Raw genomic sequence first — 115,343 nt, 5'->3', positions numbered from 1 at the left:
ATGGTTTAATATTCAGCTGAAGGGACGCCTTTTTTGCTAATCAAACGGTTTTTTGGGCTCAGTGTGCAACAACTGCTCTACCTGTACATTTAATACAATTGCTATGGCATAGAGCGTATCGATATCCAGTGTAATATCTCCGGTTTCATATTTGGAAACCTGGAATCGTTAATGCGAATGAGTAAATTTCGTAATCTCCAGCATCTGGTCGGTCATATACAATGCCGAAAATTGAGAGTTAGACTGTACCGTTCTTTCCTAAAGGCACAGACTTTGCCCAAGTATCCGATGTGGCTTTGGAGCGTTCGCTTGATTTAATCAACCATTGCCCGAAAATGTATGGGGTGGAAAACCGCTCACGAATCTTTCACAAATCCCTTAATGGTTTTTTTTAATATCCTGAAAGTTTGCATTAGATAGAATTTCAGCATTATCTCCGAAGAATGCGTTTCCTGCTTCGGTATCGCCATTAAGATAGTACATAAACCATGCGGTTACATATCCGTCTGCATAGTAAAGCATTTGCCCATGATCGGCATCATTTCTTCTTGCCATCACTTTTGTGACATTATTGGGGATGTCATTATAAAGTTTTTGCAGGCTTTCCAAAGGTGCAATCTGCTCATCTGTGTTGCCAGTGGAACCAATAATCATAGTTGGTGCTTTGATGAGCGTAGGATCAGATGTCCATTGCAGAGCTTCGCTCATCACGGTCTTCGCGGAACTCAACATTACAGCAGCTTTATAGATGTCAGAATGCTTCTGATCTGTAATAGCGTTTATTACACCGATGCCGCCCTGTGAATGTCCGGTAATACCAATATGGTCGAGGTGTTTTTGCAGTGCTTGATATTTAGAGCCTGTGACCCCTGTTCCGTTGACAAATACAACAACGGGGAGCGATCTATTCATTTCGGATATATCCGCTGGATAAAAAATCTCATATTTCTTAAATGACATCATAGCGGCACTTTCAAAATAACTTACCTTGTGCTCACCCATAGCTATATACTTTGCTTCCAACTCGCCGCCTGTTTTGACTGTTTCCGTATAATTATTCGGAACGGCAGGATTATTTGCTAAGTAAATCAACAAAGCGGCAATCAGTACTGCAATGATAAAAATAATACAACCAGTAATTTTCAACATCTTTTTCATGCACGTAAATCTCCTTAACTCTCAATAAATTATAAATTTAGCGTAGGTCTTGTGGATTGTCTGCCTTGTTTCCTTGAAGTAGTATACCTGATCTGAATAAACTGAAAATAAACTGATGTAAGCATAGACCGATTACCGATTAGTTTAGCTATATATCTAAATAAAAAGCATATGTAGTTAACTTGAATAGGTAGCATAATGAAGTACGATTTCTCATTTCATATGACAAAAAGACTCAAGAAGAGATAAACACGGGTGGAAAAGCCTGCTCAGACATATGTTGAAGCCGTATAACCTGAAAGAGATATTGTCTTGTTAAGCGTAATGAATTAGGAAATATTAAACTTCAAATTTAATTAATAAACCTGCTTTTTTGACGGTTATTCTTAAGTTTTTCGTTTTCACTTTGGATAGTAGAGAAGGTAGTTTTTAAAAATAGTACCTTCTCTAAATCTGCACATTTTGTTGCCTCAAACAGAACAGCGGATCTAATCTGTCTTATTCACTCCCCATATATCGTTCCAGGTACTCATTCAACTTTTCTATATATTTTAAATATAGCTTATTGTCATTTTGCAGACCGTGCCCCGAATGAGGAAACTCGAAATAATCATGGGGAACATTGTTTTCTTCCAGTGCGTTGATCAGATATTTTACTGTTCCGAACGGAGCGACCTTATCGTATTTTCCATAGGCAGCTAGCGTTGGTACAGAATTTTTATCAATCCACATAAATGGTGAAATATCTTTGACTGCTTTATCATAGCTTGCTTTTCCTATCATATCTGTTGTAATCGTGTTACCAGACATAACGCTGAATAAGTTTGCTGCTGCCTCTGGATTCTGATCCAAACCGTAGGTAGCCCAGTCCTCTGGATAAAAGCTCGGTGGTCCTACCATCTCAAATACCATTTTTACAGGAATAGGAGAGGTGTCCGCATCACGGTAAGCATACAATAGCGCCAAAGTTCCACCTGCCGAGCCGCCGGATATCGCCATTCTATCGAGATTGTAGCCTAACTTTTCCGCTTCCGCTTTTACAACTGGAATACTTTTTTTGATTTCCTGTGACATAGTATATACACTGGCTTCGGGATTATTTTCATTACGCAGCGTATAATTAATACCAGCGGCGACATAACCTTTTGAAGTAAGCCATTTCAGCATATTGGCGTCATCACTTTTGTCACCAGTTGAAAAACCTCCTGCATGGAGATATACGACAAGACCATAGCTTTTCTTTGTATTATCTGCTGGAACATAGAGATCAAATTTATTTTGCTCCTTATCGTCATAGGCGATATCTGAATATACATGCCCAACGGTGTCATTCCAATGAACTTGCATCTCTCCAGACAGTGGATTGTATGTCATTTTGATGATTGCTGAAGCCGCGAACACAAGAATAAAAACACCAACATAAATAGATCCCCACAACATTTTTTTTCTGCCTTTTCTCTCATTTTTCATAAGAAGTTACCTCCAAACAGTGTACCGCCGAGCAAAAAATTCATAAATGCCCGCACCGCAAGACGGCCCAAAACGGCAGCTACGATGATAACTAAAATCAGAATAACCATGCGTTTTTGTGAAAGTGTCATCTCTTAATCTCCTTATCAATTTCTTCGTGATGTTACCCCTTGAGTTGTTTTATCCTAATGTTCAGACTTTTTTCCGTGCCGGAATTTGGGCCTTTTTACAACATACCGAACTATACGCTAGGGAGCTGATATCGATTGGTCACTTAATTGGCTCAACTACAATTTTAACAAGAGTGATCAGAGGTCTTTTGTTATCATATTTTCTCCTTTATCTAGAATACATCCGTTGTATGAACTCCATAAAAAGACGTATCATTTTTTGTGTAACAAATGTATCATTGGTTAAAATCAGAATCAATGAATCAATAGAAAATGATACAGAAAGGAAAAAATGTAACGTGGAAGATAAAAGATTGAAAAACACACATGTGAAGCTTCAAATTACAAAATCACTTCTTGATTTGTTGAAAATGAAAGAACTTAAGGCGATTTCAATCAGTGATCTTACCTCAACAGCACAAGTAAGTCGCGTTTCGTTTTACAGGAATTATGATGAAAAAGAAGATGTGCTGAAAGAATATCTTTATAAATTAATAGACAGTTGGTATAAGGAATATCAAGATAGTGGTGGTACATCGGAAGATGAACTTTTGGGGAGTTTGTTTGGACACTTTAGTAAAAATAGAGATTTTTATCTGCTTCTTAGCCAAAGGAAATTGTTCTATCTGCTGAAGGAAATACTCAAAGAACTATTCGGACCAAAACCAGAATATCCAAACTTCGGTGCTTATGTAGCAGCTTATTTTTCATATGGATTGTTCGGATGGATTGAAGAATGGTTTGCTAGAGGTATGCAGGAAACTTCAGAAGAGATGACTTTACTTCTGAAAAATCGTGATTTAAATAAAAATTAATCTCCTGAGGTTGTTGGGATTTGGACATTTTCCAGAAGTGAATAATCCCATTTTCTCAATTTAGATGCTGAGAAAATGGGATTATTTCTAGGGTGAAGGAAGAATCACTTCAAAAGTTGTACCTGTGTCATCTGAGCTTACAACCCGGATCGTCCCACCATGCAGTATAACAATCTTTTGCGCAATACTTAAACCCAATCCATTGCCCGGGGAGGCGTGAGAAGGATCTCCTTGATAGAATTTATCAAATATGTGTTTTTGCTGATAGGCATCAATCTCTGGACCGTTGTTGTGAATAGATATACTAACATGTTGAATCTTCGAATTCATATCGATTGTGATCTCGGAATTCGAAGTCGAATACTTAATGGCATTGTCCAGAAGATTGATCCAAACTTGACTAAGCATATCTTCATTTGCAGTAACCATCAGTTCAGACGAATCAAACTGAAAGCTTATATTTTTCGCCGACCATTTCGGCTCCAACAATACAATAACCGTTCGGATGTGTTCGGTTAAGTTAAAAGTCGTTTTCTCAGTGATGATGGCTTGGCTTTCGATCTTGGATAACTGAAGCACATTTGTGGCAAGTTCTGCCAAACGTTCCGATTCATTGATGATGATATCCAAATACTCATTGCGTTCCTCATCTGATAATTTTTTTCTTTTCAAAACTTTCGCGTACCCTCGTAAGGAAACGATCGGTGTTTTAAATTCATGCGAAAAATTATTAATAAAATCGGACCGCAGCATTTCAAGACTACCGAGTTCTTCAGCCATGTGATTAAAACTTCTGTTCAACTTTCTTAACTCTTTTGGCCCCTTAAGGTGAATACGGACGGAAAAATTCCCTTTGGCCAGCTCTTCAGAAGCATGTATAACTTTTCGAATGGGAGAGAGCGGGATTCGGCTAAATATCAACGATGCAAGGATACTGACCAGAATACTCACTGTTACAAAATATGTAACAAGCACTAAGCCACCTCCTGAATTTGGATCTTCGGCTGGAGGGGAAGTGTAGAGTCCGATATACACGAAAAACACGACAATGACCAACGAAAGAAAAATGGATATGAGCAAAATAAACAACACAATGAACGTAAACATAAAAGTTAGTCCAAATCCACGTAAAGATCTCTCTCTGATAAAGTTTATTATCCTTCTACTCACTATGTTTTACCGCCTTATAGCCAATTCCTCGGATGGATATGATTTCAAATTCCGGATAATCGCCAAATCGCTTTCTTAAACGGTTGATGTGAACATTTAACGTGATATCACTTGTTTCAGAGTCCATGCCCCAAATTTCATCCATTAACTGAATACGGGTAAAAATTTTATCTGGGTACGACAGCAATTTGTACAATAAATAAAATTCCTTCTGCGGCAGTGTCTGCACTTCATTCTCTCTTGACACCGATAATTCATCGTATTGCAGCGTGATTTTTCCTATTTGAAGCTTCCGTTCATTCTGGATCTTGGCTCGCCGAAGCAAAGCCTTAATCCGAAGTAGCATTTCGTCTTCGTCCACAGGTTTGACCATGTAATCGTCTGTTCCTGCCATAAAACCTTTACGTTTGTCTGCCGGTAAATGTTTGGCACTAACCATCAGAATAGGAATATCATTTTTGCTCTCGCGGATCGTTTGAGTCAACTCGAATCCATCCATTTGAGGCATCATGATATCAAGAACAATTAAATCAATATGCTGCTTGTCTAATAATTCTAATGCCACGATGCCATTCTCCGTCAAAAACACCTCGTATCCTGCAGACCCAATGATAGTTTTCATTAATTTGGCCGTATTTTTATCGTCTTCTACAACGAGAATTTGAAACATTCCCCTCAATCCTTTCCGTTACTCTTTAATAACTGAACTGGCATTCTATCACAATGTACTGCTTGAAGTGAACAACGAGCACGACGCTTTTGTTTATTTTCAGTTTATATACTCATGGTAATGTATGTCCAGCGAAGTACAATTCATCAAACCCCCGGATGTTCTGAATATCTAATATTTTCATTTGATTGTAAAATTAGGTGTTTGCCGGAGGCGCTGCTGAATATTCTGCTGGGCATCTACCCCGCTGCGGCAGGCCAGAATCGCAATGGTGAGATCCGCGAGCAGAACTGTACGGCCATTCCCGTAGGCACGGCCCTTGCCCAGAGCTGGAACCCGGCGGGTTGCCAGGAGTGCGGCGACATTGTGGGGGAGGAGATGAAACGGTTAGGCGTGCACCTGTGGCTGGCACCGGCGATGAACATCCATCGCAATCCACTCTGTGGAAGGAACTTTGAGTATTTCTCGGAGGATCCTCTTATCAGCGGCAAATTGGCGGTTGGTATCATCTTGGGAGCCCAGAAACATCCGGGCTGCGGTGCCACGGTCAAGCATTTTGTCTGCAACAACCAGGAGACCAACCGCTTCAATTCCAATAGCGTGGTCAGCGAACGGGCAATGACATCATGATGCCTGGCGGCAGGAAAACCATGAAGGTTTGATGAAGGTTTGATGAACGCTTTGAACAATGAGACGGCAGCCTATCCGCTGACCCGCGCAAATCTGGAGAAGTGTCTTCGAGAGAGGCGCAGAACCCTCTATGTTTGTTATAATGACATATTTTATATTGTTTCTTCTAAGACATTAAGGGGATGAATACTGGAGATAATGCCGTATTTGAAGGCAAAACGATTGCCAGATAATTTGCCGGTATATAATTATGCACCCGATGTTGTATAGTTTATTTCATATTAGCTTAATGTTAGTAAAGGTGTAAAACAGCAGACATTAATTAATGGTGTTTGCTGTTTTTTTTATCAGCATGTTACATTTAATGCTTTATGTATCGTTTTGTCTTGGTTTATTGATTCAACTATTATCTGATGATACATTTGTTACACGAAAAAACTATCATCATACTCAGGAGGAAATAGTGAAAATATTAAAAAGGATATTGTTAGTTGTGTTTATCATAGTTATTGTAATTATTCTGGCAGTTATAGCGTTGTTTGCATTTCAGTCATACCGCTTTGATAATTATTATAAGTTTGTAAAGACTGATAAGCCAATAGAGGCACAATATACAGCTCTTGGACCAAATGAGGTTTCTTCTGTAGAATTCGATGCAGAAAATGATACCTATAAAAAATATGAAATTTGGTATCCGTCCGAAATGAAAGATCGTTCATCTGCATATCCTCTCGTTGTATTGGCAAACGGGACGGGAACCCCGGCATCAAAATATAAATCTGTTTTTAAACATCTTGCATCATGGGGGTTTATTGTTGTTGGCAATGAGGACTTGAATTCTCGAACGGGAGCTTCATCGTCTGCAAGCCTTGACTTTATGCTAAAGCTGAATGAGGATAGGGAGAGCGATTTTTATGGGAAAATTGATGTTGATAACATTGGGATCGGCGGACATTCGCAGGGAGGCGTGGGAACAATAAATGCCGTAACCAATCAGGAGAACGGTGATTTCTACAAAGCTATGTTTACGGCAAGCGCCACTTCAAGCTTCTGGGGACAGCAAAGCCAATTGGGAACCGATTGGAGTTACGACGTATCCAAGATCAAAATCCCTTACTTCATGGTTGCTGGTACGGGAGATTTTGATGCGGGAACTGCAGAAGACATAACGGCTACAGAAGGGCAAGGAATTACTCCGCTTTGGTCACTTAATACGAATTATTCCAATATTCCCGATACGGTAACCAAAGTTATGGCTAGGCGCGTAAACACTGACCACAGCGATATGGTGAACCATGCAGACGGATATATGACAGCCTGGTTTATGTATTGGCTGAAAGGTGATGTACAAGCGGGTAACGCATTCTTTGGTGACGATGCAGAGTTACTTGAAAATGCGAACTGGCAGGATGTTATTAGAAGTCAATGAATTATTTTTATATACAATTACAACAATGTTATATACCTGATAAAGGACTGGATTCCAGTCCTTTTTTAGTTGAGTTGGAATTACTTCGTAAGATTGCTACAGAACAGAAATATTAAGTTAAAAATATCCGTTTGTGTTTTATTTGGTTATAGGCATCATCATATCAGTTTATTTTCAGTTTATTCAGATCAGGTATATTACTTCAAGGAAAATAAGACACAAGACAGTAGACATCCTCAACAAATATCAAGGAGAATTCAATGAGAAAAATGATTAAAATAATAGGCATGTGTATATTGATATTCATTCTTTTGATCGTGGGACTGAGAATTAAAAATATGTTATTCCCTCCAAAAGTTGATAGCAGTGAACTAGATATTGATAAGATATTTGCACAACAGGCGCAATCCCAAGAAGGACTTCATCCTCTTGAAAATATTGAGCAGAGAACCATTGATATAAAATACATCAGCAAGGACAATATAGTGGACACCCGACAAATGAGGCTCTATATTCCGAAGGATGCGGAGCAGCCGATCCCCGTCATCTATATTCCTCACTATGAAATGACCGAGGATGCTGTGGAATTGCGCAAGTATCTAGCTGAAGGGTGGATGGTTGCTTCACCGACGAAATTTGATAATAAATACAACGGTCAGCTGACCGATGATGATCTGGTTTTCAATAATGCCGCCTTATATACGCTTCGTCATATGGAAGAAGTCGATCATCAAAGAATCGCCCTCGTTGGGGGCAGCGCAGGTGGATACACGACACTGATGCTTAACGCTTTGCAAATGGGGATTAATGCTTCGATCGCGAATTCACCGATTGCTAATGTGTACTTTAATTTTTATCAGTATTTTCCCGAAGGAAACCAATTGAACAACAACAAGATGGGCTGGGTTATGCTTAAAGGATTGTTTAAAATGATCACTGCGGAGATAACGGCGAAAGAAATGCTGAAAACGATGATGGACTTACCGATTCCGTTTCTAGGTATGGTATCCGGCATGTTTGAGCCGATCTTAGATAATTTTCCGGATAAAGAAGACATCGCAAGATGGGAAGCATTCTCCCCGGTTGCACTGGCAAATCATTTTAGTAGTCCTCTGGTCATCAATCATGTTACGTCTGATGTTTTGGTTCCAGTCGATCAGATTTCAAGACGATTCACCTATGAAGAAAACGGAAGTTCAATGCCGGAGGGGTTTTCGACAAGACTGAATAGCAGCTATCCGGGAGTTCTCGGACATACTTTGGAAGAAGAACTGCCTTCAGACCTCACAAGAACAGTGCACATTATTATTACTGACCCGGATAAAGACAGCATACTTCCTTATGACAGTAAGAAACCGTTCAACCTGAACATTTACGACGATGGAACTGTAGAATCTTACGGGAGCCACCGAGCGACATCCGGAACAGGTGTAACCGATGATATTCCGTATCTCAGAGATATGCTCTCCCGTAGCTTGGCAGAAACAGAAATGCTGCTACCTGGAAAGCTTCTTCTGCTTTTGGATCGTTATCAGGGAGAGAGTATACAATTACCTGCTCATCAAGGAATTGATGATACTGTTTATGGCTCCCTTGTCATTTATCAGCAGGAAGTCGTAGAGGAATTAAATCAGTGGGCAGAAAACCATTCTATGAATGAATTGAATCATTTTATTCAGGGATCAATCACAGATATCGATGATACCATATTAAAGAACCAGTACACAGCCACATGGAAAGAGATAAAGGAAAAATTATCACGAATGTAAATTAGTTACTGCAGCATCTTGTTAAAAATTTAACAGGATGCTGCAAACTTGATTTATTTAGCTGGCTCTAAATGAAGGATGAGATGTGGATACACAGAAAAGGGCAGCAGAAACAATACCTTAGCTATCCTGCCAATATGTGATTTTATTATTTGTAATCTGCGTTTATCGTTGTTTCTTTCCATTGTTCTATGCTGGCAAGCATGTTGTTAAATTTATAGGTTGCCGCATCATAGGCTTGTTGACCAACGGCCACCCCAATCTGTACGAAAACTGCTTGGCTCCATTAAAGTCACATAAATATTAAAAGGAGCCAGTTCTTGCGCAAGACTTTCGGAAATACCTTCAACGGCGTATTTTGTTGCGTGATAATACCCGAGAGTTGGGAAGGAAGTTAGACCGCCAATGGACGAGAAGTTTATAATGTGACCACTTTTTTGTGAGCGCATGTAGGGAAGTACAGTATTCGTAATATGCATGAGTCCCCAGAAGTTAATTTCGAACATCTTACGCGTTTCTTCTTCTACGCTTTCCTCAACAGAGCTAAAATATCCGATACCTGCATTGTTCACGAGCACATCAATACGTTTAAACTTCTCAATCGTATGGTCAACCGCATTTCGGATCTGTTCCGGATTAGTGACGTCGAGTGGGAGAGCGAGCACATGATCTTCATGCCCGGCTGGAAGAAAAGGAGGCACACGAAGACTTACTCAAAGATCCATAGAAAAGTTAATTCAAAAATATGCTAATCTTTATGGTAAACCGTCTTTAAATGTGCATGCTTTGAGACTTGCAACTAGATATCATAAGGCTAACAATGATGTTCCAAAACTGAAGGATCAACTAGGTCATTTATCAGTACAGACAACGATGATATATACACATTTATCAGATGACGATCTGAAGACAGCGGTTAATAAAATGGATTTAGATTTTTTTATGCATTAACTCTAAGTTCAATTGTAATTCAGTAGATGATTATTGAAGATAAAGTTATTGCATAAAGGATGGATGATATGATTTATGCCACAACTTTATCTTCATTTTTACTTATGCAATAATCTTAAGTTCACTAATGCAATAAAGTTAACTTCAACGGACAACTGTACATCGACACAAAGTTACCTACCAAAGAAACCCTTATTTTATAAGGATTTTTCTGTTTTTAGTAGGCAACTTTGTGTCATTATTTCGTGACACAAAGTTACCTACTTGACTGGAGAAGTAAAAGTTTTATGCAATAGCATTACTGATACAGCTATGCTTATCTGTTCAGAAACAAACTTTAGAAGAACGCTTTTCCAACAAACGTTTACATGAAAAAATCCGTTCGATACTTTTTTAGAATTCGACAGAAAAGGTGTTTTTTCAACAAAGGAGTGTTTAATCAAAGATCGAATATATAGAACTATGTCAAACTTCTACAAAATATTGGAGGAAATGCATATTATGTACTCACCAGTCCGAAAGATAGAGAATGAGATGGGGAGAAATAGATTTTATGTTTTTAGTAAAGAGGCTTGGTAGGGAGGTCAGACTTTATAATTCCCTTCAATATGATCATTGGGTATTAACTGAAACTGACCTTTCTGTCTTGGATTACTGTGAGAGGCCACATAAAATCACAGTTTCTGTGGCTGGTAAAGTTGATTATCAGACAAGCTATTCAAGAGAATATAAATAAAGTATTGGAGGTCGAAAGTTATGGATAAAATCGCCATTATAGGAATAGGATGCCGTTTGCCAGGAGGAATAAGGGGGCCTGAGGAGTTCTGGGAAGCATTGACTGCGGGAAAAGATATGACTTCCGATTTACCCGAAGGCCGCTGGGATTTAGAAAAGTTTTATGATCCTGACAAATCAAAGCCAGGCAAGCATTACACCTGTCATGGTGGATTTTTAGATAAAATAGATGAGTTTGACCCTTTGTTTTTTGGTATTTCTCCAAGGGAAGCGGCCTTTCTTGATCCACAGCAAAGACTGATGCTGGAGACATCATGGGAAGCAATGGAAGATGGAGGCTTGGATCCGGCCAAGCTAGCAGGAACCAATACCGGTGTCTTTGTAGCGGGCTTCACCCTTGACTATCAAGCAATACAATTTAAAAACGAATCGGTTGAAAGTTTAGATACACATTCGGCAACGGGTATGATGATGACAATGTTGTCCAACAGGATTTCATATATATATGATTTCAGAGGTCCAAGTTTGTCTGTAGATACAGCGTGTTCGGGCTCTTTGGTTGCAACACACCTTGCATGCGGGAGTTTATTGAATAATGAATGTAATCTCGCAATAGCAGGCGGAGTAAGTGTTATAGCTACACCTGAGTATACCATAGCGGAAAGTAAGGGTGGTTTTTTATCTCCCGATGGACGGTGCAAAACTTTCGATTCCAGTGCAAACGGTTATGCAAGAGGGGAAGGAGCCGGCGTTGTGGTTTTAAAACGCCTGTCAGATGCTATCGAAGACGGAGATAGGATTTATGCCGTAATAAGTGGATCGGGTGTAAACCAGGACGGCCACACAGACGGGATTACTGTTCCAAACGGGCAGGCTCAGGAAAACTTAATGAAGGAGGTATACAAAAAGGCAGGAATATCACCTTCAGATATAACATATATTGAAGCTCACGGCACCGGCACTCCGGTTGGAGATCCTATTGAGGCTAATGCAATAGCACGAGTGGTTTCAACAGACAGGCCAAAAGATAAAAAGTGTATTGTCGGATCTGTTAAGACAAACATTGCCCACCTTGAGGCCGCTGCAGGAGTTGCCGCACTGATAAAAGCTTCACTAATCATAAAGCATAAGCAAATACCTCCACATCTGCACTTTAAGAATCCAAACCCTAAAATTCCCTTTGACGATTTATGTATACGAATTCCTCAGACCCTGGAGCCTTTGCCGCAACCCGCATTGGTTGGCATAAATTCATTCGGTTTTGGAGGAACAAATGCCCATATCCTCTTGGAGGAAGCTACAGATCTCCAAAAAGAGGGTACTCCTGAAGTTAATGTAAATACCGGATGGCCATATATGATTCCCATATCTGCGCGCTCAGAAAAGGCGCTAAAAAACTATGCGCAAAAGTATGTTGATTTTATTAATGGAAGTGGAGAAAGTATTTCTTTATATGATATTGGAAGCATGATGAGCAAAAAGCGCACCCATCATGACTATAGACTAGCGGTTTCGGCATCTTCAAAGGAAGAACTTGCAGGAAACCTGGAAGCGTATATTAAAGGACAAGCACGCCAGGGGATGTCTGCGGGAAATGTTGAGGCAGGAAAGTACAATAAAGCTGTTTTTGTATATACAGGTATGGGGCCCATATGGTGGGCTATGGGCAGACAGCTCCTTGAAAAAGACCCTGTGTTTAGAAATATGATAGAAAAATGCGATAAACTTACACGTCAGTATGCTGGATGGTCTCTACTGGAGGAACTTCTCGCTGATGAGGAGAATTCACGTCTGGACCAGCCCCAGTTTGCTCAACCTGCCAATTTTGCTGTTCAGGTGGGTTTGACTGAAGTATGGAAATCCTTGGGTATTATACCCCATGCGGTGGTAGGACACAGTGTTGGAGAAGTGGCTTCTACATATGTTGCAGGAATTTACAGCCTTGAAGATGCCATGTTGGTAAGTATTCACAGAAGCCGTGCACAGCAAAAAGCAGTAAACAAGGGCACAATGCTGGCGGTAGGTTTACCAGAAAAAGAAGTTGTGGCCCTGCTGGATGAGAACATAAAAGGTGTTTCAATGGCAGCAGTCAATAGCCCAAATTCGGTAACTTTGTCAGGTGATCCTGATGCCCTTGAGCAGATCCAAAAACAGTTGCAGGATAAGGGGGTTTTTGCGCGGCTTTTAAAGGTCAATGTAGCGTATCACAGTTACCAAATGGAACCATATGAGCAGGAGCTATTGGAGGCATTAAAAGGAATAAAGTCCCAGCCTGCCGGGATACCGATATATTCCACGGTTACAGGGAAAATGCTGACGGGTACAGAGTGTGATGGACATTACTGGTATAAAAATGTAAGAGAGCCGGTACGTTTTGAAGCAGCAATGTATGAAATGATTTCGTTGAATTATAACTTATTTATTGAGGTGGGCCCTCACCCTGTTTTAGCAGCTTCTATTTCTGATTGTCTGTCAGCTAAAAACGTTGAAGGTAAGAAGTTGTTCTCTATAAAAAGAAATGAAAACGAACAGGTTTCAATACTGGAGAACTTAGGGAATCTATATGCACTGGGATACCCTATAGATTGGAACAAGATTTACCGGTACCAAGGTGAGTTTGTAAGTCTCCCTCTTTATCCATGGCAATGGGATAAATACTGGATGGAAACGCAGGAATCAAGTGAATTTAGGCAGGGAAAAAATAAGCACAAGTTTTTAGGACGCCGTTTGAAAACTTCCAGCCCTATATGGGAGATTGAACTTAATACTACCTATATGACGTATCTTTCTGATCATAAAATACAAGGTATAGAAGTTTTCCCCGGAGCAGGGTATGTAGAGCTGGGAATGGCTTGTGCCAGAAGCTATTTTGGAGAGGGTTTTTATACAGTTGAAGATATAAAGTTTGAAAATGCTTTATTTTTAAATCAAGGAGTATCACCTGTGGTGCAGGTGGTTTTGGATCCAAAAACCGCAAAATTCGAGATTTCAAGCAGGATACCGGGACAAGATAAGACTTGGACATGCAATGCATCCGGCACAATAAGAAAACGGCAAAACATAAAGATCACTGCTAAAGATGAGTTGATTCAAATACTTGGCAATTGTACCAAAGAATACGGAAAAGAAGTATGTTATAAAACCTTCTATCAAATGGGTTTCCATTATGGTCCTTATTTCCAAGGTATAGACAAGATATGGAAAGGTGATAACGAAGCTCTTGGCAGGATCGAGATCCCTAAAATACTGGAGATTGATAGCTCTATCTACGGTCTTCACCCGGCGGTATTGGACGCCTGTTTCCAGGTTACCATTGCGGCAGTTGCACCACTTAATGAAGATGAAAATAACGAAGGCCAATCATTCCTACCTGTAGGAATAGACAGGGTGCAGCTTTATGGAAGGCCGGAGCCTGTCATGCTTTGTCATACGCAGATGGTAGATAGGAAAGATAATAATTTGAACGCCAACATCCGTCTATATAGTGAGGACGGAAATCTAATCGCCGAAATACTGGGCATAAGAACTAAGGAACTTGGAAATAGTGGAGGGTCTGATGCTGGAAGAGTTAAGGATTATCTTTATGAGATAAACTGGGAGCTTCTAAAAAGTGAAGAAGTTGATACCCGCACAGCTGCTGCTAACTCTGGAGCATGGCTTATTTTTGTGGATCATAAAGCAGCAGGAAAAGAACTGGCAAATCTCCTTGAAAAAAGGGGAGAAGAATGCTTTATGGTATATCCTGGTGAGAATTTTGGTTGGCAGTATGAAGAGCGTGAGATATATATAAACCCTCGAAGCATTGAGGATCTTAGAGCGTTGTTTGATGAATTCTCAAAAATTAAAACGAAGCTAACAGGTATTGTATATATGTGGAGCCTCAATATCCTTGAGATCCAGGAAGTTAGCAATACAGCTATAGAAAAAGCTTGTTTTGAAAACCTGTTTGTATTAAAACACCTGGTACAAGCAACCACAAATCTGGGATTAAATTTTAAGCTGTGGGTTATTACAAGAGGAGCCCAAATGATCAACAGGGCTACTCCAAATTCTGCATTCTTACAGTCGTTGGTATGGGGCCTTGGCACCGTCATAGGTTACCATGAGTTGCCTTCAAATTGGGGAGGCCTTGTAGACCTTGACATAGAGGCCAATGCGGGTGAAATGGAAATGCTGTTAAAAGAAGTCTTAGGTAATGGAGAGAACCAAATTGCTTTCCGTAATGGGAATAGACTTGCAGCAAGAATCGATAAACTGCGGATTGATATGCAGCATCAAGTACCCGTACATCTTCGCCCCGATGGAAGTTATGTTATTACAGGTGCTTTTGGTGGCATAGGTATGATTACAGCCCAGTGGATGGTTGCCAAGGGAGCAAGACATCTGGTACTGCTTGGACGCGGAGAATTTCCAAAACGTTCTGAATGGAACAATGTAGAGCCAGGCAGCAGCCTTGCAGAGAGGATTGAGTTTGTTCGTAAGCTGGAGTCCCAGGGGGCAACAGTATATATTGGATCAGTGGATGTAACTGATGAGGAAAAGCTTGCTGGATTTTTTAAAGATTTTGATAAGGAAGAAAGGCCTCCTATTCGAGGTGTTGTACATTCTGCTGGTATTACGGATGATCAATTTCTTGAGGTTAGTAAAGATGAGACTTTTTATAGGGTCCTTTCGCCTAAGGTAAATGGTGCATGGAACCTTCACCGTATGACAGAGGGACGGCCTATTGACTTCTTTATTTTATTTTCTTCAGTTGCTTCTGTATTTGGTTCACCAGGCCAGGGAGCATATGCAACTGGGAATGCCTTTTTGGACTCACTTGCACATTACCGTTTATCGAGAGGACTTCCTGCACTGAGTATCAATTGGGGACCATGGTCAGAGGTTGGAATGGCTGCAAGGTTTATGGAACGTGATCCGGAGTATTATATACAAAAATCCATAGAATCTGTAACGGTAGAAAAGGGAATTAGGGCTATGGAGCACCTTGTTGGAGAAGCTGTTGCACAGTCTGTGGTTCTACCTATACTCTCGTGGCAAACGTTTGGGGAAAAATGGTTCTCACCCATGAGTTCTCCACATGTGCTTAAAACTCTTTTGCAAGATGAGTCAGGACAACAAGAGAATATAAATAAATCAAAGGTGGATGTTGATATCCTGGAGGATATTATTTCATCTCCAATACAGAGCAGGCAGAATATCGTTGAAATGCATATTAAAACAATAGTAGCGAAGGTTTTGCGTTATAATCCTGAGGATCTAAGTACCAAACAACCACTAACTGTTTTTGGGATGGATTCATTAATGGCCACCGAAATAAAAAACAGGATGGAGGTTGCCTTTAAAACACCTGTTTCCATAGTAGAACTTCTTAAGGGTTCCAGCATATACGATCTTTCCGAGCAAATGATATCAAAGCTATACGGATCGGGAAAGATTTCAGAACAGGATTCCCTAAATATGGGTAAGGCTGAGCTTGAAAGAATACCTAAAGTTTCTGAAAAAGAGTACTATGAAACCTCATCTGCACAAAAGATGATGTATATCATTAATAATCTTGAGGGTAACAACATTGGGTATAACATACCTGTGGGAATTTTATTTGAAGGTGGGATTGAAAGGGTTGCCCTTGGGGAAGCATTAAAAACATTGATACAAAGGCATGAAGCATTTAGGACATCCTTTGAGATGATTGATGGGGAGCTTGTGCAAAGGATACAAGATGAAGTTGATTTTACTATAGAATATTTTGAGTCTGAGGAAGACGGAGTAGAGAAAATAATCGATGAATTTGTAAGACCGTTCGATTTAAGCAAAGCACCCTTAATAAGAGTAGGTCTTATAGAAATCCATGCTAGCAGGCAAATACTTTTGCTTGATGTACATCATATAGTCTCGGATGGAACTTCAATAATCAGGACTTTTGATGAAATAGTTTCTATATTAAGTGGTGAAAGCCTTCCGGCAATGGAGGTGCAATATAAGGATTTTGCCCAGTGGCAGAATGGCTTGTTTAGCACTGAGGTTTACAAAAAGCAGGAAGAATACTGGCTTAATAGGTTCAAGGGTGAAATTCCTATCCTTGATATGCCTACAGATTATCCTAGGCCTCTCCTTCAAAGCTTTGAAGGAAATAGGTTGCTATTTGATTTAGACAGTCATTTGATGGATAAATTAAATGTACTTTCCTCCCAAACAGGAGCCACCGTGTATATGATACTTCTTGCGGCATTAAATACACTAATGTATAAATACTCAGGACAGGAAGACATAATTATTGGTACTCCTATAGCGGCAAGAACTCATTTTGATACTGAAAGAATACTGGGGATGTTTATAAATACCCTGGCATTAAGGAATTTCCCAGAGGGAAATAAGGCCTTTACTGAGTTCTTGGAAGAAGTAAAAGAAAGCTCCTTAGAAGCATATGAAAATCAGGAATACAGGTTTGATCAGTTTGTGACAAAACTTAACGTAAAGAGAGATTCAAGCAGAAATCCTTTATTTACTGTTATGTTTAATATTGTTCCTTCTGATGAGCATATTATGGAACATCGTGGTGAATTAAAGTATTCCAAATATCCGGTTGAAAGTAAAACATCAAAATTTGACCTAACATTCCAGTTGATACCAGATGGTCATAATATAATATTATGGATGGAATATGCTACACGTCTGTTTAAGAAGGAGACGGTAGAAAGGCTTGTTCAGCATTACTTTAATATCCTTGAAGAGATAACCTCAAACCCTGAAAAAAAACTATCAGAAATCAATATGTTATCCCAAGAAGAAAAGGAGCGAATAATATACGGCTTTAACGATACGAAGGTTGAATTTGAACATCACCTGACGGTACACCACCTGTTTGAGCAGCAGACGAAAGTACGTCCAGACAATATAGCAGTAGCGTATGAAGGCCGTAGATTTACATATGGCCAGATCAACCAAAGGGCAAACAGGATAGCAAGGTACATGCTAAAGGCTGGCACTGGTAGAGAAGAAGCCGTAGTTGTCATGCTGGAGAGGGGACCCTTATTTGTAGAATCGGTACTTGGTATATGGAAAGCAGGGGGGGCTTACATACCTGTAAATCCAAAATACCCTACACAAAGGGTGCTTGATATATTTAAGGAATCTAAAGCTGCCTATGTGTTGACCTTATCAGATTATGTGACCCAGCAGCTTAGTGAGAACTATAAAGGCCGAATTATATACCTTGACCAGTGTGAAAAAGAGATTGAGGCTGAAAGTGGCGAAAACCTAGATCTAGATATAGACATAAATAGTTTGGCCTATGTTATATATACATCTGGTTCAACTGGTGTACCAAAGGGAGCTATGATAGAGCATCTTGGCATGATAAACCACATCCATGCGGAAATAAAGGAACTTTGTATAACTAACAACAGCATAATATCCCAGAACTCGCCTCAATACTTTGATGTATCTGTATGGCAGTTCTTTGCAGCCCTAACCATAGGAGCTCAAATTATCATCTATCCAGATGAAATAGTAAAGGATGTTGCAAGGTTTACGAATCGGATCATAGAAGATGGCATAACGGTCCTTGAGGTGGTACCTTCATACCTTGCTTTAATGCTTGAGTATGTGGAAAATACAGGGAATAAACCGGAAAAACTTCATTACTTGCTGATAACGGGAGAAACCGTAAAATCCGGCATAGTAAGGAAATGGTTTGACCTATGTCCAAATACTAAAGTAGTTAATGCCTACGGACCTGCAGAGGCAGCGGACGATATTACTCTATATACTATGGAAGCTGCTCATGAAGGAGAGAACATTCCTGTAGGCAAGCCTATACAAAATATGAATCTATATATAACAGATAAAAACATGAACCTGTGCCCTATCGGAGTAAAAGGAGAGATCTGCGTCTCTGGAACAGGTGTAGGAAGGGGTTATTTAAATGACCCTGAAAAAACAGCCCATGTATTCCTTGAAGATCCTTTCAGAGAAGAAAAGGGGATAAGGCTGTACAAAACAGGAGACCTGGGAAGATGGCTGCCTGACGGGAATCTCGAATTCCTGGGCAGAATAGACCATCAGGTTAAGATCCGCGGATACCGAATAGAGCTTGGAGAAATAGAAGCTCAGCTTCTAAAACATTCTTCAATAAAAGAAGTTGTGGCAGCAACAAGGGAAGACCCCCAAGGGAACAAGTACATCTGTGCATATATAGTTGGAGAAAGTGAATTGACAATACCGGAATTAAGGGAGTATCTCTCCAAAGATCTGCCAGACTACATGATCCCTTCATATTTTGTACAGTTGGAAAAACTGCCTTTATCAGCGAATGGCAAGGTAGATAGAAATGCCCTGCCTGCCCCTGATGGAAATATTAATACAGGGGTAGACTATGCTGCACCATTCGGTGAAATTGAGGAGAAGCTTGTACTGATATGGAGCCAAATCCTTGGAGTCCAGAAGATTGGAGTAAATGATAACTTCTTTGAATTAGGAGGAGACTCATTAAAGGCAACCAATCTTGTATCAAGGGTTCATAAAGAATTTGACATAGAATTTGCATTAAAAGAAGTGTTTATGGGTCCTACAATTTCGGCAATAGCAAAAAGTATTAAAAATAGACTTAACGATACAGTGGAAATCGAAGAAATTTTAAGCATGATTGAAAATCTATAAATAGGAATTAAAAGAGATGAAATAGAGAAGAGGGACGAAGTTATGGATAATTTGATGAAAAGAATAGAATCTCTTTCTCCAGAAAAAAGAAAGCTATTTGAGACGATGCTAAAAGAAAAAGGAAAAGATGTTTCAAAATATACGCCAAATGCCTTTTCTGGAATACCTTCTGCCAGAGAGCAGGAATTTTACCCTATGTCATCTGCCCAGAAAAGGCTGTATATACTAAACGAGCTTGAAGGAGCAGGTACTGCATATAACATGCCAGGCGTCGTACTGCTGGAAGGAAACATTGATGCAGTACGCTTCGAACAGGCATTCAAGGAGCTAGTAAAAAGACATGAGGCTCTGCGCACATCATTTCATATGGTTGAGGGTGAACCAGTACAAAAGGTTCATGATTACGTGGATTTCAGTATTACGTACCTGGAACTGGATGAAGAAAAAGCAGCAGAAATAGTCAAAGAATTCATAACGCCCTTTGATCTTAGCCAAGTTCCATTACTGAGAGTAGGACTTGTAAAAACGAACGAAGACAGGCGTGTTATGATGTTTGACATGCACCACATAGTATCAGATGGTATATCAGTCAATATACTTATGAGTGAGTTTTTGGATTTGTACCAAGGGAAGACCCTTTTGCCACTACGGATACAGTACAAGGATTTTTCTGTATGGCAGAAGGAGATGTTTGCCGGAGACTCAATAAAGAAGCAGGAAGAATACTGGCTCCAGACATTTAAGGGTGATATACCGGTACTGGATATGCCTACTGACTATCCAAGACCGGCGGTACAAAGTTTTGAAGGAGATGCTGTAAGCTTTGAAATAAACCCTGAACTTTCAGTCAAACTAAATAAGCTTGCAACAGATAATGGAGCTACCTTATACATGGTACTGATGGCTGCATATAACGTACTCCTGTCCAGATACACTGGACAGGAAGACATCATAGTTGGAAGTCCTGTAGCCGGAAGGCCCCATGCTGACCTGCAGGGTATCATTGGTATGTTTATAAATACCTTGGCCATAAGGAACTATCCTGAGGGAGAAAAGACCTTCGTCCAATTCTTGCAGGAAGTAAGGGAAAATGCGTTTTTGGCTTTTGAAAATCAGAACTACCAGTTTGAAGAACTTGTAGAAAAACTTAATCTCATGAGGGACTTGAGCAGGAATCCTCTTTTTGACACTATGTTTGCACTGCGCACTTCAAACAAGACAGAATTTGCAGCATCGGGTATAAACTTCAAACAATACAACAACTGGCTGGAAGGCAGAAAGGCAAAATTTGACCTTATGCTTGAAGTGGTAGAGGGTCAAGAAGGTATAACATTTAACCTTGAATATTGTACCAGGCTGTTTAAGAAGGAGACAATAAAAAGGTTTGGAACCCATTACATTACCGTTCTTGAAGAGATAACTGCATGCCCTGAAAAAAGGTTGTGGGAAATTGATGTACTGTTACAGGAAGAAAAACAGCAAATCCTATATACCTTTAACGCTACAGAGGCACAGTATCCTAAAAACAAGACTATCCATCAGCTTTTTGAAGAGCAGGCAGAGAAGAACCCTGATCATGTAGCTGTGGTATTTGAGGGTAAAAAGCTTACATTTAGTGAACTCAATAAAAAATCAAATGGGTTGGCCCATGTATTAAGGGCTAAAGGAGTCAAACCGGACAGTATCGTAGGTATTCTGGCAGAACGCTCACTTGAGATGATAGTAGCAATCCTAGGGGTATTAAAAGCAGGAGGGGCATATCTTCCCATAGATCCAGATTACCCTGAGGAAAGAATAAGTCATATGCTGGAAGACAGCCGGGCAGTGATCCTGTTGACCCAATCACATTTTATAGACAAATATACATCAATAGGTACAGTAATAAATTTAGAAGATGAGCAGGAATATTCAGATGAACAATATAACTTATCGGAGGTAAATAAACCTTCCGATCTAGCTTACTTAATATATACCTCAGGCTCTACAGGTAAACCCAAAGGGGCAATGATAGAGCATAGAAACATAGTAAGGCTGTTATTTAACAGTAAAATGCAGTTTGATTTTAACGAAAATGATGTATGGACTATGTTTCATTCTATGAGTTTCGATTTTTCCGTATGGGAGATGTACGGGGCCTTGTTATATGGGGGCAGATTGGTGGTAGTTCCTAAAATGACAGCACGCAGCAATGTAGAGTATCTGAGACTTCTAAGGAATGAGAAGGTAACCGTATTAAATCAGACACCTTCAGCCTTCTATAATATAGCCAATGAAGAAGTATCATATGAAGAAAAAGAACTTAAGATAAGATATGTCATATTCGGAGGGGAAGCATTAAAGCCTGCATTGTTGAAGGAATGGAGAAAGAAGTACCCGCAGACTAGACTCATCAATATGTATGGAATAACCGAGACAACAGTGCATGTCACATATAAAGAGATAGAAGAGGAAGAAATTAGATCTAATGTGAGCAGCATAGGAAGGCCTATACCAACCCTTACAACATATGTAATGGATAAGAACATGAAAGTTGTTCCCATTGGAGTAGCCGGAGAGCTTTGTGTAGGAGGAGACGGAGTTTGCAGAGGATATCTTGGAAGACCGGAGCTTACAAAGGAAAAGTTCGTTCAAAATCCGTACAAGCCGGAAGAGAGGTTATATAGATCTGGAGACCTGGTCCGGTTATTATCTGATGGAGAAATGGAATACCTGGGTAGAATAGACCACCAGGTAAAGATAAGAGGCTTTAGGATAGAGCTTGGTGAAATAGAAGCACAACTGCTAAAGCATCCTTCAATTGAGGAATCTTTGGTGATTGCAAAGGAAGACCATCAGGGCAGTAAATACCTGTGTGCATATATAGCGGGAGAAAATGAGCTGACAATATCAGAACTAAGGGAGCATCTCTTAAAAGAACTGCCCGAATACATGGTACCATCATACTTTGTGCAGCTTGAAAAAATGCCATTGACAGCTAATGGCAAGATAGACAGGAAGGCATTGCCTGAACCCGAAGGTAATATAAATACGGGAATAGAGTATGAAGCGCCTATAGGCGAATTTGAAGAGAAGCTTGCACTGATTTGGCAAGACATCCTTGGAATTAAGAAGATAGGAAGAAATGACAACTTCTTTATGTTAGGTGGACACTCTTTAAAGGCTACAAGCCTTGTAGCGAGAATTCACAAAGAGTTCAATATAGACATGCCTCTTAAGGAAATATTTAAGGCTCCAATTATAGCGGAAATAGCAAGGTATATGAAGGAAGCAAAGGAGAGTATATATCAATCCATCCAAACTGCTAAAGAGATGGAATACTACCCTATGTCATCAGCCCAAAGAAGGCTGTATATATTAAATCAGTTTGAAGGAGCAGGGACAGCATACAATATGCCAGGCAGCTTGCTGGTTGAAGGCAGTATTGATCTGGAGCTTTTTCAGAAGACCTTCCAACAGCTTATAAATAGGCATGAGACCCTTCGAACATCTTTCCATTTCATAGAGGGTGAACCCGTCCAGAAGATCAATGATCCTGTGGGTTTTAGTGTAGTGTATCTAGAATCTGACGAAGAAAAAGTGAGGGAAATCGTAAAAGAATTTATAAAGCCGTTTGATCTTGGAATTGCTCCGCTGCTAAGAGTAGGCCTTGTGAAAACGGGAAAAGACAAGCATGTCATGATGTTTGACATGCACCATATCATATCTGACGGTACGTCCATGGATATACTGGTACATGAGTTCATGGATATGTATGGAGGAAATAACCCTTCTTCCCTCCGTATACAGTACAAGGACTATTCTGTTTGGCAGAAGGAACTATTTGCTGGGGACAAAATAAAGAAGCAGGAGGAATACTGGCTCCAGGAATTTAATGGAGAAATTCCTGTGCTGAATATGCCAGTAGATTACCAAAGGCCTGCGGTTCAAAGCTTTGACGGAGGTTTTATCCGTTTTGAAGCAGGCAGTGAGCTTACGGGAAAACTTATTAAGCTTGCAAGGGATAATGGGGCTACTCTTTACATGACATTGCTTGCTTCATACAACATACTGCTGTCTAAGTATACGGGGCAGGAAGATATTATAGTGGGAAGCCCTATAGCTGGAAGACCTCATACAGATTTACAAGACATAATAGGTATGTTTGTAAATACTTTAGCCATGAGGAACTATCCCCAGGGAGAAAAGACCTTTGCTGAGTTTCTAAAGGAAGTAAGGGAAAACTCTATAAGGGCTTATGAAAATCAGGACTACCAGTTTGAAGAACTGGTGGAAAAGCTTAATGTAAAGAGGGATATGAGCAGGAATCCTCTTTTTGATACTATGTTTGTATTGCAAAATACCGGCTCATCAGAATTGAAGATAGATAGGCTTAAGTTTATACCCTATACAAATGAATTTAGAATATCCAAATTTGACTTGACATTAAATGCTCGGGAAACCCAGGAAGGTATTGCATTTGATTTGGAATATGCCACAAGGCTGTTCAAGAAAGAGACTGTAGAAAGGTTTGCAGCCCATTACCTTAATGTTCTGGAAGAGATAACGGTTTATCCTGGAAAAAGGTTGTCAGAAATTGATATGCTTTCACAGGAAGAAAAGCAGAAAATACTATATGACTTTAACGATACAAAGGTCCGGTATCCTAAGGATAAGACTATACATCAACTGTTTGAAGAGCAGGTAGAAAAGACACCCAATAATATTGCTGTAGTGTTTGAAGATAAACAGCTGACTTATAAGGAAGTAAACGAAAAGGCAAACCAACTGGCCAGAAAATTAAGAGAAAAGGGAATAAAACCTGATAGTGTAGTGGGAATTATGGTAGAACGTTCCCCGGAAATGATCATAGGGATCATGGCTGTCCTAAAAGCTGGGGGGGCTTATTTACCCATAGCTCCTGAATACCCTGAAGACAGGATCCAGTTTATGCTTGATGACAGTGGCAGCCAAATTATTCTGATACAGGATAAATTTATAAATGCTAAAGGTAGTTACAGAAATGCTGAATTTATTAGCATAGAAAATCAGGAACTATTTACTGGGGATGTATCAAATCCAAAGTTAATTAGTAAACCTGAAAACTTGGCTTATGTAATATATACATCCGGTTCTACCGGCAAACCCAAAGGGGTAATGATAGAGAACTACTCCGTAATCAACCGGATCAACTGGATGCAGAAGCAATACCCGATAGCTGAAGGTGATGTGATCCTGCAGAAAACTCCCTATACCTTTGACGTATCGGTATGGGAATTATTGTGGTGGAGCTTTACTGGGGCCAAAGTCTGCCTGCTGATACCGGGAGGAGAAAAAAATCCGGAAGAAATCGTGAAGGCAATCGAAAAAAATAAAGTTACCACAATGCACTTTGTACCATCCATGTTGAGTGTATTTTTAGAGTATGTAGAGGAAAAGGGGATAATAGAGGAAATAGCAAGCTTAAAGCAGGTATTTGCCAGTGGAGAAGCACTGAACCTGAAGCAAGTAGAAAAGTTCAACAAGCTGCTGTACAAAGAAAAAGGAACAAGCCTGCATAACCTGTACGGACCAACAGAAGCAACAGTAGATGTATCCTACTTTGGCTGCTCTACGGAAGAAGAATTGGAGCTTGTACCAATAGGAAAGCCCATAGATAACATTAAGTTGTATGTTGTCAGTAAGGAAAAGGGCCTGCAGCCGATAGGAGTAGCGGGAGAACTATGCATAGCAGGGGATGGACTGGCAAGAGGGTACTTGAACAGACCGGAACTTACAGAAGAAAAATTCGCAGCAAACCCATTCGCACCGGGTGAAAGGATGTACAGGACAGGTGACCTGGCAAGGTGGCTGCCTGACGGCAACCTAGAATATCTGGGCAGGATCGACCATCAGGTAAAGATAAGAGGCTACAGGATAGAACTGGGTGAAATAGAGAACCGGTTATTAAAGCATGAAGCAATAAAAGAAGCGGTGGTATTGGACAAAGAAGGAGCTGACGGAAATAAGTATCTTTGTGGATACGTCGTACCGGATCAAGAAATAACCGTACAGGGGATGAGGGAACACTTGTCAAAAGAGCTCCCGGACTACATGATCCCTTCCTACTTTGTGCGGATGGAAAAGCTGCCATTGACCCCTAATGGAAAAATAGACAGGAAAGCATTGCCTGTGCTCGATAGCAATGTTAATACCGGCATAGAATACGTAGTACCTTCGGGAGAAATAGAGGAGAAACTTGCGCTGTTGTGGCGGGATATCCTTGGAATAGAGAAGGTAGGAAGAAATGATAACTTTTTTATGCTTGGGGGACACTCGTTAAAGGCAACAAGCCTTGTAGCAAGAATTCACAAAGAGTTCAATATAGACATACCTCTTAAGGAAATATTCAAGACACCAACCATCTTAGAAATTGCCAGATATATTAAAGACTCAAAGGAGAGCCTATATCAGTCAATCCAACCGGCAGGAGAAATGGAATACTACCCTATGTCATCTGCACAAAGAAGGCTGTATATACTAAACCAGCTTGAAGGGGCAGGGACAGCATACAACATGCCTGGTATTATGCTGCTGGAAGGAAGCATTGATACAGCGCGTTTCCAGGAAGTCTTCAGGCAGTTGGTAAAAAGGCATGAGACTCTTAGAACATCGTTCCACATGATCGATGGTAACCCGGTCCAGAAGGTTCATGACCATGTGGAATTCAGCGTGATGTACTTTGAAACTAACGAAGAAAAAGCCGCAGAGTATGCTGGGGAATTTGCCAGACCTTTTGATCTTGGCAAGGCTCCTCTGCTAAGGGTAGAGCTTGTAAAAACGGGAGAAGACAGGCATCTTATGATGTTTGATATGCATCACATTATATCCGATGGTGTCTCCATGGACATACTGATTCGTGAGTTTATGGATCTTTATGAAGGAAACAACCCTCCAGCACTTCGGATACAGTACAAGGACTACGCTGTATGGCAGAATAAACTGTTTGATGAGGGCGGAATTAGCAGCCAGGAGGAATACTGGCTCCAAGCATTCCAGGGAGAAATACCTGTACTGAATATGCCGCTAGACTATCCAAGGCCTGTAATACAAAGCTTTGAAGGGGATTTTTTTAGCTTTGAAGCAGGCAGTGAGCTTACGAATAAATTAAACAAGCTTGCAAGGGATAATGGGGCTACGCTTTACATGACACTGCTCGCGGCATACAACATATTGCTGTCTAAGCACACCGGACAGGAAGACATAATCGTTGGAAGCCCTATAGCCGGAAGGCCACATTCAGACCTGCAGGATATCCTTGGTATGTTTGTAAATACCTTGGCTATGAGAAATTACCCCAAGGGAGATAGTACCTTTGTAGAATTCTTGAATGAAGTAAGAGAAAACGCTCTAAGGGCTTATGACAATCAGGATTACCAATTTGAAGAACTGGTTGAGAAGCTTAACTTGAAGAGGGACATGAGCAGAAACCCACTGTTTGATACTATGTTTACCATGCAAAATGCCTCTAAGGTAGAATTTGCAGTACCTGGTATAAGCTTCAGACCTTTTAATAACGGGCTAGAGTATAGAATATCAAAATTTGACCTATCCATTGATGCAATAGAGCGTGAAGATGGTATGGCTTTTAGCTTTGAATATTGTACTCGGCTTTTCAAAAAAGAGACTATAAAAAGGTTGGCGGCTCATTACCTTAACGTGTTGGAAGAGATAACCGCAAATCCGTTTAAAAGGTTGTCGGAAATAAATATGTTGCCCCAGGAGGAAAAACAGCAAATAATCTATGGCTTCAATGATACAAAAGTAGAATACCCTAAGGATAAGACCATACAAGAGCTATTTGAAGAACAAGTGGAAAAGACGCCTGATAACATAGCAGTAGTATTTGAAGATAAATACTTGACTTACGGAGAACTTAATGAAAAGGCCAATCAACTGGCTTGGATCTTAAGGGACAAGGGATTAAAACCTGACAGTGTAGTAGCTATAATGGTAGACCGGTCCATAGAAATGATAATAGGTGTAATTGCTGTATTTAAAGCAGGAGGCGCGTATTTACCCATAGACACCGAATATCCTGAAGAACGAATCAGATATATGATCGATGACAGCTTGGCTGGAATTATTCTTACGCAAGAACATCATAAAGAAAAAATTAAATTTGATCTTGATATTATAAGCTTTGATGACTGTGTGAATTACAACGGGAGAACAGAAAATCTTCCTGTCATTAATAAATCTTGTAATTTAGCATATGTCATTTATACATCAGGAACCACAGGAAAGCCAAAGGGGATCATGATAGAGCATAGAAGTCTTGTCAACATATCTTACGCATGGAAAAAGGAATATAGGCTTGCGGATATGGATGTAAAGCTGTTGCAAATCGCAAGTTTTTCTTTTGATGTATTTGTGGGAGATGTTTCGAGAACGCTGCTCAACGGAGGCCAAATGGTTATTTGTTCATCCGAGGAGAGATACGATCCTGCACGATTATATTCACTTATTAAAACCCATAAAATAACCATCTTTGAATCCACACCGGCACTGATTATTCCTCTTATGGATTATATCCATGATAATGCTTTGATTATTGATAGCCTCAAGTTGCTTATACTTGGATCAGATACTCTCTCTGTGGAAGATTATGAAAGATTACAATCCTGGTATGGAGAGAAACTGCGGGTTGTTAATAGCTATGGGGTTACTGAGTCCACCATAGATTCCAGTTATTACGAAAAGAGACTGGGAAGCTATTTGGAATCCGGGAGTGTACCTATCGGAAAGCCAATGCAAAATATAAAATACTACGTTGTTGACAAACACTTGAGACCTCAGCCTACAGGGGTTTTGGGTGAGTTGTGCATAGGGGGAGAAGGGCTTGCAAGGGGATATCTAAACCGGCCCGAACTGACAGCTGAAAAATTTGTACCTAACCCGTTTATACCAGGGGAAAGGATGTATCGTACAGGGGATCTGGCCAGATGGCTGTCTGATGGTAATATGGAATTTTTAGGAAGAGTAGATCATCAGGTAAAGATAAGGGGATTTAGAATAGAGCTGGGGGAAATAGAAGCACAACTGCTAAAGCACGTTTCAATAAAGGAAGCAGTGGTTATTGCAAGGGAAGATCAGAAGGGAAACAAGTATCTGTGTGCCTATGTGGCAGGGGAAAATGAATTAACAATAGCAGAACTAAGGGGACATCTCTTAAAGGACCTTCCAGACTATATGATACCATCCTATTTTATGCAGTTAAAAAAGCTGCCGCTGACTCCCAATGGCAAAATAGATAGGAAGGCATTGCCCAAACCTGACGGCAATATCGATGCTGGAATAGAGTATGTCGCACCCTTGGGTGAAGTGGAGGAGAAACTTGCGGGGTTGTGGCAGGATATCCTTAGTATAGAGAAAGTGGGAAGAAACGACAATTTCTTTGAGCTGGGGGGACATTCCTTAAGGGCAGCAAATCTTATTGCCAGGATTCACAAAGAGTTCAATGTAAACATACCGCTTAAAGAAATATTTAAGAGCCCAAATATGTCTGAAGTTGCCGAGTGCATCAAGATTGCAAAGGAGAGTGTATTTCATTCTATTGGGCCGGCTGGGGAGATGGAGTACTATCCAATTTCATCCGCCCAGAAAAGGCTGTATATTCTAAACCAGCTTGACGCAGTTGGGATGGCATACAACATGCCTGGTATTATGCTAATTGAAGGCAAACTCGATAAACTGCGCTTTGAACAGGCTTTTAGGGAGCTTGTTGACAGACATGAGTCTTTCCGTACCTCATTCCATATGATAGATGGTAAACCGGTACAAAAGGCCCATAGCAATGTGGATTTTAGTGTTATGTATATGGAAACCGATGAGGAAAGAGCTGCGAAAATAGCCAGTGAATTTATTAGGACCTTTGACCTTGATGAGGCTCCTTTACTTAGGGTTGGGCTTATAAAAGTTGGAGAAGACAGATATATTATGATGTCTGATAAGCACCATATTATATCTGACGGGGTGTCTGACGACATACTGGTAAGAGAATTTATGAGCCTGTATGAAGGTAAGGAACTTCCGGAACTTAAGATTCAGTACAAGGATTTTTCCGTATGGCAGAACAGGCTGTTTGCTGATGGGACAATTAGTAAGCAGGAAGAATACTGGCTCCAAGTATTCAAAGGAGAAATTCCTTTGCTTAATATGCCGCTAGACTACCCTAGGCCAGCTATACAGAGTTTTGAGGGAGATGTGATCAGTTTCAAAGCAGGCAAGGAGCTTGCTGTTAAACTGAACAAACTTGCAGTGAATAATGGTGCCACGCTCTACATGGTACTTTTAGCTTCATACAATGTCCTTTTATCCAAGTACACCGGACAGGAAGATATTATAGTTGGAAGTCCCGTTGCAGGAAGGCCGCATACTGATCTTCAGGACGTTATTGGTATGTTTGTAAACACGCTAGCCATGAGGAATCACCCTCAAGGTGGAAAGACTTTTGTGGACTTCCTTAATGAAGTAAGAGAAAACTCCTTAAGGGCTTACGAAAACCAAGATTACCAATTTGAAGAACTGGTAGATAAGCTTAACCTGGAAAGGGATCTGGGCAGAAATCCACTTTTCGATACTATGTTTGTACTGCAAAATATCGAGGCATCAGAAGTGAAGATGGATGGGCTAAGGTTTATGCCCTATGACAGTGAAGTAAGAATATCCAAGTTTGACTTGACTTTAAACGCTGAGGAAACAGAGGACGGTATTGCATTTGAATTGGAGTATGCTACCAGGTTGTTTAAGAAAGAGTCAGTTATAAGGCTTATTGCCCATTACCTTAATGTATTGGAAGAGGCAGCAGCCTTTCCTGAAAAAAGGCTATTAGAAATTGATATGCTGTCACAAGACGAAAAACATCAAATATTATATGAATTTAATAATACAAAAGCAGGATACCCTCGGGAAAAGACCATCCATCAGATTTTTGAGGAACAGGTGGAACGGACACCCAATAATATTGCTGTAGTGTTTGAAGATAAACAGCTGACTTATAGGGAGCTAAACGAAAAGGCAAACCAACTGGCCAGAAAATTAAGAGAAAAGGGAATAAAACCTGATAGTGTAGTGGGAATTATGGTAGAACGTTCCCCGGAAATGATCATAGGGATCATGGCTGTCCTAAAAGCTGGGGGGGCTTATTTACCCATAGCTCCTGAATACCCTGAAGACAGGATCCAGTTTATGCTTGATGACAGTGGCAGCCAAATTATTCTGATACAGGATAAATTTATAAATGCTAAAGGTAGTTACAGAAATGCTGAATTTATTAGCATAGAAAATCAGGAACTATTTACTGGGGATGTATCAAATCCAAAGTTAATTAGTAAACCTGAAAACTTGGCTTATGTAATATATACATCCGGTTCTACCGGCAAACCCAAAGGGGTAATGATAGAGAACTACTCCGTAATCAACCGGATCAACTGGATGCAGAAGCAATACCCGATAGCTGAAGGTGATGTGATCCTGCAGAAAACTCCCTATACCTTTGACGTATCGGTATGGGAATTATTGTGGTGGAGCTTTACTGGGGCCAAAGTCTGCCTGCTGATACCGGGAGGAGAAAAAAATCCGGAAGAAATCGTGAAGGCAATCGAAAAAAATAAAGTTACCACAATGCACTTTGTACCATCCATGTTGAGTGTATTTTTAGAGTATGTAGAGGAAAAGGGGATAATAGAGGAAATAGCAAGCTTAAAGCAGGTATTTGCCAGTGGAGAAGCACTGAACCTGAAGCAAGTAGAAAAGTTCAACAAGCTGCTGTACAAAGAAAAAGGAACAAGCCTGCATAACCTGTACGGACCAACAGAAGCAACAGTAGATGTATCCTACTTTGGCTGCTCTACGGAAGAAGAATTGGAGCTTGTACCAATAGGAAAGCCCATAGATAACATTAAGTTGTATGTTGTCAGTAAGGAAAAGGGCCTGCAGCCGATAGGAGTAGCGGGAGAACTATGCATAGCAGGGGATGGACTGGCAAGAGGGTACTTGAACAGACCGGAACTTACAGAAGAAAAATTCGCAGCAAACCCATTCGCACCGGGTGAAAGGATGTACAGGACAGGTGACCTGGCAAGGTGGCTGCCTGACGGCAACCTAGAATACCTGGGCAGGATCGACCATCAGGTAAAGATAAGAGGCTACAGGATAGAACTGGGTGAAATAGAGAACCGGTTATTAAAGCATGAAACAATAAAAGAAGCAGTGGTATTGGACAAAGAAGGAGCTGACGGAAATAAGTATCTTTGTGCGTACGTCGTACCGGATCAAGAAATAACCGTACAGGGGATGAGGGAACACTTGTCAAAAGAGCTCCCGGACTACATGATCCCTTCTTACTTTATGCAGATGGAAAAGCTGCCATTGACCCCTAATGGAAAAATAGACAGGAAAGCATTGCCCGAGCCTGACGGAAGTATGAGTACGGGAACAGAATATGTAGCGCCGCGGAATGAAGTGGAAGAGAAACTGGTTGAAATATGGCAGGAAGTGCTTGGAGCAAAACAGGTAGGAATAAGGGACAACTTCTTTAAAATAGGCGGAGATTCTATACGTGCAATATCATTAGTCAGCACAATATGCAAAAAGTTGGATATAAACATCCAAATCAGGGATATATACATGAATCCTGATATTGAGAGATTGTCTGCATTCTTAAAAGTAAAAGATACGGAAGCTTTTAACAGTAAGATGGGTAAAGCAAGGGAAGAACTGGAGTTATTTAAACAGCGAATATTGATGAATGAAACTCTCTCAGAAAAGTTACCTTCGGACATGGAAGATATATATCCGATGAGTCACATAGAGCTGGGTATGATTTATCATTCCAAAAAAGACTATGAAAATGCAGTTTATCATGACCAATTTGCATTTCATCTGAATGACAAAGACTTTGATTTCCCAGCATTTAAAGAAGCGATGCTTCTAATGACGTCAAAACATGATATTTTAAGGACGGTTTTTAATTTAGAGGATTTTGAAACTCCTGTGCAAATTGTTTACAAGGGCAGTAGTCTTGATATTGAGCAGATAGATATCATGAATTTTAGCAGGACAGGGCAGGTTGAGTATATAAACAAATATTTGGAAAATGACAGAGCGAATCCGTTTGATATATCAAAGCCCCTTTGGAGGATAAGAATATTCAAACTTGACGCAAACCATATTTGTCTGGTTCTGATATTCCACCATGCTATCCTGGATGGCTGGAGTGTTGCTTCATTGATTACGGAAGTTTCAAACCTATACTCTAAGCTTAAGCAAGAAAAAGATTATATACCAACACGGCTTAAATGCAGCTATAAAGATTATATAGCAGACCAAATGACAATTAAGGACAACCAGGAAGTAATTAATTATTGGAGAGAGGAATTAAGTGAATATAAAAGGTTGAATATGCCTGCAAATATTCATGGAAAAACAAAAAAATCTTATAAAGTAGACCATGTAACACGCCATTTAAGTCAGGAATTTTTAGGTGATTTAAGAAGTACTGCCAGAAGATATGATGTAAGCTTAAAGACACTTTGCTTTGCTGCATACACTTATATGCTCAATATGCTTTCATACGAGGATGACTTTGTCGTAGGTTTGGTAGAAAATAACAGACCTGTATGCGAAGATGGAGATAAGATGCTGGGGTGCTTCTTAAATACGGTTCCCGTCAAAATGTGTTTTGATAAAATCGATATATGGGAGGAATTGATAAAAGTTGCAGAAAAGAAATTAATAAACTTAAAGCTTTATGGGAGACTGCCTTTATTTGAGATCATAAATATCCTGGGCGGAAAAGAAAACAAAGAGGAAAATCCTTTATTTGATACCATATTCAATTATGTGGATTTTCATATATATAACGAGATAATAAACAAAGAAATCGCTGATGTTAAAGATAGAATTTCAGTTGATGAATATGAAGCAACCAATACAAGTCTTGACTTTACAGTAAGTAATACATTCGATGATCTTAATATAAGCTTGATCTACTCGGACAAAGTATTGGAAAGAAAACAGGCAGAAGAGTGTATAGACTATTTTATTAATATTTTAAATATGTTTATCCATAACCCCAAAGGGTCAGTTGACAAGCTTATTATATTAAGTCATGAAGAAAGAAAGCAGTTGCTGATAGACTTTAATGATACTAAGAAAGACTATCCGCAGGACAAAACCATACATGAGCTGTTTGCTGAGCAGGTGGAAAGGACACCTGACAACATAGCTGTGGTATATGAAGACAAGCACTTGACTTACAGGGAATTGAACGGAAAGGCAAATCATTTGGCCAGAGTATTGAGGAACAAAGGGGTAAAGCCTGACCGTATTGTAGGAATTATGGCCGAACGTTCATTTGAGATGATTGTGGGGATATTTGCCATATTGAAAGCTGGAGGGGCGTATCTGCCGATAGATCCTAATTATCCTGATACAAGGATAAAGTATTTGTTGGACGATAGTGGTTCCCAGATCCTTTTGACCTCCAGGACTTTTATGGAAAATAAGCAGATTGATGCGGATATTATATATCTGGAGGAAGAATATTTAAATGAAGAGAACTCAAAGCTTGAAAATGTAAACAAACCCTCGGACCTTGCGTACGTCATTTATACATCTGGTTCGACAGGGAAGCCCAAAGGTGGAATGATTGAGCATACTAGCGTTGTAAACATAATTACAGCCCTCCAGGCCATGTATCCGCTTAAAGCGGAAGACGCTTTTCTATTTAAAACAACTTATACCTTTGACGTATCCGTAGCTGAGATATTTGGCTGGTTCCTCAACGGAGGAAAGCTTGTAATATCACGCCAAGGTGTGGAAAAGGAAGCTATGGAGTTAGTAGAGGTAATAAACAAGCATAAGATAACCCATGTAAACTTTGTACCATCAATGCTGAATATAATGGTACAGACTTTAAAAGATAATGGTATAAAACTGCCATCAACTCTCAGGTATATTTTTGCTGCTGGAGAAGCGCTGCCCAAAAAGCTTGTCCATGAGCTTTTCGATGTCTCAGAGAACACATCTCTGGAAAATATCTATGGGCCTACAGAGTCCACGATATATGCAGCGGGTTACAGTATAACAAAGAAAATAGCAGAAGAACTTATAACAGTACCTATAGGGAAAGCTTTACAGAATGTATACCTTTATATACTGGACAAGCACAACCAATTAACTCCTGTAGGAGTGGCCGGTGAACTTGTGATAGGTGGAAGCGGTCTTGCAAGGGGCTATTTGAATAGACCTGAACTGACAGCAGAAAAATTTGTACCTAACCCGTTTATTCCCGGCGAAAAAGTGTACCGCACAGGGGACTTAGTAAGGCGGCTTCCTGATGGGAACATCGAATTCATGGGCAGGATCGACCACCAGGTAAAGATAAGAGGCTTTAGAATAGAGCTTGGAGAAATTGAAGCACATCTGGTGAAGCACACTGCTATTAAGGAAGCAGTGGTTATTGCAAAGGAAGAGCAGCAAGGGAAGAAGTACCTGTGTGCATATATTGTAGGGGAAAATGAATTGACCATTTCCGAGCTAAGGGAGCATCTCTTAAACGAACTACCTGACTACATGGTACCAGCATATTTCATGAATCTGGAACAGATGCCATTTAATGACAACGGTAAAATTGATCGGAAAGCATTGCCTGAACCACAGGGGAATATTAATACCGGAGTAGAGCATGTAGTTCCTAGAAACGAAAGAGAAGAAATACTGGCCAAAGTATGGGAAGACGTACTAAAAACTGAAAACATCGGGGTAAAAGATAATTTCTTCAGCCTTGGAGGAGACTCAATAAAAGCCATACAGGTAATGTCGCGTCTTAACGTCCATGGGCTAAAGCTTGAAATGCGGGACTTATTCAAACATCCTGTAATTGAGGAACTCGTCGAATATATACAATCTACAAGCCGAAGAATTCATCAAGGCCCGGTAGAAGGCATAGTACCGATAACACCTATACAAAGATGGTTGTATAAACAAGACAGCAAGGATATCCATCATTTTAATCAGGAAATAATGATATATGGGCGTAACGGATTTGAAGAAGCTATTATTCGAAAAGTATTGTCAAAGCTTGTACAGCACCATGATATTTTTAGAACAGTGGTAAAAATAGAGGATCAAAATATACTCCAATACAACAAAAACCTTGAAGGTGAACATTTTTCATTGGAAATTGTAGACCTTAGGGACAGCTATAATTACCGGGAAAAAATAGAGCTGGAAGCGTCGAGGATTCAGAGGAGCATGGACTTGTATAACGGTCCTTTAGTTAAGGTTGGTCTGTTTAAGACTAAAGAAGGGGACCACCTGCTAATAGCTATTCACCACCTTGTAGTTGATGGGGTATCGTGGAGAATCATACTGGAAGATTTGGACATAGGATACAGACAGGCGCTAAACAATGATGAAATAAAATTCAGCAACAAGACCGACTCTTTCAAAGATTGGGCACAGAGGCTTGATGAGTATGCCAATAGCCCTGAACTATTAAAAGAAATAAATTACTGGACCAATTTGGAAAAAACTGAAACAATACCGCTTCCAAAAGACCGAGAGATTGAAGATAGAAGGTATATGAATAACAATAGCGTCAAGATCGAGCTGAGTATTGAAGAGACTGAGAAGATGCTAAAGCGGGTAAACCATGCTTATAACACAGAAGTAAACGACATATTGCTTACCGCCTTGGGATTAGCAGTGAGGGAATGGACCGGAAATGATAAGGTTCTGATCAGTCTGGAGGGGCACGGCAGGGAGGAAATCATTAAAGACATTGACATAAGCAGGACCGTGGGATGGTTCACCACCCAGTATCCCGTGGTGTTAGATGTCAGCGGACAACTCGATATTTCCCGCATGATCAAATCGGTAAAAGAAAACATCAGGCAGATACCTAACAAAGGGATAGGTTACGGCATACTAAAATATCTTACCTTGCCGGAAAACAAAGCCGATTTAAACTTTAATCTAAACCCTGAAATAAGCTTCAATTACCTCGGTCAATTCAACCAGGATAATGTAGACAATTTATTTGGAGTGTCTGATATTCCTGCCGGAGAGTCTACAGGACCAAACTATAAAAGTGAGTATTGTATTGATATTAACGGCGGAACTGTAGAAGGCGGGAAGCTGGAATTAAACTTTAGCTACAACCAGGGCGAGTATGAGAAGAGTACTATTGAAGGGGTAGCGGTGAGTTTTAAAAAGCATTTAGTAAACATAATAACCCATTGTGCAGAAATGGACTATTCAGAAGCTACACTCAGTGATTTTACAGTAGACGATCTGAATATGGATGAGTTTGAAGACGTATTGAATAACTTCGAATAAAAAGAGTTTGTATTTAAGGAGGAGTACTTATGAGTGATTTGAAGAAACAAAACATAAAAGATATGTACCGGCTCACTCCTATGCAGCAAGGGATATTGTACCACTATATGATGGATAAAAATTCAGACGCCTACTTTGAGCAGATATCACTTTCTATAAAAGGCATCCTGGACATTGATTGTGTTGAAAAGAGCGTTAATATCATTATTGAAAAGTATGACGCTTTGAGAACAATTTTTTTGTATGAAAATGTAGCCAAGCCCTTACAAGTAGTCATGAAGGAAAGAAAGCTGTCTGTCAGCTATGAGGATATTACCTCCCTTGCCGAAGAACTAAGGGATAGGTATATAGAAGAATACAGGGTTAAAGACAGAAAAAAGGGCTTTGACTTATCAAGGGATATTTTAACAAGATTAAGTGTAATTAAAACAGGCTACCAATCTTATAACATGGTATGGAGCTTTCATCACATCATTATTGATGGGTGGAGTCTCGCAAATATATTTAGAGAATTTATGGAAAACTATGAAGCCTTGATGAATAGCAGGGAGCCGGAGTCAGGAAAGGTATATCCTTACAGCCGCTATATCAAATGGTTGGAAGGCAGAAATCAGAACGAGGCCGCAGATTACTGGGAAACCTATCTTAAAGGTTACGAGCATCAGACAGTCCTTCCCCAAAACGGCAGGTCTGCAAGTGATGATTTCAGGATTGAAGAAACGGAGTTTAAAATATCTGAACAAATAACTAGCGATCTTGAGAAGTTTGCAGCCAAAAACAATACAACCATGAGTACCATTATAAAGACCTTATGGGGGATATTATTACAGCGGTATAACAATACCGATGATGTGGTGTTTGGTGAGGTGGTATCGGGAAGGCCTCATGAAATACAGGGAATTGAGAGCATGGTGGGTTTATTTATAAATACCGTTGCAGTAAGGGTGAGTTGTGATGAGGATAAAACTTTTACCGAACTGATCAAAGAGATGCAGCAATCGGTGCTTGAATCTGACCGGTACAGTTTCTATCCTCTGGCGGATGTGCAGTCAAAAACATGCTTGAAAGATGCCTTGATACATCATGTCATGGCTTTTGAAAATTACCCTATGGATGAAGCGGTTAATGCTTCATCCAGTAATGGCATTTTAAATGTAGTTGGAATGGAAATATTCGAGCAGACGAATTATGATTTTGGGATACTCGTTGATGGCGGTAAGGAATTATCTATTAAATTCAGTTACAACTCACTGGTATATGATGGTAATTTCATAGAAAAAATCAAGGGACATTTTCAGTCGGTAATAGAAATTGTAACCGATAATCCCGATATGCATATTAGGAATATTGATATACTCACCGAAGTGGAAAAGAAAGAAATAGTACACTGCTTCAATAATACAACGGAGGAATACCACAGGGAAAAGACCATTCACCAACTATTTGAGGAACAAGCGGTGAAGACACCTGACAATGCGGCAGTGGTGTTTGAGGGTAAGCAGCTAACCTATAGGGAACTCAATGAGAAGTCAAATCAGCTTGCAAGAGTGTTGAGGGATAAGGGAGTTAAACCAGACAGCATAGTGGGTATTATGGTAGAACGCTCACTGGAGATGGTCATAGGTATATTTGGCATACTTAAAGCCGGAGGGGCATATATGCCTATAGATCCTGACTACCCTAAGGCAAGAATCGAATATTTACTCGAGGACAGCGAGATAGGGGTGCTGATTTCCCAAAAGCAATTCCTGGAGAAAGTGGAGTTTTACGGGAAGTATATAGACATAGAAGATGAAAGCCTTTATGCCGGAAACCCTATGAACCTGGAAGTGGTATGTTCACCGCAAAATTTGGCATATATCATTTATACATCTGGGTCTACAGGAAAACCTAAAGGGGTTATGGTAGAACATAAAGGGGTAGCAAATCTGGAGGCGTTTTTCAAGACCCGCTTAAATGTAAGTGAAAGCGATAGGATTATTCAATTTGCATCAATTTCATTCGACGCTGCAGTTTGGGAAATATTTATGGGACTATTGGCAGGAGCAATACTATATATATCCTCAAGCGATATTATCAATGACTATCGAAGATTTGAAGAATACCTAAATGAAAATGAGATAACTATTGCTACTTTACCACCTCCGTATCTGGCAAATCTGGACCCGGAAAAAGTAACTTCCTTAAAGAAGGTAATTGCAGCAGGTTCGGCTTCCACTCCCGAACTTTTAAAGAAATGGAGCAACAGGATTTCATATATAAATGCTTATGGACCTACTGAGACAACCGTATGTGCAACGGTATGGAAAGCAGATGATTGTGAGACGGCCGATAAGTCGGTACCTATTGGTAAACCTATTACCAATACCCGGGTGTTTATAGTTGATGAAAACAATAATCTTAAGCCCATAGGTGTTGAGGGTGAACTCTGTGTTTCCGGGGCAGGATTGGCGAGAGGATACTTGAAAAAACCGGAACTTACCAGGGAAAAGTTTGTACCGAACCCATTTATGCCTGGAGAACTGATGTATAAAACAGGAGATCTTGCAAAGTGGCTTCCTGACGGGAATATTGCATTTGCCGGCAGAAAAGACCACCAGGTTAAAATAAGAGGGTATAGAATCGAGCTTGAGGAAATAGAAGCAGCCCTTTTGAAGCATGCTGATATAAATGAGGCGGTGGTCATTGACCGGGAGGATTCAAGTGTAGGCAGGTATCTTTGCGCTTATATAGTGTCTGACCGAGAAGTGACAGTGACCGAAATAAGGGAGCTTATATCTAAAGAGCTGCCCGATTATATGATTCCATCCTATTTTATGAGGATAGCAAAAGTACCGTTAACCATAAATGGAAAATTGGACAGAAAGGCGCTGCCGCTGCCTGATGGAAGAATAAATACAGGAACAGAGTATGCAGCGCCTTCAGGTGAAGTGGAGGAAAGGCTTGCGCTGCTGTGGCAGGACATCCTTGGAATAGAGAAGGTAGGAAGAAATGATAACTTCTTTATGCTCGGAGGACACTCGTTAAAGGCAACAAGCCTTGTAGCAAGAATTCACAAAGAGTTCAATGTAGACATACCTCTTAAGGAAATATTCAAGACACCAACCATCTTAGAAATTGCCAGCTACATTGAAGACTCAAAGGAGAGCCTATATCAGTCCATTCAACGTGCTGGGGATATGGAATATTATCCCATGTCATCCGTCCAGAAAAGACTATATATATTAAACCAGCTTGAAGGAGCTGGAATCGCCTACAATATACCTGGCATAATATTGCTGGAAGGTACTGTTGATAAAGCACGTTTTGAGCAGGCTTTTTATAGTCTGATAGAAAGGCATGAGAGCTTTCGAACCTCCTTCCATATGATCGAGGAAGAGCTGTCTCAGAAAGTCCATGACAAGGCGGACCTAAGTATCATGTACCTGGAAACCAGTGAAGAGAAGGTTCCCGAAATAGTGGAGGAATTCATAAGGCCCTTTGACCTTGGAAAGGCTCCACTATTAAGAGTTGGACTTGTAAAGATTGGAGAAGCCAGACATATTATGGTGTTTGACATGCATCATATCATATCGGATGGAGTGTCCAACGACATACTGGTAAGAGAGTTTTTAAGCTTATATGAAGGGAAAATACTTCCTCCACTGCGTATACAGTACAAGGACTACTCAGTTTGGCAGAGGGAATTGTTTGCAGGAGCTGCCATAAGTAAGCAGGAGGAATTCTGGCTCCAGACCTTTCAGGGAGAGATCCCTGTGCTGGATTTATCCACCGACTACCCAAGACCCGCAGTACAAAGCTTTGAAGGAGACTACATCAGCTTTGAAGCTGATAGCGAGCTTGCGGTTAGACTTAACAAGCTTGGATCAGACAATGGAGCTACATTATATATGACGCTTCTTGCTGCATACAATGTGTTGTTATCTAGATACACTGGACAGGAAGATATTATTGTGGGAAGTCCTATAGCTGGAAGGCCTCATGCTGACCTTCAAGACATCATAGGTATGTTTGTAAACACTCTGGCCATGAGAAACCACCCGCAAGGAGAAAAGACTTTTATTGAATTCTTGAAAGAAGTTAAAGAAAATGCTTTGAAAGCATACGACAATCAGGACTATCAGTTTGAAGAATTAGTGGATAAGCTGGACATAAGGAGGGATATGAGCAGGAATCCCCTCTTTGATACCATGTTTGCCATATACAATGTTGGAAAAGCAGAGCTCATAACGTCTGATCTAAGCTTCAAGCCGTACAACAAAGGGATAGAAGGCAGAATATCAAAATTTGACATCACCTTAAATGCATTTGAGACTGAGGATGGTATAGCCTTTGAACTCGAATACTGTACAAGACTGTTTAAGAAAGAAACAGTTGAAAGACTTGGGGCTCATTACATCAATTTGCTGGAAGAAATTGCAGCATACCCCGAAAAAAGGCTTTATGAAATCGAAATGTTATCACAGGAAGAAAAACAGCAAGTATTATACAGCTTTAACGATACTGCTCTCGAATATCCCCTGGATAAAACCATACACCAAATGTTTGAGGAGCAAGTGAAAAAGACTCCTGATCATATTGCAGTGGTTTTTGAAGGTAAACAATTAACCTACCGAGAACTGAATCAAAAGGCAAACCAATTGGCCAGGGCATTAAGAGAAAAGGGAGTAAAGCCTGATGATATTGTAGGCATAATGGTGGACCGATCGCCTGAAATGGTTATAGGTATAATGTCAGTAATCAAGGCTGGGGGGGCGTACCTTCCTGTAGATCCTAATTATCCATTGGAAAGAAAAAGATATATGATGGAGGACAGCAAGGCCAAAATTTTACTCACCCAAAATCATCTTATGGATCGTGATGATTTCGATGGTGAGATTATTGATTTATCTGATTATGATTATAATTTTATAAACGATGTGAATATAAAATGTATAAATAAGCCTGGTGATACAGCGTACATCATCTATACCTCTGGCTCAACGGGAAACCCTAAAGGTGTTTGCATTGATAATAAGAGTGTATTAAACCTGGTAGAGGGTCTGTTCCAGAGAATATATAGCAAATATGAATCACCGTTGAATGTTTGCCTCATTGCCCCTTATGTTTTTGATGCTTCGGTGCAGCAGATTTTCGCAGCACTGCTAATGGGGCATGCATTGTACATTGTACCGGAGGAAGCAAGGAAAGACGGTAAAAAGCTGCTGGACTTCTATAGTGAAAATAGGATTGATATTTCGGATGGAACGCCCATACACGTAAATATGATGTTAAATTCTCCTCCTATAGATAATAACCTAAAAGTGAGACATTTTATTATAGGCGGAGATGTTCTTCCATTTGATGCAGTAAAAGACTTCCTAAGCAGATTTGAGGATGTGCAACCTTGCATCACAAATGTTTATGGTCCTACCGAATGCTGTGTGGATTCTACGGAATATTTGATTACTGCGGCGGGGCTTAGTAGATTGGATAATATCCCCATAGGCCGTCCTTTGCCAAACACCAGAGCATATATACTTGGTAAGAAATTAGAAGTAAATCCTATAGGTATCGCTGGGGAATTATATATATCTGGGGATGGTCTTGCCAAAGGCTATTTAAACAAGACGGGGCTTACTGCAGAAAGATTTGTATCTAACCCGTTTATAAAGGGAGAAAGAATGTATCGTACTGGGGACTTGGCAAGATGGCTGCCTGACGGGAATATAGAATTTTTAGGCAGGATGGACCACCAGGTAAAGATAAGGGGATTTAGAATAGAACTTGGAGAAATAGAGGCTCAGCTATTAAGACATGCTTCAATAAAAGAAGCTGTGGTTATTGTAAAGGAAGATCAACAGAAGAACAAGGATCTGTGTGCATATTTCGTTGGGGAAAATGAACTGACAATAACTGAACTAAGGGAATGCCTTTCAAAAGAATTGCCCGAGTATATGATCCCGGCATACTTCATGCAGCTGGATGAAATGCCTTTGACAGCCAATGGTAAGATAGACCGGAAGAACTTGCCCCACCCTGCTGCTCATTTAAATACTGGAGTAGAGTATGAAGCACCTTCAGGTGAAGTGGAAGAGAAGCTTGTACAATTGTGGCAGGATATCCTGGGGGTTGAGAAAATAGGGAGAAATGATAATTTCTTTGTGCTTGGGGGGCACTCATTAAAAGCAATAAACTTTGCAGCCAAAATTCACAAAGAGTTCAATGTAAATATATCTCTTAAGGAGATATTCAAGCTGCCGACAATTGCAGAAATTGCCAAGTACATCCAAGAAGCCCAAGAGAGTATTTATCAATCTATCCAGCCCACTGGAGAAATGGAATACTATCCTATGTCGTCTTCCCAAAGAAGGCTGTATATATTAAATCAGCTTGAAGGAGCAAGGGTGGCATACAATATGCCAGAGTTTATGTTGTTAGAAGGCAGTATTGATATAGAACGTTTTGAGAAAGCCTTAGATCAGCTGGTAAAAAGGCATGAGGCTTTCCGGACCTCCTTCCATATGGTAGATGGTGAACCGGTGCAGAAGGTCCATGATGAGGTGGAATTTAGTATCATGTACATGGAAACCGGCGAAGAAAAAGCCTCAGAAGCAGCAAATGAATTCATAAGGCCATTTGACCTTGGCAAGGCTCCTTTACTAAGAGCAGGGCTCGTAAAAATTAGAGAAGACAGGCATGTCATGATGCTTGATAAACACCATATCATATCTGACGGGGTGTCGGATGAAATACTGGTAAGAGAATTCATAAGCTTGTATGAAGGAATGAATCTTCCAGCACTTCAGATTCAGTACAAGGACTATTCCGTATGGCAGAATAAATTGTTTGCTGACGGCACAATCAGTAAACAAGAAGAATACTGGCTCCAGGCATTTAGGGGAGAAATACCAGTACTTGATATGCCGGTAGACTACCCAAGGCCGGCTATACAGAGTTTTGAAGGCGATATGGTCAGTTTTGAAACAGGCCGGGAACTTGCACATAAACTGAACAAGCTTGCCGTGGATCATGGAGCAACACTGTATATGGTGCTTCTAGCTTCATACAATGTGCTTCTTTTCAAATACACCGGACAGGAAGATGTCGTAATTGGAAGCCCTATAGCAGGAAGGCCACATACAGATTTGCAGGACATCATAGGCATGTTTGTCAATACCCTAGCTATGAGGAATTACCCTCAAGGTAAAAAGAATTTCAGCGAGTTTTTGATGGTAGTAAAAGAAAATGCTCTAAGGGCTTATGAAAACCAGGATTACCCATTTGAGGAACTTGTGGAGAAGCTTAGCATTAAGCGGGATTTGAGCAGAAATCCGCTGTTTGATACTATGTTTGTCTTGCAAAATAAAGAGGCATCAGAATTTAAGATGAATGGGCTAAGGTTCATGCCCTATGATAATGAGTTCAGGGCGTCCAAATTTGATTTGACCCTAAACGCCCAAGAGACCCAGAATAATATTGTATTTGGGTTAAAGTATGCTACTCGTCTGTTTAAGAAAGAGACAATAGAAAAACTTGGGGTCCATTTCATCAATGTACTGGAAGAGATCACAGCTTACCCCGAAAAGATGCTGTCCGAAATAAATATACTATCTCAGGATGAAAAACAGCAAATACTAAATAGTTTTAATGATACAAAGGCAGAATACCCTAGGGATAAGACTCTACATGAGCTGTTCCAAGACCAAGTGGAAAGGACACCTGATAATGTAGCTGTAGTGTTTGAGGACAAGCAATTAACCTACAGGCAGCTCAATGAAAAGGCAAATCAGCTTGCCAGAGCACTTAGAAGTAATGGTGTAAAGCAAAACAGCATAGTTGGAATAATGGTAGAAAGATCCGTAGATATGCAGGTTGGAATACTGGGAATTTTAAAAGCAGGAGGTGTCTATTTACCAATTTCAACCAAACTTCCTGGACTAAGAATAAAAAAATTACTGGAAGATAGTAATGCAACTATGCTGTTGACGCAATCACATTTAGCGGATAAAGCAGAGTTTTACGGTAATATATTACTGCTTGATTCCCCTGAAATATACATTGGAAGTGCTGAAAACCTTGATAAAATAAATAAACCAGAGGACTTAGCTTATATCATTTATACATCGGGATCTACTGGAGTTCCGAAGGGTTCAATGATAGAGCATCGAAGTGTAGTTAACTTGGTTTATGGACTAAGAAAGCTTGTCTATGAAAATTATGATAATTATTTAAATGTTGCCCTTGTGTCCCCTTACTTTTTTGACGCATCTGTAAAACAAATATTTGCGGCTTCTCTCCTTGGCCATACGCTGTTTATAGTTCCTGAGGATACAAGGCTAGATGGTGAGGGCCTTCTAAAGTACTATAACAGGAATTCAATTGCTGTTTCAGACGGAACACCAGCACATATAAAGCTTTTAACAGATACTGCCAGGCCTGGCGAAAGTCTTTCAGTTATGCAGTTTATTATCGGAGGGGAAGAACTTTCATGTAAAGGTATACAAGGTTTCTATGATCGGTTTAAAGATAATAACCCTACTATAACAAACGTTTATGGTCCAACAGAATGCTGCGTAGATTCAACTTATTACCATTTAAGCCGTGAGAAGGTGAGAAATCTAACAAGTATACCTATAGGTATGCCATTGCAGAATTATAAGATATATATACTTAATGAAGACATGAATATCTTACCGGTTAATACAACTGGTGAAATATATATATCTGGAGATGGGCTGGCAAAAGGCTATTTGAACAAACTTGAATTGACTACGGAAAAATTTGTAGCTAATCCTTTCAGCTCTGGAGAAAGAATGTATCGTACCGGTGATCTTGGAAGGTGGCTTCCTGACGGAAACATCGAATTTATAGGCAGAGTAGACCATCAGGTAAAGATTAGGGGCTTTAGGATAGAGCTTGGGGAAATAGAAGTGCAGCTATTAAAGCATCCTTCAATAAAAGAAGCTGCGGTAATTGCAAAGACAGACCAGGAGGGCAACAAGTATTTGTGTGCTTATATAGCAGGGGAAAGTGAATTTACAATATCAGATTTAAGGGCGCTTCTCTTAAAAGAACTTCCCGATTACATGATACCACAATACTTTGTTCAGCTGGAAAAGCTGCCTTTGACAGCCAATGGCAAAATAGATCGGAATAATTTACCCCAAAATGACGGTACTTTAGCTACATCAGTAGAGTATGTAGAGCCTTGCGGTGAAGTTGAGGAGAAGCTTGCACTGCTGTGGCATGATGCCCTTGGAGTACAAAAAATTGGTGTGAATGATAACTTCTTTGAACTGGGAGGATACTCACTGAAGGCAATATCCCTTATAAGCAGAATTTATGAACAGTTAAATGTTGAGGTACCACTAAAAGACTTTTATATGGCCCCAACCATAAAGGAAATTGCCCGTTTTATACACAATACGTACGCCAATGATTATATTACACCAAGTCCGGCAATTCATTTTAATTCAGCAATGGAGAGTCTTATGTTTGCATTCCCTCCAGGAGGAGGAAATGGAATAGCTTATGGTAGTTTATCAAAACAAATGAATGCTTATTCCATATATTCCTTTGACTTTATAGAAAATGAGAGCAGGATGGAGGAGTATGTGAAGGCAATTACTTCTGTCAAACCCGAGGGCCCATATATTCTATTTGGTTACTCGGCAGGAGGTAATCTGGCATTTGAAGTTGCTAAAGTATTAATTGAAACTGGACATCATGTATCCGATATAATCTTTCTGGATTCGGCTAAATCATTTGTCCTTATTGAGGAAGAAAGCGAAGATGCTAAGAAACTTGCTGAGCAACAGGATAAAGAATTTATAGAAGAAAATGAGAAACTTATAAAAGGCATGTTTGGAGATAACCAGGCAGTTATTGAAAAGGCCATTGAAAGAATGAGAAATTATCATAAATACACTAGAAGTGTTATAAACTCGGGACAGATAAACTCCAATATCCATCTTATTATATCACAGCAGCAAGACAATGAAGGTGAAGCTGATTTATGTGAAGGATGGAGAGAGGCAACAACGGGAGAGTTCAAAGTATATAACGGATTTGGCAGTCATTTTGATATGTTAAGTACAGGATATATAGATAAAAATGCGGCTATTATTAAAGAAATATTGGAAGAGATCAACCAATAGTTCAGATATAAGGGGTAGATATAATGGATAAGATTAAATTGTTTTGTCTGCCGTATGCAGGAGGTTCTGCAGCAGTATATAAATATTGGGAACAATACTTGCATGATAGGATTGAGCTTTTCCCGATTGAGCTTGCGGGAAGAGGCAGCAGGATTGGTGAACCGTTTTACGGAAGTGTTGAGGAAGCGCTTGAAGATATACACCGTATTATCATAAGCAACCTTGAAGAACAACCTTATGCGTTGTTTGGCCACAGTATGGGCAGTGTACTTGTATATGAACTTGCCTATAGAATAAAGGAGCTCGGACATCCATATCCTGTCCATATGTTTATTTCCGGCAGATATCCTCCGGGTTTTGTAAGTAAGAAGAAGGTACTCTATGATTTGCCGGATAAGGAGTTTGTGGATGAGGTATTTAAGCTGGGAGGCACGCCCAAAGAGGTTCTGAAAAGCAATGAATTAATGGAGTTGTTTTTACCGATACTCAGAGCGGATTTTAGAATTACTGACACATACAGGCACATTGAAAAAAACGCTAAGCTTGACTGCGATATAAGTGTATTGTGGGGAAAAAGAGAAAAGGGAGCCACTATTTTTGACGTTGCAAAATGGCATGATTATACGTCCAAAAGTTGTAAAATTCATATGTTTGACGGGGATCATTTTTTTATACACGATTACAAAAAGGATGTAGCAGCAATAATAAATAGTAGTCTCATCGACTTTGCAGACAATGTTATGTGAAGACTGAAGTTTATTTAAAATTTAATATGAAATCCGATTTCGGTAGCACTCCTTGGTCACAATGGAAAATGAAGATCGAGATAGCGGATGCTTCAGTTTTTAAATGGATAGAACAAGGGAAGAGAGATGATTCAAATCGGTTTCTATTTACACCACAGGTTAGTTCAATTCAACATTTTACTCTGGAACCTAGAGTTAAATCCAAGTATTTTTTTAATGTGAAAGTTATTCAAGATGAATACTTTTAAACCATTAAGTGTAGCAATGAGAATTTACGAAAATTCAAGTGATGAAAATAAAAGAATTGAATCTTACGTTAATCAATATGTAGCGAAGTTAAGAATATAAAAACAAACATTTAAAAATCGCCTACTAAAGGCGATTTTTTATTTTTGACTGTGATAATATTTATCGGATATAATTAAATGTGAATAGGGAATGAGATAAAGTTCTTGTCATTTATGGGATAATGTTCTTGTCATCCGACAGAACAACAGCTGCAGCAGAAAACTACATCTATAAGGTTCTCTTCAGACATATTCACAAAACCCGTATTTTGTACATATGTATAACATGATCTTCGGAGATAAAAATGCCTAACATAAACGTTTTTTTTAAAATTGACATAAAGTTCCCTACCAAAAATTAAAAATCCCTTATAAAACAAGGGATTTCTTGGTTGGTAATTTTATGTCATTCTACAGGAAACTTGTTTACTGAGGTTATAAGTGACTCCAAGTTCGCATAATCGTTTATGTCTTTTGCAACCTCGAATAAATTTATCTTTTTCATTTATATTTCAATCATTCCCAAGCATTATGATGTATTAGATTATTTAGATTTCGACGCCTCTCCCAATTTACTTGCTCTAGGATTGGTTTTGTAGGATAAAAATCCGTGTAACCTAATGAAATCAATGTAATAGAATCAATATGTGGTGGAATATTCAGTATTTCCCGTACGTCTGTTTTCTTGTAAAAACTCACCCACCCCATTGCTATTCCTTCTGCATAAGACGCCAACCACATATTTTGGATACAACAGGCTACGGATAGAATATCAGTTTCAGGAATAGAATTTTGGCCCAATTACATGTCCGCCACCTCTTGTTGGATCACATGTAATACAGAGCGTTATAGGTGCTTCCCTTATACCCTCTAATTTTAACGAGAGAAATCTTTTCTTTTTTTCATCTTCATAGTGTATAGACAAGGCCTGTATTTCTTTATGACATGCATGCGCCAATCGTTCTTTAACTTCTTGAGAGTCAATTACAATAAAATCCCAAGGTTTCATAAAACCAACGGAAGGTGCATGATCCAGCCATTAATATGTTGTTTAACTTATCTCTGGATATGGGTTTTCTATTAAATGATCGAATATCTCTCCTTTCAAAAATGGCTTTAAATATTCCTTTTCTCTCATAAACATTTAACAACTTAATTCCTCACTTAAAACAAAAATCCCCAGAATGCGCCAGTCTCAGATTATTATGACATGGTTTCAGGTTCAAGTGTAACCATTATTGAATCAATCATTCATTCTTTGATATGCCTGAATCCCAATCTTCAAGCGCTGCAATCCATCAGTTAGTCGTTTTTTAGGGCAGGCGTAGTTCAATCGAATGAAACCGTGTCCATTGCCGCCATAAATGGCGCCCTCCGAGACATACAGCCCCGTTTCTTTCCTTATGAACTTACACAGTTGACTTACATTAGAAGTTATGTTCCGGCAATCGATCCAGGCCAAATAAGTCGCTTCCGAATGGATAATTTGGAGCTGCGGTAGTTCACTAGCCAAATAATGTTCGAGATATTGCTTGTTCGCCATGAGATATTCCAATAAGGCTTGCAGCCAGGGTTCGCCTTCCGTAAAGGCAGAGATTGCTGCTTCAATCGCAAAAAAGTTAGGTTCGGCCACTTCATTGGTGTTAATGCCACGGTGTACAAGTTTTCGAATCTTCGAATTCGGCACGATAATACTTGAAGTTTGAATTCCCGCAAGATTGAAAGTTTTCGTCGGTGCCACACAGGTGATGCAATTTTGTGCGATCACTTCCGATACGGAAGCGAACGGAATGTGTTGGTGGCCTGGGTGTGTTAAGTCGCAGTGAATTTCATCGGAAAGGATAAGGACCTCATGTTTGACGCAGAGCGTGCCGAGTTTCTCAAGAACTTGTTTGTCCCACACTTTACCTATGGGGTTGTGCGGATTGCAGAAAATCATAAGCGTTGTGTCAGGATCGGCTAGCTTTTTCTCCACATCGTCAAATTCGATCGAATATCCATTGTCTTTGTAAATCAACTCGCTTACCAGAACTTCTCGTTGATTGTTCTTTATGGAGTTGTAGAAAATGTTATAGACAGGCGCAAGCACTAGCACTTTGTCGCCGGCTTTGGTCATATTGCGTACGATAGATGATATCGCCGGCACTACCCCCGTGCAAAACATAATCCATTCTTTTTGGATCTGATATTGATGTCTCTTTTCCCACCAATGGGCAACTGCATCATAATAAGTATCTGGTATCGAGGTATATCCATAAATATGATGGTCTAATCTCTTTTGCAGAGCATCGACTACAGCAGGCGAAGTCTCAAAGTCCATATCCGCCACCCACATCGGCAGCTCTTCTGGTTCAACATCCCATTTATAAGAGTTAGTGGCCAAACGGTTCGTCATTTTATCAAAATTAAAGGACAAATCGATCACCTGCTTTATCCAGCTCATATCGGGTGTAGGCAGCGTTGATTTCTTCGTCATTGATGATGATTTCACCGATATCCTTTGCTTTGATTTTCCCGGAGATTGGATTTTTCACGCTATCAATTGATGTCTTGGTTTCCACCTCAATGGTTGAATATTCGAATGCCAAGTCGGTATTCAGAATCGTTCCGTTCTCGATTACGAGACGGTCCATGTAGCACATTCCCTGATTGCTTTCGATAGTGCAGTTGATAAAGGTGATGTTTTTCGAATTCCATCCTAAATATTCTCCGATGATCAATGAATCATAGACGGTGACATTCTCGCAATTCCAGAAGGCGTCCTTTGAAATAATCTTCGCATTGCGAATCTCCATATCCTTAGCTCCGTCGAATGCGTAGTTCCCCGCTAATGTGAAATCGTCGATAGTGATATTTGCACTATTCATTCCAAAGTAATCACCTTTTGCGGTCACATGATTCAAGTGAATATCTTCGCAATTCCATAAGGTTTCTTGCGCGTTGGGCAGATCGACATACGTCAGTCGGATTCCGCTCGAACGCCGAAATGTCTTTGGCGCCTCTATTACGCTGTCACTGATGACAATTTGGTGTGTATACCATATTCCCGATCGGGCCATTACAAGGAAAGTGCTACGATCAACACGAATATTATTGCAATACCACAAGGGATATTTCCATTTAAAAATGCTATTATCGATAGTAATATCGTTGCTTTCCTTCAGGGGGGACTCGCCATCCGCGAAAATGGAATTAGTGACCATGAGATTCTTTCTCTTGAAAAGTGCTCGTTCTCCGGTAAGCATTTGTTGGTCGATCGTTTGCATAATACTGTCTCCAATCGCTCAGTGCTAGCTTCAAATATTTCATGACCCATAATTCGCAGAATAGCAGCAGAGGGTTCCAGATCTATTAGAAGCTTCTATATAAACGGCGGCATTAACGGCTGCCGTTTATATGTGTTAATTATTTATCATAGCTTAATATATTCTTCATCCAGTACAGGTTCTAACCAATCTGTTTGTCCTGGTGTAAGAGCTAAGTGAACAAACCAGCTTTCCTTCGTAGCCCCATGCCAATGTTTAACGTTCGCTGGAATGTTTACCACATCGCCTGTTTTGAGTGATTGAGCTGGCTTTCCTTCTTCTTGATACCACCCCTCACCGCCGGTAACTAACAACACTTGTCCAGTATGATGAGAGTGCCAGTTATTGCGGGCACCGGGAGCAAAGGTTACATTCCCGATTGCTGTATTGAGTGGTGCTGGATCGGTAAACACCATTTGTAAGTACGCGTCTCCGATAAAGTTTTTTTCGACTTTTTGACCCAATGGGAAGAGTGTGCTATGGCTTAAGTGCTCGTTCTTCATTTTTCATCTCTACTTTCTTATATTTTTAACGTTATCCAACTTGAGCTGTTGGTCGAATGATCATCTCATTAATGCCCACATCCGATGGTTGCTCGATGGCAAAGGCAATGGCACGTGCGATGCTGTCTGCATCAATTGCTATCTTGTAAAAATCATCCAAGCCCGCTTTCATTGCCGGATCGGTTGTCGTCTCCAGCAGTTCGCTGGTCACAGCTCCCGGCGAAATATTGGTCACACGAATATTTGTACCACTCATCGCTTCTTCTTGGCGCAAGCCTTCAGAGATTGCTCTTACGGCATGTTTGGTACCACAATAAACTGTCCCGCCTGGGTAGATGTTGTGTCCAGCCACGGATGAAAGGTTAATAATATGACCTGATTTCCGTTCTCTCATAGATGGAAGGACTGCCCCGATTGCGTACAATACCCCTTTGATATTGACATCGATCATTCGGTCCCATTCATCAACCTTTTTCAAAGCAAGAAAAGCCTGCGGCATGATTCCAGCATTGTTGACTAAAACATCAATTTTTCCAAACTCGTTCAGCGCATACGCAGCAAGATCTTCCATTTGTTGGTGCGAACTTACATCCGTCACTTTATACACAGCTTCTCCGCCGCTTTGTTCAATTTCATCTTGTAATTTCTTTAACCGGTCTTCGCGGCGAGCGGCAAGAACCAATTTTGCACCTTTGGATGCCAGTTCTTTTGCAGCTGCTTCTCCAATACCGCTGGACGCTCCTGTAATAATAACTACTTTTTCTTGAATATTTGACATTTTAGATAAACACCTTTCTTAATTTTAGGTATACTTTCATCTATAAAAAAATCTATTTCTTCGCTTAATTTTCTTCTGCTATTCTGGAATGATCTCATTCACACAACTCAAAGCATTTAATGTTCTCGGAAAACCCATATAAGGAAGGCAATGAGTGATGGCAGTGATCATGATATCCTTGTCATTGCCTACATTCAGGTTGCCTTGCACATGTGCCTTGACTTGACTTTCACAACCGCCGAGACTACTCACAATACAGAGGGTCAGCAACTCCCGTGTTTTCAGATCAAGGCCTCCACGAGTATAGAAGTCACCAAAACAGAAGGCAGAAAGATAGTCCTGTATATGCTTTTGATTGTATGGAACATTCCCCCTGTTCTTTTCAATGATATCGCCAAAGATTTCTACCTGCACTGCAAGGCCTTTGTCTAACCGATTCTCTTCTTCAACCTGCTTTTGACTTTCGAGAGGTAACTCGATATTTCTGGATTGGAAAACCTCATTAATCTCCGCGATGGCATTTAGCGTTTTAGGGAATCCTAAATAAGGAGCACAATGGTAAATGGCCTCTTTAATTTCTACCGGAGTTAGTCCAACGTTCAGTGCAGCATGAGCATGCGCCTTGAGCTGAGGTAACGTTTGATTCGTTACAAGCACCACCAGAGTGATAAGCTCACGTTGTTTATCGTCCAACTTCCCTTGATAAAAAACTTCCCCAAAAATAAAACGGCTCAGGATGTCCTGAAAATCAGGATCAGTAGCGTATGCTCCCGGCATTCCATTACCAAATAGCTGTTTAAACGTTTCTTCACTCTTTTCAATTCGATTCATAACTGTGCCTCCTGCTTGTTTTTTTTGTGGATAAATAAGACCCACTGAAAGAATGACGATAATTGCGACGCGGTAACCTCCAATTCCCGTCTCTATGATGAAGCCAACAGGCTTAGCATCACCATTCTTCTAGACAAGTTTAGGGTTCAGCGCATAAGCCACATAATCCTTGGCACTTTGCTCTAGCTCCTCATCTGACAGGTGTTGCATTACACCATACAAGATATATGGTGTCAAATAGCGTGTTCCAATCAAGTTACTGGTTGCCTGAAGAGGTCGCAGCAGCTCGGAAACGGTGTATTTAAAATTACCGTCTGGTAAATAGTTTTCTTTAGCAGCGCCGGTAGAAACGGCAATCAGCAGCTCTTTTCCGTGCAGCTTGTCCCCTTTGCTTCCAAATGCCCAGCCATGAGTTAGGACTACATCCTCCCATTTTTTCAGCAATGAAGGCGTACTGTACCAGTAGAATGGGAATTGCAAAACGATGCGATCATGCTGCTCCAATAGACTCTGCTCGGCAGCGACATCGATCTTCTCATTCGGGTATGCCTCATAAACATGGTGAATTGTAACACCAGCTTGCTTCTTCATTTCTTCCGTTAAGCGACGATGAACACGGGAAGCAGTTAAATCAGGGTGAAAAACAAGAACAAGTGTTTTCATTTTAAATTTTCTCCATCCAAGAATATTTTTTTCTATCTTAATTGTTTAAATGGATACCAAGTTAATTATTTTACTCCTCACTTTTCAGTGGATTATTTACAGCTTTGTCTGCTAAAATCCGTCCTGCAACACCTATATTATCTAGTTCATTTTCCCTTACGAACACAAAGAATGCTTGTTCAGGTATATTCATGATAGTTGAAGCTGATGTAGTAAGGTCTTTTACTAACTTTCTTTTTTGCTCTTTAGTTAATTTAGCTGCTTCAATTGTAATTACAGGCATAATTTATTCTCCTTTATTGTGAGTTTATGTCTAATGACGACGAGCTGACACAAAAACTCATGTGCATCTCTCTTATCAAAGAGACCGTGCGACACCAATTTATATGAATTTAAAAATGACCAACGATTCGGTGCGGTACATATGGTTCTTCCAAAAACGCAATTTCTTCAGCAGTTAATTGAATAGATAGAGCAGCTTCTGCATCTTCGAGCTGGGATATTTTTGTCGCACCGACAATAGGAGCGGCTACCGGTTCTTTATGTAGAAGCCACGCAAGTGCGATGTGAACCCGGCGAACACCATGTTTCTCTGCCAAACTCGCAACCCGGTTCACCACCAATTGATCCGCATCTGTTGTTGCATCATATTTTTGTTTTGCAATTTCATCAGTTTCGGCACGATGTGTTGTTGTCTCCCGCGCCAACCTTCCTCCTGCGAGCGGGCTATAAGGAATGACCCCAATTTTTTCTTCCTTACAAAGTGGGAGCATCTCTCGCTCCTCTTCACGGTAAATGAGATTTAAATGATTCTGCATTGATACAAATCGGGTCCACCCATTCTTCTCAGCTATATGTAAAGCTTTCTCAAACTGCCATGCCCACATTGCAGAGGCTCCGATGTATCTTGCCTTACCAGCCTTAACTATATCGTGCAATGCCTCCATCGTCTCTTCGATAGGCGTGTTATAATCCCAACGATGAATTTGATACAGATCGACGTAGTCGGTTTTCAATCTCTTAAGGCTCTTATCGATTTCGCTCATGATCGCCTTGCGGGAAAGTCCAGCGCCATTGGGTCCTTGATGCATTCGTCCATGTATTTTAGTCGCGATGACAATCTCATCACGGTTCGAAAAATCCTTTAATGCACCTCCAATTATTTCCTCACTTGTCCCGTCAGCGTACACGTTTGCAGAATCAAAAAAATTGATTCCAAGCTCCAGAGCTTTTTTTATGATTGGACGAGCGCGTTCTTCATCAAGTACCCATCGATGATGACCTTTTTGTGCGTCTCCAAAACCCATACAACCAAGACAAATCCGGGATACATCCAAGCCAGTATTTCCAAGTTTCGTATAATCCATTTCATTGTTCCTCCCTTTCGTGTGGTGCGATCTTGACTTGCCTCAGCACGGGTACGCGTGCTGATCATTGAGTTTAGATAACTCCAAATAAAAAAATGAACATTGATTGTTTAATCAACTTACGTTTATAATTCTAAACGGATACAAAATGCTTGCAATAATCAATTTCTTTCGATGTGTGGATTACTCAACAAATTATCCGTAATTGCCGATTATCTCAGTAAGGGGACTTTAAAAATGACTAAAGTGGACAGAAGGGTACTCAAATCTCAAGAAGCCATAAAGAAAGCAATACTTGAACTGATGACTGAAAAAAACTTTGATGACATTACAATTCGGGATATTTCTGATAGGGCAAATGTTAATCGAGGAACAATCTATCTCCATTACATGGATAAATTTGACTTGCTAGATAAGATAATTGAAGAACATATAAACAATCTCCGTGAACTTTGCCACACAGCATCTGAAATGAGTTTCCAAGAAGGAAATTATGTCTGGTTCGAATACTTTGCAGACAATCATTTATTCTTTTCAACCATGCTAAACACGAAAAGTTCAGCTTATTTTCGTAGTCAATTTCTTGATTTAGTCGTCCAGGAGTACAAGGTTGAAGTCGATGTAACAGAAGGAATAAATCAAGGCTTAAGTGAAGATGTCATTCTTCAATTTTTTGGGGCCGCGGTCGTGGGGATCGTAGAATGGTGGTTTAAGAATGGAATGTCAGTCCCCCCTCGTGTCATGGCAGAACAAACTGGGATATTGTTAGACAGAAATTTTTAAATTGCATTCCCAACAAATCTAGTAAATCGAGTAATTTCTTGTACTGAGGTTATTTAAACAAAATTCTCATCCTAATTTCGTGATGAGGGTAGGGTTTTGAAAACTGTTCTCGCATTCGGGACTTGAACACTAGAGATAAGGCCCATACCCGGCACAGCACCGAAAACATGAAGCGGCATTCGCTCCATGTTTTCGTACTTAAACCCATAACTTTATTTCCTATTGAGAGCACGGTCCCGAATAACAAGAAAATGCTTACCACAAGAAGAACTTGCCTCATGTTAGTGAGAACAAGAGAATATATCGCATTTTAAATTAAGGGTCTTGTTTAGAAAAAGTTTGTAAGCGTCACATCTGGTCGACTGTGATTCCACCATCAACTAGCTATGTCTGTATAAACTTAGTCTAAATCTTCTCCATTGCTGTTAATTACTTTCTTATACCAATTAAAGGACTTTTTCCTACTACGGCTTAACGTACCATTTCCCTGGTCATCTTTATCCACGTAGATGAAACCATATCTTTTGCTCATTTCTCCAGAGCTTGAGCTTACTAAATCAATGCACCCCCAGGTTGTATATCCTAACAATTCTACGCCATCTTCTTTTACAGCAGTTTTAAATGCGCGGATATGTTCCCGAATATACTCGATTCTGTAATCATCCGAGATACATCCATTTTCATCAGGCTTGTCCGCAGCTCCCAACCCATTTTCGACAATAAATAATGGTTTTTGATAGCGATCATACAATGCATTTAATGTAATTCTCAACCCGAGTGGGTCAATTTGCCAGCCCCATTCACTTCTTTTTAAATGGGGATTTCGTAATGTCGGAAATAGATTGGCAGCGGTTTGAGTATTAACTGCTGGGTCAGCACTTGTTAATCGCGAACCATAGTAACTAAATGAAACGAAGTCAACTGTATTATTTTTCAGAAGCTCCTTATCACCATCTTGCATCTTCAGATGTATATTCATCCTTTCGAACATTTTTTTGGCATAATTCGGGTATTCACCACGAGATTGTACATCCACAAAGAAGTAATGCTCTCGATCCCTTGTCATGGCTTTCCATACGTCTTCAGGAGCGCAAGTATAGGGATAAGTGCTGGCACCCGCCAACATACATCCTATCTTGAATTCGGAATTTATTTTGCGTGCAATTTCAGTAGCTTTAGCACTCGCGACCAATTGGTGATGAGCTGCCTGATACTTCACAGCTTCTTCATCTTCATCTTCATCAAACACCAATCCTGAGCTCCCGAATGGTAGGTGTAATAACATATTGATTTCATTAAAGGTTAGCCAATACTTCACTTTATCTTTGTAGCGAGTGAATAGTGTTTCGCATAGTCTTTCATAATAATCAACCATTTTACGGCTTCTCCAAGAACCGATCGTTTTTACCAAATGCATCGGCACATCAAAATGAGTGATCGTTACTAAAGGCTCTATATTATATTTTAAACACTCATCAAAAACATCATCGTAGAACTTCAAACCTTCTTCGTTGGGTAATGTATCATCCCCATTTGGATAGATTCGTGTCCATGCAATAGATAAACGAAAGCATTTGAAACCCATTTCTGCAAATAAAGCAATGTCTTCCTTATAATTATGATAAAAGTCGATGGCTTCATGGCTCGGATAGAAATGCTCATCATCACATTTCATCATTTTCATCTTGCCTTTCATTACAGAAACGCGATCCTGTCCTGCGGGTATAACGTCGACGGTTGACAATCCCTTATTCCCTTCCAAATATCCACCTTCACATTGGTTTGCAGCAGTTGCTCCTCCCCATAAAAAGTCTTTGACTAAAGTCATTTATAATCCACTCCTTGAATTTTGATATGGTTACACTATTAGGACTAACAACTCATTGTTAAAATCAGTGACTGTACTACTGTTATTAGTTAGCACATCAGCATAACTGTAAGTATTCGTAACGATCACCGGGGTTTGGGTAACATATCCTTCCTCCCTGATTTTCTCCAAATCAAACGTGATTAGTGTCTGTCCCTTGGTAATTCTCTGACCTTCTTCAACATGAGCTTCAAAGTACTTCCCATTCAGTTTAACGGTGTTCAATCCTATATGGATGAGTATTTCAACCCCATCATCGGAGAGTAAACCGATTGCGTGCTTCTTGGGAAACAACGAAACAATTTTCCCATCAAAAGGAGCGACCACTTTTCCTTCGCTTGGCTCAATGGCAATTCCTTTTCCCATTGATTCTGTGGAGAAGGCCGCATCTTGAACATCCTTCAATGGAATCATTTCCCCTTTGATAGGACTTGTAATAACCGTATTTTTAAGTGTGATGATTTTATCGTTTGTGGTGACTTTATTCTGCTCAGACGTTTCTTTCTCATATTTTAAGGTTAAAAAATAGGTAAGCACTGCAGTTATAACCGTCGTAATTAATAATGCGATGAGTATATTATAGAAATTCCAAATGTTTTCTCCAATATAAAGCGGAATAGCTGGAAGCCCTGATGAACCTGTTGCATAACGTGAAACTTCCATAACCCCTGCGTAAACCCCGCCAGCAGCGGAGCCAATCATAGCCGCAACAAGAGGATATTTTTTAGGTAAATTAACACCGTAAAGTGCTGCTTCTGTAATTCCCATTAAACCTGTAATTCCACTTGTAGTGGAGATTTGCTTGGATACTGTATCCTTTGTTCTCCAACTGACAATCAACGCGGCTACACCTTGCGAAATATTGGATATCATGGCTCCAGGTCCAATGATATTTTCATATCCCAATGTCGTGATTTGAGCCAATGATAACGGAACGATACTGTGATGAAGTCCAAACATAACAAGGATTGGCCAGAAGGTTGCAATTATGAAAATGACCACCCATGCTCCGTGCGATCCCAAAAAATCAAACCCCATTGCCAAATATGTTCCGAAGAAAGAACCTAGCGGTCCTAGTGCAGTTAAGGAAATAAATCCAACAACCAGAATGGTAAACATCGGAACAAAAATAATTTTTACAGCGTTAGGAATGATTCTTTTAAAGAATGGTTCAATGTAGGATTGCGCCCACACGGTTAATAAAATCGGAACAACCGATGAACTATAAGCAACAAGTGTCAATGGAATATTGAAAACGCTAACATTATTACCCGCAGTTCTCAATAGATCCAGATTCGGATGAAGCAATACCCCAGCCAACACAAGTGCCAGTACAGGGCTGCATTTTAATTTGTTTGCAGCCGAATATGCTAATAAAAAGGGTAAGAAATAAAAAATGGCATCCGACATGAAATTGATTACATAGTAAGTTTGTGACGCTTTTGAAACTACATTAAATAAGATCAGCAAAGCCAATAGCGCTTTTATCATTCCCGCGCCTGCAATAGCCGGAACGATTGGACTGAATGTACCTGAAATAAAATCGATTAATTTGCCAAAAACGCTTACATTTTTTTCATTAGATAATTTATCATCTATATTTTCTGCATGTTTTATATATTTGACCACTTCCTCATATACTTCTTCAACATGGGTGCCAATAACCACTTGAAATTGGCCACCGCTTTCAATCGCATCAATTACGCCATCTAAAGCTTTAATAGCGTCTTGATCGGCTTCTTTATTTTGGTTTAGTGCGAATCTAAGCCTTGTCATACAATGAGTTAGTGTTGATACATTTTCACTACCACCAATCTTCTCTACAATATCCTGAGCTAATTTTTCATATTTTTTGCTCATTAGAAAATGCCCCCTCTTCTTGTTGTTGAACAATGAATTACGCCTTTTATTTATTAAACATAAACAACTTTACCCGCTAAATAAAAAAAGTTATTTATCAGTAATATTTAAAGGCTTCATTCAAGCTGCACCTTTAAGATATCACTAGATAAATAACCTTATCCAATACCTATAATCTATGTTTTATTATGCTTGTGAGGCATACTTGATTAATTGAATTAAGTGAGAAGTAGTCTGGTTAAAAATCTTGTGTTTCTTCCAAACAATAACACAACTAAATTTGAGTTCTGGAAAAAATGGTCTGAAGCAAAGATGTTTTGAACCTGTCATCGCAAGAGCACCTTCAATACAAATAGCAGTTCCCATACCATTATCTACAAAATTAACTATGTTAGAAATTAAGTTGTATGTGGCTAGAACATGTATATTTTCATATTCATCAGCAAACCAATTAGCAATTTCATTTTGTACTGTTGGACGACTAGAAAGAAGTAAAGGAACTCCAACAAGATCATTGGGAGTAACATATTCTTTTTGTGCAAGAGGGGATGAAGCCTGTGTTAGAATTCCCCATCGTTCTTTTTGAGGCAATCTGATGAAATCGTATTTTTCAATATTTATGGGCTCTAATAAAATCCCAACTTCAAGTAATCCTTTGTCTATTTTTTCCTTTATATCATCCCCTGTTCCGCTATAAATATAATAATTAACCTGTGGATACTCTTCATGAAAAGCTTTTAATGTTTGAAATAAATAATGCGATGTTAGTGATTCGACGCTTCCTATAGAGATAGTCCCTCCAACCAGATTATTTTGATCTTTGAATTCTCTCTCTGTTTTATCCGCAATCGTCAGGATTTCTTCTGCCCTTTGACGTAAAAGCATGCCAGCATCCGTTAATGACACCTTTTTTTTACCGCGAATAAGCAATTGAGTTCCTAAATTTTTTTCTAAGTCAGCCAATTGTCTGCTTAATGTCGGCTGTGTTACATGTAGTACATTTGCTGCATGCGTAATACTTTCCAAACGAGCGACTGTAAGAAAATAACGAAGCACTCTTAACTCCATGTTTCCCCCTGTTGACAATATGTGCTTAAGAATAGATTCAATATGTCCTAGTAATTAACTTACCATCTTAAATACAGTTCTTTCAGTTTACACTTTTCACATACTTCTCTGCCATTATAACCATTAATCAATTCTATATGCATATGTTTATATGTGGAATTGAATCGATATATGGGAAGGATTTGGGTACTGTTACGTGAACATAGTGTTGTTGGATTTGAGCATTTTGTGATAAGACCTCCCCAAAATTAGTAATAAAATTTCATATTGCTGAGCCGTTCAACGTTCTCAGGATCGTGAAGAGATAAAATTAAACTCTCTTTGGAATCCAACTTAGCAATCCTCTCCATATCGTCCCTGCTCAATTCGAAGTTGAAGATATTGAAATTTTCAATAATTCTTTCCTTATGAACAAACATTGGAAGCGCAACAATTCCTCTTTGTATCAACCAACGTAAAGCAACTTGAGCCACGGATTTATGATGTTTCTCAGCTAAAACCGAGTATCGGCATCTCGACACCATTGTTTAGTGTAACATTTTACATTTTAGATCCTACTTAATGTTCGCTAGCGATTGGTTAAGTATTGGATTCAAAGCTATTTTTGGTGCCGGATAATTTTTTTATCCCTTTAACCAGAATGATATAGGTAATTATAGATAATAAACTTGTAGAAAAAATAATAATTCCAAAAGGTATAGCAGAATTTTCGCCTGCAATTCCCACAAGAGGAGACGTAACGGCACCTAATGCAAATTGTAAGGTCCCGAGCACGGCAGACGCGCTCCCTGCAATATGCCCCTGGGAATCCATTGCTAATGTAAAAGAGATGGGGCCAATGATCCCAATGGATAAAGCGAATAAGAAGATCGAAATAAACATAGCTGATAATACTCCATGTACTAGTACTATAAATAAGACTGCTGCAGAAGATAAAAACGCTAGTATTATTCCGATCAAAAACAGCCGCCTTTCCGTAACCCGGCCTGCAAGCAGTTTGACGAATTGAGATCCCAAGATAATAGCAAGGCCATTCAACGCAAAGAGGATTGAAAACAGTTGCGGCGACACGCCGTATATGTTTTGATAAATAAAAGGGGTACCTGCAACATAGGCAAAAACACCTGCGAACAATATGCCATTGACTAGAGCATACCCCATAAAAGACCGCTTTCGGAATAAGCTATTATAATTTTTTATCAACGCACGGGGACTGCCTGAAATACGTTGTTGTACAGGTAAGCTTTCCTCTAACCCCCATATGGTAATCCCAGTTAACCCTATGCCTAGCACCCCTAAAAATATAAATACACCTGACCAAGAGCAGTATGACATAACCGTACTTCCAGCCGTAGGGGAAATTAATGGTGCCACATTGCTGATCATTGTCAGCAACGATATAAACTTAGTCATTTCAATCCCACTAAACCGATCTCGAACAATAGCGCGCGAAATAACGAGTCCAGCGGACGCAGCAACCCCTTGTATAAATCTTAAAGATATAAACCATCCTATGCTTGGAGCAAAAACGCATCCAATAGAGGAAAGGATATATAGTATCATGGAAATCAACAAAGGCTGGCGTCTTCCATAAATGTCGCTTAAAGGTCCCATTATCAACTGTCCTAGCCCTAATCCTAACAGACTAGTGGTTAAACTCGCTTGAACCGCAGTTGCGCTTGTTCCAAAAAAAACAGCGATTTGCGGAAGTGATGCAAGATACATATCGACGGTAAACGGCCCCAACGCCGAAAATATGGCCAATAATAGAGCAAAACCGAAAGAATTTTTTTGGGTCTTCATTCTTTTAACTCCTATGATTGTTTAAATGCTTTCTTTAAGCTAACGCATATGCTTTAGATGTTATGGGTTTGTTACTTCTGCCCCCATAGAATAAGCGAACCTAACAGCCATGTGTCCGAGTCCACCAAGTCCAACAACGGCTATATTTTTGCCGGAATCAACCCCCAATGGCGCAGCTGCGAAAACGTTGTGATCCCAGCACATAAGTGTTGGAGCGGCGACATCAAGATTAATGCCCTCTGGAATTCGAACCACGAAATCCTACGTTACAACGATATGGGTGGAATAACCTTCCTGCGTATATTGTCCATATCTATCGATGCCTCCGTAGGTACCCATATGTCCATTTAAACACCAAGTGAACACCCCTCTTTTTTAAATTTAAATTCCCCTTTTAGGTATGTATGCCACGGAGAGCAAATAAGCAAAACTGGTTGTTTTATCAACTTATGTCTATTATTATAAAAAAAGAAACCTAAGTTCAATGGTTAAAAAAGCGAAATTTGTTGAAATAGCAACATCATCAGGAAAAGTGTTCATTATTTTGTTGATCAGGGGGAAAAGACAAGATGATTAAAGTGGATCGGAGAATCCTAAAAACACAAGAAGCCTTAAAAAAAGCCGTTATTGAACTGATGGCTGTAAAAAACTTTGATGACATTACCATTCAAGACATTGCAAACAAGGCAAACGTAAACCGCGGTACAATTTATCTTCACTATCAGGACAAATATGATTTATTAGATCAAATCATGGAAACACACATTAATGAATTAAAAGAAATGGATACGTGGGCATGTCAGATGGAGTGGGCTGATGCTCTTGTTCCATATTTCGAGTACTTTGAGAAAAATTATTTACTTTTTTCAACCATGCTAGCTGGATCAAAAGGTACACCTTTATCTTTTAGAACGCGGCTACTTGCTTATTTCATGGAAGGGTTCAAAGGGGAGATTGACAAAGAAAGCGGAAAAAATGCGGAATTAACCGAAGATGTGATGTTACAATATGCTGGGACTGCTTATGTAGGGGTTATTGAATGGTGGATTCGAAATGGAATGCCCTATTCACCGCAAGTCATGGCCACGCAAGTTGGCACCTTGCTAGAAAGAAGTTTTTAATCGGTAATTATATTCTGTAAAGTAAATGGCATTTTCCCTTTTCAATAAAGGTCACAGTATACAACGAAACACTAAAACAACGGCAGCCGATCGGCTGCTGCTTCTGCATGTTTTTTTCATTTTTTGTTACTTGGCTGGAAGAGATCAGGTTATCTCCCATGTCGGAAGCAAACTGGAAACAGGAGAGAAAGCAGTTGCTTTCTCTCCTGTTTCCGGTAGATAGATTTCCTCACTACACTTGCATATACGCACCTGTATATACATTCATTCAAGTAGCCTCAATTGGTACCGGGCATAAGTCAAATTAATTCTTTTTCAAAAAGCTCCTCTGTGCTCCTTGTTGTAAGATATCTGTTGTCTTCAGATGCCCGAACAGTAATGGCGAATTCGGGTCCTGTAGCTTATAATTTTCAGATGCAGCTTTGGGACTCTTGTTTGCATAACAATATTTGCAGCCACTCACACATGTGTCATAAGCACCAATATCTCTACTCTCAATGCAGTTACATCCTGCTCTCATACCTTTATGTTTCAAATTACGGAATTCCGTCTCATTTGCATTTCCAAGAATCTCAAGCGTCATGCAACCTGAAGCATGAATACCGTAATTGCTATAATCTTCGCTCGGTCCGCAAGTTTGAGTGTAAATACCATATTTGGACGCTATAGCTCCAAACCGTTGTGCCAATTGATCCATATCTTCAGATGAGATGCGCTCCAGTTCAGGCATGTTTACTTCCAATTTTTTATACATTTCAACAAAACCAAAAATGCAACGATCAATATAAGGTGCAAGCTGACTAGCGAGACATTAAAGGTTTCAGGATGACGTTCTACCGTTTAATCTTGTGTAAGCAGAACAGGATCATACCGCCAAGCAACCTTTTTACTTCCTACAATTTTAGATAATTGGATGAGTGTTTCTACGCTATTTTCAATCGAAGGAACTCCTGGTTCAACATCTCTACTATAAGCAGTGATGGAGTAATAACAGTAGATATTAAATTTTTCCGCAATGCCACGAATGTGGGAAAGTATCGGTGTCTTGTTTTTGAGCAAAAAACTACGCAATCAACTGCCTCAGGTGTCAGTTCATAACGAGTCACTTTATTTGTAATGAGTGCCGTATCGGAAGGTACAGCTGGATCACCTCCTTTCTATGGAGTCCATTCTACCTGCAGGGCAGCGGGCATGAAATAAAGCACTTTCACTCGAAAGGTGGGGAATTCTTGAGAGAACATAACCCTCCTCAAACCCTTTTAATAACAAACCCGCCTTGACATAATTGCATTTTTTTCACTCCTTTAAAGTGTTATGCCTGCAAGAGCGTATGTTCTCATTGTAGTCTGCATTATAGTTGTATATAGTACTAATGTCAAATGAATAACATAGGTGGTTCTTTTGATCAAATCGGGTGCATTCTCTCAATCCTTATTTGTGATTTGGGTGAGGGGTGTGACTTGAATTCCCTTAAAAGCTCCATAAACCAGTGGAATTATGAATAATATAATAGTTATTTGTATGGAATGTTTTCAAACATTTAAGTATTTAAAAAACGCACTGACTTGGCGGCTTAAATAAGCTCATTGTATAAAGAAAATAAAAAACATCGAAAATTATTGTACTTATCCGAATCTCATGCTAAATCTGAACATCTCGATTTAATCGGAATGGTCTTAGTGGTCAAACGCTGATTCCTCCACCCGCGTAGCGGGTGGTTTTTGTTTCGCACGTTTCACGCACACAACTGGCTAAAGCCATAACAAAAAAGTCGCTAAAATAGCGACTTTCAATGGGACTATATTCTTTTCCCTCGACAACTATCTCATACAATCCTTGTGCAAGATCGTTTCGACCAACTGCTATGTATTACTATAGTTTCCTCTAGCTGATAGATTAGCTTCATTCCACTGCGAAGCCTTCGTTTCATTGCGTTTTTCCATAAGTTCGGTGACCTTCACAAGTGTATATAATTCGTCTCCCGGATATACAGATTTTATAAATCTGATATTGCTCATTGCTGTTTCTGCAATGACCCCATCACCATAATCACCTGTTTCAACCCACAGTTTGAACGAAAATGTTAGGGTTTGAATTCCTGATGCAATAATTCCGTTAAATCTTCCCTGTTACGCTTTGTCCTCGTTTAAGTACATATGTTGGGGATCAAATTCAGACGCGAATCTGATGATATCACCCTTGGTATCAATTTCCTTGCATTCTTCGGTACTCAATCGGAGGGAGACCATTGCGCTTTTTGAACGTTTTACTGAACTGGTATACGTCAGAATAGCCACAGGCTCTCGCGATATCTTTGACGGAATCGCTTGTGAACCGGAGCCGGCGAACGGCATGCTCATTACGAAGATGATTCAGGTACTCCTTAGGACTGCACCCGTACCGAGATGCAAAGGTTCTGCGTAAATAAACAGGTGAGAAACCCGTCTGCTCCGCCAATTCGGTAATCCGCAACTCGGTAGCAAATCCCGTATCTAACTTCTCTTTGAATTTACGAAGAGCCTCTACTATTCCGTTCCCATCGTTGTGCCTCCCTCCTGCTTCCGCTGCCTCGTGTACCTCTTGTACCAAACGATACCATACTGACTTTACTCTGGCCTCTTGCACAAGATCTCCAGGTACCCATTCCCTTTCCGCTTCCCGGAATTGTTCTCTAATCCGGCCCGTACGCTCACTCTGTAGAGGCATAAGAAATGGAAGCCGCAGCTGCTCAATCGGCTTTGGGGTACCCCATTCATTCTCATTTTTCATTAGCGAAGCGCAATCGAAGAGTAGCATCGTCATTCGGAGTGGATGTGCGTCAGAGGATTTCATATAAAGAGGCAGCCCAGGCCAAAGATACACCAATGTTCCCCCACCAACCTCTATATCCTTCTCCTCACAACGAAAAGTTCCCTTACCACTGTAAATGTAATAAAAGGTGTGCCCCGATACGGTTTGCCGAATATCTTCCCATCCTGGCAGGGGAGGCTTGGCAAGTACCCAATGGATGTGCACTACCATATTTCCCAAAGCATAGTCCATAGAAATCCCTCAATCCTTAATAGTATCATTTATGACAAATGATCAAGATTGTTTTTACCATTGTCGCTTTCTTGCTACCAATGCTACACTCCCAACATACAGACCATCAATGATGTTCTATTGCAAAAAGATAATGGAGATGATGAATATGATCCGAACGTTTCAGCAGCATCGACTTAGGAAATCCCAACAGCTTGACGGATTATGGGATTTTGTTTTTGACAAGAATAATGTTGGTTTATCTGAAAAATGGAGCACGCACTTCCCTTCCAACCCTGATCGTATACCCGTGCCAGCTTGTTGGAATAACGAGCTCGGAAAATACGACTACGAAGGCGTAGCATGGTACCGCACCTGGGTAACCCTTGACGATCGCAGCCATCTCCGGCTACTGTTCCACGCCGTGATGGGGCATGCCGATGTGTATTGGGATGGACAGCATCTAGGGTACCATTATGGTGGATTCACTCCTTTTGACTTTACCATTCCAGATGTCTCCTCCGGTGTTCACGAACTCATTGTCCGCACAGACAGCACACTGGGGACCAATACGTTACCATATCATATTGTAGACTGGTTTCATTACGGTGGAATCATCCGGCCCGTTGAGGTTCAACTTTTGCCTGATGTCTGGATTGAGGGGATGCGCATCACCTATGAAATGACCGGAGATTCCAGTGCAGATGCCCGAATCCTACTTAAGCTCCGCTCGATGTCGGATAAACCGGTCGAAGTACCTGTCTCTCTCTATCGAAACAATGAGATGTTTCAAAGTGATAGCGCTTACCTTTCTGCTAAGGGTAGCACGGAACTTGTGCTCGAACAAGCTTGGTCAGACCTCCAACGATGGGACACGAACGCTCCTGCCCTATACATGATCAGAGCAGTCGTGGGTCAAGACGACCGGGCAGATCGCATCGGGTTCCGTACCGTGGAGACGCGGAACAAGAAGTTTTTACTGAACGGCAAGGAACTTTATCTGCAAGGCGTTAATCGTCACGAAGAGCACCCGGAATGGGGCTTCGCTTTTCCCAACAAATTGATGACCAAGGAACTTGGTATTATCCGACATATGGGATGCAACACGGTACGCGGGTCACATTATCCCCAGAGTGAGTACTGGATCGACCTGCTTGATGAGCAAGGTATCCTCTTCTGGAGCGAAGTTCCGATTTGGGGCGCTGCTTTTCCCGCCAAGGAGACAGATGATCCCCTCTTCGTGGAACGAGCATTGACCATGATGGATGAGATGATCGAGCGAGATTTTCACCATCCTTCAATTCTGTTCTGGTCTGTACACAACGAGATTGATACACGTTCTCAGCAGGCTTATGATCTATCTGTCAAAATGACCGAGCTCGTTCGAAGCAAGGATCAATCCAGACTGGTCACTTTTGCCACGATGCATCCTATGACAGATATCTGTCTTGGACTATTCGATGTCATCGGGATTAACTATTATGGTGGATGGTACTTCGGACATGTCGAGTTTGAGGAGATGCTTGAAGTCTTTCATGAGCGTTGCAATGAGTATGGAGCCGAGTATACCCCGGTGCTCATGACCGAGTTTGGTGGAGCTGGTATATATGGAGATTCTGGCTGGGAACCGCGCTTATTCAGCGAGGATTATCAAGCTGATTTGCTCGGCAAGTCGCTGAAGCTCTTCCGAAGCGATCCGAAGATTAGCGGCACTTACGTATGGCAATTTGCAGATACACGGGGCCAACTTCTGAGCCATCAACCGCACTTCAGAGACCGGGCACGCTCCTTCAATAACAAGGGACTGGTTAACGAATATCGCAAACCCAAGCATGCCTATCGTGTGGTGAAAGGTATTTACACCGACCACAGTAATCCGTATGACTGGGGCTCTACACTGAAATGAGTTTGTAGAGATTCTATAAGCCTTTTTCGAACTCGCACTTATATGGTCAGAGGCAATCCTTTTGAGGATAGCCTCCAAATATAAAGCCGTTTTATAAACCGTCATTCCAACGATATGAACATCATTATGGATAATCAGGAGGGCGATTTGTTCATGTTCAAGCACACTAAAAGTTTTAAAAGGTATGCTGCTGTTTTAATCGTCTCGGTACTGTTCACAACGACATTAGCCGCTTGTAGTGGCCAACAAACCGAACCAACCGAGCAAGCAGATCCGCATCACCCCTTAACGAAACTGACGTATTGGGTCGATTTGTTTCCATAAACATATCCTCTAAAAGCTATCCAAGCAAATTGTCTTAAATTTTGTCGGCGTAACAGACTTTGATAGCCAGTTTGTGGAAGGTATGTCCACGGCGGGAGACTGCGCTCCCCAAATCGAAGCCGAAGCAAACGAAAAAGCTCGCAATGCTGCGAAGAATTTCTAAGAGTATTTCGATAGCGATTGGAGGTTAGTCAATATCGTGGCTATGGTTCGTTACATAACGTTAATCCGAATAAACTCGGCATCGCCGATTTGACCAAGGGGAAGAAAAATGAAAGTATCTTATCATGGACATTCGTTGTAAAAATCGAAACCCATGGCACAATTATTCTCATTGATCCTTTTATTACAGGCAACTCCAACACCGATCTGGAAGCAGCCAACGTGCAGGCTGATGTAATCCTTCTGACCCATGGACACGGGGATCATGTTGGAAATACCGTGAAATTGCAAAACGAAGTGGGGAGCTTATTAACTAAAAAATCAAAGCGGGCGCTCTCCTTTGTTGGACGGCACCCGTTTTTGTTTTTTTGGGATTTTAATGGTTAACTTAGGAGTTAACTGAGGTCGGCTTCAGCATCGCTAAGAGCATCTTTATGGTCGTTGTCTTTCCAGCGCCATTCAGTCCTAAAAATCCAAATATCTCTCCTCGGTTCACCTCCAGCGAAAGATTATTCAATGCGATATAGTCGCCAAATTTTTTGTGCAGTCCCTCAATTTGTATGGCGGACGTTACGCTAATTTTTTCCTTTGAGGAAATACTCACAGTCTTCAACTCTTCAATAAAGAGAGAGCTTATTCAGGATTCTAAGTAGGACACTCCTGAATAAGCTCATCAGAAATCTAAATCTTTCAATATATCGAATTTTGCTTTTTCATGATAGTACTTGGTGCCTCTGGCAACCGGAAGATCGAAGCTGCCAGCATCATCCGCAATGGGATCAATTCCGATGGTCCAAATTTACTTAAAATGACGTCCTGACAATCACTTAGGACGAGGTGCGGCTGGTCCAAGTCCAATTGAGCAGAGCCAATTCAGCACTACCTCATGCAGCACGTTGATGTTGTCTACCTGACAGTGTTCTAATCCCCCAAGTCGTCTATCCTCTATCGGGAAGAACGTCTTGTTTTTCGAACCCGCTTGCTCATAATTTTTCAAGGCTTGTGTCAGCGGATTTGGCTGAACCAATATCTCTTCCGCTCCGTGCATTACAAGAAGCGGACATTCTATCTGGTGAAGCACCCCCTCAAGATCATAGGCAAAACGCGGATTACCCGCAAAGTCCTCAATGCTTTTTGCCCCCAGAATTCTCATGCCATGTGCGGCCAGACTCGGTGGCATCCATTTAAGCATTGCATCCCAATCAAAGGCATGCGTACCGCCGTCGGAGATGACGGCAGCAATTCTGTGATCGAACGAAGCGAATCGCAAAGAGTCGTAAGCCGCAAAACTCTCACCGTGCACGATAATCTTGTCGGGATCGACTTCTGGCCGCGTTAGAAGAAAGTCGATTGCTCGGGAATGGAAAGCCTCACTGTCCGCTCGTCTTCCTTTTCCCTTTTCGTACAGCGAGAGGCCGGTGCCAGGCTGGTCATAGACCAGAAAGTTATATCCACACGAAATAAAAGCGGGACCTAGCCAGAAATAGTTTTCAATTGACCACTCGTCACCACCGTTGAGAGCAAAAAGGGTCGGCTTCGGACCTTTTATCCAGGAAGGGGAGAAGAAGTAACCATCCAGCTTGACATCTTCGTAATCGACTTGAATCTTCTCCGGTTGGACATCGAAGTACTTCCCGGCAGCTTCGAAGAGTTCATTTACTTTTTTAAATACACGGATTTTCTCGGTGTCATCATCCATCACCGTATATTCTGCAATTCTGTAGTAATTGCAGGCACGAATGTAGCAGTTTCGTGCTGTATACCAGTTTCCAGCTGTTTCGGCCTCCTTGCCGTGTCTTTCCAATGCCTGAGCCGTTATGAGCCATTCCCTGTGCCACGTGTCCTTGTCTTCGGGGTCGATTTTTTTGCAGGCCTCGTAGATCTCGGTGACGTCCGTAGCACCGAGGCTTGCCATACCTAAAGCTTTGGTGACTTGATATGACATCATGTAGTGATTGGGCCAACGGCTGAACTCAATTGACATTGTAACATCCTCCTTTTCCAGTTCTAGTTATTGTAGTTTTTTTACTACAAGTAATTTTTACAACACAAAGATAAAGCTTCTTTAAAAGAAAAATAAATGTTTATAAAGAGAATATAAAAAATTATAAAATACTAAAAAAACAGAAAATGGCTGCTGCCTGGGTGTTCACAGCTGGCAGCAGCCTTTAACTCCTGTAGTAAAAGAAAATGTGCAAAAAATAAAATCAGTGTTGTGTGGCCAAGGGAAGGCTGAATCTTATCCCCAAACCGCCATATTCGGAAGGGTAGGCGTCAATTTCGCCCCTATGATGTTCAATAATGGATTTACAGCTTGCAAGACCCAGCCCCAGCCCGCCCTTTTGGATTTGTCGCGATTTATCCACAGTGAAAAATTTGAGGAACAGAGAAGATATATCCTTATCCGGCACTCCAATTCCATTATCCTCGATTTGAAAAAAGGCATACTGTCCTAGCGGGTAACCGGTCATATACACTTTCAGCTTATTTTTCCCTCCATATCTTACAGCATTGCTAAAGAGGTTGCCGAAAACCCGACGTATCATCGGTTCATTGATCATCAGCAATATATTTTCCGTGAATGAATGGCGGCAAGTAAGCTCGTTGTCAAATCCCGCCAACTCATATTCATATTCAAGGGCAATGTTTTCAAATAATTTTGATGCTTTTACAGGTTTAGCTACCATAGATTCCAACTCCAGTTTTTCTTTGGTGAAGCTGGAGAAATCATTGATGAGTTCGACCATATATCCTGACTTCTTTTGAATCAAATCATAATATTCCTGCTTTTCAGTTTCTGGTAAATCCTTGTGCATAGCCAGCAGTTCAGTAAAGCCATTAATAGATGTCAAGGGAGTTTTCAAGTCGTGGGCAATTGCCGCGATCATATCGGTTTGCTCTTTGTGCGCGAGTTGAAGCCGATGCTCCATATTATTGAAGTGTTTATAAAGTTCTCCGATCTCGTCATTACTTCTTAGAGGTAGCGGAGGCAGTGGATGTACAATATTTACTTCTTCAAGCCTGGTATTCAGAAGCTGAATGGGTTTCTCTATGCAAAAATGAATATAGATAATTAGAATAATAAATATGATGCAGGCAATTGCAAATATGGGCAGGAGCAATGCTATATATCGCGAGTCCAGCAATGAACTGCGTATAGGAGAATATACTGCAAAGACAAGCTTCAGGTACATTCCAATCGAAAACATGAATATTATAAACATCAGCAGGAACAAAAGAGGAAGCTTTATTTTCAGTTTCATACTATTGCTCTCTTTCCGTGTATTTATATCCTATGCCCCATATTGTTTTAATAAAGTCATATTCAGGACCAAGTTTCTTACGGATATTTTTTATATGAACCGTTACGGTATTTATTTCTCCGTATTCGTCTCCCCAGACGTTTTCATATATCTGCTCACGAGTCAATACATTATTGGGGTGGCGCATGAGGATAGACAGAATCTGAAATTCCTTCGTTGACAAGTCGAGCTTCCTGCTATTCAGGAATGCTTCAAACGTCTTATCGTTCAGAATGAGCGGAGAATCCGCCTTTTCGTTACTGGGACTAAGTTCATCCCACTCTTTAAAAAGTCTGTCCATTTTTCTGAAATGAGCCTTTATCCTGGAGACAAGCTCCTGAATACTAAAAGGTTTGGTCATGTAATCGTCTGCTCCTATTTCGAGCCCAACGATTTTATCAATGTCCTTATCACGCGCACTTAAAAACAGAATTGGAACATTATAAGAATTTCGGATACTTCTGCAGACATCAAGTCCATCCATATCAGGCATCACTATATCAAGAACGATGAAATCAATATGATTTTCTTCTAATGCGGATAAGGCATATTTCCCAGAATATGCCGAAAGTGTTGCAAATTGCTCGTACTTTAAACTCTTTGTGATGAGTTTTACGATTTCTTCATCGTCGTCTACAACTAATATCGTTTTTAGCATATTTATACCTCCCAGCCGCTTTAAATGGACTGAATTTATAAAACAAAAGCCGCATGGACTTCTCGCTTTGAAAAAAGTCGCGCTCAAAGCGTCTCTCCAGTCCCGGATAAGCTGGAAAAAGAGCTTGAGCAACGACCTGGGCAATGCTGGCTTTAACAAACTGGCATGCTCTTCAATAGCGTTCGAGCTATGTACATATTCCAGCTTGAAGGCCTGCACATAGCTTTTGACGTAATGTCCGGGAGTGTGTCTAATCAAAAGACAGTGTGAAAAGGAGCAAGAAAACTATCACAAGTTTTGGTTTTCAGCCTTTTCCGATAAAGTCCATCCGAGCTACGCACTCCACATGACTTGAGTGTCGGTCACTTTGCAGTTATTAATAACTTCTTGCAAGTTTATCATACAGGAGAATTGAACACTAATTCATGCAGGAAATCACTTTTGGATGATACTACCGCTAGTTAGCGGAATCATGGTACTGACCTGTGGGATACGTGAAACGAATGCCAGGCCTGTATGTGTTGAATTAAATGCAGCGGCAAGCTTAAATGACCGCCGCTGCCTATAAATAACCCCCTTATTTATCCATTACAAAAATTCGATATACCCTTCTGTTCCATGCACGCGAATTCGTTGGCCATCTTTTATCAGTTTGGTCGCATTCTCCACTCCGACAACGGCTGGCAAGCCATATTCACGTGCGATAACGGCTCCATGCGTCATCAGTCCGCCCACCTCTGTAACCAAGCCTTTTATGGATAAAAACAATGGAGTCCAGCTGGGGTCGGTAAAGGCGGTGACTAGTATGTCGCCATCTTCCAGATCAGCCCCTTCTATATTCAGGATCACACGAGCTCGCCCCTCTACAACGCCCGAAGAAACAGCCAGGCCTACAATAGCTTCAGCGGGGATATTTTCTCGTTTGTATTGACCTGTAATGATTTCGCCATCAGATGTGATAACACGTGGGGGAGTTAATTTTTCATATAATCTGTACTCATTTTTTCGTTTGTCGATGACCTGGTAATCCAGTTTATTGGTGCGTATAGTTTCCTGCAATTCTTCAAAAGAGAGATAGTAAATATCTTCTTTTTCATGAAGAATGTTGGCTTGTACGAGTCGTTCCGCTTCCTTTAGTAAAGCCTGTTTATAAATGAAGTAGCGACTAACAATGTCGTATTTCGGATATTCACGATAACCGATGAAATTCCGGATCTGGTCGATAATTTGTTTTGTCTCTTCGGCTTTTTGTTCACCACCTGGTAATTGTTTCAATCGGGCTAATAAGTCCTGTTCTTTTTTCAAAGCCTCCTGTTGCCCTTGCTCAAATTTTCGTTTACTGGCGCCAGGCTCAAGGTTTTTGATGTTACTGAGGATCATAGGCACCAGTATACTTGGTTTTTCACTCCAGCGTGTTCTTGTAATATCGATCTCCCCGGCACATCGCATGCCATATTTGTCGAGATAAGTAGCGATAGCATCACGCACCTGCTGCCCACCTTCAAATTGAACCAGTTCATCTAAAAAATTATCATCCTTTACCTGTTGTAAATACTCAACTATTTTCGGATAGGGACGAATCACATCTGCAACATCCAGTAGCTCCATGCCCATTTCAGAAGTGACGTTATTAGGTACAGATAGGGAAAGTGTGTCTGCTACATTTTTTTCACCTAACCATTCATTCATTTTTTCATTGATCCATGCTGAAGCATGGATGGCGGACATAATTACACTCAAATTTTTCAGATCTGATGCACGCTGCCTCCGTTGCTGCATATCTTCCAGAATACAATCAAATACATCCAATCCTGATTTCGTTTGGATGTTACGTTTTAACGCTGATAACGATGTCTCACTACTCTTAATCAAATCAGCAACAATTGCCGGGTCATTTCCTGCCTCTTCCAGAATATCCGCAGACGACATACCCTTATGGCTTTTAACAGGCCCCGGTTCGCTTTTGTCAGATGGGTCCAATTTTATAAAATCTCCCCGCTCTATGATGGTAATAAGCGCGTCTTTTATGAGCGGATCGGAGTGTCCTAAAACATCCAATAAATTCTGCCTCCCATCCAGTGAAGATAGGCCCATCGTGATATCCACAAACAGCCTTCCACCACCAGTTTTAAACATGGGTGTAGCACCTGTTAACATCCAAACAGATATCCCCAGTGGTTTAATAGGATCAGTCATCATTTGCTGATGGCCGACAGATACATACACGTGATTCTCCTGGTCATTTGCTTCAGGAATGGGATATAAAGTGGTGATCGGCCGACTCTGAACAATATAAAATGTATCATCAGCCAAACACCATTCAATGTCTTGTGGGCAGCCGAAATGTTCTTCGATCTGTCTTCCAATGCGTGCCAGTTGTAAAATTTGTTGATCCGTAAGGGTTTGCGTCTTTTGCTGATCAGGACTGAGCTGCTTGGTCTCTGTTCCGCCTTCTTTTCGTCCATAAATAGCCATTTTCTTGGTTTCCACCCTCTTGTTGACGATTACCCCATCCTGTACTTGATAATAATCGGCAGATACCAAGCCGGAGACCAGCGCTTCTCCAAGTCCGAAACTAGCATCGATAGAGAGCAGCTTTCGGTTGCAATTGATGGGATCAGCGGTAAATAAAATCCCTGAAGCCTGTGGAAACACCATCCTTTGAACGATAACAGATAAATAAACTTGTCTGTGATCAAATCCATTCTGCATTCGGTAAATTACCGCGCGTTCTGTAAATAAAGAAGCCCAACATTTGCGGATATGCTCCAAGATGGATTCTTTGCCGATAATATTTAAATAGGTGTCTTGTTGACCAGCAAAAGAAGCATGCGGCAAATCCTCAGCAGTCGCACTAGAACGCACGGCATAAGCATATTCATTACCAAACTGGGAGAGATAGTGGGCAACTGCTTTCACAACATCGGAAGGAATGGCTACTTCCATAATGGCCTGTCGAATCTTTTTGCTGACTTCGTCAATTTGTTCTCGATCTTCGACTTTAAGCGTAGTTAGCTGATCCAACAAAGCATGAACCATTTCGTTTTGTTCGATGGCTTTTTGATATCCCACTGTTGTAACACAAAACCCTTCTGGCACTTGTATTCCTTCCATTTTGGCTAATGCCCCTAAGTGCAACCCTTTTCCACCAACAAGCAAAAGCTGAGTGTTATCCATTTCTTGAAAATCGAGAACCAGTGAATTCATTCAACATCTCTCCTAACCATTAATATAGAGAAAAAAGCGAACAATCATGATCATGTCTAGTCACCGCTGAAGTAAGTCGTCGTGTACTTCTTCTCAAAACCGCTTGAGGATGTACCCAGCCTGATCGCACATTCCACCATCCTTTTCTATTTTTTTGGGGGCAAAAAAAGCATTGACAAATCAAAGTTCTAGATGTATTATGAAAATAGGGATAATAAAATTATTGTTATTTATATGATTTGTCAGTAGCGTTATCGATTATATCATAGCGTTTATTCGTGTTCAATTGTTTTATATAAAAAGAGATGATCCTTGAATTTATTAGGGTTATCTCTTTTTGTGTTCAGTTGAACCATCATGTTAGTTTAGTTAGTCATTCTTGATGATTTATCGTCCCGCTGCCTCTTAGATCTATTATTGGCTTGTTAGTGATGATGCTTCCTTCCTAGGAACTGTTTCATTTCCTCTATTGACATGGAAGTTATAAGTTCGTTCTCAATCTCTTGTGTCAATCCGCTTGTCTGTTGCACCATCTCATTCTCTATATCTGTTAAATAAATTCCTTATTAGACTGAGCCTAGAAATTGAAACAGCGACAATCAAGGACGAGAAAATAAAGTCCTAGACTGTCGCTGTTCCATATCTGTAAACAACTGATTTCCACTCACCCGCCGCTTCCAAGCACCAAGATGTTTCTTCCGGGTTGCTCTTTTTTGATTCAAGAGATACCCAATCTATTCACGTATGGTTCTCACCTGTGACAAAACTGTCGGATGCTATTAGCTAGTTATAATGGGTGAATTCTTGCGAATATGCAAATCCTGTTAATGAAAGGGCAATCACCACTAGCCACTTAACCATAGATGGATATGATAACGCAAACTCAGTCACCACTTGCCCACCGATGGAATGTCCGACAATATACTTTTGTGGGATATTCATTTTCATTTATTGAGTGTATCGATAAGGTACATTCTCGCTTCATAAGGGCGCATTTCTACATCAGACATGTTATTCGGATAATTGGATATTAGCAGCTGTTTAGTCTCTGCCAGCTCTTTCTGAAGTGGGAGATCGGTTGTGTATTTTTGAAAATTACATACTACAAGTAGTTTAGCCCCTTTCAGCGTTCGAGTGTACGCGAACAAATCTTTATTCTCGGGATACATCAGCTCATAATCCCCATATATGATCACTTCATGATCTTTCCTTAATCGGATTAGTTTCTGATAATAATGGAATATGGACTCAGGGTTATTTAAACTTTCTTGTGCATGGATATCCTTATAATTCGGGTTTACTTTAATCCAAGGATTCCCTAATGTAAAACCAGCGTTGTCTGAAGCGTCCCACTGCATTGGTGTTCGAGCGTTATCACGACCCTTTGCAAAGATTGACTCCATAACTTTGTCTTCGGGGTATCCTTTCTCAATTCTATCTTTATAGAAATTTAGTAACTCAATATCCCGATAGTCTTCAATTGGATATTGAACATTCGTCATTCCTAATTCTTCCCCCTGATAAATGTATGGTGTGCCTCGCATGCCATGAAGAAGGGTTGCCAACATTTTAGCCGATTCTATCCTGTATTCTCCGTCATTTCCCCAACGAGAAACGATTCGGGGTAAGTCGTGATTATTCCAAAACAAACTGTTCCAGGCATCCCCCTTCAGCTCTGTCTGCCATTTGGACAACACTTTTTTTAATTCTAGAAAATCTAGAGGCTTAAGATCCCACTTCCCTTTTCCCTCTTGTTCATCCAAACTAATATGTTCAAATTGAAATACCATTGAAAACTCACTGCCGTCCGGGTTGCTATACAATTTGGCGATCTCTGGCGTAGCGCCCCATGTTTCTCCAACCGTCAGCAGGTCTCCAGCTTTTTGAAACGTCTCCTTGCTGAGTTCCCTGATATACTTATGCAGATTTGGCCCGTTGCTGGTAATTTTCAAATCTGGTTCTTTTCCGATTAAGTCAATTACGTCAAGCCGAAAACCGCCTACACCCTTGCTTATCCACCAATTGATCATTTCGTAAATCTCTTGTCGGACTTTTGGGTTTTCCCAGTTGAGATCCGGCTGTTTTACAGAAAAAAGATGTAAATAATATTGTCCTATTTCGGGTACCCATTCCCAAGCTGAACCACCAAAGGTGGAACCCAAGTCGTTTGGTGGCATTCCTTCAACGCCATCTTTCCAGACATAATAGTCATGGTACGGATTTTCTTTACTTTTTTTTGCTTCTTGAAACCAGGGATGCTCATCGGAAGTATGGTTCAATACCAAATCCATTATGATCCGAATGTCACGTTTCCCAGCTTCATGAATTAACATCTCCATATCATCCAAAGACCCGAACATCGGATCAATATCCCGATAGTCCGAAATATCATAACCATAATCATCCTGAGGGGATTTACAAACTGGTGATAGCCAAATTGCACCGACACCGAGTTGCTGCAAATAGTCCAGACGGGAAACAATTCCTTTCAAATCGCCGATTCCATCACCATTACTATCTTGAAAGCTCCGTGGATATATCTGGTATACAACAATTTCTTTCCACCAATTTTTATTTTCCATTGTTCATTACAACCTTTCCAATAGACGAATAGTGTTTTTATCTTAATCAAGTCACATCATACAATTACTCTTTTACCGATCCTACAACAATTCCAGTCACAAAATATTTTTGAAGCAGCGGATAAATCAGCAGCAGCGGGATGACAGCGACTACGATTTTGGCCGCATTTAGATTTTTGTTTGAAATTTCAGTCAAGTTGCTGAGTTGTGCTGAGTTGGTCCCGGATTGAAGAAGTTCCGCAATATTCACGTTAAGGGACTGAATATAAGTCATTAGTGGATAATTGCTGACTTGAGTCATATAGATCAAACCGCTGAAGAAATCATTCCACGTTCCCACGATACTGAATAGTGCTACCGTCGCCAGCGCAGGGATGGACACGGGAACATACACTTTGAACAGGACCTGCAGCGGACTCGCCCCATCGATGAATGCTGCTTCTTCTAGGGCCTTAGGTACAGCAGAGAAGAAGTTCATGACAAGGATGACACTGAATATAGGGACAGCTCCTGGTAGAACAAGCGACCAAATTGTATTGAGCATATTGAGGTTTTTGATCAATAGATAACTTGGAATCATCCCACCGCTGAACAGCATGGCAAAAATCATGACGTTCATATAAATGTTTCTGCCCCTGAATTCTCTTTTCGACTTGGAGAGCGGGTATGCCATTAGAACAATAAGAATCATGTTGAGAAGAAGTGTGAGCACAACACGTAGAACAGATATGCCAAAGGAACGCCAGAACTGAGCATCATCGATAATTTTCGTATACGCTGCGGTTGTAAAATTGACCGGTACGAGACCTACAGCATTAGCTGACACGGCCTCACTGCTGCTAAATGAAATCGCAACGATATTCCATAATGGAAGAAGGCAAATCAATGCCAGCAAAATGACGATGGCATAGATGATTAACCCGCCAATTCGACCTTTTTGGTTTACAAAATAGGACACAGGCTTGACCTCCTTAAAATATTTTTCGGTCAGTGTATTTTTTGGCCAATTGGTTGGCGGACAATAGCAAAACAATACCGATCACTGACTTGAACAGACCAACAGCCGTACCAAAGCTATATTGTCGCCCGACAAGTCCAATCCGATATACATAAGTATCCAGAATATCTCCCGACTCATAGACAACGGGGTTATACAGATTATAAATTTGATCGAAGCCGGCACTCAAAATATTGGTCAGACTCATCACTCCCATGAGCAGGATAATAGGCAGCATGCCTGGCAACGTAATATGCCATACTTTTCTCCACCAGCTGGCTCCATCCATTCCTGCCGCTTCATACAGGCCCGGATCAATCGAAGTAATTGCAGCCAAATAGACGATGGAACTGTAGCCGAACTCCTTCCACACGTCTGTCCCAATAATCAGCGGCTGGAACCAGGTGTTGCTGCCGAGAAAATTAATATTCTGCAGACCGAAAAAAGCCAAAATTTGATTCACAATTCCATCCAAACTGAACATGTTAACAACCACGGACGCTAGAACTACCCAGGATAGAAAGTGTGGCAGATAAACAATTGTCTGTACGGATTTTTTAACGAATTTGATGCGGATCTCATTTAACAAAATGGAAAAAATGATAGCCATGATTGTTCCCAATAGAATCTTGGCAATGGCAATCACCAACGTATTACTAAAAACCTGTGCGATGTCCGGCAGCTTAAACATATAAATAAAGTGCTTCAGCCCTACAAATTTGGAGCCTAACATTCCTTTGGCTGGTATATAATCCTGAAACGCCGTAATGACACCGACCATCGGAACATAGCTGAATACCAGCAAAAATAAAATACCCGGAAGCATCATCAGATGATATATGGCACCCGTACCGAACGGGCTCTTTGCTTTATCATTTCCCTGTTTCATGGATGGACCCCTTTCCTAAAAGCAGGGCTGCGTATCGCAGCCCTATAAACAGTTCAAGATTGTTTATTTTTTGGATGCAACCTCGTCTTTAATTTCCTGAATTACCTGATCACCGCCTTGCTTCTTCCAATTGCTAACGAATGTATCGAAGTAATTCAGAGGTTCAGCACCAGTCACAATTTTGATGAAAGATTCCTGCTCCATCTTGGTCAGATTAGCCCAGGTCTGTTTCATGCTTGGTGTAGTTCCAGAGTAAGCAGGTGTCATCCAAACGAATTTGTTTTCCCTTGTCAGTTTGTCAATAAGCCCCACTCCGTTGATACGCGAGTGATATTTCGACCAGGCTGTTACGTTATCCGTATCCATATCACTCAAGTAAGTTTGGATACTCTTAATATTGTTTTTTGATTCTGTTGTCCGGACCTGATCCAGACTAATCTCTCCTTTAATCCCGCGAACGATGTCAGAGTAGTCATCCAGTAACGAGGTCGCCGAGTTGACTTCAATATTAAACGGTCTGGTAGAACCGTCTACGCCGTTCTCTTGATACTTGGCAGCTTCTGGCATAGATGTTCCCACATTTTTATCATTCGCCAGTTTATCGTAGAAAAGGTTCACTATTTTAACGGCGAGTTCCGGGTGTTCATACCCTTTTCTCACAACGATAAACTGATTAGCTGGATTGGCGTGTGCCACGTTTACCTTTCCATCTGCATCCTCCAAAGTGTAAGCCGTGAATTTCGCATTCTTATCCTTCTGCTTCACGTTGCCCAGACCCCAGTCGGGAATATGCCATGGTCCAAAAGCAATGCCGCATTGGCCGTTGGTGTACAGTGCCGTGATGTCATCAAATGTGCGTGTTCCAAATTGCGGATCGATGATGCCTTTCTTGAACCAATCTGCCATGACGCCTAGCATCTGCTTGGTTTCCTTTGTTGTCGAGCCATAAACAATGCTACCGTCTTTACCCTTCATCCAGTACTGAGGGAATGAACCCTTTGTTGAGGCAACTCCGAGCATGGTATAGGCAGAACCATTATAGTCAGTTGTATTCAGGGTGTTCACAAAGGGTATGCCTACCGGTTTCCCGGTTTGACCCGGATCTCTTTTCAAGAATTCCTCGGCCGTTTTCTCCACATCGTCCAGCTTGATGGCACCATCTCCGTCTGCGTCAAGATGGATTCCCAGTAGATCCAGCCAATCCTGACGAACCCAGACCATGGTTGGTGCGGAATCTAGGGAAGTAGCCGGAAGCCCCATTAAACGTCCATCTATCGTCGCATTGTCTAATGCACGGCCTTCATAAGAGTCGTAAATATTCTTGATATTATCCGTGGCATACTGTTTGTAAATTTCCGTCATATCTTCAATCAGATCATTATCAACCAGTTCTTTGAGTTCATCCTTGGAATCGACACGCATCATGTCAGGCAGTTCTCCAGAGGCGATGGCGAGAGAAACCTGACGGCTGTAATCTTCTCCGTTGGCTTCAAATTGGTCTTTAATCTGAGCGTTAAACGCTTTTTTGACCAGTCGAGTATACGCATTGTTCTCATACGAATCTCCAGCCGGCAGTTTTGGGTTGGCTGTAGTCACACGCCCCATCGTGACCGTTATTTCGTCTTTATAGGCACTGAATGGGTCTCCCGGTGTTACCTCATATTTCCCCGCTTCCTTCGCAGTGGGAGGGTTGGATGAACCCCCACAGGCTGCAAGGGTTGAAATCATCAGGGCAGATATCGACAGTACAGCCAGACGTCTCGTTAACAGTTTGCTTTTTATGGACCATTTAGTTCTCATCACATTTCGATTCCCCTTTGTTGTGAATATTTCTTAATCATTGTTGTTTACGCTTTCATTATAAAACTCGATGAAGACAAATCGAGATAGGGATTTAACGTCTGTTTGGATAGAAAAATGTATGCGGTTTCATGTCAGACCATGAGGTCATAGTTAGCTTGTAATCATTTATCCTACCTATCGACATACATCTGTCTATCCATACTTACTAATCAAAGTGAAGAACAAAAAACCGGCAGATCCTGAAACAGAAATCTGTCGGCTTGATTAATGGAATTATAAAAGTGTCTTATAGAATTTATCGTATCACATTCATGATGGTCTTCAGCGATGATTATGGGGTACAGTCACCTCCACAGTCATTTGGTCGCCCCCTTGTTCCTTCCATTCCTCGACAAATTGATCAAATGAATCTATCGGTTCAGCGCCTAAAATAATTTTTAAAAATGTATCATGTTCCAGTTTTGATAGTTTACTCCACGCCTTCTCCATCGCTGGAGTTCGTATATAGGTAAGGCTTCGAACTTTATGAATGTTTGGATCAAAAAAATTTCTTCCACCTACAAGAAGCGAGTAACCCCGCATAAAGCTGTCGCTGTGTTTATTCCAATAGGAAATACCATATTGATCATAAGGCTTCAATTTGGTTTGTTTTATTGTCGAAACCAAGTGTTCCAGCAATTTGTATTCAGACTTGTCCTTGAAATCGGCGGGTGTTTTGGTTCCCATCAGAATGTCCTGCGCGGCCTTCGATTCATATCGTGCTTCATCTGCCGGAGCAAAGAAATTGCGGCCCAGCATAAAACGCGTACCGTACTTGAACTCATCACGAAGGTACAGATTGTTAATTTTAATAATCGCTTCGGGATGAGCATATCCTTTTCGTACCACCAAGAATGAACTTGACGGATTATCCACCTTCACATGGTATGCTCCGTTTGCATCCAGCGGGAGTGCGTATGCTTGCCAGTTCGCCTCCGGCTCGTTCTGCCAAGCGCTCGGAAGGGGCCAGTACCCAGCATAGAAACCTTGAAAGAACATCCCCGCCTGACCGTTAATAACTGTTTCTTCCGCTTCTTTACGGATACCCAGTTCTGGATCGAGAAGGCCTTTGGCGTACATTTCACGCAGTTTGACCAAGGCGTCCTTCGTTTCCGGTAGTATCGAACCGTATACAGGTTTTCCATCTTTGCTCAGCCAATATCCCGGGAAAGATCCATATGCTGCGAAGATTGGCGTTAGATCAAAAGAAAAAGCACTGTTGTTGAAATCGTTATACAGTCCAGTGCTTGAAGCAAGGCCAATCGTATCCCGCTTACTGTTTCCATCTGGGTCATTCTCCACAAAGGCCTTGGCGATAGCTTCCAGATCATCTACCGTTTTCGGCGGCTTCAGTCCAAGACGGTCCAGCCAATCCTGTCGAATCCAGAGCATGCTGAAGTCTTCCGCTGTCACAGAAGGAACAGCCATTATCTTACCAGCGAAGGTCACTTGTTCCATAGCCAATCCGTTTGTGCTATCGATAATTTTTTTTATTTCTGGTGATGCGCTATTATTGTATGCCTCGGTTAGATCTTCAATTTCTCCAGCCTTGACCATCTCGTTCAGCTGCAGCTGATTTACAATCATGGCATCCGGCAGATCATTGCTGGCGATAGCCAGATCGATTTTCTGACTCAGATTTTCCTTCGATACCTGCCATAATATTTGGATATCAATGTTAAGGTTTTGTTTAATCATCGTTTTCCATATATTCTTCTCAAGCGTTTCTCCTTCGGAGAGATCCGCGCCTGTTGGGTCTACCACATATCCCAGTCGGATGGAAACGGGATGTTCATATTTCCCCAATGGATCAGCAGCGGCAGTGTCCGAGATTGTTTTCGTTGGTCCCATTGGCGATTCACGGAAGTATGGCCTGCTGAAATATACGGTCACTGCAATTAAGCTGACGACAAGAACACATGCAGCCATCTTCTTAATCATCGCTTTCCCTTCTTTCGCCTGGTTTATTGGTCATCTGGGAAAGTACGCTATTTATCCCCTCTGCCAAGCTGTCGATATTCACTTGGCAACAGACCTGTCAATTCGCGAAAAATTCGGCTGAAATATTTTTCATCCGTATAACCCACTCGCTCCGCAATCCAGAAAATCGTGTTGTTTGTATTCAATAAATACTCTTTAGACTTCTCTATTCGTATAAATCGGGAGTACTCATTAAAGGTTTTCCCCATCAGATCCTTGAAGCATTGACTGAAATAGCTTCGGCTGATGTTCAGTTGCTGGGACAGACCAGAGGCTGTAAAAGCTTGGCTCAAATCATTTTGCATGATTATAATCGCTTTTTTCACGGCGTCTACAATTTCCTGTGAATACGAAGTCTGTTCATCTGACTTACGAATGCCCCCAGAGGTCTGCTTGATCCAATCTTCTACCTCGTACCAGGATTGAAAAGAATGGATCATTGAGATTCTACCCAGCGTAGTCTGGGCAAAAAGGTGATTCCATTCCATAACTATCGAGTATAGCAATCCCATCAGCTGGCCTTTATTCAGTCTTAGTGATTTGAGCTGTTCAATCATTTGGTTGTAATAACTGTCGTTGTGGGTCCATGGTGATAGGAACCAACTTTGCTTAATACGATCCATGTCTTCATCCTTCGGTTCTATTGGAAATGAGTCCTCCACATTCATCGAAACGGTAATAACAGGATCATAAGGGTTGTATGCATAGAATAACGACGTTTCTGTATAATTCATAATCCAGTTTTGGATTTGCGACCATGTTCGGCCTTGTACATCGGACATAACCAGCAAGGCGCCTTGGGGAACTTGATCTAGGGATTCCTTCAGTTTATGGAACAGCTGATCCTCTACGTCCATGGGTGCCGCCCACATCCAGCAGTTCCGTTCAACCTCCCATCGGATCTCGTCTACATTGAATGTCAGTTCAATCGGCCAGCTCTGTCCTGACTTGCGATCCAGTGATACAAGTGCATACACATGGCGATAATGGACATTGGTCTCACTTAGCAGTGGCAGCTTTGGTCTTGTATTCGCCAGTTCGTCAATCCGGGTATGTATTCGATGCAGCACATGTTCGAATTGCTCCTTCTCGAGCTGAACTTTGGCTATATAGTCGATGGCCCCAAGCCTGAGCGCTTCCTGGATATAATCGAAATCTTGATGCAGTGTTAATACGACAATATGTAGTTCTGGATAGAGCAGCCTTGCAGCTCGCATCAGTTCAACACCTGACATCACCGGCATCGCGAGATCCGTCAACATCAGATCGACCGGTTGGGATTTTAGAAAATCCAGTGCTTTCAACCCGTTACTTGCTTCTCCTACAACCTCCATATTGAACTCGTTCCACGGCATCGCGGAGCTTATTCCTTTTCGTACTAATTTATCGTCATCCACTATCAATACCTTAATCATCCTCAGACATCTTCTCCTTTGATCGGAAGTATGAGCAGTATACTTGTCCCTGTACCCAATTCACTTTCGATCACCAGTTGTGCTTGATCTCCGTACTGTGCCCTCAACATGCGGTGGACATAATTGAGTCCGATGCCCATCCCTACTTTTTTATGTTCAGTTATACGATTGTTCAGAAGTCTTTGAATCGCTTCCTCGGTCATGCCTGCTCCATTATCCTGTATTAAAATATTCAGCGTTTTGGCAAGTGTAACTTCAATTTGAATAAAACCTTCGTCACTCAGTCCATGATAAAGTGAATTTTCAACCAACGGTTGCAAAATAAAACGAGGCACAGGTATTTTAAGCACTTGATCATCCGCTGAAATACGTACGTCAAATTCAAAGTCATATCGAATTTGCTGCAGGATTAGATACTGTCTTAGCGCATCAATTTCCTCTTCCATTGTGGATACTTGCCCTAATTTACCCAAGTTGTAATACAACAGCTTGTTCAAGGATTGCACCAACTTGTCAATCTCCCCTTGTCCGTTCATGACGGCCAGCCAGTGTACAGTATCCAGCGTATTCATCAGAAAGTGAGGATTGATCTGATATAACAATTTTTCCACTTCCAAATCTGCACGAATCTTCTCTTTCTGCTGCACTTCCTTGAACAGGTCGCCGATTTGATGCTGCATATTTGAGAATTCCCCCAACAGAAAGTCAAACTCAGGAATTTGAGTGCGGGTCTGGCTGCCTGCCTTTTGTGGATTCTGAGACATTCCGTTAATTTCCGAATGGAAAAGACCGAGTGGTTTGTAGACCATCTTCCACAGAAGCCAAGCAAGGAATACGGTAAAGCCGAGAAAAAATAAAGCGACCAGTAATATTTGAAGCAACCACTGGTTTTTCTCCTGTTGATACTTAGCCTGCGAAATTACCGATATGACGCTCCAATTCTGAGCGGAGTCCTCCTTAAACCAATGGTAATCACGGGCTATTCCATCTTTTGCAGCACTTTTTGATAAGCTGGAGAAATTCTCCCCGACTTTCATCACTTCTGGAATTTCACTGTACACAATTTTGCCCTCACCATTCAGGATCAAATGCGATAAAGCTCCTTGGTATTGATTGTAACCCAGTATATCCTGTGTAAGACGAAAGCCGGATTCGACGTAAATATATACATCGTCCCTTTGAGGCAGCTGTACCTTTCGCATAGCAGATAAAACAAGCTGATCATCAAATCGGTTCATACTCATATGGGGACCATAGTACGCAATGCCATATGATTTGGTAAGCACAGGCAAAGACTCAGGAGAAAAACGATCTTTGATGGGAAAGTTAGCGAACTGTGTAGTGCCTTCTTTCTGGAAATAGTACAAGGTTAGACCTATATTCGGATTAGTAAACGTTACGACATTTAACTCATTCTTTAATTCATCTCTAGCCTCAACCAATTCAAATATATTGGAGGAAGGCTTCAAAACTTCATCCAGTTTTTTTCCTAATGTACCACTATATGATAATTGCTGAGTAACATGATTCAGGTTGGTAATTGAATTTTCCAGTGATGAAGTTACCTGCTGTAGATTGCTCCTAATTCCATCATTGATTTTATTCGCAAAAATGGAATCAATGGTATAATAAGAAATTGTAAATATACTGATAAAGGGAATAAACGCGCTGAGAAAAAACAATAAAAAGATTCTTTTTTTTAGTGTCATTTCGACCATTCTCCTTAGGTAAATAAAACAGCAAGCCCCTGATTATGGAGCTTGCTGTTTATTGAACAACAGCTCTATCGATTATCGTATTCCTACCTATTTAAAAAAACAGGCAATATCTTCATCCGATTCAGACTGAGAAAAGTCAGGATTCTTCCCTCTCGGTGAGGTCCAAGTCTGTTCATAATTATAGATTGATATTCCAATATGTCAAACGCTTACATGGAATTTATTTTCCCTTCCTCTTTACATATATCGACTTGCCGTTTTTTAATTGCTGATTGTAGTCATTCCGTTCATCACGTACCCCAAAAAAGCGACATCGTTCAAAATTCTAACCAAGGTTTTTTCTTGTCTTTACGTGTTTTCTTCTGTTTCCGCTACCAAGCAAAGTCTTCAGCCAGTCCTAATGCCAACCACTTTTAACAGCACATCCACAAACCTCACCACTCTACCTGTTCACGTTTTGCGTCACAAACTCTTTGAATGGGTGAAACGCTGCGTCACTGTACATTTGTGTCCCATCCTCATATTATCCATTAGTTCAGAGGCCCTTGACTTCGTCTCTTCACATGTTAAAATTCTATTCATCAATTGATGTAGTGCCCTATTATGAGGAGAATGCTGGACTCAAAGGGTTTTTCAGTGTATAAATAAGTATTTTTGATTTGCCATATTGGTCAAAATATAAAGTGTAGAATCCTTAACATATGTCACCAAGTTGAAATGAGGTTATAAATGAATGGAAGATATGCTAAAGTGCGCAAAGCTTTTCAAAGAAGATCTATATAAGCAACTGGCTAGAATAGGTAAATGTCTATCAAGTGACAAACGTCTTGAAATCTTGAATGTACTATCACAAAGTCCCAGAACAGTGGAGAAATTAGCCGCATGTACGGATATGAATATAGCTAATGTTTCTCGTCATCTACAGGTGTTACTGGACGCTAAGCTTGTTAAGTTTACAAAGAAAGGAACTTACGCCATATACTCGCTAGCAGACCCGGAGATCATTGACTTTCTCTCTTCACTGTGGAAGATTAGTGAGAAACAAATTCCTGATATCGGGAAAATGAAAGATGACTTCTTAAACAACTTGAATGACATTCATACCCTATCCATGGATGAAGTAAAGAAAAAACTAGATGAAAACTCCATTATCTTAGTTGACTTGCGTCCCAAAGAAGAGTTTGAAACAGGACATATTCAAGGAGCCATTTCAATGCCTATGGAAGACCTAGACATATTAATGGGAGATTTACCAGAGGAAGCTGAAGTGGTCGCTTATTGTAGAGGGCCATTTTGCGTTTATTCGGCACTTGCTACGCAAAAATTGCAAGTTGAGGGATTTAAGGCGTATCGTATGGAAGACGGATTGAATGAGTGGCAGGAACATTTTCACTAACAGTAACAAATAAAAAAGACTTCGAAGCCCACATATTTGTGACTTTGAAGTCTTTTTGGTGATGCACATTAGGCCACTTCATTAGATTGAAAAATACTACTAAAAATTGGTGCTTAAACTTACCATTCCAATCCGTGTTCTGCAATATAGCTACTTGTAAGATCCTCTCCAGAATCAATGGTTACTTTTCCTTGAGTTCCTACGGAGACGCCGGCCTTTATTAGTAATTGACCAATATGGCAATTTTCTTCTGCTTTTTGTATAAAATCTTCTGTCATGCTTACGTCTTCATGGGTTGCTCCTGGATTCAGAACAACATGCGGGCGGTGGGTAATACTTAACTGATCACCTTGAGTTATGTTACCTTCTGTATCCATAAAGAATCCAGTCACAGGAAGTTTATTTTTGTCTAACATATATGCTAAGGTCATCGTGTAACAAGCCACCGCAGAAGAGATAAGAAGTTGTTGTGGTTCAGCCCCTTTACCACTTCCCCCTTTGGGGATTGGAATTGCAATTTGAGTTTGGAGATTGTCACTTTTAATGCGTCCATCGCCCTTTGCATCTTTGTACCAAACCGTATTCATGTTAATTATCCTTTCTGCCATATTAACATCCCCTTTTAGGTATTGTAAGTCCAAAACTTATAGTTTGCTCTATTTAACGAAAGAAACCGACATTACAGCTGTGCTCTGTCGGTTTCTTTCCTGATTTTAAACCTAATTGAAATAGTCAGAGTGTGCTAAATCAATTTCTAGAATGTGCTATAAATCCGGATTTCTGGCTCAGCTTGAAGCAGGTCTTTGAGTCCAACAACAACATCATTATTAAATAGATCACTTTCGAGATAAGCCTTGGCATCGCTTTCACTGTTAAAGCCATGCAAAACTTGGACATCCTCATCACGTACAAGCAATTCTTTAGAAACCGCACCGGGAATACCAGAGAGGAAAGGCTCTTTATAAGTTGTATAAACCTTTGCAGCTGCCTCACGTTCTGGTGCATTAATTTTCAATGTAATTTGAAGATATGCTTTTGCATCGTTTGTTTTTCATCGAAAAATTAAACTTCATCGGACAATAACTGTAATTGTTTTTTTAATTGTTCAAATTGAACAAAACGCCCTTCGCGTAGATATTCTCTCCCATCAAGAAAAACCAAGATTGTCGGTACAGAAAAAATCAAAAATCTTCCTGTGATTTCCTCCACTTGACTAGCATTAACACGAGCAAGAGCCAATTTAGGATATAGTTTAAGCATTGTTTTGAGCTTGGGGTAAATGGCATGGCATACGTTACAATCTTCTTGGGTTACATATAACATACTCAAAGGATTAATTTCGATAAAGGAATCTATTTCTTCTATTGATGTCAGTTCCACTACACTCATAATAAAACTGCTCCTCTCTTAAAGATACTTATGATCCTCACACACATTCCAATCATGAACTCCTTCTTCAATTCGATAAGCCATATACCCTTGCTTCAGCATATAATCAACCGCTTGAGATGCCAGCGAACAGTATGGGCCTCTACAGTATGCGGCAAGTTCTATAGTACTTTTATTAACTGTCTTCAGGTAATTCTCAAGTTGGTCTAATGGTATTGAAATGGCATCTGGAATATGAGAAGCATCATATTCATCTGTGGGACGAATATCTAGAAGAATAACAGTCTTTTTTTTCATTTTTTCTAACAAATCATGTTTGGTGATGGTTTGAACCTCTGGATATTGTAATTCCAACTCAGTTTTAATCTGCTTTATATCAGATAGTCGATCTTCACATATTCTCCACAAAGAAGATAGAAATTCAATTACTAAAGGGTCACCGATACTGTATATGACGTATGTCCCTTTTTTGTAGCACTTGACCAATTTAGCATCCAGTAAGATTTGTAGATGACGAGAGACATTTGCAACGTTCATACCCGTTTGTGTTGCTAAACCTTCAACTGATTTTGGACCATTGGACAAAATGTCCATGATCTCTAAGCGCTTGTCACTCGATAAACATTTCCCGATTCGAGAAAATTGTTGATATAATCGATCTTTGATATCTGTTTCTTTCATTTTGAAGCCCCCAAACTTTATCTGAAACACTTCATATTCAATAGCATGTTAAGTTAGCGAAGCATGACCGTTTTTTTACAACTATCTGTACTATGCTTCATCATATCGTTCTAAAAATCTTGCTACGATTCGATCAGCTGATTGAATCGCCCCTTCCAAATGTCCTCCCTGTTGATCAGCCGTCTCAGTGCCCGTAAAAAATATGCCCTCTCCCCAAGGATCTCCGTAAACAGGGCCATAATTTGGATAGTCACGAAGTGGTTCGGCGTCTTCCTCAACAGCTGTATCGGTGTCGCTTGACCAATCTTTAAATAGTAGTGTATTTACATTCTCGGCAGCAGGCCCATAAAGTCTAGCCAATTGTTCCAACACAAGCTGCATGAGTTTATCTTCGCCCAAAATCTTCCGCTTTTTTGCCTGTAAACCAAAAAATCCAAATAGCGCACCTGTTCCTGTACCTGGTGAAGCATCATGAATTTCTTGTAAAGGGCCCACCCAACTTGATGCAAAACCGGAGAGTCCAGCTTCACGCCAAAATGGTCGGTCGTAAATGGCAATCACTTTAGCTTGACCAGCCATCCATGTTGGTTTATCAATTAAAAAAGACTTCAGTTCATAAGGAAGTTCTGGCTCGAATTTAATATTTTTTTCAACCAGCCGTGGTGGAATAGCGATAATCACTGCAGTTGTGTAAAATTGTTTTCCATTGGCTTCTAAGGAGATTGTACCGTCTTCTTCTTGATGAATCGAAGTTACACGTGTATTGAGCTGGATTGCTCCTGACGGCAAAGTAGCACTAAGCGCCTCAATCAGAGACTGTACTCCACCAACAAATCTTAGCGAGGGCTCCATTGCCCCCTCTGGCAAAAGATGCTGTTGTGGTGTTTCATGTTGGGAGCGTTCTAGGAGCATTCGTCCTTCGTTAAATTGATTAAAAGTCTCCAAACCCAGTTCTTTCGTGAGCTGAGTAATAATTTTCTCAGAGCGTGGCCAGAACCATGTGGGTCCAAGATCGAATTTTCCGAGTTCAGGATTGTCTAAAACCTCTAAAGTCAAAACTCTACCACCAATACGATCTCTCGATTCTAAAACAATGCATTCTATACCGTGAGCGGTGAGTAACGATGCTGCGCGAAGTCCACTCAAACCTGCACCAACGATGATTACCGGAGCATTTTTTTTAACTTGGTTTCTCATTGTTTCTCTCCTTCTCCATGTTTCAGCAGGGAGTCACATATGTTAAAAGATTATCTTCTTTATATGATGATATTGAGTCACTCTCAAATTGTATCCGCTACGTTGAAAGGGGCGCTCTAAGAGCAAAAAATCGACAACATTATTTCATTATAATGTTGTCGATTTTCATATCAATTAGCCAATTTAAGAATTTTGTCCTTAAGAACATTTTTTTGATTCACACCAACCATGGTATCAACGAGCTTACCATCTTTAAACAGCAACAAAGTTGGAATACTTCGAATGCCAAATTGTGAAGCTAATTCGGTTTCTTCGTCGACATTAACTTTTGCCAACGTCGCCTGTCCTTTCAGTTCATCAGCTAATTCTTCCACAATAGGAAGCTGAATTTTACAAGGCCCACACCATGGAGCCCAAAAGTCTACCAAGGTCACACCGGACTGGATTTGATTTGAAAACGTATTTTTTGTCAATGCAGTTGCTCCCATTAGAAATACCTCCAATAAATATAATTTTCATCAATCATATATTATTCAATTGATTGATTGAATTATAAAACTGAAGTCTATATCTGTCAAGAATGAAGAGATTTGCGAAGGATTTATCATTTGGTCATGCTCAACACGGCACGGAATCGTGTCTTAGCCGACATCATTTTTTCATATGCTTCACTAGCTTGTTCCAACGGGAAAACTTCGATCATAGGTCGTACATCGGTCAGTACACTAAATCGAACTGCCGCATCAATTTCCTTCGATCGTCCTGTAAACGAACCCCGAACAGTATGGGGGCCCTTCAGAAAGTCCATGGCAGACAGTTCTAAACGTTCACCAGAACCGGCTACAATAATGAGCTCTCCATCTTTTCCTAACCCATCAATTAATGTGGAAATGACTTTTGCATTTGGTGCTGTAGCAAGAATAACTTTTGCTCCCCCTAGCGCTTGTAAAGCTTTAGCAGGATCTTCTTTTTCGGAATCAATATAATAATGTGCCCCAAGTTCCCGAGCAAGCTTCTCTTTATCACTACCACGAGATACTGCTATGGTCTGATACCCAGCTTTTTTTGCGTATTGTACAGCCAAGTGACCAAGTCCACCAATTCCGGAAATCGCAACGAGGTCCCCTGGTCGGGCTGAGCTATTTCGCAGTGCACTAAATGTAGTTTCTCCTGCGCACATCAAAGGAGCTGCTTCTTCAGAAGACACTTCATTAGGTATGTGGGTCAGACTATCTTCAAATGCTACCATGTATTCAGCATAGCCTCCATCCATAGTCAGGCCGGTAACATGATCATGTCCTCCATGCCATCCAATACCTACTCGTTGTCCGATTTCCCATCTGGTAGATCCAGATCCTAACTCCGTCACGATTCCGATCACTTCATGGCCTGGTATCCGCGGATATTCTGGGGAAGCACCACCAATGGCCATGGAATCACCGTTACATACGCCGCACGCTTCTATACGGAGAAGTACTTGCCCTTCTTCAGGTACGGGAATAGGAATTTCAACTAATTTCATGGATTCGCCTTTAGCAGGAACTTGTATCGCTCTCATCATAGTCATAAGATTGACCTCCTTAGATTCTGTTATAGAACTTTCTTAGTATATGATATAGTTTAATATTACTTAATTGTTTAATTGAATAATAAAATTATTTTGGTTGCATTCCGCTTATTTTTTGGGCAAAGCTGGTATAATATAAGGAACAAGATCCTGTCCTCAATATGGTTTAATAACTTTTTCCGTTGAAACAAAAAAGACGCTAAATAGCGCCTTTTCCTTGCAATAATATATGTGTAATTATTAATATATTATGAAAATGACAAAGTAAAAAGCTACAGTGCTGAAAAAATACGTACTGTTAGACCACCCGAATATCCCTCTAATGTTGCAGTCAAATCTGCATGATTCACTGTTGGCTTCCATTCCCCCTTCACACTCTGGTTAACAATATGTATATGGCACTTCTCACCTCCTGATGATTTGTGGCGTGAACACGCCTATTAAACGAATAACTCTAAAATGATGACTCCATAAGGCGGCATACTAACCTCGCCTTCTATCCATGTATCAGTCAAAAGATCTTTACTCGACTTCTTCATCGTGATGATGACCGATTCACCCGAGTAATTCAGCAAAAAGAGATAAGAGGTTCCGTTTGAAGCTCGAATCCCCACTTCAACTTCACTCGGTACATCTAGCCAGTCAGTAACCGGGGAAGTTAAGCCCAATTCATCTATAAGGGAATCAACTACCGGTTCGCTATAGGCAGCACCATAATACCATGCTTTTCCAAGACCGACTATGCGTCTTGTTAATGCAGGCTCACCTTTATAATATTCAGTTGAGTACGTTGCTACAATGTCCACTTCGGTTTTCTTTACGCTGAGAATTTCATTAAAACCAACAGCCTTTGTACCTAAAGGTAACCGGCTGCCCTCCCAATGCAACTCTGCTGGAAGAACGCTACCCTTGATTAAAGTGAAGTCTTCAACATTTATTCCGCAAAGCTCAGCCACAGGTCCTGGGAATGGTCGCATATAGCATTGTCCGCTCGTGTTCTTATAGCCGGTACGCGCGCAAAAGATTATGGTCCCGCCTTGTTCAACATATTTTGTGAGAAGGTCAGCTGTTTCATCAGTCATGATTGCTGGATGCGGATACACAATTACCTTATACTTGGTCAAATCCTCCATGATGGTCTCCTTGCGGAGTGTAATAAGATCCGCTGGAATATGACGGTATTGAAGCTGTTTATACCAAGATCGCTGACTCTGCCACTGAAGAGGTCCATGCCATTTGTCAAACTCTCCATCCCAGATATTATCATAATCCTGCATGATGGCGATTTCGGCTTGGTATGTTGTACCCGCGATCAAGGAGCCGATCTTGGCAAATTCCTCACCGACTTGAGCTACTTCACGCACTCTGCGATTTGGTTGATTGTGATAGTCGTTAATTCCATGCCAATAAATTTCGGTGCCCATTGTCGCTGTCCGCCAACGAAAGTAGACTAGTAAATCGGTTCCGTGCAATACCGACTGATACGACCACAGCCGGATTTGTCCCGGTCTAGGCGAACCCATCTCAATCCGATCAACCCATCCCCCCGGCCCAGCCTGCTGCTCCATGATGCAGAAATTCGACGAAATAGATCGGACGTTAGACAAGTTCATACTCCATGCACGGTCTGCAAGCGGGTCTTCGTCACCCCCAGGAAATATCGTCGAAAATTGAGGATAGGAATCGTATGAAAAGAAATCTAGAAGCTTATCCGTTAACTCGTGACTATCCAGATGTCCAAAAGTTCCGTTAGTAGTGATCCAATGGTGTGGCGCAAGTTTCCGAATGATTTCCGCTTGAATCTTAGCAAAAGAAATCGCATTTGCAGATATAAAACGTTTCTCGTCCAACGCAAGATGTGGATTAGGTGAACTGTTGACCATCGTCCGTGTTAGATATATCTGTTCCCAATCGGTATAAGTCTGGCTCCAAAATATTGTCCCCCAAGCCTTATTCAAATTGTCGAGTGAGCCATACCGTCCCTTTAACCACTCCCTGAACGCAATATGGTCTGCTTTGGAATAAAACACATTCATCTCGCAGTTCAGTTCATTATCAATCTGCCAACCAATGACTGCGGGGTGATCTTTGTAAGCTTCAACCATATTCCTCACGATGATTGAGCAGAAATCTCTGTACTTCTCACTACTGTAGTTGTAGTGCCGCCGCATACCGTGCCTATATAACACGCCATCCATGTTTGCGTTCAATACCTCAGGATACTTGTGTGTTAACCAAGCTGGCGGCGTGGCAGTCGGTGTCCCTAAAATAACCTTTAATCCATATTTATGTGCCAAGTCCATTACCCTGTGAAAAAAACTGAAATCAAATCGGCCTTCTTCAGGCTCAAGCATCGCCCAGGAGAATTCTGCCATGCGAATAACCGATATGTTCATCTCCCGCATTCGACGGAAGTCATCTGCCCATAACTTCTCCGGCCAATGCTCTGGATAATAACAAACGCCTAGTGTCAATTCATCCATTTGGATTGATTTCCTCATTTAATCTACCTCCTCTTATTTCATCATTTAACGAACAATTGTTTTTTTTGGATTGCTCTTGAATGCGCATATCTTTAGTCTGCACTGAAACTTGGTATTGGCCCTCCTTTTTTTCGATAGGCTATATTCTCTTCAAAAACTAGTTTAACAGCCTCTAGTTTTAATTTCTCCAAATAGTTTTGATCGATTCCCAGTTTTCTCTACAAAAAATCCCTCTCCGGCAATAGACACAAATTTTGACCTCGATTTGATCAAGAGCTTGTACCGTTAAAACAAAAAAAAGCCACAAAATAGCGACTTTTAATGTTCTCGTTCCTCGATAGTATTAGAGGTTAAATAGCTAAATGTGCCCTCAGTGTAGAACCTGCGTATTCGCTTCTGAACAAACCTCTTTCAACCAACTGCGGCATCAGTTTTTCAAAGAATATTTTCATAGATTCTTCTGAACCGCCCGGAAGAGCTATAAATCCGTCAATAGCCCCAGCCTCAAACCGCTGAATAATCTCGTTCAATACGTCATCAACCGTTCCAACGGAGACCCAATGTGCAGAACCAACGACCTCAGGTCTTGCCAATACCTCTTCCACTGTAGGCTCATACTTCGTAATATACCGGCGCAAAAGCTCAGCATGTGTCCGGCTGCGGACTGGCTGATTTGGATCGGGAAGCATATCGGCAGTTACGCAATGATCCAACTCAAAGCTGCTTAAATCAAGGCCAAGTACTGACTTGAGCGATGCATGTCTGCGCTCCACACTCAAATGAGCATGTGCAGACTTATGCAATTCATGCGCTTCCTCGCGAGTTTCAGCCAAGAAAAAATACAATCCTGGCAAAACTTTGATGGCGTTCGGATCGCGTCCATGTTCCTTGGCTCTTCTTCTCAGATCGGTTCGTAATTCCAGGCCGGACTCAAGATCCGGCATCGCCGCAAAGATAGCATCCGCTATTGAAGAGGCAAAATTTCGCCCTGTATCTGACGCGCCTGCTTGAAATAAAGGAATGGACCCTGATGTATGGGCAGGCAAAGTAAGCGGCCCCCGGACACTGAAAAAATCACCTGAATGATGGATTGAAGTAACCTTATCCTTATCAGAAAAAATGCCTGACTCCCGATCAATCACAATTGCTTCGTTCGGGAAACTTTCCCAGAGCTTGCGAAACGACGTCAGTAAATTCCATGGCTTTCGCATATCTTTCTTGCGGTGAAGGCATAGGCGAATCACCGAAACTTTCTGCCCCTTCAATCGAAGTCACGATATTCCAGCCAGCACGTCCGTTGCTGAGCCAGTGTAACGACTGAAGCTGCCTTGCGACAACATACGGCGGATTGAACGTAGTGGAAATTGTTGTCACTATCCAATTCGCTCGGTTTCACGAGCAATCGCCGCAAACATCATTGTAGGGTCAGGACTACCAAAAATACTATCAACCTTTCTCTATAGAAAAATAATGTTGCGCCTAGGAAATGTTCCGATCAGTGTATGCTCAAGTAGGCAAAGCCAACCGAGTTAACATCCAGGACGAATGCCTCTCCATAGCAACAAGCGCTCGGTGATCATAAAGTGACCTTTCAGTTAATCAATAATGATTCTCATTATCAATTATAGTGTATCAAGAACTACAAAAATTACAAATACACAAATTATGAATGTTATATGTATAAAGACAAAAGCCCTCGAACCTAGAGGGCTTTTGGGATAAATCAGCTATTCATTTGAGTCTAGTTTTGTTTCACTCATCTGCACCGATATTCACGGCCTTCCCTTTCACGCGAGGCTCCCCGTCGATATCCTCGGTTCCGATGATGGTGTTATCCGTTGATCCTGAATCGATCGCTGGTGACGAGGGCTGCAAATGGAAGTCGCCATTCGTGGCATTCACGAATTTAGGATCGACAAACAGAGAATGCGCATCGTTACCCGTTCCCGATTTGTACGTGGCGAATCCCGTATATTCTTTATCTTTCCAGGTCCAGTTGGCTCCCGAACTGCCACCAGGTGCAAAATATAAATTATAATCAACAACATTGCCGGAATTTTGGGTATATCCATTGTAGATCAACACATCAGTCGAACTCGCTACGAAAATATTGTTCTTAATCACGTTGTTTCGTGTATCATACTGAACTAAAAGCTGGCCGCTTCCATCGTCCAATGTATCGTTCTTGTACAGCGTATTGTTCACGATCTTGCTGTTTACCGTTGAGCCACGTTCGTCATCATAGGCGCCCATAGCAATGCCGGTCAATCGGTTGTTATATATCACGTTACTGCGGACCGTAATATTGCTGGTGGCTTTGCCGGCATGCTCGGAGGCTATTTCGACACCGATGTCATTGTTATAGCTGTAGTTCTGCTCAATAATGTTGTCCTTGCCCCCATCTACATAAATGCCGCCGGCCGAGTTGTCATCGCTCTTGTAGGATGGGTTATTTCGAACCGAATTATTGTACACTCGGTTGCCCTTTACCAACCCGTTTCGCACTTGATCGAAAGCAGTATTCGGTGCGGTTCCTTCAAAGCCGATCAGATCGATTCCTATGTTGTCGTTATCGTGAATGAGGTTGCTGGTCACTGCAAAGCCGTTCACATTACCGTTTAAAACAAGCGATTCGCTGGAGCCGAGCACGAGATTGTATAGTTCATTGCCGCTGATTGTAAGGTTGTGAATCGATGCAGGAGCTTTCGTGCCATAAACAGCGATGCCGTGAGCGTCCCGTCCCAGCCGGTCCTTTCCGGTTGGGGTGGCCGTGTTTTTGATGTCGTGGATTTTGTTATCGGACAGATTGATGAAGCTCCCTGCACCGTGAACGTAAATGCCTGTAGGCACTGCGTTCTTGGAAGCTGTGGTAAAATTGCGGATTTCAAACCCCTGGATGGTAACGTAATCGACATCGGCCAATTCGATTAACCCCTCGTTCCCGCTGACCGATAGGCCTGTTCCGTCAATAATGGCGGTTTCGTTGCCATAACTTGCGAACACGATGGGGCCTTGCGAGGCGGAGCCAGAGCGGGTGATTTTCAGTTTCTCCTTGTAAACACCGCCTCGGACATAGACCTTGCTGCCTGGGGAGACTGTGTCAGCCGCATGCTGGAGCGTTTTCCACGGCGCGTCGCTTGTTCCCGCGTTGGAATCGCTACCAATTGTCGACACATAATATTCGGTACCAGCGGCAGAGGCGGCAGGAGTCTGTAGATTACCGATTGCAAGGCCCAACCCCAAGCTTAAACCTACAAGCAAAAATTTACCGAGTTTCTTCAAGAATTTTCAACTCCCATCCTAATTTAGCTTTCGTCTAATTAACGTTATCATCAGTTTACGGCTTCTTGCAAGCGAAGAACGTCCTCTACCGTCCGTCGGTAAGCTTTCCGTAAAAGGGCCGACAGTACCCCACACGCATTGGTGAATTGCAGTAATTTTTCGCTTTGACAAAGAAAACCTAATAAAACACCCCTGAAAATATTATGTATATTTTCAGGGGTGAATAGCTAACTTAATGCCTCCAATAACACTGACCACTGAAATAAAACATATTGGATGCCGCCTGTATGAAGGGCCTTTATGATCACACACCATGGGAAGACTGCCGATAAATTTCATCGACAGCCCTTCTTTTCCAAGTAGTATACTCCTCAATCCTGTTCGCTGGACAATTCCTTGAGCGATTTGATTTTACCATGGGGATGCTGTTCTTGCTTTCGTGACTTCCATGCAGCTTCTTTCCTTCTCTTCTGGTGAGCCATAACAGATATCCTCCTTTGGAAATTGTGAATGTATACTACTTCCTTAAGTTGTCATTTCTCGTCTCTATTCATTCATAAAATTAAATTCGTTGGGTTTTGTTTTTAGTTAGCGGGCATCTCGTTAAAGAATGTGATGTCGTCTATCGGCAGCCGAGTTGTCTGATGACCCGGTTGTGCCGCTTTACCGAGTGCAATCAGCATGATTGGAATGTAGCGGTCTCTAATACCGAACGCTTGCTTAAGCTCGGCCGCATTATAGCCACCCATCGCGACCGTATCGTAGCCGTGAGCACGTGCAACCAGCATGAGCTGCTGGGATACAATACCACCATCGATATGAATGACTTTGTGAAGGCTTTCCTCTGGTAACGAAGCATACGTATGAATCGATCTTTCTACGAACGATTTAGCGGTATCTTCCGCTATATAGCCATGTTTTACTGCTTCGCCGAAAACTTCATCGAGCTTCTTATATCCTTCCGTATCACCAAGCACAACGATCACCGCTGCAGCCTCAGTAACCTGGGATTGATTATAGGCGATGGGCTGCAGTTTTGCTTTCAATTCCTCTGTTTCAATAACCAAGAAGCGCCAGGGCTGAACATTACTCGAAGAAGGTGCAAGCGACGCTTCTTTCAGAATATCCTTAATTTCCTCGTGAGATAGACGAACCGATTTGTCGTAATGACGCACAGAGCGGCGCTCGCGGATGACATCGGCGAACAAGGCGGAGCTCTGGCCAGTATGAATTGAAGTTGACATTATGAATCCTCCTTTTAAATAAATACTGTTTTTTATTCAGCACAGTTAAATTCAGACTTTGCGGCTAGTCAGAGCTTGAATTCCTACTAAAACGAAGTACCTTGAAAAATCCAAAATATTTACGCTTCTGCGCACAGACATAACTGTGTTCATTATCACACAGATAACCTTAAAAATTAACGCTGCGCGCGGCTTGCATTTAACTGTGGTTTATATTGCACAGTATAAAATCTAAGCAAGCCGCTGTCAACCGTCTTTTTCCAGGTCCATCTAAAGCTTGGCTTCCAGTTGGTTGGCGAGATCTGCAATTGTGTACTTGCTTAATACTCCGCGTATGCTGTCGTCCATTTCTTGAGTAATATCCTCAAGCGTAGATTTCATACATTTACCGAGCGGATGCGTGCCAGCTGTCTCGGTAATACCGAAGGAAAGCCTGCTGCCTGAACGAAATACATCATATACATCAACCAGTTGTATAGATTCTGCCGGTTTCCTAAGGTGGTACCCACCGTCACGGCCTTCCCGGGTCCCGATAAACCCTTCCTTTGCGAGAACGGAAAGTATGCGGCGCAGCAAAGAAGGCTCCGACTGAAGATATTTGGCGAGTTCAATACTTGGACAAGCTATGCTTTTGTCTTCCTGCGACAATATAACAAGCGCTTGAACAGCCAGTCCAAACCACTTTGGGTGCTGAGTCGGCGTACAATACTCCTGCTTCAACCTTTACTCTCTCCTTCCAGCTTACTCATAAGTAGTATGAGTAAATTCTACCGAATTCCCTAATATGCTGCAATAGACGAGCTTACATCCAATATATATTTAAATATGATATTGACCTTTAAATGCGAAAATCTCATTAACAGCTTGGTGATATCCACCAGTTTTTTGAAAAGATTCTCTCATATGTGCAACAGCTTTTTTGAATGGGAGGCTTAACACATGATCTGCGGCTTCACGCAATTGATTTGCAGTCAAGCTTTCCATTTGTAACTTAATACCTGCTCCCATATTGGCGACTTGTCCTGCGATGATCGGTTGATCCGCGCTTTGCGGGATTATAATCAGCGGAACCCCGTAATATAGACCTTCGTGGGTACTGTTCATTCCACCATGTGTAATAAATAATTTAGTGTGTTGCAAGATATCCGTTTGTGGTACATCATTTTTTACGATGAAGTTTTCAGGAACTTCCCCTAAATCGGAAACTTGGGTTCTATTCCCAATCGACATGACAATTGTATGATCCGTGTTCCCAAATGCCTCAATACAAATCTTATAGAAGTCAATTGCTCGGTTAAAGACTGTACCCAATGAGATGTAAATTGTTTTTTTTCCCTTGATTGCAGTAAAATCGAAGCTTTCTTGCGTTAATCGTGAAGAGATGGATGGACCTACAAATTTATAAGTTTGGTCGAATGCTTCTCCATAAGGTTGAAACTCTCTTGTTGTATATACGATTGTAAGTGGTGCAGGATTACAAAACACTTCGTAAGGTGAATGGATCTCCACTCCATATTTCTCCTTTACCATTGCCGTCAGGTTTTGAAATTTATCATTTATAGGTTTAACTATATCTTTAGGGACATTAATGGAGAATTGTTCCATAATATGATTGAATGATTCTTTTGTCTGGGCGAAAGAAGTACAAGAATTGATTGCAGGAAGCTTAAGAATTTGAGCAAGTATACGTCCACAGCCAAACATGGAATCATGGATGATATAATCAAAATGCTCTCCTTTGATCTGTTCGAGAACGCTTGGAATGATGATATCTGCCGTAAGTAAAAGACCGTTAATTCTTTCCAGCAAATAATCTCTTCCACCTGAGATAAAAGCTTTTATAAATTTTTGATCGTCAAATGTTCGTACTGAAGCTCCCGTCCTCTCGATACGCTCCCGAAAGGCTTCTATAGAAAAGTACACTACCTCTTCTCCGCGCGAAATAAGCTCCTGTACAACTCCAATGGTTGGATTGATATGTCCCTCTGATCCACCATTAATAAATAAAACACGCGCCATTTCAACCGCTCCTTAGTTCATTTTCTTCAGTAAAATTATCCGTTTCTGATTCTAACATGTTCTCTGAATTTCAGGGTGCTGCTTCTCTAATGAACATTGTAGCTGCTTTCTCAAGTTAATATACTTTCAATCGTCTCCGTCTCCATAACTTGTTTATTATTCTTTTAAGTTAGTAGGTTGTAAGACGACATTTGAATTAATTCGATGTATATTCTTACTCTGCAACAAAAAAAGCCGCCAAGTTGGCGGCTTTGCATACAGCAAAGACTTGTTTTCATGCTGGACACTGTTGGATAACGTTAAATACTCATGGTTTACTGGATGACTATTTGTTGGCTGAATCGCTATAAACCGTGCTTAATCTTGATGTCGCCCTAATACCATTAGGGCCTTCAATGATAATACGACCTTGTTCCGTAAGGCTGGATCCTTGCCAGTCAGTGGCCATATCCAGATAATCAAGACCCGGGCTGTTTCCTTTCCAAGACCATGCAAGATAACCTACGCCCTTTTGCTCAGCGTAACTCATAATGGTAGCCTCATCCACATCACCGCTTGTATGCTTAATACCAAATTCTCCAATCAGCAGAGCCAGGTTTTTATTCAGTACATTATCCATATTGCTCTTTACTGTGGCGGCATTTCCGCCGGCATATTCGTACATATGAATGGAGAACATCGTATTTTTAAGTGGATCTGCATTAAAGACTTCTGTTCCGTAGTCAAAAATGGATTGCGGGTACTGCCCCCATCCTGCACCGTCAACAATAATTGTATTTTTGATGCCAGCATTTCTGAGCTTAGGAATAACAGACTTATAACCTTGCGCCCATCCTCCTCCATCCCAGGTTCCATACCATTCGTTCGCGATATTGAGGATGACGGTGCTTTCTTTCCCAATGAGTGCGCTTTTCATTTCAATCCAGTAATTAGCGATATTATCCAATACAGCAGCGCTGTCAGACCCTGTGCCATCATGGACTTCAAGAACAACGACTAATTTGTTTTGCTCTGATAATGTGATTAAATTTTGTATCGCTGACAGATCATCTTTCGTCCATTGCTGACCATCTGACAGTACGATTCTAATAGTATTCGCTCCCGTTTTCGCAATGGCGGGGATCGCTACAGACTCTTGTCCCTTATACCAGGTATAAGCGTGATTGATTCCCCTCATCACAAACGGATTTCCCTTGGCATCGTAGAGCGTTGTTCCGTTAATATAAAAACCTGTATTCTCAGTTGTAGAATTCGTCGTAACTTTTATGATATTACTTGCTGCTGAAATATTTCCTGCTGCATCCCTGGCTTTTACAGTGAAGCTGTATGCTGTATTAGCGGTAAGTCCCGTCACCGTATAACTTGTCGTGGTTGTTGAATCGACTAAAGTTGTTCCATTATACACATCGTAGCTGGTAACATCTACATCGTCTGTGGATGCGGTCCATACAAGACTTACCGAAGTATTTGTTTTGGAGTAGCTTTTCAGATTTGTTGGTGTTGTTGGTGCCGTCGTATCAGGGGTTGAGTCAACAAGCGTAAACTTCCACTTCTGCTGATCATTTCCGTTATCCGTCCATTGCTGCACATTTGCCCCGTCATTAGTATAACCCCCGATTACATCCAGCGCTTTACCGCTAGATTGTACAAGCAGCTTATAATATCCATCGCCGACGTCAATCATTTTCCATTTTTGATTAGTTAAATCGCTGTCTGTCCATTGCTGTACACTAGCACCATCTTCTGAGGAGCCTCCGGCTACTGTTAATGCTTTACCGCTGGATTGTACAATCAATTTATAATATCCGTTGCCAACGTCAATGACTTTCCATCTCTGCCGAGCGCTGCCGCTGTCCGTCCACTGCTGCACCTTCGCTCCATCGGCAGTTGAGTCTCCTGCTTCCAGATTTTTGCCGCTATGCTGTGCCGTTAGTTTATATGTTTCACCTGAAACAATATTTGTGTTAGCTGTGGTGGTGGTAACATCAATCACATTGCTTGTATCTGACACGTTACCTGCGGCATCTCTAGCTTTCACGTAAAAGCTGTACGCCATGTTGGCTGTTAAGCCGGTAACGATGAAGGATGTCGACGCACTGGAACCTACGAGGTCTGATCCTTTGTAGATGTCGTAGCCTGAAACACCTACATTGTCTGTAGATTCCGTCCACTGCAAGCTTACTGTCGTATCCGATACAGAGGAACTGACCAGATTGGAGGGCACTGTTGGAGGTGAGTTATCCTCCGGCTGGTCAGCTGAATGCACTTCAAATTCCCAAAGGGAATATCCGTAGCTGGTAGCCCTTTCAATGCCACTCATTTTTACATATCTAGCGTCTGTTGCTTCGAAAGATATCTTATCGATTCCTCCATCTCCAGTCGTGGTGGAATAGACGGTAGTCCAATGATCATCATCCGTCGATGTCTGAACTTGGTAAGACTTCGCGTAAGCGGCTTCCCAGTTAAGCGTAACGCCATTGATTTTGGTGGTGCTACCGAGATCTACACTTATCCACTGCGGATCTGAATATTGTGAGGACCATCTAGTTAGCGGGTCACCGTCAATCGCAAAATCAGCCGCTTTACTCGCATCTTCGATGGAGCTTGCGGTTGCCAATTGGGTAAGCCTAGTATTATCGGAAGCGCTCACATTTTTGATCGGCAACATACTCATAAGCAGTCCAAACAAAATCAAGCATGTTATGGTTTTTTTCATTCCCAAACCTCCTATTGAGCATAATAAACAGCTAATTGGTTACCCCTGCGTCTCATAGATTTCAATTCCAATCTCTATCCCTGAGGCATGGCAAAGTCTTCTCCTTTCCGTTCATAATTGGGACAAAAATAAACAAACGTGGAACAACCCTTAAGTAAACGCTTTCTTTTACAACTAAAAAATTATTCGCTTTAATAGATTTTCTGTATCATTCCCAGCGATGAAATTTTATCAAAGCGACCTAAAGCATATATATTTTTGTTTTCCAGTACTATGCCTTGATGATTAAAAAGTTTTAAAATCTGTTTTCCTAACTCCATGGTATGGGTCCTAAAAGTGCAAAACAAGACAACTTTCTCTCAACAGTTGTCTTGTCTAGCTTTGTTATATTTATATAGTTGTCGATTAAACTCGATATTCTCAGGGTGGTAATCTTGTTTACCAGAAATATAAATCGCTCCCCTTGAGCTTGAACATAGCCTCTATGAAGAAATAGTCACCGTAAATGATGGAATGATGATGAGTGGCTGCATGATATGAGGCAGAGCCGTTCTTAAGGATACAGTCACAGCTAGTCGTCCAGTCGACATGTAGCGCCTGCAGCAGTTTTATCGCTGCTCGCAAATATATATCTTTCTCATGCAACCCGACCACTTTGGCAATCTCGATCAGACCACAGGCGGCAATGGCTGCAGCCGTCGAATCCTCAAGCGCCGGTTCTTTGGGCTGTCTGAAATCGACTGGAATAACCCCATTTTCAGGTATATTGGCGATAAAATAATGGGCAACCCTCTTGGCCGTATTCAAATACTCTTCTTTTTGCGTATGGTTATAGCTCATCATGAACCCATACAATGCCCAGCTTTGCCCCCGCGTCCATGAAGATCCTTCCTCGTACCCCTGTCCGCCATAGCTTTTTACCACTCCGCCTACAAATGGATCCAATTCGACAATATGGTTGACGGACCCATCTGCTCTCACAAAAGCATTCATGGTCATGTCTGCATGCTTCACAGCAATCTGCCGAAAACGAGGATCGCCGGTTTCTTCGGAAGCCCAGTACAAGAGCGGAATGTTCAACATGCAGTCAATGATGGCCCAGCCTCTGGTATCTTCGCCTTCTAGGTCGTTCCAGGCTCGGATGAATTCCCCTGCCAGATTGTAGCGACCTGCAAGTAGGTTTGCCGCGTGCATTGCCCGTTTGCGGGATACTGGATTCTGGGTGAGTTTAAAGTTAGCCACACTCGTGGGGAGCCACATGAAGCCTACATCATGATGCAGACCATAATAATTATGAAAGCAGGCATCCAGTTTCTGCTCAGAGATTTCAGCAACGTCCTTGTATTTCGGATTGCCTGTTGCATGATACATCTGCCACAGCATTCCCCCCCAGAATCCGTTGGTCCACCAATTTATTCCATCCGCTTCCGTACGGGTAGGATTACAGACCGATCGGTCATCATGTTCACCATCGATTGTTGTATACGGGATTTTGTTTCTTGATTTTTCGCTGAGCCAGTCCATCTTAGCGATGATTTGGTCTGCGATCTCGTTAACCCAAACGGTTGCGCTATCTAAAGTAAACATGAATTTCATCCCTTCTTTTTTCTCTAATATGAAGACAACCCCAGCCTGTCGCGAAAATAACCAAACGTGGGCGAAAATAGACGTAACCCTCTATTTCCCTTTCTGCGGAGAAGTATGGTCTACAAGACTTTCCAGAGGAAGGTATTCAAAATAGTCAAACCAGGCCTCCTTGCTCTGCCTATCCAGATCTTGGACACAGATTCCGACAAAAGCTCCTGTAAATCCGAGTTTGCCTCCATATTCGTCTGACAGTGTGCCAAAGTCCTGTGGATTACATACGGCAGTCCACTCCTGCCCGTCAGGAGATGCATAGAATATCAAATCCCGTCCATGAATTACGGCTTTCAAATAGTATTGCTTCCAATCTACTACTGAAAGCTGCATTGTCGAAATCTCATCATATTTGCCTGCCTTAGATAGGATTACACCTAGCGTAACTCCACGGATTTCGTCGCCAGTCACTCGTAAGTAGTAGTAATCTCCATCATCGTAGTAGCAAACCAAACCGGCCATTTCATAAAAGCTTTCCGGCTTAAATTCCATGCAGGTCTCCACCGAGCAATGGAAATGCTGGATTGGGCGGGCAACCATGCTTTGATCATGTAAAGACGCAAGCGATTCTCTTCCGCGTAAGCGCAAGAATCCGGGTCTGTCGGTCAGGCTAACCCATGAGGGATCGAATGGGACACGCAGACTTTGATACGCAAAGCCAATGTCCTCCCTGTCAAAGTGGTCTCTAGGTTCTTCTGCTGGAAAAGGATGGCTTGGCAGGTTCGGAGCTTCTGTCTCCAGAGCCGGTAATTTGCCGCCATGGCTCAGACGTAGCCAGCCATCTTCGGTCCATATACACTTCTGAATCGCTGTTTCCCTGCCGAGCGGATTCATTAAAGAAGTGTCAGAAAAAGGCCTGGTACACAAATGGGCCATATACCACTCCCCGTGCTGCGTTTCGACCAGCGTCCCATGACCCGCCTGCTGCAATGGGTATGTTGGATCGTGCGCCGTGGTCATGAGCGGAAAATGGGGGTCAGTTTCATAAGGTCCGGTCAGATTGCGGCTGCGCGCAAGAGTTACCATGTGCTGAACCCCTGTTCCGCCCTCTGCGGTTAATAAATAATAGAACGCTCCCCGTTTATACAGCTGGGGTCCTTCTGTAACGCCTACTGGCGTGCCCTTATAAATTTCGTGTATTGGTCCAATCAGGGATTGAGACTTTGCATCATATTCCTGCATGATAATACCTGAAAAGTTGTTGTGATTTTTTCTGAAGTCCCAACGCATATTGAGCAGCCACTTGCGTCCGTCATCGTCATGGAACAGAAATGGATCAAAACCGCTGCCATTCAGTCTTACCGGTTGGCTCCAAGGACCCTCAATGCTTTTCGAACAAATGATATAGTTATGCAGGTCCTTATACACTCTGCTGCGCGATTTTACATCCGTAAATAACAAATAAAATAAACCATCATCATAGGAAATTGCAGGCGCCCAGATTGATCCGGATGCGACATTGCCTCTTAAATTAACTTGAGAGGATTCTGTAAGAGCTCTGGCTGTCAGCCTCCAATGAATCAAGTCCCGAGAATGGTGGATTTCCACACCAGGAAACCACTCAAAAGTAGAAGTAGCCATATAGTAGTCATCCCCGACTCGGATCAGAGAGGGGTCAGGATGAAAGCCAACCAGAACAGGGTTAACAATTTTGTTCATGTCTAAGGAGAACCTCCTGTAGAGTAATTTGTTAAATGGAAGGAAGAAGGATTTTTCATCCTTTTGTGGCCCCTGACGAAATTCCTTTAATGAAGAACTTTTGCATAAAAACGAATGCAATAAGCACAGGAACAACGGACAAGGCGGTTCCGGCAAAAATCATATCCCATCTTGACGAAAACTCCCCGATATATCGATAAATTTCTACAACCATCGTTTTGGGTTCACCGGATGGAAGTACTAGCATTGGCAAGAGAAAATCGTTCCAGATGCCAAGCCCGTTCAATACGACCATACTAGCCGTAACCGGACCTAACAACGGAAATACAATTCTCCAGAAAATAGTGTACCTGCTACAGCCGTCAATCTCTGCTGCTTCTTCAATTTCCTTAGGAATCCCTTTTACAAAGCTTGTGTAGAGCAAGCATCCGAAGCCCACAGCGCCTGCGATATAAATAAAAATCGGTCCTGCTAGACTTCCGTAAAGGCCAAGGATTTTAAGCTCTTTGAATAACGGAATCATGTAAGCCTGAAAAGGAATCATCATCCCGGCAAGAAAATAAAGGAACACGAAATGGGTCCATTTGGCGTTTCTTCTTTCAATCGCATACCCTGCCATCGGAATAATCAAGATTTGCATAACGATTGAAACAACGGTCAAGATCAAACTATTGACAATTGCTTTTGGGAACTCAGTCTCAGTCAACAAATATTTGAAATTGCCTAGATACAGTGAGGTCGGAAATGACAGAGCATCGCGCATAATTTCACCATTGCTTTTGAAGGCAGACATTAGGTTAAATAGAATCGGAAAAAAGAATACGACCGCTACTAGCAGAGTAACCACGAACAGGATCACTTCGCCTATTTTTTGGCGTGCTTGCATGCTCATATCAATACTGCACCTCCCTTTTTCGGAGAATTTTCACTTGAATAACGGTAATGATCAATATAATGACAAACAATACCATAGCAAGAGCAGTGCCGAAGCCCTGTCTCAATTCGCCAAAGCCTACCTTATAAATAATGTAGGTCAACGTTTCAGTCGCAAAGCCGGGTCCCCCATCCGTCATAACAGCAATTTGATCGAATATTTTTAGTGCACTGATCATGGAAAGCACCATACATACGGTCATAGAGCCAGCAAGCAGCGGAAAGGTAATATAACGGAACTGCTGCCAGCCATTCGCTCCATCAATGCTTGCGGCTTCAGACAAGTCTGCTGGGATTCCCTGTAGCCCTGCCAGATAGATGATCATGTAATAACCAGCACCTTTCCAGACCGTGGACAGAATGATGGACAGCATTGCGTATTTGGGGTCTCCCAACCAATCGACAGCCCAGCTTCCAAGTCCGACTGTGTCTAGGATTTGATTTACAACGCCAAAATTATAATTAAGGATCATCGCCCATACGAAGCCCATAACGATCCCGCTAAGCAAAGTGGGAAAGTAAAAAATACTGCGAAATAAATTTTTGAACCACCTTATCCTATCAACCATCAGGGCCATGGCAATCGCCGCTATGTTTTCCAGAATGACTAGACTTATGGTCATGATGAGTGTGTTCTTAAGCGCATTATGAACCCGGGGACTATTCCATATCTCAATAAAATTTGCGAAGCCAATAAATCGGATATCCTCGCTTATTCCATTCCAAGAGGTAAAGCTGAGATAAACACTGCCAAGGGTAGGAACGATAACAAACAAGGTGTACAGTATCAATGATGGAAGTATAAATATTATGGCAAAGGGGTGCTGCTTTTTCTTTTTTAGGTGAGCTGTCGCTGTAGCAATGCGCCCTCCTGTTGATGCTGTGGGTGCTCTCATACAATCCATTCCTTCCTATAAAGAGGAACCACTTAGGAGCTGATTCCTCCAAAGGTTTTATTTCACATCGAATTCGCCTTCACCTGATTGTCATATTCCGTGTCCACCTGCTGCATATAAGTCTTGACATCTCCGTCGTTCACGACCATCTCCTGCAGCTTTTTGTAGAACCAGTTGCGGAACTGAGGCTGTATCAAGTTTTCTCCCCACCAGTTATTAATAGCCAAAGACTTCGTAACATTCGGGTCGTTCATCAGATCAAGAGCCACCTGCATGGCTTCCCCGGTCTTATACTCGACTTTCTCTTTCGTTGACGGAATTCCGTTGATGCTCGCAAGATACTGCGAATATTGCTCCGGATCGAAGAAAAAACGAATGAATTTTTTGATCGCTTCCGTTTTCTCAGGGTCCTTGGCTACTTCAGCGGACAAGGACCATCCGGCAGGCGATGGAAGCCCTATAATATTCACTTTGCCCTTGCGATCAGGCACCGCATAGAAGCCGTATTCAAAGTTCGGGTCAGCTTCTTCGATTTGTGAAAACATCCAGGTCCCAGAGTATAGTTGAGCGGCTTTGCCTGTAATCAGAAAGGAAGCCGTTTGATTGTCAGGAGTACTAAGCCAACCTTTATCCACATAATTTTTGAACAGTTCTTTATAATCCGTCATCGCCTGTACGACATTTTCATCCGTAAAGCTGACTTTCTTGGCTGTTTTCTTGGAATTCCAGTTTGGATCTTTTGAATACACATCATCAATAAGAAACTTGTTTACCCAAAATCCCATATGAAAAATGTCTTTTCCACCAACCACAAGCGGAGTCATTCCGGAAGCCTTCAATTTTTCTTGGATGGCAATGAACTCGTCATACGTTTTAGGAAGCTCAGTGATCCCTGCATCCGCATATGCTTTCTTGCTGTAGATAATGCCTTGGGGTGCATTCATTGATAAAGGTGCATTCCACACTTTACCTTCTACTGCCGGAGGTGAATCTAGCAACTGCACTAAGTCTGAAGGCAGTTCAACGATTTTACCCGCATCAGCAAAGACCTCTGTATCCCGCATCTCTACCAGATCAGGAAACTCGCCAACCGCATCCTTCGTTTTCAGCCAATCGAGGTAGGAGCTGCTGGAGTTTTCACTGTAATCCTTTACTTTAATATCAGGATTGGCCTTCATGAATCTTTGGATGGTATCGGCTATCGCTTTTTTAGCAGCCGGATCTCCTGAGGCATATCCAATGGTAAAGCTCACTTTCTCTCCCTCATGATCAGACCTCGTTCCATTCGTATCGCTGTTGCTTCCACTACAAGCTCCCAAGAACATGGTCGTTGTAAGCACTAGTGCACTTAACGTAAATTTTGCCATTTTCAGCATAGCTACTGAAACCCCCTCTTTAATGTAATAAAAGCTGTTGAAAGCGGCTGTGTCACACAAGTAAGCGCTTTCGTTATTTAGAATAACATTAGCTGGTTTTTACTTGTATGAACTTTTTTAAGCCTCATATGGGGGGAATTTAAGAATGAAAAAAGAACGGACGAGTCATCCGCTCTTGATGCAGGCTTTACTTTTCAGGGATAGGAAAACAGAGCAGCACAGACGTTCCAATATTTTCATGACTGCTTACGGATAACCCATATTGTTCTCCGTACATGGAACGTATTCGCTCGTGCACATTTTTTAAACCAACAGATCTGCTGAGAGCATCAGGCTTATTCAGGATTTCAGTTATACGCGCCAAAGTCGCTTTATCCATGCCTACACCATCATCGTAAATCGTTATCGCCAGATTTGTTTCCCTCTTTTCCACAGTGATTGCGACAGTACCTCTTTTCTTCATTCGTAGCCCGTGCTGGATTGCGTTTTCTACGATTGGCTGCAAGGATAATTTTAAGATCGGCCAATCCATTTGAACATCCTGAGAAATATCACAGCGGAGTGTATATCTGTTCTCATAACGGACCGAAATAATATAGAAATAATCATGCAGGTGTTCAAGCTCTCTGGATAGAATTACACGGTCTTCACCGTAATCAATGACGTATTTCAATTGATTGGCCAAGGAGTGAATCATATCAGCGACCTCATCAGCCTCCTTATCCACTGCATTCATCCGTATAACTTCTAAAGTATTGTAGAGATAATGAGGTCTGATTTGGCTTTTTAGTGCATTCAGCTCAGTCTGTTTCTGCTTGATTTGAGCCACATAGGCCTCATCAATGTGTGCTTGAAGACGTTCGACCATCCGGTTAAAGCCTTGGGTCAATCTGCCCATTTCATCGTTGCTGTTCACTGGGAGGTTCATGTCCAATTTTCCAGATTCCACGACAGCCATTTGCTGTATCAGATTTTGGATGGGCGAAGCGAGACGGCGGGAGAACCAGGTACCCATAATAATCAGCACTAACGAGCAGATCAGAATCGCAATATACACGGTAGCCCTCGCGGAAAAAAGCTGATCAAACAACCCCTCGCGATGAATGCCAGCAATCAGCCTACCGTTTAGAAAGGGGATTTCCTCCTGCAACACAAGCATTTCATTTTTATTAGAATTCAATAATAATTTTTCATTCAACCTGACATCTAAATGACCGAAGTAAATATCATCCTTGCCATCAATCAGTACCAGTTCATCCTGGTCTCCAAGGTAAAGCTCACTTAGAAACCGATTAAACATAGACTTATCGATATCCAGAAACAGCGTACCCACCACTTTATGTTCATGCTTGAGCGGGCCTGAAGTATCGATCAAATTTCGCGCTATAGTGAAAACGTCACGCCTTGCACCGGTAAAATATTGGTCCTGATGTGTTGGGAAGATAGCCACCTTTGAAGGCTGGCTGCTCATTTTCTCTCTCCACTGACGGAAAGGGAGGAATTCGCTTCTAAGCCCCCTATTCTCCCTTTCTTGGTAATAGATTTTCTCGTCGGCTTCCCGTACAAAATAAGCCCCTGTAATATAAGGGTCGCTATATAGGACGGTTTTCAGAAATGAGTCGATAGGAGCCGAATTAATCTGCTCTAGTTCATTAACATTATAGGTTTGATTCCGACGTATATTTTCTGATAATCCCTCATAACGAACGTTATACATAAGCTTGGAAATATCATTGTACTGCTGGAAGGCAGAATTAATATTGTAGCTCATGTACATCACCATTTGCTGTAAGTTGCTGGTTGTATATCGCTCTACATAGCCTGAGAAAATCTGAACGGAAAAGAAACTAAGTGCGAATAAAGGAATAAGCCCAACCAAAATAAAAGAAGCAGAGAATTTAACGAATATACTTTTAGGTATCGGTATCCATGAACGCATGAAGGAGCACCTACTTCATTATGATTGTGGTTGGCGGAAGGATTGCCGATACTCTTGCGGCACCTTGCCGAACTTTTTTTTGAACATATCGCTGAAATGCCTCACATTGTTATATCCTACTTGCTCGGCAATTTCGTACACCATCAGATCACTCTCTATAAGCAGCTTGAGGGCATGTTTCATTCGCACATCAGTGACGTGGTTTTTAAAATTTTTGCCGGTATGCTTCTTGAAAAAGCTGCTAAAATAGTAAGAGTTCATATAAAAAAGAGCAGCCATGGACTCCAGCGTTATATTACTTGCATAATGCTCTTCAATATAGGTCTTAATCTTGATAAGCAATGCACTTTCTTTTCTTGTCAGCTTGCTTGCAAGCTGCTGCAGCATTTCCGATAAAATCTCCTCAACAACATGAGCAACATCGGCGTAGGAAGGACAAGGCGCCAGTCTTTCCAGTAGGGCTCCTTGCTTGCTACTAATGTATTCCATTCCTCCCCCGATCTCTGTAAGCTCCTGATTGATGGTCAAGATAGAGTTGTAAACCCCCGAAATGGCCAAGTTCTTATTCTCCCCGGTTTGAATCCTGATCTGCTCAAGTAACTGCTCTATCAGTAGTTGAAGCTGTTCCTTCTGCTGGTTAATCAGCGCTTTGACCAAATCAGATTGAAGCTCTGTAATGGTTCTATTCTCTGGCTGGACCCTCGTGAGCTCGTCTCCATACCGAATGACTTGATTCATTCCTATAAAATAATTTATTTTAAGCGCTTTCAAAGCAGAGCGATAGGATTTCGCTGTTTCTTCAATGCTCGTTACAC

66 protein-coding genes and 10 pseudogenes (1 of these 76 only partly in view) are annotated in these 115,343 nt (G+C 41.2%); 15 read left to right on the top strand and 61 right to left on the bottom strand.

The genetic code is table 11. The annotated features are described in order from the left end of the window. Window positions 1-36: 36 nt before the first annotated feature. The 4 genes and pseudogenes from MMB75_RS06925 to MMB75_RS06910 all read right to left on the bottom strand — a co-directional run. Window positions 37-150, bottom strand: a pseudogene (locus MMB75_RS06925) (helix-turn-helix domain-containing protein); the annotation flags it as partial. A 228-nt stretch (window positions 151-378) separates the two neighbouring features. Then, the gene (locus MMB75_RS06920; RefSeq protein WP_277507263.1) at window positions 379-1,158 is read right to left on the bottom strand and encodes an alpha/beta hydrolase family protein; all 780 of its coding nucleotides are present in this window, start codon (window positions 1,156-1,158) and stop codon (window positions 379-381) included. A gap of 498 nt (window positions 1,159-1,656) precedes the next feature. Further along, window positions 1,657-2,628 carry an alpha/beta hydrolase gene (locus MMB75_RS06915; protein ID WP_016820904.1) on the bottom strand — a complete coding sequence of 324 codons (972 nt, stop codon included), beginning with the start codon at window positions 2,626-2,628 and terminating at the stop codon, window positions 1,657-1,659. Then, on the bottom strand, window positions 2,625-2,759 hold the full coding sequence (locus tag MMB75_RS06910) for a hypothetical protein (RefSeq protein WP_016820903.1): 135 nt from the start codon (window positions 2,757-2,759) through the stop codon (window positions 2,625-2,627). The genes MMB75_RS06915 and MMB75_RS06910 overlap by 4 nt, the downstream gene beginning before the upstream one ends. A gap of 338 nt (window positions 2,760-3,097) precedes the next feature. Here MMB75_RS06910 and MMB75_RS06905 point away from each other — a divergent pair, with 338 nt between their 5' ends. Then, on the top strand, window positions 3,098-3,613 hold the full coding sequence (locus MMB75_RS06905; RefSeq protein WP_016820902.1) for a TetR/AcrR family transcriptional regulator: 516 nt from the start codon (window positions 3,098-3,100) through the stop codon (window positions 3,611-3,613). An 87-nt stretch (window positions 3,614-3,700) separates the two neighbouring features. On the opposite strand, the gene MMB75_RS06900 is transcribed toward MMB75_RS06905, so the two are convergent. Together MMB75_RS06900 and MMB75_RS06895 are read right to left on the bottom strand one after the other, a co-directional pair. Then, window positions 3,701-4,588, bottom strand: a complete 888-nt coding sequence (locus MMB75_RS06900) for a HAMP domain-containing sensor histidine kinase (RefSeq protein WP_237714609.1) — start codon at window positions 4,586-4,588, stop codon at window positions 3,701-3,703. 187 nt (window positions 4,589-4,775) lie between these two features. Continuing rightward, window positions 4,776-5,453: a response regulator transcription factor gene (locus tag MMB75_RS06895; protein WP_016820900.1), complete on the bottom strand. Its 678-nt coding sequence runs from the start codon at window positions 5,451-5,453 to the stop codon at window positions 4,776-4,778. 204 nt (window positions 5,454-5,657) lie between these two features. Here MMB75_RS06895 and MMB75_RS06890 point away from each other — a divergent pair, with 204 nt between their 5' ends. The 3 genes from MMB75_RS06890 (at window position 5,658) to MMB75_RS06880 (ending at window position 9,281) form a co-directional block, all read left to right on the top strand. Next, window positions 5,658-6,083: a glycoside hydrolase family 3 N-terminal domain-containing protein gene (locus tag MMB75_RS06890; RefSeq protein ID WP_226888723.1), complete on the top strand. Its 426-nt coding sequence runs from the start codon at window positions 5,658-5,660 to the stop codon at window positions 6,081-6,083. A 463-nt stretch (window positions 6,084-6,546) separates the two neighbouring features. Next, window positions 6,547-7,512 (top strand): poly(ethylene terephthalate) hydrolase family protein, encoded by a 966-nt coding sequence (locus MMB75_RS06885; protein ID WP_026065422.1) that lies wholly within the window; start codon window positions 6,547-6,549, stop codon window positions 7,510-7,512. Between the two features lie 260 nt (window positions 7,513-7,772). Continuing rightward, window positions 7,773-9,281, top strand: a complete 1,509-nt coding sequence (locus tag MMB75_RS06880) for an alpha/beta hydrolase family protein (protein ID WP_019687298.1) — start codon at window positions 7,773-7,775, stop codon at window positions 9,279-9,281. Window positions 9,282-9,511: 230 nt separating this feature from the next. Here the strand turns inward: MMB75_RS06880 and MMB75_RS06875 are convergent, their stop codons facing one another. After that, complete coding sequence (locus tag MMB75_RS06875; protein WP_260846485.1) at window positions 9,512-9,946, bottom strand: SDR family NAD(P)-dependent oxidoreductase; 435 nt, start codon at window positions 9,944-9,946, stop codon at window positions 9,512-9,514. Window positions 9,947-9,953: 7 nt separating this feature from the next. Between MMB75_RS06875 and MMB75_RS06870 the strand changes: the two are divergent. The 5 genes and pseudogenes from MMB75_RS06870 to MMB75_RS06850 all read left to right on the top strand — a co-directional run. After that, window positions 9,954-10,232: pseudogene (locus MMB75_RS06870) on the top strand (tyrosine-type recombinase/integrase); the annotation flags it as partial. Window positions 10,233-10,988: 756 nt separating this feature from the next. Beyond that, entirely contained in the window at window positions 10,989-19,628 is an 8,640-nt protein-coding gene (locus MMB75_RS06865) for a hybrid non-ribosomal peptide synthetase/type I polyketide synthase (RefSeq protein ID WP_103042429.1), read from the top strand. A 42-nt stretch (window positions 19,629-19,670) separates the two neighbouring features. After that, a complete protein-coding gene (locus MMB75_RS06860; protein WP_277507260.1) occupies window positions 19,671-36,989 on the top strand; it encodes a non-ribosomal peptide synthase/polyketide synthase in 17,319 nt (5,772 codons plus the stop codon). 29 nt (window positions 36,990-37,018) lie between these two features. After that, a complete protein-coding gene (locus tag MMB75_RS06855) occupies window positions 37,019-47,128 on the top strand; it encodes a non-ribosomal peptide synthetase (protein ID WP_257127063.1) in 10,110 nt (3,369 codons plus the stop codon). 23 nt (window positions 47,129-47,151) lie between these two features. Beyond that, entirely contained in the window at window positions 47,152-47,874 is a 723-nt protein-coding gene (locus MMB75_RS06850; RefSeq protein WP_052132609.1) for a thioesterase II family protein, read from the top strand. Window positions 47,875-48,677: 803 nt separating this feature from the next. Here the strand turns inward: MMB75_RS06850 and bluB are convergent. From bluB to MMB75_RS06805, 9 genes and pseudogenes are all read right to left on the bottom strand, one after another. Next, a pseudogene (gene bluB, locus MMB75_RS06845) lies at window positions 48,678-49,312 on the bottom strand (5,6-dimethylbenzimidazole synthase). A gap of 92 nt (window positions 49,313-49,404) precedes the next feature. Next, complete coding sequence (locus tag MMB75_RS06840) at window positions 49,405-50,637, bottom strand: MalY/PatB family protein (RefSeq protein WP_225164887.1); 1,233 nt, start codon at window positions 50,635-50,637, stop codon at window positions 49,405-49,407. Beyond that, window positions 50,567-51,427: a DUF3737 family protein gene (locus MMB75_RS06835; RefSeq protein WP_016820892.1), complete on the bottom strand. Its 861-nt coding sequence runs from the start codon at window positions 51,425-51,427 to the stop codon at window positions 50,567-50,569. The genes MMB75_RS06840 and MMB75_RS06835 overlap by 71 nt, the downstream gene beginning before the upstream one ends. 146 nt (window positions 51,428-51,573) lie before the next feature. Further along, complete coding sequence (locus MMB75_RS06830) at window positions 51,574-51,969, bottom strand: cupin domain-containing protein (protein ID WP_016820891.1); 396 nt, start codon at window positions 51,967-51,969, stop codon at window positions 51,574-51,576. A 31-nt stretch (window positions 51,970-52,000) separates the two neighbouring features. Continuing rightward, window positions 52,001-52,747, bottom strand: coding sequence for an SDR family oxidoreductase (locus tag MMB75_RS06825; RefSeq protein WP_016820890.1), 747 nt, complete (start codon window positions 52,745-52,747; stop codon window positions 52,001-52,003). A gap of 78 nt (window positions 52,748-52,825) precedes the next feature. Next, complete coding sequence (locus tag MMB75_RS06820) at window positions 52,826-53,578, bottom strand: carboxymuconolactone decarboxylase family protein (protein WP_016820889.1); 753 nt, start codon at window positions 53,576-53,578, stop codon at window positions 52,826-52,828. 129 nt (window positions 53,579-53,707) lie between these two features. Beyond that, window positions 53,708-54,241, bottom strand: a complete 534-nt coding sequence (locus tag MMB75_RS06815; RefSeq protein ID WP_017426962.1) for an NAD(P)H-dependent oxidoreductase — start codon at window positions 54,239-54,241, stop codon at window positions 53,708-53,710. 70 nt (window positions 54,242-54,311) lie between these two features. Next, a complete protein-coding gene (gene dmpI, locus MMB75_RS06810) occupies window positions 54,312-54,524 on the bottom strand; it encodes a 4-oxalocrotonate tautomerase DmpI (protein ID WP_016820887.1) in 213 nt (70 codons plus the stop codon). A 109-nt stretch (window positions 54,525-54,633) separates the two neighbouring features. Beyond that, window positions 54,634-55,608: an aldo/keto reductase gene (locus tag MMB75_RS06805; protein WP_016820886.1), complete on the bottom strand. Its 975-nt coding sequence runs from the start codon at window positions 55,606-55,608 to the stop codon at window positions 54,634-54,636. A gap of 237 nt (window positions 55,609-55,845) precedes the next feature. Between MMB75_RS06805 and MMB75_RS06800 the strand changes: the two genes are divergently transcribed. Further along, entirely contained in the window at window positions 55,846-56,391 is a 546-nt protein-coding gene (locus tag MMB75_RS06800) for a TetR/AcrR family transcriptional regulator (protein ID WP_016820885.1), read from the top strand. Window positions 56,392-56,791: 400 nt separating this feature from the next. Here the strand turns inward: MMB75_RS06800 and MMB75_RS06795 are convergent, their stop codons facing one another. The 6 genes and pseudogenes from MMB75_RS06795 to MMB75_RS06770 all read right to left on the bottom strand — a co-directional run. Then, the gene (locus tag MMB75_RS06795; RefSeq protein ID WP_016820884.1) at window positions 56,792-58,219 is read right to left on the bottom strand and encodes a 6-phospho-beta-glucosidase; all 1,428 of its coding nucleotides are present in this window, start codon (window positions 58,217-58,219) and stop codon (window positions 56,792-56,794) included. Window positions 58,220-58,249: 30 nt separating this feature from the next. After that, window positions 58,250-60,118 (bottom strand): beta-glucoside-specific PTS transporter subunit IIABC, encoded by a 1,869-nt coding sequence (locus MMB75_RS06790; protein WP_103042451.1) that lies wholly within the window; start codon window positions 60,116-60,118, stop codon window positions 58,250-58,252. A gap of 186 nt (window positions 60,119-60,304) precedes the next feature. After that, window positions 60,305-61,186: a LysR family transcriptional regulator gene (locus tag MMB75_RS06785; protein WP_045244562.1), complete on the bottom strand. Its 882-nt coding sequence runs from the start codon at window positions 61,184-61,186 to the stop codon at window positions 60,305-60,307. 248 nt (window positions 61,187-61,434) lie between these two features. Continuing rightward, a pseudogene (locus MMB75_RS06780) lies at window positions 61,435-61,683 on the bottom strand (aldo/keto reductase); the annotation flags it as partial. Between the two features lie 82 nt (window positions 61,684-61,765). Continuing rightward, complete coding sequence (locus MMB75_RS06775) at window positions 61,766-62,989, bottom strand: multidrug effflux MFS transporter (protein ID WP_017426969.1); 1,224 nt, start codon at window positions 62,987-62,989, stop codon at window positions 61,766-61,768. A 69-nt stretch (window positions 62,990-63,058) separates the two neighbouring features. Continuing rightward, a pseudogene (locus MMB75_RS06770) lies at window positions 63,059-63,343 on the bottom strand (alcohol dehydrogenase); the annotation flags it as partial. Between the two features lie 215 nt (window positions 63,344-63,558). Between MMB75_RS06770 and MMB75_RS06765 the strand changes: the two are divergent. Continuing rightward, the gene (locus tag MMB75_RS06765; RefSeq protein ID WP_017426970.1) at window positions 63,559-64,110 is read left to right on the top strand and encodes a TetR/AcrR family transcriptional regulator; all 552 of its coding nucleotides are present in this window, start codon (window positions 63,559-63,561) and stop codon (window positions 64,108-64,110) included. 304 nt (window positions 64,111-64,414) lie between these two features. Here the strand turns inward: MMB75_RS06765 and MMB75_RS06760 are convergent. The 4 genes and pseudogenes from MMB75_RS06760 to MMB75_RS06750 all read right to left on the bottom strand — a co-directional run. After that, window positions 64,415-64,906 (bottom strand): annotated as a pseudogene (locus tag MMB75_RS06760) (DUF1848 family protein); the annotation flags it as partial. 44 nt (window positions 64,907-64,950) lie between these two features. Continuing rightward, on the bottom strand, window positions 64,951-65,169 hold the full coding sequence (locus MMB75_RS26200; protein WP_413540862.1) for a DUF1848 family protein: 219 nt from the start codon (window positions 65,167-65,169) through the stop codon (window positions 64,951-64,953). 866 nt (window positions 65,170-66,035) lie between these two features. Continuing rightward, a pseudogene (locus tag MMB75_RS06755) lies at window positions 66,036-66,359 on the bottom strand (MaoC/PaaZ C-terminal domain-containing protein); the annotation flags it as partial. Next, complete coding sequence (locus MMB75_RS06750) at window positions 66,316-67,152, bottom strand: AraC family transcriptional regulator (RefSeq protein ID WP_080942682.1); 837 nt, start codon at window positions 67,150-67,152, stop codon at window positions 66,316-66,318. The gene MMB75_RS06750 and the pseudogene MMB75_RS06755, both read right to left, overlap by 44 nt. A gap of 148 nt (window positions 67,153-67,300) precedes the next feature. On the opposite strand from MMB75_RS06750, the gene MMB75_RS06745 reads away from it, so the two are divergent. From MMB75_RS06745 to MMB75_RS06735, 3 genes and pseudogenes are all read left to right on the top strand, one after another. Beyond that, on the top strand, window positions 67,301-69,037 hold the full coding sequence (locus tag MMB75_RS06745; protein WP_039276030.1) for a glycoside hydrolase family 2 protein: 1,737 nt from the start codon (window positions 67,301-67,303) through the stop codon (window positions 69,035-69,037). 153 nt (window positions 69,038-69,190) lie between these two features. After that, the gene (locus tag MMB75_RS06740) at window positions 69,191-69,361 is read left to right on the top strand and encodes a hypothetical protein (RefSeq protein WP_016820875.1); all 171 of its coding nucleotides are present in this window, start codon (window positions 69,191-69,193) and stop codon (window positions 69,359-69,361) included. Window positions 69,362-69,632: 271 nt separating this feature from the next. After that, window positions 69,633-69,806: pseudogene (locus MMB75_RS06735) on the top strand (MBL fold metallo-hydrolase); the annotation flags it as partial. A 117-nt stretch (window positions 69,807-69,923) separates the two neighbouring features. Here MMB75_RS06735 and MMB75_RS06730 read toward each other — a convergent pair. From MMB75_RS06730 to MMB75_RS06675, 13 genes and pseudogenes are all read right to left on the bottom strand, one after another. After that, window positions 69,924-70,127 (bottom strand): annotated as a pseudogene (locus MMB75_RS06730) (ATP-binding cassette domain-containing protein); the annotation flags it as partial. Between the two features lie 219 nt (window positions 70,128-70,346). Next, window positions 70,347-71,507, bottom strand: a complete 1,161-nt coding sequence (locus MMB75_RS06725; RefSeq protein WP_039276031.1) for an alpha/beta hydrolase family protein — start codon at window positions 71,505-71,507, stop codon at window positions 70,347-70,349. Between the two features lie 223 nt (window positions 71,508-71,730). Then, complete coding sequence (locus MMB75_RS26140) at window positions 71,731-72,786, bottom strand: HAMP domain-containing sensor histidine kinase (RefSeq protein WP_039276032.1); 1,056 nt, start codon at window positions 72,784-72,786, stop codon at window positions 71,731-71,733. 1 nt (window position 72,787) lies between these two features. Continuing rightward, window positions 72,788-73,483: a response regulator transcription factor gene (locus tag MMB75_RS06715; protein ID WP_039276033.1), complete on the bottom strand. Its 696-nt coding sequence runs from the start codon at window positions 73,481-73,483 to the stop codon at window positions 72,788-72,790. Window positions 73,484-74,071: 588 nt separating this feature from the next. After that, on the bottom strand, window positions 74,072-76,690 hold the full coding sequence (gene ppsA, locus MMB75_RS06710) for a phosphoenolpyruvate synthase (RefSeq protein WP_277507247.1): 2,619 nt from the start codon (window positions 76,688-76,690) through the stop codon (window positions 74,072-74,074). Window positions 76,691-77,473: 783 nt separating this feature from the next. Next, on the bottom strand, window positions 77,474-77,632 hold the full coding sequence (locus tag MMB75_RS26135) for an alpha/beta fold hydrolase (protein WP_346842752.1): 159 nt from the start codon (window positions 77,630-77,632) through the stop codon (window positions 77,474-77,476). Window positions 77,633-77,634: 2 nt separating this feature from the next. Then, window positions 77,635-79,272 carry a glycoside hydrolase family 13 protein gene (locus MMB75_RS06705; RefSeq protein ID WP_039276035.1) on the bottom strand — a complete coding sequence of 546 codons (1,638 nt, stop codon included), beginning with the start codon at window positions 79,270-79,272 and terminating at the stop codon, window positions 77,635-77,637. 64 nt (window positions 79,273-79,336) lie between these two features. Continuing rightward, complete coding sequence (locus MMB75_RS06700) at window positions 79,337-80,230, bottom strand: carbohydrate ABC transporter permease (protein WP_016820867.1); 894 nt, start codon at window positions 80,228-80,230, stop codon at window positions 79,337-79,339. A 13-nt stretch (window positions 80,231-80,243) separates the two neighbouring features. Then, entirely contained in the window at window positions 80,244-81,158 is a 915-nt protein-coding gene (locus tag MMB75_RS06695) for an ABC transporter permease (protein WP_016820866.1), read from the bottom strand. Between the two features lie 63 nt (window positions 81,159-81,221). Continuing rightward, on the bottom strand, window positions 81,222-82,958 hold the full coding sequence (locus MMB75_RS06690; protein WP_016820865.1) for a type 2 periplasmic-binding domain-containing protein: 1,737 nt from the start codon (window positions 82,956-82,958) through the stop codon (window positions 81,222-81,224). Between the two features lie 324 nt (window positions 82,959-83,282). Further along, window positions 83,283-84,941, bottom strand: coding sequence for an extracellular solute-binding protein (locus tag MMB75_RS06685; protein WP_260846288.1), 1,659 nt, complete (start codon window positions 84,939-84,941; stop codon window positions 83,283-83,285). Window positions 84,942-84,988: 47 nt separating this feature from the next. Further along, the gene (locus tag MMB75_RS06680) at window positions 84,989-86,395 is read right to left on the bottom strand and encodes a response regulator transcription factor (RefSeq protein ID WP_045244560.1); all 1,407 of its coding nucleotides are present in this window, start codon (window positions 86,393-86,395) and stop codon (window positions 84,989-84,991) included. A 2-nt stretch (window positions 86,396-86,397) separates the two neighbouring features. Further along, the gene (locus MMB75_RS06675; protein WP_045244559.1) at window positions 86,398-88,104 is read right to left on the bottom strand and encodes a sensor histidine kinase; all 1,707 of its coding nucleotides are present in this window, start codon (window positions 88,102-88,104) and stop codon (window positions 86,398-86,400) included. A 742-nt stretch (window positions 88,105-88,846) separates the two neighbouring features. On the opposite strand from MMB75_RS06675, the gene MMB75_RS06670 reads away from it, so the two are divergent. Continuing rightward, window positions 88,847-89,509: an ArsR/SmtB family transcription factor gene (locus tag MMB75_RS06670; RefSeq protein WP_045244558.1), complete on the top strand. Its 663-nt coding sequence runs from the start codon at window positions 88,847-88,849 to the stop codon at window positions 89,507-89,509. A 119-nt stretch (window positions 89,510-89,628) separates the two neighbouring features. Here the strand turns inward: MMB75_RS06670 and MMB75_RS06665 are convergent, their stop codons facing one another. The 22 genes and pseudogenes from MMB75_RS06665 to MMB75_RS06560 all read right to left on the bottom strand — a co-directional run. Continuing rightward, window positions 89,629-90,117 (bottom strand): OsmC family protein, encoded by a 489-nt coding sequence (locus tag MMB75_RS06665; protein WP_045244557.1) that lies wholly within the window; start codon window positions 90,115-90,117, stop codon window positions 89,629-89,631. Window positions 90,118-90,263: 146 nt separating this feature from the next. Further along, window positions 90,264-90,524 (bottom strand): hypothetical protein, encoded by a 261-nt coding sequence (locus MMB75_RS06660; RefSeq protein ID WP_225164888.1) that lies wholly within the window; start codon window positions 90,522-90,524, stop codon window positions 90,264-90,266. Between the two features lie 47 nt (window positions 90,525-90,571). Further along, window positions 90,572-90,898 carry a thioredoxin family protein gene (locus tag MMB75_RS06655; protein WP_045244555.1) on the bottom strand — a complete coding sequence of 109 codons (327 nt, stop codon included), beginning with the start codon at window positions 90,896-90,898 and terminating at the stop codon, window positions 90,572-90,574. Window positions 90,899-90,916: 18 nt separating this feature from the next. Next, window positions 90,917-91,579 (bottom strand): ArsR/SmtB family transcription factor, encoded by a 663-nt coding sequence (locus MMB75_RS06650; protein ID WP_045244554.1) that lies wholly within the window; start codon window positions 91,577-91,579, stop codon window positions 90,917-90,919. A 90-nt stretch (window positions 91,580-91,669) separates the two neighbouring features. Next, complete coding sequence (locus MMB75_RS06645; RefSeq protein WP_031461494.1) at window positions 91,670-92,776, bottom strand: flavin monoamine oxidase family protein; 1,107 nt, start codon at window positions 92,774-92,776, stop codon at window positions 91,670-91,672. Between the two features lie 170 nt (window positions 92,777-92,946). After that, window positions 92,947-93,264, bottom strand: coding sequence for a thioredoxin (trxA, locus tag MMB75_RS06640; RefSeq protein ID WP_025364931.1), 318 nt, complete (start codon window positions 93,262-93,264; stop codon window positions 92,947-92,949). Between the two features lie 116 nt (window positions 93,265-93,380). Beyond that, on the bottom strand, window positions 93,381-94,343 hold the full coding sequence (locus MMB75_RS06635; RefSeq protein ID WP_016820854.1) for a zinc-binding dehydrogenase: 963 nt from the start codon (window positions 94,341-94,343) through the stop codon (window positions 93,381-93,383). A 440-nt stretch (window positions 94,344-94,783) separates the two neighbouring features. Continuing rightward, window positions 94,784-96,844: a beta-galactosidase gene (locus MMB75_RS06630; RefSeq protein WP_045244553.1), complete on the bottom strand. Its 2,061-nt coding sequence runs from the start codon at window positions 96,842-96,844 to the stop codon at window positions 94,784-94,786. 332 nt (window positions 96,845-97,176) lie between these two features. After that, a pseudogene (locus tag MMB75_RS06625) lies at window positions 97,177-98,265 on the bottom strand (NtaA/DmoA family FMN-dependent monooxygenase); the annotation flags it as partial. 313 nt (window positions 98,266-98,578) lie between these two features. Continuing rightward, window positions 98,579-100,108, bottom strand: a complete 1,530-nt coding sequence (locus MMB75_RS06620; protein ID WP_045244552.1) for a right-handed parallel beta-helix repeat-containing protein — start codon at window positions 100,106-100,108, stop codon at window positions 98,579-98,581. Window positions 100,109-100,479: 371 nt separating this feature from the next. After that, the gene (locus tag MMB75_RS06615; protein WP_014599788.1) at window positions 100,480-100,590 is read right to left on the bottom strand and encodes a DUF6254 family protein; all 111 of its coding nucleotides are present in this window, start codon (window positions 100,588-100,590) and stop codon (window positions 100,480-100,482) included. 102 nt (window positions 100,591-100,692) lie between these two features. Then, the gene (locus tag MMB75_RS06610; protein WP_045244551.1) at window positions 100,693-101,352 is read right to left on the bottom strand and encodes a nitroreductase family protein; all 660 of its coding nucleotides are present in this window, start codon (window positions 101,350-101,352) and stop codon (window positions 100,693-100,695) included. Between the two features lie 270 nt (window positions 101,353-101,622). After that, entirely contained in the window at window positions 101,623-102,072 is a 450-nt protein-coding gene (locus MMB75_RS06605) for an RrF2 family transcriptional regulator (RefSeq protein ID WP_016820848.1), read from the bottom strand. A 99-nt stretch (window positions 102,073-102,171) separates the two neighbouring features. Continuing rightward, complete coding sequence (locus MMB75_RS06600) at window positions 102,172-103,371, bottom strand: macrolide family glycosyltransferase (RefSeq protein WP_045244550.1); 1,200 nt, start codon at window positions 103,369-103,371, stop codon at window positions 102,172-102,174. A 325-nt stretch (window positions 103,372-103,696) separates the two neighbouring features. Beyond that, on the bottom strand, window positions 103,697-106,087 hold the full coding sequence (locus MMB75_RS06595; RefSeq protein WP_103042452.1) for a cellulase family glycosylhydrolase: 2,391 nt from the start codon (window positions 106,085-106,087) through the stop codon (window positions 103,697-103,699). 438 nt (window positions 106,088-106,525) lie between these two features. Further along, window positions 106,526-107,674 carry a glycoside hydrolase family 88 protein gene (locus MMB75_RS06590; protein ID WP_045244548.1) on the bottom strand — a complete coding sequence of 383 codons (1,149 nt, stop codon included), beginning with the start codon at window positions 107,672-107,674 and terminating at the stop codon, window positions 106,526-106,528. Between the two features lie 90 nt (window positions 107,675-107,764). Next, entirely contained in the window at window positions 107,765-109,384 is a 1,620-nt protein-coding gene (locus MMB75_RS06585; RefSeq protein WP_045244547.1) for a glycoside hydrolase family 43 protein, read from the bottom strand. A gap of 55 nt (window positions 109,385-109,439) precedes the next feature. Further along, complete coding sequence (locus tag MMB75_RS06580; RefSeq protein ID WP_016820843.1) at window positions 109,440-110,276, bottom strand: carbohydrate ABC transporter permease; 837 nt, start codon at window positions 110,274-110,276, stop codon at window positions 109,440-109,442. A gap of 1 nt (window position 110,277) precedes the next feature. Next, window positions 110,278-111,213 (bottom strand): carbohydrate ABC transporter permease, encoded by a 936-nt coding sequence (locus MMB75_RS06575; protein ID WP_045244546.1) that lies wholly within the window; start codon window positions 111,211-111,213, stop codon window positions 110,278-110,280. A gap of 62 nt (window positions 111,214-111,275) precedes the next feature. After that, window positions 111,276-112,589 (bottom strand): ABC transporter substrate-binding protein, encoded by a 1,314-nt coding sequence (locus MMB75_RS06570; protein WP_016820840.1) that lies wholly within the window; start codon window positions 112,587-112,589, stop codon window positions 111,276-111,278. A 187-nt stretch (window positions 112,590-112,776) separates the two neighbouring features. Continuing rightward, window positions 112,777-114,528, bottom strand: a complete 1,752-nt coding sequence (locus MMB75_RS06565) for a cache domain-containing sensor histidine kinase (protein WP_016820839.1) — start codon at window positions 114,526-114,528, stop codon at window positions 112,777-112,779. Between the two features lie 18 nt (window positions 114,529-114,546). Continuing rightward, window positions 114,547-115,343, bottom strand: partial view of a response regulator gene (locus tag MMB75_RS06560; RefSeq protein ID WP_016820838.1) — the 3' end only. It continues 814 nt past the right edge of the window; 797 of the gene's 1,611 nt are visible here — the last part of the coding sequence; its start codon lies beyond the right edge, outside the window; it ends in the stop codon at window positions 114,547-114,549.

Source organism: Paenibacillus sp. P2(2022), assembly GCF_029522175.1.
Lineage (GTDB): Bacteria > Bacillota > Bacilli > Paenibacillales > Paenibacillaceae > Paenibacillus > Paenibacillus polymyxa.
The sequence above is the reverse complement of the archived record's forward strand: the minus strand, read 5'-3'. Positions and strand labels throughout refer to the sequence as shown.

Bases quoted from the DNA above. Each gene is read 5' to 3' on its own strand.
- MMB75_RS06920 (WP_277507263.1), bottom strand. From the start codon at position 1,158: ATGAAAAAGATGTTGAAAATTACTGGTTGTATTATTTTTATCATTGCA.
- MMB75_RS06915 (WP_016820904.1), bottom strand. From the start codon at position 2,628: ATGAAAAATGAGAGAAAAGGCAGAAAAAAAATGTTGTGGGGATCTATT.
- MMB75_RS06910 (WP_016820903.1), bottom strand. From the start codon at position 2,759: ATGACACTTTCACAAAAACGCATGGTTATTCTGATTTTAGTTATCATC.
- MMB75_RS06895 (WP_016820900.1), bottom strand. From the start codon at position 5,453: ATGTTTCAAATTCTCGTTGTAGAAGACGATAAAAATACGGCCAAATTA.
- MMB75_RS06880 (WP_019687298.1), top strand. From the start codon at position 7,773: ATGAGAAAAATGATTAAAATAATAGGCATGTGTATATTGATATTCATT.
- MMB75_RS06865 (WP_103042429.1), top strand. From the start codon at position 10,989: ATGGATAAAATCGCCATTATAGGAATAGGATGCCGTTTGCCAGGAGGA.
- MMB75_RS06860 (WP_277507260.1), top strand. From the start codon at position 19,671: ATGGATAATTTGATGAAAAGAATAGAATCTCTTTCTCCAGAAAAAAGA.
- MMB75_RS06855 (WP_257127063.1), top strand. From the start codon at position 37,019: ATGAGTGATTTGAAGAAACAAAACATAAAAGATATGTACCGGCTCACT.
- MMB75_RS06850 (WP_052132609.1), top strand. From the start codon at position 47,152: ATGGATAAGATTAAATTGTTTTGTCTGCCGTATGCAGGAGGTTCTGCA.
- MMB75_RS06840 (WP_225164887.1), bottom strand. From the start codon at position 50,637: ATGACGAAGAAATCAACGCTGCCTACACCCGATATGAGCTGGATAAAG.
- MMB75_RS06835 (WP_016820892.1), bottom strand. From the start codon at position 51,427: ATGCAAACGATCGACCAACAAATGCTTACCGGAGAACGAGCACTTTTC.
- MMB75_RS06830 (WP_016820891.1), bottom strand. From the start codon at position 51,969: ATGAAGAACGAGCACTTAAGCCATAGCACACTCTTCCCATTGGGTCAA.
- MMB75_RS06825 (WP_016820890.1), bottom strand. From the start codon at position 52,747: ATGTCAAATATTCAAGAAAAAGTAGTTATTATTACAGGAGCGTCCAGC.
- MMB75_RS06820 (WP_016820889.1), bottom strand. From the start codon at position 53,578: ATGAATCGAATTGAAAAGAGTGAAGAAACGTTTAAACAGCTATTTGGT.
- MMB75_RS06815 (WP_017426962.1), bottom strand. From the start codon at position 54,241: ATGAAAACACTTGTTCTTGTTTTTCACCCTGATTTAACTGCTTCCCGT.
- dmpI (WP_016820887.1), bottom strand. From the start codon at position 54,524: ATGCCTGTAATTACAATTGAAGCAGCTAAATTAACTAAAGAGCAAAAA.
- MMB75_RS06805 (WP_016820886.1), bottom strand. From the start codon at position 55,608: ATGGATTATACGAAACTTGGAAATACTGGCTTGGATGTATCCCGGATT.
- MMB75_RS06800 (WP_016820885.1), top strand. From the start codon at position 55,846: ATGACTAAAGTGGACAGAAGGGTACTCAAATCTCAAGAAGCCATAAAG.
- MMB75_RS06795 (WP_016820884.1), bottom strand. From the start codon at position 58,219: ATGACTTTAGTCAAAGACTTTTTATGGGGAGGAGCAACTGCTGCAAAC.
- MMB75_RS06790 (WP_103042451.1), bottom strand. From the start codon at position 60,118: ATGAGCAAAAAATATGAAAAATTAGCTCAGGATATTGTAGAGAAGATT.
- MMB75_RS06785 (WP_045244562.1), bottom strand. From the start codon at position 61,186: ATGGAGTTAAGAGTGCTTCGTTATTTTCTTACAGTCGCTCGTTTGGAA.
- MMB75_RS06775 (WP_017426969.1), bottom strand. From the start codon at position 62,989: ATGAAGACCCAAAAAAATTCTTTCGGTTTTGCTCTATTATTGGCCATA.
- MMB75_RS06765 (WP_017426970.1), top strand. From the start codon at position 63,559: ATGATTAAAGTGGATCGGAGAATCCTAAAAACACAAGAAGCCTTAAAA.
- MMB75_RS06750 (WP_080942682.1), bottom strand. From the start codon at position 67,152: ATGGACTATGCTTTGGGAAATATGGTAGTGCACATCCATTGGGTACTT.
- MMB75_RS06745 (WP_039276030.1), top strand. From the start codon at position 67,301: ATGATCCGAACGTTTCAGCAGCATCGACTTAGGAAATCCCAACAGCTT.
- MMB75_RS06740 (WP_016820875.1), top strand. From the start codon at position 69,191: ATGTTCAAGCACACTAAAAGTTTTAAAAGGTATGCTGCTGTTTTAATC.
- MMB75_RS06725 (WP_039276031.1), bottom strand. From the start codon at position 71,507: ATGTCAATTGAGTTCAGCCGTTGGCCCAATCACTACATGATGTCATAT.
- MMB75_RS26140 (WP_039276032.1), bottom strand. From the start codon at position 72,786: ATGAAACTGAAAATAAAGCTTCCTCTTTTGTTCCTGCTGATGTTTATA.
- MMB75_RS06715 (WP_039276033.1), bottom strand. From the start codon at position 73,483: ATGCTAAAAACGATATTAGTTGTAGACGACGATGAAGAAATCGTAAAA.
- ppsA (WP_277507247.1), bottom strand. From the start codon at position 76,690: ATGAATTCACTGGTTCTCGATTTTCAAGAAATGGATAACACTCAGCTT.
- MMB75_RS26135 (WP_346842752.1), bottom strand. From the start codon at position 77,632: ATGAATATCCCACAAAAGTATATTGTCGGACATTCCATCGGTGGGCAA.
- MMB75_RS06705 (WP_039276035.1), bottom strand. From the start codon at position 79,272: ATGGAAAATAAAAATTGGTGGAAAGAAATTGTTGTATACCAGATATAT.
- MMB75_RS06695 (WP_016820866.1), bottom strand. From the start codon at position 81,158: ATGAAACAGGGAAATGATAAAGCAAAGAGCCCGTTCGGTACGGGTGCC.
- MMB75_RS06690 (WP_016820865.1), bottom strand. From the start codon at position 82,958: ATGAGAACTAAATGGTCCATAAAAAGCAAACTGTTAACGAGACGTCTG.
- MMB75_RS06685 (WP_260846288.1), bottom strand. From the start codon at position 84,941: ATGATTAAGAAGATGGCTGCATGTGTTCTTGTCGTCAGCTTAATTGCA.
- MMB75_RS06680 (WP_045244560.1), bottom strand. From the start codon at position 86,395: ATGATTAAGGTATTGATAGTGGATGACGATAAATTAGTACGAAAAGGA.
- MMB75_RS06675 (WP_045244559.1), bottom strand. From the start codon at position 88,104: ATGACACTAAAAAAAAGAATCTTTTTATTGTTTTTTCTCAGCGCGTTT.
- MMB75_RS06670 (WP_045244558.1), top strand. From the start codon at position 88,847: ATGGAAGATATGCTAAAGTGCGCAAAGCTTTTCAAAGAAGATCTATAT.
- MMB75_RS06665 (WP_045244557.1), bottom strand. From the start codon at position 90,117: ATGGCAGAAAGGATAATTAACATGAATACGGTTTGGTACAAAGATGCA.
- MMB75_RS06655 (WP_045244555.1), bottom strand. From the start codon at position 90,898: ATGAGTGTAGTGGAACTGACATCAATAGAAGAAATAGATTCCTTTATC.
- MMB75_RS06650 (WP_045244554.1), bottom strand. From the start codon at position 91,579: ATGAAAGAAACAGATATCAAAGATCGATTATATCAACAATTTTCTCGA.
- MMB75_RS06645 (WP_031461494.1), bottom strand. From the start codon at position 92,776: ATGAGAAACCAAGTTAAAAAAAATGCTCCGGTAATCATCGTTGGTGCA.
- trxA (WP_025364931.1), bottom strand. From the start codon at position 93,264: ATGGGAGCAACTGCATTGACAAAAAATACGTTTTCAAATCAAATCCAG.
- MMB75_RS06635 (WP_016820854.1), bottom strand. From the start codon at position 94,343: ATGACTATGATGAGAGCGATACAAGTTCCTGCTAAAGGCGAATCCATG.
- MMB75_RS06630 (WP_045244553.1), bottom strand. From the start codon at position 96,844: ATGAGGAAATCAATCCAAATGGATGAATTGACACTAGGCGTTTGTTAT.
- MMB75_RS06615 (WP_014599788.1), bottom strand. From the start codon at position 100,590: ATGGCTCACCAGAAGAGAAGGAAAGAAGCTGCATGGAAGTCACGAAAG.
- MMB75_RS06610 (WP_045244551.1), bottom strand. From the start codon at position 101,352: ATGTCAACTTCAATTCATACTGGCCAGAGCTCCGCCTTGTTCGCCGAT.
- MMB75_RS06600 (WP_045244550.1), bottom strand. From the start codon at position 103,371: ATGGCGCGTGTTTTATTTATTAATGGTGGATCAGAGGGACATATCAAT.
- MMB75_RS06595 (WP_103042452.1), bottom strand. From the start codon at position 106,087: ATGAAAAAAACCATAACATGCTTGATTTTGTTTGGACTGCTTATGAGT.
- MMB75_RS06590 (WP_045244548.1), bottom strand. From the start codon at position 107,674: ATGTTTACTTTAGATAGCGCAACCGTTTGGGTTAACGAGATCGCAGAC.
- MMB75_RS06585 (WP_045244547.1), bottom strand. From the start codon at position 109,384: ATGAACAAAATTGTTAACCCTGTTCTGGTTGGCTTTCATCCTGACCCC.
- MMB75_RS06580 (WP_016820843.1), bottom strand. From the start codon at position 110,276: ATGAGCATGCAAGCACGCCAAAAAATAGGCGAAGTGATCCTGTTCGTG.
- MMB75_RS06575 (WP_045244546.1), bottom strand. From the start codon at position 111,213: ATGAGAGCACCCACAGCATCAACAGGAGGGCGCATTGCTACAGCGACA.
- MMB75_RS06570 (WP_016820840.1), bottom strand. From the start codon at position 112,589: ATGCTGAAAATGGCAAAATTTACGTTAAGTGCACTAGTGCTTACAACG.
- MMB75_RS06565 (WP_016820839.1), bottom strand. From the start codon at position 114,528: ATGCGTTCATGGATACCGATACCTAAAAGTATATTCGTTAAATTCTCT.